The sequence below is a fragment of the Rhodobacter sp. P2_H5 genome (genome assembly GCF_056403335.1).
The window spans coordinates 1-111,853 of sequence record NZ_JBFUFS010000011.1 but is presented as its reverse complement, the minus strand read 5'-3'; the positions used below and the strand labels follow the sequence as shown (position 1 = coordinate 111,853).

Sequence of the window (111,853 nt, the reverse complement as noted above, 5' to 3'; positions counted from 1 at the left end):
TCAGGTCGGTCCATTCGAACTTGATGCCTTGCGGCAGGGTTTCCGCCGCGATCTTTTCCACCGCCGCCTGCGCCTGACCCGAAGAGAAGCCCGGCGCCGGGCCTCCGTTGATGTCGGCGGCAAGGAAGCCGTTGTAGCGCGTGGTACGCTCCGGCCCCGAAGCGGCATCCACCTTCAGCAAAGCCGACAGCGGGATCATCGCGCCCGAGGCGGAGCGGACCTTCAGCTGGCCGATATCCTCGGGTTTGGCGCGGAAGGCGGCGTCTGCCTGAACGCGGACCGAATAGGTGCGGCCAAAGGCGTTGAAGTCGTTGACGTAAAGCGAGCCGAGGTAGATCTGCAGCGTCTCGAAGACATCCGTCACGGCCACACCCAGTTGCTGGGCCTTGGCGCGGTCAAGGTCGGCATAAAGCTGCGGCACGTTGATCTGGAAGCTGGAGAAGAGGCCCGCCAGCTCCGGCGTCTGATAGGCCTGGCCGAGGAAGGCCTTGGTCGCCTCGTCCAGCGCCTGATAGCCCAGGCCGGCGCGGTCCTCGATCTGCAGCTTGAAGCCGCCGGTGGAGCCGAGGCCGTTGACCGGCGGCGGCGGGAACATCGCGATGAACGCGTCCTGGATGCCGGCGAACTTCTGGTTCAGCTGCATCGCAATCGCGCCGCCTGAAAGCTCCGGCGTCGTGCGCTTGTCGAAATCATCCAGCACGGCAAAGACGATGCCGGAGTTCGAGCCGATGGTGAAGCCGTTGATCGACAGGCCCGGGAAGGCGATGGCATGCTCGACCCCCGGCTGTTCCAGCGCAATGGCGCTCATCCGCTTGATGACGTCTTCGGTGCGGTCGAGCGTCGCGCCATCGGGCAGTTGGGCAAAGCCGATCAGGTATTGCTTGTCCTGCGCGGGCACAAAGCCGCCGGGGATCAGGTTGAACATCGAATAGGTGCCGAAGGCGAGGGCCAGATAGACGCCCATCACGACGCTCTTGCGCGACACGAGGCCGCCGACGCCCTTGCCATAGACCCGGGACCCGGCGCCGAACATCCGGTTGAAGCCGCGGAAGAACCAGCCGAACAGGAAATCCATCCCGCGCGTCAACCAGTCCTTCTTCGCGTGGTGGCCCTTGAGCAGCAGGGCGGCCAGCGCCGGCGACAGGGTCAGCGAGTTGATTGCCGAGATCACGGTGGAGATGGCGATGGTCAGGGCGAACTGCCGGTAGAACTGGCCCGACAGCCCGGTGATGAAGGCCAGAGGCACGAAAACCGCGACCAGCACCAGCGCGATGGCGATGATCGGGCCGGAGACCTCGCGCATGGCGCGGTAGGTCGCCTCACGCGGGCTCAGGCCGTTTTCAATGTTGCGCTCGACGTTTTCGACCACGACGATGGCGTCATCGACCACGATGCCGATGGCCAGCACCAGGCCGAACAGCGTCAGCGCGTTGATCGAGAAGCCAAAGGCATACATCACCCCGAAGGTCCCGATGATCGAGACCGGCACGGCGATCAGGGGGATGATCGAGGCGCGCCAGGTTTGCAGGAAGATGATGACCACAAGGACCACCAGCGCCACGGCCTCCAACAGCGTGTCGACGACCTTTTCGATCGAGGCGCGCACGAATTTGGTGGTGTCATAGACGATCTCGTAGCGCACGCCCTCGGGCATGGCCAGTTGCAGCTCGTCCATCGCACCATGGACCTGATCGGCGATCTGGATCGCGTTCGACCCCGGCGCCTGCAAGACGGCCACCGCCACCGCGGGCTTGCCGTCCAGGAGCGAGCGCAGGGTGTAGTCGGCGGCGCCAAGCTCGATCCGGGCGACGTCCTTCAGGCGGGTGATCTCGCCTTCGGCGCCGGTCTTGACGATGATCTCGCCAAACTCCTCGGGCGTGTGCAGGCGGCCTTGCGCGTTGACGTTCAGCTGCAGATCGACGCCCTTGGGGTCGGGCGAGGCGCCGATGATCCCGGCGGCGGCCTGCACGTTCTGCGCGCGGATGGCGTTGGTGATGTCGCTGGCGGCGAGGCCATGGGCTGCGGCCTTCTGCGGGTCGATCCAGACGCGCATCGCATAATCGCCCGCGCCAAAGACCTGGACCTGGCCCACGCCCTGAATGCGTGCCAGCCGGTCCTTGATGTTCAAGGTCGCGTAGTTGCGCAGATAGGTGATGTCATAGCGGTCGCTGTCCGAGACGAGGTTCACCACCATGATGAAGTTGGGCGAGCTTTTGACCGTGGTCACGCCCAGGGCGCGCACTTCGGCGGGCAGGCGCGGTTCGGCTTGCGCCACGCGGTTCTGCACCAGCTGCTGCGCCTTGTCGGGGTCGGTGCCCAGCTTGAAGGTGACCGTCAGCGTCAAAACGCCATCCGAGGTCGCCTGGCTGTTCATGTAGAGCATGTTCTCAACGCCGTTGATCTGCTCTTCCAGGGGGGTGGCCACGGTTTCGCTGATCACCACCGGGTTGGCGCCGGGGTAGATGGCGCGCACGACGATGGAGGGCGGCACCACCTCGGGATATTCCGAGATCGGCAAGGAGCGCATGCCGATCAGGCCGGCCACCACGATGAGGATCGACAGGACGCCGGCAAAGACCGGGCGGTCAACGAAAAATCTGGACAGATTCATTTCAAAGCCCTCTCCGGCATGAAATTGGTAAAATTTGCTCTGCTCGGCGGGGCAGGTGCCGCCGATGAGGGTCTTGGGGTAGGGGGACCCAGGATCTGCCCGGCGCCTTTGGGCGCGGGGCAGGGGTCTTGTCAGTTCTTGGCCACGACCTCTTCGACCTGCGGCGCGACCACGGCGCCGGGCCGGATGCGTTGCAAGCCGCTGACGACCACGCGGTCGCCGTCCGAAAGGCCGCTTTCGACGATCCGCGCGCCTTCGACGTTTTGGCCGAGGGTGACCGGACGGTAGGTGACCTTGTTATCGGCATCGACGACGAAGACGAATTTCTTGTCCTGATCGGTGCCGATGGCCTTTTCGCTGATCAGGATGCGCGCCTCGGCCTTGGGTTCGCCCATCCGGATCCGCACGAACTGGCCCGGGATCAGGCGGCCGCCGGGATTGTCGAAGACCGCCCGCACGTCGATGGTGCCGCTGGCGGCATCGACCTCATTGCCGATCAGCTGCAGCTTGCCCTGAATGGGCGTGCCCTCATCGGCCAGGGTGCCGATCTCGACCGGGATTTCCTCGATCGGCGGCACCGCGGCGCCAGAGGCCGGCAGGGCGGCCAGCGCCTTGCCCACGACCTCTTCGGCGACGTTGAAGCTGGCATAGATCGGGTCGACCGAGACCAGCGTGGTCAGCTCGGACGAGGTTGAGCCGCCGGCGACGAGATTGCCCACCGTGACCTCCACCTTGCCGGCGCGGCCCGACACAGGGGCGCGCACTTTGGTGTAATCCAGCTCCAGTTCGGCGGCGTGCAGGGCGGCCTGGGCGGTCTGCACCCCGGCCTGCGCCTCGCTCAGCGCATTCTGGCGCTGGTCCAGATCACTTTGCGAAATGGCCGAATTGGGCGCCAGGCGCTTGCCGCGTTCCCATTCGATCTGGGCGAGGTTGGCCCGCGCCATGGCCGAGGCCAGAAGGCCCTGGCTTTGCGCCACCGCGGCCTCGTAAGGCGCGGGGTCGATGGTGAACAGAAGATCGCCGGCCTTGACAAGCGCTCCTTCGCGGAAATCGACCGACTGGATCGCCCCGGCCACGCGCGAGCGGATCTGCACCCGGTCCACCGCCTCAAGCCGGCCGGAGAAGTCCTGCCAGGTGTCGATGTCACGGCTTTTGATGACCGTCACGGTCACCGGTGTGGCGGGCGCTTCGGCGGGCGTGGTCGAAGCCACGGCCCGGGTGGACAGGGGCATTTCCAGAAAAAGGGCGGCTGCGGCAACCGAGGCTGCCAGTCCAAGGCCAACGGCCGTCAGGGTCCAGCCTGTGCGCTTCGTGGTCATAATTTCTCTCCTTGCAGCTTGTGGGCGCCGCGTATGGTCGTTTTGTCCGATGCCAGCCGGGTGAGGCTGACCGTGCGGACGAATTCTGAAAACTGGTCGCAGACGGTCTGTTGCCACTGCGATGGAACCCCGGAAATCCCGCCATAGACAGAGGGCCACCCGGTTCCGGCGGGAAGAACATGCTGGTGAACCGCGATCCCGGCATTTTTCAGTCGCTCGGCATAGCCTTTTGCCTCGTCAAGCAGCGGATCATCCATCGCGGTCAGCACCAGCGCCGGGGCCACGCCTGCCAGACGCGAGCAGGTGCAGGGCGCGGCATAGGGGTGGCAGACACCGCCGCTGAGGTAATGGCTCCAGCCCTCGGCCCAGCGTTGCCGCATGCCCACGGCATCGGCGTTGCGGAACGAGGCCGAGCCCATGAACGGGTCCAGAAGCGGCGAGAGCAGCACCTGACCGTCCAATTCGTTGGCAAAATGGTCGCGCGCCTTGAAGGCGATGGCGGCTGCGATATTGCCGCCAGCCTCCGCGCCGCCGATGAGCAGCAGGGATTTGCGGTTGCCGAGGCCGGTCCGCTTCTTGGCGAGATAGGAGAAAATCGCAAAGCCCACGTCCAGCGGCTTGGGGAAGATCCCGCCAAGCGGCGCGTTGTAGTCCGGCACGACCACGATGGCCCCGGTTTCGGCTAGCGCCCGGGCGACCGGGCATTCGGTCAGCTCGGAGTGCAGGAAGGCGCCGCTGCCGAAGTACAACAGCACCGGCGGGCCGCTGGTGCAGTCCGCGCCCTGATAGACGCGCGCCGAAACCGGCCCGACGGCCAGGTTTTCCAACAGCATGTCCTGCACGGCGACGGTCATCGGAGGCTCTTTCCTTGCAGATGATCGGCGGTCTTCCGCCTCTCGCATGTGCAGCATTTAGCGTTATTCGCTGTCTTGAATAAGCCCGGTAATTTTGACTACACTATCCGAAATTTCGAACAATGGTGCCATGTGCGCCGGGAGGTTCCGGTTGGACCAGCTTTCTGCCATGCGGGCCTTCATCCGCGTCGTCGAGACGGGGAACTTCACCAAGGCCTCGGAGGCGCTGGGCACGCCCAAGGCCACGGTGACCAACCTGATCCAGAATCTCGAGGCGCATCTGCAGACCAAGCTTCTGAACCGCACCACGCGGCGGGTGATCGTGACCACCGACGGCGCGCTTTACTATGAACGCGCGCTGCAGATCGTGGCCGAGATCGACGAGCTCGACGGCTCGCTGTCAAACTCGCAGGCGAGCCCCAGCGGCAGGCTGCGGGTCGAGATGGCGGGCGCCTTTGCCGACTGGCTGGTGATCCCGGCGCTGAAGGATTTCAACCGGAAATACCCCGATATCCATATTGATCTCGGCGTGGGCGACCGCACGGTCGACTATCTGGCCGAGAACGTCGACTGCGCGCTGCGCGGTGGGCCGCCGGGCGACCAGTCGCTGATCGCGCGACGGGTGGCCGAAATTTCCATGATCGCCTGCGCCACGCCGGATTATCTGGCGCAGTTCGGCACACCGACCCATCCCTCCGAACTGGAACCGCAGCATCACTGCGTGAACTATTTCATGGCCCGCAGCTACCGCAGCCAGCCGATCAGCTTCGCAAGGGACGGTGAAACCATCGAGGTGAACGCCCGCTATGTCGTCGCGGTCAACGACGCGCGCAGCTATGTGACGGCCACCCTCGCCGGCCTCGGCGTCGCAACCATGCCGCGCTTCATGGCGGCCGAGCACCTGCGCAGCGGCGCATTGCTGCCCTTGCTGACAGACTGGGCGCTGGAGCCGATCCCGCTTTACATCGTCTACCCGCCGAACCGGCACTTGAGCAACAAGGTCCGGGTCTTTGTGGACTGGCTGGTCCGCCTTCTGGCCGAAACGCCGCTGAACGGCTGAAGGCCACGGCCCGGTTAGGCGCAGTGTTGGGCAAGAAGGTGCGCCCCGACCCGTCACTGAGGGCACGGCTCTTGGCGCAGAAACGCCGCCAGGGCCTTGGCCAGATCGCAGGTGTTGGCTTCGGAAAAATGGATGCCGTCGAGGTTGGGCTTCCAGCCCCATGTCTGGCTGTCGCCAAAGCACAGGATCCGTTCGGTCATGGTCAGTCTCCGTCACATCGGTCGGTTGCTGCGGCGCGCCGGGTCAGAGGCCAGAAGGGCCAAAGCGGCGAGGGTCATGCAGGCTGCGACCACGGCATAGGCCGCAAAGCCGGTGCGCAGGCCCCAGCCTTGCGCCAAGGCGGACATCACGAACGGGAACACGAAAGCGCCGACCCCACCGCCGGTGGCCGCAAAGGCGATGGCCTGGCTTTGCGCCAGCGGGAACCGCTTGCCCAGAAGCGAGATGATCGCGGGGTAGTAGATCGAACAGCCAAGGCCTGCGAGGAACACCAGCCCGAGGCCAAGGGTCGCAGTGCCGGACGTGACTGGGGCAAAGCCCAGAAGGCAAAGCGCCGCCGTGGACAGCGTGGCCAGAGCCGCGAGCCCCACCAGCATCGCCCCCTGATGCGGGCCGTGGTACAGAAGCGGCACGCCAAGGCGACCCGCCAGAACCCCCGCCCAGAACAGCGAGACCAGAAAGGCGCTTTCGCCCGGCTGATAGGCGAAGACCTGCACGAAGTATTCGGCGAGCCAGCCGCTCAGGCCCAGCTCGACGCCGACAAAGCAGAACAGCGCCAGGAAGGAAATCCAATAGGCCGGGTCGCGGCCTGCGCCCCGCAGCGGGGCGGCTGGCTCCTTCGTCTGGCCAAGGCGCAGCTGCAGCGGTAGGGTCAAAAGGATCATCCCCGCCAGAATGGCCGCGATGCCCCGGTAGACCGTGATCCAGTCCAGCCCGGCTTTCAGCAGCAGACCCACGGCCACGGGCCCCAGGATGGCGCCGATCGCAAAGGCGCTGTGCATCATGTTCATCGTGCGGCCCTTGCCCTCGGTGTCCATCCGCAGCGTGGCCCAGTTCGCCCCGACCTCGAGAAACCCCTGGCCGAGGCCGATCAACCCGCTGAGCAGGAGGTTGGTCAAAGGGCCCGCCGTGGCCGCGAAGAACAGCATCCCGACCGCCGCACAGCCGAGGCCGAGCAGGATCGCCGCCTTGGCGCCCCAGTGTTTGACCAGCGGGCCCGCGAGGAAGGTGGCGGTGAAATAGGCGACCGACCCCGCGGCAAGCACGAGGCCCGCGGTAAAATAGCTCCATCCGAAGCCGGACAGGATCTTGGGCAGGGTGGCCCCGAAGATGGTCACGAAGGTGCCGAAAATGGTGAAGATGCCAAACATGGCAAAGAACAGGACGCGGTACCGCGGGTCGATCAGGGCCATGGGATGTCCGATTTATGGGATGGGTTGGGCCGGGGTCGGGCCGGATGCCATATGCACCGCGACCCCATTGGCGCGGAACCGCGCCAGCTGCACCGGGTCCGCAGCAGAGGGCAGCACAAGATGTGCGATCACCGCGACCTCCGCCACTTTGAACGGCGCTGCGGTGCCCAGCTTGTCCAGCGTGGCTGCGACAACGACCTGAGAGCTTTGATCGACCATCGCGCGTTTCACCTCGGCCTCTGCCGGGTCAAAGGCGGAAATGCCATGGGTGGCATCCACCCCGCAGGAACCGAGGAAGAACAGGTCGGCGTTGATCTGGCGGATCGCCTCCAGCGTGGTGCCACCCAGCGCCGCGCCGATCTTCAGGTCCAGAAGGCCGCCGAGCAGCACGACGCGGGCGCGCGGGTGGTCCGACAAGGCCATGGCGACAGCCGGGGCATTGGTGAGGATGGTGAGGTCGATGCCCCGTGGCAGGGCGGCGGCAATCGCGGTGTTGGTGGAGCCTGCGTCGATGAACAGGGTCTGGCCCGGCTTCACCAGGGCCGCGGCCGCGGTGGCGAGGCTTTGCTTCACCTCGGCGTCGTCGTGCAGGCGGGTCGCGATCGGCGCGGGCAGCGGCGTTTCCAGAAGTGCGCCGCCATAGACCCGCCGGCAGAAGCCCGATCTTGCAAGATCACGCAAATCCCGGCGGATCGTGTCTTCCGAGGTGCCGAATTCTTCGGCCAGGTCGGTTGAAACCACCTTGCCGTTCAGCATCAGGCGGCTGCGGATGAGGTCGTGGCGTTCTTGGGTCAGCATGTTTGCACACTCTTGCACGGTTTCGCCCATTTGGCCGGAACCGGCGCGAAAGATCAAGGGGCGGCGAAATTGCCGACCCTTGCGTGGGTGTCAGGTGGCGGGGGTGGCGTATTTGGCGGCCAGGGCGCGGACCTTGTCGGCCGAGGTATTCAGGGCCTCCGCCGAAATGTCGCCCGCGTTGGCGGCGGCGATGATGGCCTGGGTGATATCCTCCAACTGGGTGCCGACATCGGCCAGAAGCAGGAAATCGCAACCGGCATTCAGCGCGTCGATCGCCACCTCGGCGACGGAATCGCCGCGCATGGTGGCCTGGCTGTCGAGGTCGTCGGCCATCACGATGCCGGGGAAGGCCAGTTCGCGTTTCAGCTTTTGCACCACTTTGGCCGAGCGGAGGGCCGCCTTTTGCTCATCCAGATGGCGGACGATGGCAGGGCCGACCATCAGCATCTCGACCCCGGCGGCAATGGCGGCGCGGAAGGGGGCGAGGCCGGCCTCGATCGTGGCGGCATCGGCCAGACACAAGGCCGAAGGGTCAATCGCGGGATCGGCGGTGGTGGCGCTAAAGCCAGGAAAATGCTTGCCGGTTGCCGCAACCCGGCCGCGCTGCGCACCACGGATATAGGCGGCGGACAGGCTGGCGACGAGGGCGGGATCGCTGGACCAGGTGCGCCCCTCAAGCCAGGCATTGGGCCCGGTCAGCACATCCAGCACCGGCGACAGGAAGACATTGACGCCCATTTCTGCGGCATAAGTGGCGATGCGCCGGGTCAGGGCCTCGATCTCTTCCGGGCTGGTGGCGGGCAGGTCGGCGCGCGGGGGGAATTGCGGCACCAGATCGTGGAGCCGGCAGATCCCGCCCATTTCCTGGTCAATCGCGGTCAGCAGCAGGCCGGACCGGGCGCGGGCATTTGTGGTGAGGCGCAGGAAGGTCTCGGGCGTCTCCAGGCGGCGGCGCTCGGCGCTCATGACGCGGGCGACATATTCCGCCCGGCATTCCCCCACGAGGATCGAGATGCCGCCCTGATCGAGAAAGGCCTTGGTCGCCGCGCTCAGCGTGACGCCGTCAAAAGCCGGCAGCAGAACCGCGCGGGCGTTTTCAGAAAGGGTGAAGGGCATGGGAGACTCCAGAATCTCGAGGGTGAGCTTGCTGTTTTCTGCGTGTTATGTGCGGGATGGTCAAGTGATTCGTATAAAAACACGTATAAATGTGCAAAATATCTTGCCGGATTGCCGGATCGCATTTAGCAAGGCGCCAAAAGCAGAGGAGGATTTGCGATGAAGGTGGCTCATGTGGCGCTGTGGACCCGTGATCTGGACGCGCTGTGCCAGTTCTGGGCGCGGGTGTTCGGGGCAGAGGTGGGTGCGGTTTACGACAGCCGCAATCGTCCCGGCTACCGATCGCGGTTTCTGACCTTCGCCGAAGGTCCCTCGGTCGAGGTGATGACCGGGCCTTGGGTGGGCGATCCTGCGGGCCATGAAGCCTCCGGTTATGCGCATCTGGCGTTGTCGCTGGGCAGCCGCGCGGCGGTGGACCAGCTTTCTGCTGCCATGCGGGCCGAGGGGCGGCTGGTCTCGGGGCCGCGGCTGACCGGCGACGGCTATTATGAAGCGGTGCTGCGCGACCTCGACGGCAATCTGATCGAGATCGTGGCGTGACAAGGGGCAGGTCAACAGACCCCCTCGCGCTACTCAGGCCGGATCAAGCTGCGCCCGCAGGCGGGGCGCGGCCTTCAGGGCCAGCGCTGCCACGGTGAGCGAGGGGTTCACCGCCGCCGAGGTCGGCAGGACCGAAGCGTCGGTGATCCAGAGATTGGCAATCTGGTGCGATTGGCAATCGGGGGTCACGACGGATTGGCGCGGGTCATTGCCCAGACGGGCGGTGCCGCATTGGTGCGAGGTGGTCTTGCGGCCAAAGGTGCGGGTCAGGACGATGGGAAAACCGGCGCGTTTCATCAGCGCGGATGTGCGCGCGATTAGCGCCTGATGGGCGGCCATGTTGGACCGCTCCCAATGCATGGTGATCTGGCCGTTCTTCACGGTGACCCGGCTTTCGGGGTTGGGGATATCCTCGCTTTGCAGGAACCAGCCAAAGGCATAGCGGGCCAGAAGGCGCGCCATAGGCATCGGCAGCAGCGGCATGTTGGCTTTCAGGATCGGGCCGGTGATGCGGCCAAGGCCCTGCACATTGCCCAAGGGATAGCCGGTTTCGGGGTCTTTGTCGTAAAAATCGTTCAGGCTCAGGGTCTTTTGATAGACCGAGGTGTTCGGCAGGCGCGGGTTGAGGGTCAGCATGGCCGAGGAATTGTGGTTCATGAAGTTGCGCCCGACCTGATCGGAGCCATTGGCAAGCCCGGTCGGATGCGCGGCATTGGCGGACCGCAACAGAAGCGCCGCGGTCTGGATGGCACCTGCGGCGACGGCATAGCTGTGGGCGGTCAGGCGGATCTCGCGCCCCTTGTGGCGGACGACGGCGGCGGTGATCCGGGCCCCCTCGGCGCTGTTGGTTTCGAGCCGCAGCACCTCGGCCCCGGTCATCAGGGTGACATTGGGGTGGCGCAGCGCCTCGGTCAGGGGGCCGGATTCGGCGTCGATCTTGCCGCTGCCGGTGTTCGGGAAGGCGTCCCAGCCGGTCTTGCCCCCGGCGAGCCAGGCCTCGATGTCGATGGCGAGGGGGAGGGAGGCGGGATGCGCCCCGGCCTTTTGCAGCCGGCGCCGCACCTCGTGCATCACCGGCTCATCGGGGACGCAGGGGAAGGGGTAGGGCAGGGCGTGCGGCGGCTCGGTCGGGTCTTCGGTCGCGGTGCCGCGGACGCGGAACAGGGCCTCGGCCTTGTCGTACCAGGGCGCAAGGTCGGCATAGGACAGCGGCCAGCCGGGGGTGGTGCCGCCCAGATGGGCGCGGGGGTGGAAGTCGGCCGCGCGGTAGCGGTACATCACCGCGCCGTAGAACTTGGAATTGCCGCCGACGACATAGTAATTGCCTGCCACGAAGGGCGTGCCGTCCGAGCCCATCCATTGCTCGGTCGGGGCGAAATGGCCGCGCTGGAAGATCGCCACATCATCGCGGGTCTCGGGCGAGGGGCGCAGCTGTTCGCCCTTTTCCAGGATCAGGATGCGCAGGCCCGAAGGGGCAAGGGCGGCGGCGAGCGTTGCCCCGCCAATGCCCGAACCGATGATGAGGAGGTCGGCGTCCATCGGCTGTTCCTCAGACCAGGCGGGTTTCGGTTTCGGCGTCGAAGAGCACGATCTTCTCGGTCTTGATCGCCAGCGTGACCTTGTCGCCCGCCGCCACCGCAAAGGGTTCAAGGCGCGAGATCACCTCGACCCCGCCCATCAGGAAGACGGCCAGCGTGTCGGCGCCGGTGGGTTCGACCACGTCGATCTGCACCGGAAGGGCAGCCCCGCCATTCCGGTCCAGCGAGAAATGCTCCGGCCTTATGCCGACCAGCACCGGCTTGCCGTCGTAAAGCCGTGCGGTCTCGGGCGAAATCACGATGCCGCCGATCTGCGCTGGGCCGTTCGGGCCTTCCAGCACCACCGAATGGCCCGAGAGCCGGCCCGGGATGATGTTCATGGCCGGCGAGCCGACGAACCGCGCCACATAGGTATTGGCCGGGCGGTCGTAGACTTCTTGCGGCGGCCCGAATTGCTGGACATTGCCATCCTTCATCACCGCGATGCGGGTGGCCAGCGTCATCGCCTCGATCTGGTCATGGGTCACATAGACGATGGTGGTGCCAAGGCGCTGGTGCAGGCGCTTGATCTCGGTCCGCATGTCGACGCGCAGCTTGGCGTCGAGGTTGGACAGCGGCTCGTCGAACAGGAACAGCTTCGGCTCGCGCACCACGGCGCGGCCCATGGCGACGCGCTGGCGCTGGCCGCCGGACAGCTGGCTTGGGCGGCGGTCGAGAAGCTGGCCCATCTGCAGCATCTCGGCGGCGGCTTGGGTCGCCTTGGCGCGGACATCGGATTTGGTGCCGCGGATCTTCATGCCGAATTCGATGTTTTCGCGCACCGTCATCGTCGGGTAGAGGGCATAGGATTGAAACACCATCGCGATGTCGCGGTCCTTCGGCGCCATGTCGTTGATCGTCTCGCCGGCGATCCGGATCTCGCCCGAGGTGATGCTTTCAAGTCCGGCGATCATGTTCAGCAGGGTGGACTTGCCGCAGCCCGAGGGGCCCAGGAGAACGAGAAAATCCCCATCGCCGATCGAAATGCTGACCTCTTTCAGAACCTGGTGGGTTCCGTAAGATTTGCGGACGCGGTCGATTTCAAGAGTTGCCATCAGGGTCAGCCTTTTACTGCGCCTGCCGTCAGGCCCCGCACGAAATAGCGGCCGGCGACGACATAGACGATGAGGGTGGGAAGGGCGGCGATCATGGCGGCGGCCATGTCGACATTGTATTCTTTGCGGCCCATCGACACGTTGACGATGTTGTTCAGGGCAACCGTGATCGGTGCACTCTGCCCCGCGGTGAAAGAGGCGCCGAAGAGGTAGTCGTTCCAGATCTGGGTGAATTGCCAGATGCAGGACACCACGATGATCGGCAGGGCGGTCGGCAGCATGATCGAGACGAAGATCCGGATGAACCCGGCCCCGTCAATCTGCGCGGCCTTGACCAGCTCATCGGGGATGCCGATGAAATAGTTGCGGAAAAACAGCGTGGTGAAGGCGATGCCGTAGATGGTGTGGACCAGCACCAGCCCCGGCAGCGTGCCTGCCAGATGCAGCATCCCGAGCGTCTGCGCCATCGGCAGGATCACCGCCTGAAACGGCAGGAAGCAGCCGAAGAGCAGCAGGCCGAAGATGAAGTTCGACCCCGGAAACCGCCATTTGGTGATGACATAGCCGTTGATCGCCCCGATGCCGGTGGACAGAAGCACCGCGGGGATGGTCAGCAGGATCGAGTTGATGAAATAGGGCTTCAACCCCTGGCAGGCGGTGCCGTTGCATGCCTGCGACCAGGCGGTCACCCAGGCTTCGAAAGTGATTTCCCTCGGTAGGCCGATGAAGGAACCCGCATAGATCTCGTCCAGGTGTTTGACCGAAGTGACCACCATCACCCAGAGCGGCATCAGGTAGAAGGCGGCCATGAACAGAAGAGCGCCGTAGATGATGACGCGGCCCAGCATCTGTTGGCGGCGCAAAGAGGTGGCGTTAGTGGCCATCGCGGGCCTCCTTCAGTTCAGAGTAAAGGTAGGGGACGATGATGGCCGCGACCGTCATCAGCATCATCATGGCGCTGGCGGCGCCCACGCCCATCTGGTCGCGCCGGAAGGTGGCGGAATACATGAAGGTCGAGGGCATCTCGGTCGCCGATCCCGGCCCGGTGTTGGTCAGGGCGAGGATCAGATCGAAGCTTTTGATCGCGACATAGCTCAGAAGCACGATCACGCTGAGGAAGGCGGGCCGCAGCATCGGGATGATGATCGAACGGTAGATGCGGGGCAGACCCGCGCCCTCGATCTGGGCGGCCTTGATCACCGAATTGTCGATGCCGCGCAGGCCGGCCAGAAAGATCGCCATGGCGAAACCGGTGGATTGCCAGACGGCGGCGATAACGACGCAGTAGATGGCAAAGGTCGGCTGGGCGATCCAGTCGAAGACGAAGCTGGTCCAGCCGAGGTCGTTGACCACCTTCTGCACGCCCAAGGCGGGGTTGAGGATCCATTTCCACGCCGTGCCGGTGACGATGAAGGACAGCGCCATCGGGTAAAGGAAGATCGCGCGCAAAGCACCCTCGGCCCGGATCTTCTGATCCAGCAGGATCGCCATCAGAAGGCCAAGGCAGGTGGTCAGGCCCAGAAACAGCGTGGTGAAGATGAAGAGGTTGGCGACCGCCGTATGCCAGCGCGGGGTGGACCACAGGCGGACATATTGCTCCAGCCCGACGAAATCGTACTTCGGCACGATTTTGGAGGAGGAGAGCGAAATCCAGCCGGTCCAGGCGATGAACAGATAGACCGCGACCAGAACCACCAAGAGGCTGGGGGCCAGAACCAGCCGCGGCAGCCAGTTCGCCAAGCGTTCCGAAAAGGGTTTGGTTCTCGTCATCGGGATGTCCTGTGGTTTGAAGGATCAGACGGCGACCTGCCGGGGCGGGGAGCGGGTGCCCCGGCAGGTCCGGCGCTCAGCGTGCGTTGTCGATGCCGTCGACCAGCGCCTTCACGGCATCGGCCGAGGTCATTTCGGTGACGAAGAACTTGCCCACCACATCGCCGAACACGCCCGAAAAGCGCGGCTCGACCGCGAAACCGTCGGTCACCGACCCCCACATCGCATTGGCCTTGATCGCCTCGGCCCGGTCGGCAGAGCTGCGCTTGGCGCAATCGTCAAAGCCCTCCATCGGCACGTCGGTCCGCGCCGGGATCGAGCCCTTGATCATGTTGAAGTCGTGCTGGACCTGCGGGTCCATGATCGCCTCGGCCACCGCGTCCTGACCCTTGTTCATGTCGGCATTGTCATTCTTGAACCCGCCGAAAGCATCGAAGACGAACTTGTAATTCGGCGTGGCGGTCGGGGTCGGGAAGCAAAGGAAATCGACGCCCGGCTTCATGCCCTTGGCGAGGAATTCACCCTTGGCCCAGTCGCCCATGATCTGCATCCCCGCCTGGCCATTGGCCACAAGGTTGGTGGCAGCCGCCCAGTCGCGCCCGGTATAGCCCTCGTCATGCAAGCCGCGGATCTGGCCCAAAAGATCGAAGACCTTGATCATCTCGGGGCTGGAAAGGGCGGTTTCGTCCAGGTCGACCACGGCTTTCTTGTAGAAATCCGGGCCGTTCACATCGGCGACCATGGCTTCCCAGATCTCTTCGATCTGCCAGCTTTCGTCGCTCATCGCGATAGGGATCACACCGGCGGCCTTCAGCTTTTCACCGGCGGCGATCAGCTCTTCCCAGCTGGTGGGCGGGGTGATGCCGGCCTTGTCGAAGACGGCCTTGTTGGCCCAGACCCAGTTCTGCCGGTGCATGTTGATGGGGGTGGAGAAGTAGTCGTCGCCGCTTTTCAGGAACTGCGTCATCACCGGGGGCAGAACCGCTGCCCAGCCGTTCTTGTCGTAAAGGTCGTTCAGCGAGCGGAGCGCCCCTTCACCGGCCCAGCCGAGCCCCTCATAGCCCAGAAACTGCATCACAGCGGGCGGGTTGCCCGCAGCGACGCGGGTGCGCAGGGCCTGTTGGGCATTGGCGCCATTGGCCCCGCCCACCGCACTGTCCTGCCATTCAAAACCCATCGCGGCCAGCTTGTCGGTGATGACCTTCAGCGCCTTGACCTCACTGGCCGAGGTCCAGACATGCAGGCCCTCGATCTTGATCTGCGCCGTGGCCTGGCCGGCAAGGGGCAGCACAAGGGCCGTGGCCAGCAGAAGTTTCTTCAGGTTTGTCATTGTCTTCCTCTCTCTGTTGCAGGGGGCCCGTCGCGTTTTCGCGTTATCGGGCGATCGGGGTGGGGGGCTTAAACCGGGTCGGCGGGCATCGCGTAGGCGACGTTCTTTTTCCCGTAGCGGCGCACCCGCAGGTTGGCCTGTTCGGCATGGCCCACGAAGCCCTCCATGAAACAGAGGCGGGAGCCGTATTGGCCGATCAGGGCCGAGGCTTCATCGGTCAGGATGCGCTGATAGGTGCAGGTTTTCAGGAACTTGCCGACCCAGAGCCCGCCGGTGTAGCGGGCGGCTTTCTTGGTCGGCAGCGTGTGGTTGGTGCCGATCACCTTGTCGCCAAAGCTGACATTGGTGCGGGCCCCCAGAAACAGGGCGCCGTAATTGGTCATGTGGTTCAGGAAGTAATCCGGGTCGGCGGTCATCACCTGCACATGTTCCGAGGCGATGCGGTCGGCTTCCGACACCATCTCCTCCAGCGTGTCGCAAAGGATGATCTCGCCGAAATCCGCCCAGGCCCTGGCGGCCACCGGCGCTGTCGGCAGGATTTTCAACAGCCGCTCGATCTCGCGCAGCGTGTCGCGGGCCAGCTTTTCCGAATTGGTGATCATCACGGCGGGAGAGTTCGCGCCATGTTCGGCCTGACCGAGCAGGTCGGTGGCGCAGATCTCGCCATCCGCGCTGTCATCCGCAATCACCAGCGTTTCGGTAGGTCCCGCGAACAGGTCGATGCCGACCTGACCGAAGAGCAGGCGCTTGGCCTCGGCCACATAGGCGTTGCCGGGGCCGGCCAGCATGTCGACCGGGTCGATGGTTTCGGTGCCATACGCCATCGCTGCAATCGCCTGAACGCCGCCGATGCAGTAGATCTCGTCCGCCCCGGCGAGATGCTGGGCCGCCACGATCTTCGGCGCGATCTGGCCCTTGAACGGCGGGGCGCAGGTGATGACGCGAGAGCAGCCGGCGACCTTGGCGGTCAGCACCGTCATATGGGCCGAGGCGAGCAAGGGGTAAGCGCCGCCCGGCACATAGCAGCCGACATTGGCCACCGGGATGTTGCGGTGGCCGAGGACGACGCCGGGCAGGGTTTCAACCTCCAGATCCAGCATGGTGGCGCGTTGGGCTTCTGCAAAGTTGCGCACCTGGTCCTGGGCAAAGTCGAGGTCGATGCGTTCCTGCCGTGTCAGCCCGTTCATGCAGGCGGCAATCTCGGCAGCGGTCAGCCGGTAGCTGTCACGCTCCAACCCGTCGAACTGCTTGCTCAGTTTGCGGATGGCCGCATCGCCGCCCTCCGCCACCTCGGCCAGCAGTTTTTCAACCACGGCGGTGACGCTGCTTTCGGTGACGGAGGCTTCGGTCGGTTTGGCGGATTTTATGTGGCGGATCATCGGGTAAACCTATCCAAGACGGTGGCCCAAGCGGGCACCGGGACTGAGCGATTTCGAGAGAGGGAGGGTCAGAAAAAAAGGCGGCGCGAAGGGGAGAGATCGCGCCGCCTGAGGCTTACATATGCTGCTCAAGCGCGCGCTTGGCCGCATAGTCCGCCTGTTCCTTGTCGTAATAGGCGGGCGAGGGGAAATCCCACCAGCCGGTGGCAAAAGGCCCTGCGGCATCGCGCGAGGTCATGATCTCGACCAGCGCCGGGCGCCCGCAATCGAGGGCTGCTTTCAGCGCGGATTCCAGCTGGTCATCCGAGGTGACCTTCCAGCTTTCGACGCCGAAGTTCTTCGCCACTTCCGAGATATTGGCGGTATAGGGCTCGCCATTGCCGGCGTGGTAGTTGAACTCCGAGGCGACATGCCGGCCCATGAATTTGCGCTGCCCGCCGCGGATCGACATATAGCCGCAGTTGTTCTGCACCATGAAGACGACGGGGATGTTGTTCATCACGGCGGTGCCAAGTTCCGGCAGGCTCATCATGAAATCGCCGTCGCCGGTGATCGCCACGACCTGGCGGTCCGGCATGGCAAGCTTGGCCCCCATCGCGGCCGGAACCGCCCAGCCCATCGGCGAGAAGGAGCCCGAGGTGATATGGGTGCGGGGGGAATAGACCGGGAAGGTCTGCTTGACCGCGCCTTGGGTGTTGCCAGACCCCACCACCACGATGCCGTCGCGGTCCATCACCTTGCGCAGCGCTCCCAAGGGCCGCTGCGAGGTGAAGGGCGTTTCGCGGCTGTCGCGGCGCGGGGCCAGCATCGCCTCCCAGTCCGCCTTGGCCTTCATCACGTCGGCAAGGAATTTCTCGCGCCGCGCCAGGGCCTTTTGCGCCTGCGCGTCCGAGATCATCGCCAGGATCGCCTCCAGCGTGGCCTTGGCATCGGCGACGATGCCGACCTCGGTCGGGTAGTTCTTGCCGATCTCGTGGTGGTCAAGGTCGATATGGATCAGCTTGCCCGGCGGGATCGAGAAGCTGACCCCCTTGGCGTAGCTCGACGCCGACCAGTCGGTGAAGCGGCAGCCGACCGACATCACGACATCGGCGCTGGCGGTGATGGCGTTGCCACAGGTGGTGCCGGTCTGCCCGACCGCGCCGATGAACAGCGCGTGGTCTTCCGAAATGGCACCCTTGCCGTTCCAGGTGATCGACACTGCGGCCCCGATCTTCTCGGCCAGCCGGGTCAACTCCTCCGACGCGCCAGCCGAGATCGCCCCGCCGCCCGCCACGATCACCGGACGTTCGGCCTGCAAGAGCAGCGCCACCGCCCGTTCAATTGCCTGCGGGTCGGGATAGGAGACCCCGCGCGCCATCCGCAAGTCCAGCGGGTGGATCGCCACATCGGCGGCTTCGACCTGAATATCCATCGGCACTTCGACATGGACCGGACCTTGCCGCCCGCTCATCATCGTGTTGAAGGCGCGGTGCATGATGAAGGGAAGCTCATCGACGCGGCCGGCCTTGTAGGCGCGCTTGGTGACCTGTTCGGTGATGCGGGGGAAAGCGTTCTCGTTCTGGCGCTCGATCTCCTGCATGACGCCGTGGCCCTTCATATGGGTCGCGGGGCCGCCGGAGACGTAGAAGACCGGGATGCTGTCGGCATAGGCCGTGGCCAGGCCGATGATCGTATTGGTGGCGCCCGGCCCGATCGAGGTGGAACAGGCCATCGGCTTGCCACTGGCCCGGAAATAACCGTCCGCCATATGGACGGCGGATTGTTCGTGCATCACCTGAATGAAGGGCAATTGCGAGCCTTCTTCCAGAAACGCGTCGAACAGCGACCAGATGCCGTGACCCGGCACACCCGCCACATATTCGACCCCATAGGTCTTCAAGGCCGTCGCTACGATCTGTCCACCAGTCAGTTTCATGTCATCCCTCCGGTCAAATGAGGCTGTGAGCACCCTCATCTCTGCTGTTGGGACCAGCCTCAATTCTTTCGATGTTTCTTGCAATTGCGCTCCCGTCATATTACTGACGCAAAGTGAAGCACCCTCTGCGAAGGTCCTGATGACAGCCTCGGAAGAGCCCATCGACAGCAAGGCCGCGAACTTTGCCGCCAACCTGCGCTTCGTCTGCGAGCGGCATGGCTCGATCTCGCTCGTCTGCCGGAAGATCAGCATCAATCGCCAGCAATTCAACAAATACCTCTCTGGCCGCCACCGCCCTTCGCCGGCCAACGCACGGCTGATTGCGAACTTTTTCGGCCTCGGGCCGGACATCATGTTCACCGATCACGACCGGTTCCGGGCGCTGGTTGAGGGCAATTTCTTCAACGCGCTGGACAAGCTGCGCGAGGCGCCGCAGGTCATCCGCTTTCTCGACACGGCGACGCTGTCCTCGAAAGTGGCCGAGGGCGATTTCGTCGGGATTTACGACCGCTATCAGTATTCCTCGATCTATGCCCGGCAGATCCTGAAGTCGGCCCTGTGCGTCTTTCGCAATGGCGATATCCTAAGCCATTATTATGTCGAGCGTTTTCCAAGCTACGACAATCCGCGCAAGGCCGAATACATTTTCAAGTATCACGGCTTCTTCTTTCCCATCGAAGGGCGGATCTTCACGGTGGATTTTGAATCCGTGCAGAACAACGAGATGACCTTCGGGATTTATTCGAACGTCCAGCGCAACTCCAAGCGCTTCCTGTTCGGCATCTGCAGCGGGATTGCCGCCACCATGTTCCGCCAGCCCTATGCGACGCGGGTGGTGCTGCACTACCGCCGCCCGGGGCTTTTGACCCGGCAGGAGCTGATGGCGCTGACCACGCTGGACGCCAAGGACCCCAGCATCCCGCGCGAGGCGATGGACTATCTGGGCGACGGTCTGGACATGATCAAACCGACCTGAGGCGAGATGGCGCAAGACCCTGCGTCAGATTGCGCCATATATCTGCGGGGCGCGCAATAGCGAGCCGGCGGGTTCCGTGGTCACTCTGGGGCAACCCAAGCCGCATTCGAGATCATCATGCAGAACAAAACCCGCGACCTGAACTTTGCCGATGCCTTCATTCATGCCGAGTTGGTGGAGAACCCGCGCGACTATCCTGTGGATGATGCGGTGGTGGTCAACCTTGGCCCCGCGCCGATGATCACCGGCACCGATGAGCCGGCGATTGTCCCCGCGTGGAAGTCGACCTGGCTGATCGGCGGGCAGATCAAATCGGCCGAGCGCGCCGCCGTGATCAAAGTGCGCAAGGCGACCAATCTGGGCGGCGTCGGCCTGCGCGGCTGGGATTGGCTTGGCAACCGGATCAAGAGCTTTCCGCGCGATACGCCGCTTTACATCTCGCCCCAGGATCACATCGGCACCGTGACCACCGACGCCATGGTCTTCACCAACGAACGCGCCGCCCCGCAGGAGTTGCAAGAGTTCGACCTGAAGCTGAACCTCTGGTGGGCCCCCGGCGACACCGATTGCTTCATCCACAACGAGCATCCGTTCCTCGAGGTTCACACGCAAATCCATGGCCTTGGCCGGATGCAGAAGTTCAAGGAACGCGATCCGAAGACGGTTTATGAGACTGTGATGATGCCGATCGGCTATACCCATGACCCCTTCTGCCGGGTCACCGCGCGCAATGAATGGGCCTATCCCTGGCACCACTACTATGCCGACAGCGACAGCATCTGGCTTGCGATCGAGCTGCATCCCAAGGGCTGAAGCCCCGGGCCTGCAGGCAATTCATGCGCCGAGGTCATCCTCCGATGGCCTCGGCGCAGCTATTTCAGCCCTAAAGGACCAGATCAGACATCAGCGCATGAAGATCGGCGGCCACGGCAAAGCTGTCGTCCTGCTGCTGCCTGCGGCAGAACAGCTCGCAGCTCCACCAGCCGACATAGCCGGTCGCCTTCACCGCGTCGGTCCAGTCCCGCAGGTTCAGAACGCCCTTGCCGGTCGGCACGTCCCGCAGAACAATCTCATTCGGAATCCCGCCGCTGAAGGCAAGGGAATCGCAGATATGGACGCCGTAAATCAGGTTGCGGTCCAGCTTGGCGACCGCCTCCGGCGTGTCACCCGAGGCATAGCAATGCCAGTAATCCACCACCAGGCGGAGGTTGCCGCGCCCGGCGCGCTCGATCACCTCGACCTGATCCGCCAGCCGGTTCAGGGGCGTCCAGGCAAGCGCCTCCAGATACAGCAAAAGCCCGTAGTCCGCGGCAAGGTCGGCCAGCCGCGCCAGATTGCGCGCAGTGAGTGTGACCTGTTCATCGCGGGTTCGGCCCAGCACGCCTTGGTAAAGGTCAGTGCTCAGCCCGGCCGCGTGCTTTTGCACCGCCTCGACCTGAACCGGGCCGGTCAGCACCTGCACGCCCCTGGCCCCCGCAATCTTCGCCAGGCCGAAGAGTTCGGCGGCCTCCTGCATCAGCTGAGCCTCGGCAGCACCCTGCCGTTCAATATCCAGCAGAAAGCCGATGCCCGGGATCTCAACCCCCTGCAGACGCTGCGCCAGTTCAGCCTCGGAAAACCCCGCGGCCAGCACATCCCGCATCTTGGCCGCCGAGATTTCCAGCCCGTCGAACCCGGCGGCCCGCATGATGGCCAGATCAATGGCCAGCGTTGAATAGCGCGAGACCAGCCCGTGATAGATCAGCTTCTGTTCCGCCATGGTGTTCTCCTCCCGGGAAATCCGCGCGACCCCACTATGCCAGATGCCGGGGCTGGGGCAATATGCTTAAGCACCTTGGCGCACAAGAATCCTCATGTTGCGTCAGGTTGCGTCAAACATTTCTGCAGAGCGAAGTTGCTGCCCGCCGCGCGCCGGCCTTACCCTTTGGCGAAAGTGGATCGCATGTCTGGCAAAACCTTGTGCCGGACTTTGCCGCATCAGGGCGCAGGGCAGAATGGAAAGCGTGGATTACATTGTCATTGGCGGCGGCTCGACCGGTTGCGTGATCGCGGCCCGGCTGTCGGAAGACAGCGCCTGCGAGGTGGCGCTGCTGGAAGAGGGGCCGCGCGACCGCAGTCCCTATATCCACATTCCCGGCGCCTATTACAAAACCGCGCAAGGCCCGCTTCTGAAGCGCCTCCCCTGGGAGCCTGCGGCGGGCCAGCCGCCCCACGCCAATCCGACGATGGTGCAAGCCTCGGTTCTGGGTGGCGGCAGTTCGGTCAATGCGATGATCTACATCCGCGGCAACCCGGCGGATTACACCGCGTGGGAGGCGCTTGGCGCAGAAGGCTGGGGGTACCAGGACGTTCTGCCCTATTTCCGCAAGGCCGAGGACAACAACCGCTTCACCAACGCGGCCCATGCGACCGGCGGCCCCTTGGGCGTGTCCGACATCGCCCATATCCATCCTCTGACCCGGGCCTGGCTTCTGGCCTGTCAGCAGGCGGGCCTGCCGCTGAACCCCGATTTCAACTCGGGCGATCAGGCGGGCTGCGGGCTTTACCAGATCACCGCGCGCAATGCCCGGCGCAGCAGTGCGGCCACCGCCTATGTTCATCCGGCCGAAAAGCGGAAAAACCTGCACCTGCAGACCGGCGCGCGCGTGACGCGGATCCTGATCGAGAATGGCACCGCCGTCGGGGTCGAATATGTGCGCAAGGGGCGGCTGACCACCCTGCGCGCCCGGAAAGAGGTTATTCTCTCGGCAGGGGCCATCGCCTCGCCCAAACTGCTGATGCTGTCCGGCATTGGCCCCGCAGCGCATCTGGCGCAGCACGGCATCAAGGTTGCGGCCGATCTGCCGGGGGTCGGGCAGAACCTGCAGGATCACGTCGAGATCTCGCTGATCTATCAGCTGAACGGTCCGCACAGCTATGACAAGTACAAGAAGCTGCACTGGAAGGCGATGGCGGGGCTGGATTACGCGCTGTTCCGCGGCGGTCCTGCGGCCTCCAACCTGATCGAGGGCGGCGCCTTCTGGTGGGGCAACCGGGCCGAGGCGCTGCCGGATGTGCAGTTCTTCATGGTGGTTGGCGCCGGCATCGAAGAAGGCGTCGACTCGGTCCCGGGCGGCAATGGCTGTACGGTCAATCTGGGCCAGATCCGCCCGCGCTCGCGCGGTGAGGTCCTGCTGCGCAGCGCCGATCCCCTGGCTTTCCCAACAGTGCGCCCGAACTATTTCGCCGATCCCTACGATCTGGATTCGGTGACCGAGGGCGGGCTTTTCGCGATGGAGGTGATGGAGCAGCCCGAGATGCGCCGCTATATCGCCCGGCGTCACCTCCCCGAGGCGCCGATGACGCGCGAGACCTTCCGCCGCTTCTGCCAGACCGAGGCCCATGCCGCCCTGCATCCCGCAGGCACCTGCCGCGCCGGCCGCGACGCGGATTCGGTGGTGGACCCGCAACTGCGGCTGCATGGCATTGCCGGTCTGCGGGTCGCCGATGCCTCGATTATGCCGCAGCTGATCTCCGGCAACCCAAACGCGGTTTGCATCATGATCGGCGAGAAGGCGGCGGACATGATCAAGGCCGCCCAGTAGCCGCCCTCGCATCTCCCCGAGGGCAGAGTTGCATCCCTGCCGGGGGAGGTTTGCCAGCCGTTCCCCTGCTGACCGACCTGGATCGCCGGCCCTCCTGGGGCTGGCGTTTTCAGTGCCGTGAGCATCCCCAAAAGCCGGAACACGACCGCCACTGTGGCGCACATGGCGTATGACGGCACGCGCACAGAAATCAGGATTTCTGCAACGGTTTCAACGGTTGGGCTGGGGAAGGATGGTGCTGTGAGAGAGGATTGAACTCTCGACCTCTCCCTTACCAAGGGAGTGCTCTACCACTGAGCTACCACAGCATCGCGTCAGGCCTTGGTGTTCACCTCAGCTTGCGTGGCGGGTGATTAGACGCAAAGCGAACGGGGTGCAAGAGCAAATTACCATCTCAACTGGACCCTTTCTTACCCTTGCGCTACACAAGCCTCCATGACGCAAGAACCCCGGTCCGACAGGAAGGCCTCTGGCCCGATCACCCGCGAACAGCGGTTGAAGGCGGCTTTGAAGGCCAATATGGGGCGCCGCAAGGCGCAGGCCCAGGCGCGCAAACAGACCGGCGCCGAAGACGGCACCGAAAACAGAGATGAAACGCCCGGCGGCACGACCGGGGCGGATAACGATTTGGAATGAGGCGGGCATATGGATTCGATTCTGGTCAGGGGCAACGGGGCTTTGTCGGGGGCTATTCCGATCGCGGGGGCGAAGAATGCCTGTCTCACGCTGATGCCGGCGACATTGCTGAGCGATGAACCGCTCACGCTGACCAATGCGCCGCGCCTGTCGGACATCGCGACGATGACGCAGCTTCTGCAATCCTTGGGCGCCGAGGTTGCGGGCCTGCAAGATGGTCAGGTTCTGGCGATGTCCTCGCACAACATCGCCAACCACACGGCGGATTATGACATCGTGCGCAAGATGCGCGCCTCGATTCTGGTGCTGGGCCCGATGCTGGCGCGCGATGGTCATGCCATTGTCTCGCTCCCCGGCGGCTGCGCCATCGGCGCGCGCCCGGTCGACCTGCACCTGAAGGCGCTGGAGGCGATGGGCGCTGAGCTCGACCTTCGCGACGGCTATGTCCATGCCAAGGCGATCGGCGGCAAGCTGAAGGGCGCGGTTTTTGAATTCCCGCTGGTTTCGGTGGGCGCGACCGAGAACGCACTGATGGCCGCGACCCTCGCCAAGGGCACCACGGTTCTGAAAAACGCCGCGCGCGAGCCGGAAATCGTCGATCTGGCGCAATGCCTGCGCAAGATGGGCGCGCAGATTGAAGGCGAGGGCACCTCGACCATCACCATTCAGGGCGTCGACCGCCTGCATGGCGCGACGCATCCCGTGGTCACCGACCGGATCGAACTTGGCACCTATATGCTGGTGCCCGCGATCTGCGGGGGCGAGATTGAATGCCTCGGCGGCCGTCTGGATCTGGTCGGCGCCTTTGCCGAAAAGCTGGACGCGGCCGGGGTGTCGGTGACCGAAACCGCGCGGGGCCTGAAAGTCTCGCGCAAGAACGGACGGGTCAATGCGGTGGATGTGGTGACCGAACCCTTCCCGGGCTTCCCGACCGACCTTCAGGCCCAGATGATGGCGCTGCTTTGCACCGCCGATGGCGTCTCGGTGCTGGAAGAAAAGATCTTTGAAAACCGCTTCATGCACGCGCCCGAACTGACCCGGATGGGCGCGCGCATCGAGGTGCATGGCGGCCATGCCACGGTGACCGGCGTCGACAAGCTGAAAGGCGCTCGGGTGATGGCGACCGATCTGCGCGCCTCGGTCAGCCTGATTCTGGCGGCCCTGGCGGCCGAGGGGGAGACTGTGGTCAGCCGGGTCTATCACCTCGACCGCGGCTATGAACGGGTCGAGGAAAAGCTGCGGGCCTGCGGCGCGCTGATCGAGCGGATATCGGCATGAATGACGCAAGGTTTGAAGATGGCGACGACGCCCCCCTGCGCCTGATCGCCCAGGGGCCCGACGATCTGGCGATCATGGCGGCTCTGGTGCAGGATGCGGTCCTTGCCGCCACCGACATGACCTTCGCCCGCCGTCAGCACCGGTTTGCCCTGCTCCTCAACCGCTTCCGCTGGGAGGACAAGCCCTTGGCCGAACGCGCGGGCCGCCCGTTCGAGCGGGTCCGCAGCCTGATGGTGTTTGACGGCGTGTTGGGCGTGCGCAGCCAGGGCATCGCGCGGGGGGAGGCGGATACGATCCTCTCACTGCTGGAGGTGCGATTCGTGCCGGGGCCGGAAGGCGCTGGCGTGGTGGAGCTGATCTTGGCCGGCGACGGCGTGGTGGCGCTGCAGGTCGAGGCGCTGGAGGTGACCCTGACCGATGTCAGCCGCCCTTATCGCGCGATTTCCGGCAAGGCGCCCGATCACGACAAATGAACCTTCCTGCGGGCCAATTCCCCTGTTCCCTAAACTGACATGTCAGTTTAGGAAGGCAGGCAGAAGCGGTTCGCGAGGGATGGAATGGGCAGGCTTGCAGGAAAAAAGGCGCTGGTGACGGCAGCCGGGCAGGGCATCGGGCGGGCGACAGTCCTCGCGATGCACCGCGAGGGAGCGTCGGTGATTGCCGCCGATATCAATGCGGCGGCGCTTGAAAGCCTCGCCGCGGAGGGGATCGCCACGCGCCTGCTCAACGTGTTGGACAAGGAGGCGATTGACGCCGCCGCCGCCGAGATCGGCGCACTGGACGTGCTTTTCAACTGCGCGGGCTTCGTGGCCGCCGGCACGATCCTTGACTGCGACGAGGAGCAATGGGCCTTCTCGATGAACCTGAACATGACGGCCATGTACCGGATGTGCAAAGCCTTCCTGCCCGCGATGATCGAAGGCGGCGGCGGGTCGATCATCAACATGGCCTCGGTCGCAGGTTCGGTTCTGGCCGCGCCCAACCGCTTTGTCTATGGCGCGACCAAGGCCGGGGTGATCGGCCTGACCAAGAGCATCGCCGCCGATTTCATCACCAAGGGCATCCGCGCCAATGCGATCTGCCCCGGCACCGTGGAAAGCCCGAGCCTCGACCAGCGCCTGCGCGACACCGGCGATTACGAGGCCGCCAAGGCCGCCTTCATCGCCCGCCAGCCGATTGGCCGCATCGGCAAGCCCGAAGAAATCGCCCATCTGGTGGTCTACCTTGCCAGCGACGAATCCGCCTATACCACCGGGGTCGCGCATGTGATCGACGGCGGTTGGGCCAATACCTGAGGAGATATCCATGAAACTTCTGCGCCACGGACCCAAAGGGGCCGAGAAACCCGGCCTCATGCACAGCGATGGCACGATCCGCGACCTGTCCGGCCTCGTGCCCGATATCGGCGGCGCGGTCCTGTCGGACACCGGGATCGCGATGCTGCGCGGCATTGATCCGGCGACCCTGCCGACGGTGGACCATACCACCCGCCTTGGGCCTTGCGTCGCTGGCACCGGCAAGTTCATCTGCATCGGCCTCAACTATGCCGACCACGCCGCCGAAAGCGGCATGGCGGTGCCGCCGGAGCCGGTGATCTTCATGAAGGCCACCTCGGCGATCTGCGGGCCGAACGACCCGATCATCATCCCCCGCGGCTCGGTCAAGACCGACTGGGAGGTTGAACTGGCCGTCATCATCGGCAAGACCGCGAAATATGTCAGCGAGGCGGATGCCCTGTCTTATGTCGCGGGCTTTGCCGTGACCAATGATGTCTCGGAGCGCGCCTTCCAGACCGAGCGGGCGGGGCAGTGGACCAAGGGCAAGTCCTGCGACAACTTCGGGCAGATCGGGCCCTGGCTGGTGACGCGGGATGAGGTGGCCGATCCGCAGGATCTGTCGATGTGGCTGACCGTGAATGGGCAGACCATGCAGAATGGGTCGACCAAGACCATGGTTTATGGCGCGGCTTTCGTCGTCTCTTACCTCAGCCAGTTCATGTCGCTGCATCCGGGCGATGTGATTTCCACCGGCACCCCGCCCGGCGTGGGCATGGGGATGAAGCCGCCGCAATATCTGCGCGCTGGCGATGTGGTCGAGCTTGGCATCGCGGGTCTGGGTCAGCAGCGGCAGGATGTCATCGCTGACTGAGGTGTGAAAAGCGGGGGATTGCACGCGTGCAATCCTCCGTATCTTATTGTTACAGAATGGTTTCTCGATTTTCCTTAGAAAATCATTAACCACCTTCCAGCCGGAGCAGACCCCGTGAGCGAGCCCGCAGAGGCCAAGGCCTTTCTGGACGCGCTTCTGGCGCGGATGACGCTGGATGAGAAGATTGGCCAGCTCAACTACCCCGGCGGCGCGGGGATCGACACCACCGGGGTTACCAGCGCGGTCGATACCGAGACGATGATCCGGCGCGGCCAGATCGGCGGCTCCTCGGCGGGCGGCGATGTGACGGAGCGCCGCGCCCTGCAGGAACTGAGCCTCCACGCCGGGCCGAACGGCATTCCCTTGCTGTTTGGCCGCGACTGCATCCAGCGTTACAAGACCGGCGGGCCGATCCCGCTGGCGCTGTCCTGCTCCTGGGATATGGACCTGATCGCCCGCATCAGCGCGATGACGGCGCGGGAGGCGCGGGCGGATGGGGTCAATATCAACTGGGCGCCGATGCTCGACATTTGCTACGACGCGCGCTGGGGCCGCATCGCGGAGGGCAATGGCGAGTTTCCTTATCTCGGCATGAAGATCGCCGAGACCATCGTGCGGGCCTATCAGGGCGCCGATGGCGACCTTGCGCGGCCCGACCGCTTCATGGCGACGCTGAAGCATTTCGCGGGCTACGGGCTCGCGCTGGCGGGGCGCGATTATGCCGGGGTCGAGGCCAGCCCGATGACGCTGTGCCGGGTGATGGAGCCGTTCCGCGCCGGGATTGCGGCGGGCGCGGGGGCGGTGATGGTGTCCTTCAACACGATCAACGACATACCGGCCACGGCGAACCGGGCGCTGCTGCGCGATGTGCTGATGGACCGCTTCGGCTTTGACGGGCTCATCGTCTCGGACTTCACGGCGATCGACCCTGATCTGATCAACCACGGCATTGCCGCCAACGGGCGCGAGGCGGCCTACCTCGCCTTCAAGGCCGGGGTGCATATTGATCTGGTGAGCCAGGCCTACCTCACCCATCTGCGCGGGCTGGTCGAAGAGGGCGGGCGCGACCCGGCGCGGTTTCACGACGCCGAAGGCGGGGCTTTCAGCGCCGGGCCGATCACCGAGGCCGAGATCACCGCGCGCTGCCGCAAGGTTCTGGCGGCGAAATACCGGCTGGGCCTGTTCCACGACCCTTTTGCGGGACTGGACCGCGCCCGCCGCGATGCCGTGACCTATACGCGGGAAAATGTAGCGCTTGTGCGGGAAGCGGTGCCCAAGTGCTGCGTTTTGTTGAAAAATGACAAGGCGCTGCCGCTGGCGCCCGACCTGGGGCAGATCGCGGTGATCGGACCCCTGGCGGATGACCGAATTGATCTGCAGGGAACTTGGGCTTTGGACGTGGTGCCCGACCATTCGGTGACCCTCTTGGAGGGGATCCGGGCTGCGGCCTCGGCCAGGACCCGGGTGATCCATGCCAAGGGCTGCAACATCGTCGACGATGCGAACCTTGCGCGGCGGCTGAACGTGCACAACGCCTGGATGCCCTCGGTCGTGATCGGGCCTGAAAGCCCCAAGGCGATGCTGGCCGAGGCGCTGGCGGCGGTGGCCGGGGCGGATGCGGTGGTCCTGTGCCTCGGCGAGGCCAAGGAGCACGCCGGGGAAAGTGCGACGCGGGCCGATATCACCCTGCCGGGCGCGCAGGGCGCCCTGGTGCGGGCGGTGTCCAAGGCGGCGCGGGCGGCGGGCAAGCCCCTGATTCTGATCGCGATGGCGGGGCGGCCCCTGGCCCTGACCGCCGAAGTGCCCCTGGTCGATGCGCTGATCTGGACCGGGCAGCCGGGCAATGAGGGCGGGCATGGGCTGGCGGATGTGCTCTTCGGCAAGGCCTCGCCCTCCGGGCATCTGAGCCTTGGCCTGCCGCGCAGCGTCGGACAATTGCCCTTGCGGACCGAGGATCTGCCGACCGGCCGCCCGGGCCTTGGCGTAGCCGCCGATATTGCCGGCGATACCGAGACGGATGGCGCGGGGCGTCAGGCTTTCCGCAAATTCTCGACCGACACGATCCTGGAGGAGGCTTCGACACCGCTGTTCCCGGCGGGGTTCGGGCTGACCTATACCAGTTTTGCCTATGGCCCGCCGCGTGCGGACCGGCTGGAACTGGCGGGGGAGGGCGATGTTTTGCGGGTGGCGATGGCGGTCACCAACACCGGCAACCGGGCCGGGACGGCGCTGGTGCAGCTGTATTTGCGCGATCCGGTCTGCTCGATCTCGCGGCCGCGGCGGGAGTTGAAGGGCTTTGCCCGGGTCACGCTGGAGCCGGGGGCCAGTGGCGATGCGGTGTTCGCGGTGACGGTGGAGGCATTGCGCTTCTGGAAGGGCAGCACGATTGCCGATGCGGTGCAGATCTGGGAGCCGGGGGCGTTCGACGTGATGCTTGGCCCGGATGCCGAGACGGTGCAGACCTTGCGGGTGGTCTGGCGCCGCTAGACCTTGCGGGCTTTCGCCCAAAGGCTGCGGCCCTGGGCCAGCGCCAGTTGCAGGGCGAGGCCGAGGCCGATGAGCATCGTGTCGCGCAGGGGCTCGTGGCCGAAGGCGTTGAACAGGCCCTGCGCGCCGATGGCCAGAACGCTGCCAAGCGCGAAGACCGGCAGCGCTTGCTGGCCCAGAAGTGCCAGCGGCGCGGCCCAGCGGCTGGCGCAGAGGCGGCGGACCCAAGGCAGGCTTGAGACGATGTAAGCGATGGCCAGCACATGCAACAGGCGCGGGGCGGTGAGGTATTTCTTGTCGAAATCGGTCAGGATCCACGGCACGCCGAGGCTGTCCTTCAGATACCACAGGGCCTTGCCGAAAACCTCGGTGAAGGCATGCCATTGGCTGTCGACCAGGGCGAGCAGGAGATAGGCGAGGCTCAGGCCCAGAAGCCAGGGTTTGACCGCGACCAGCCGCCGGCCCTGTTTCAGCGCGACGCCGAGCAGCAGGCCGATCACGAAGATCAGCTGCCAGGCCAGCGGGTTGAACTGCCACTCCTGTCCCACGGGCCAGGTGTAGAAGGTGATCCGCGCGATGCCAGAGCCGGCCCAGACCGCAAGCGCGCCCGCGAAAAGCCAGCCGGGGCGGCGCAGGGCTGCGTAAAGGAACAGGGGCGAGGCGGCGAGGAGCAGGATGTAAAGCGGAAGGATATCAAGGTAGTAGAACTGGTGGGTCAGGAGCGGCAGGCCGATCAGCGTCTCGACCGGGTGATGCCAGAGCCAGCCCATGTTGTTCTGGAACAGGATCTGGCTGTCGCCGGTGGCCTGCACGGTGGCCGCGGCCATGGCCAGCGCGCCCAGCGTCATCAGCATCTGCACGAGGTAGAGCGTCCAGACCCGCCCCCAGATCCGCGCCAGCGCCGGCCAGAGCCGCAAGGGCGCGCGGAAGGCGGAGGAATAGGCCAGCCCGGCGGCGGTGCCCGACATCAGGACAAAGCCCTCGGCGGCATCCGAGAAGCCGAAGTTGCGCGAGGTCAGGCCCTCGAACAGGTTGCCGGGCACATGGTTGATGAAGATCATCACTAGGCACAGCCCGCGGAACACATCCAGCCGCGGTTCGCGTGGCGGGGCGGGCCGGCTTGGGGCAGGGGGGGCTGTCGGCCGCCCCGTGTCCGGTGCGCGGGCCGGCAGGGTCACGGGACTGTCAGGCACCCGGCATGGCCTCGGCGGCGCGGTCGGGGGCATTGCGGAGCTGGGGGCTCAGGCCCGGCGTTGCGCCCTCGGCATCCCAGCGGGCCACGAGGGTCTGATGCGCGATCACCAGCGCCGGGCGGCGCAGGGTCAAGGGCGTCGGGAAGGGGAGGGAGCGGGCCGGGCGCGACGACCAGGCGATGATATAGGGCGCGGCCACCATCGGGCCCGCCACCGGCAAGAGCCACAAAAGCAGATGCTCGGCCAGGAAATGGATCAGCAAGAGCCCGATGACGCCGCAAGCCACGATCCAGCGGCTGGCCATCCAGGCCTCGCGCAGCGAGAGCGTGCCGTCGCCGCGCACCTGTGCCGGCCAGCCGCCATCCCAACCCATCACGACCTGCAGGATCGAGCGGGTCTGGTACATCAGGAACACCGGCGCCGCGATGGACGTATAGGCCAGTTCAACCACCACCGATTTCACCGTCTCGGCCGCGCCGCCGAAACCGCGGCTGCGGCCGCGCAGGATCGCGTCGATCAGGATCAGGAATTTCGGCACAAAAAGCAGGCCGACGATCCCGAGGCCGAGGGCGATGGCCTTCAAAGCCTCGCTCGGCGGCAGGACGGGGAAGGGCCAGCCTTCGATCGGGAAGTAATCGACCGGCGGCGCAAAGAGCGGGGCCACGATCGAGGCGAGCAGGAAGCTCAGCCACAAGAGCGAGGAGACATAGGCCAGGATGCCCTGCAGAAAGACAAACCGGCTCCAGGCTTTCAGGCCGGGGGCGAGCAGCAGGCGGGCGTGTTGCAGGTTGCCCTGGGCCCAGCGGCGATCGCGCTTGGCGTGGTCGACGATGTTCTCGGGGCCTTCCTCGTAGGAGCCTTCGAGGTCGTCATCGACCCGCACAACCCAGCCTTTGCGGGCGAGAAGGGCGGCTTCGACATAATCATGGCTCAGGATATGGCCGCCGAAGGGCGGGCTTCCGGCCAAGGCGGGCAGACCGCAGCTTTCGGCAAAGGCGCGCAGACGGATGATCGCGTTATGGCCCCAGAAGGGCCCGGTCTTGCCCTGCATCATCGCGAGCCCGCGGCAGAACACCGGCGAATAGAAGGAGGCGGAGAATTGCATCAGCCGGCCAAAGCGCGAGGTGGCGTTGATGATTTTTGGCAGGGTCTGCAACAGGCCGAGGTCGGGGTCGGCGACCATGCGGCGCACCATCTCGATCAGGGTCGAGGCCTCCATCAGGCTGTCGGCGTCCAGGATGATGGCAAATTCGTAGGCTGCCCCCGAGGCGGTGATGAATTCCTCGATATTGCCGGCCTTGCGGCCGCGGTTCACGCTGCGGCGGCGGTAGAAGATCCGGCCCTCGCCGCCGGTCTCGTCCAGAAGACGCAGGAACCAGGCCTCCTCCCGGCGGGCGATCGCCTCGTCGCGGGTGTCGGACAGGATGGCAAAATGGAAAAATTCGGCCTCGCCGGTGGCGCGGATGGCGGCATCCATCACGGCAACGCGGGCGAAGGCGGCAATCGGGTCTTCGTTATAGACCGGGACCAGCACGACGGTCCTGGTCCGCAGCGGACCCACGGCGCGCGGCGGCCGCGGCGGGCGGGTGGTCAGGCCGGCCAGCGCCTGTGCGGCGCCCCAGGCCAGCCAGAAGGTCGAGACGCAGATCAGCGCCGAGCGCACCCAATCCGCCAGATCCAGCCCGTCGCTGGCGCCATAGTTCAGAAAAAGCGCAAAGGCCCCGAACCCGGCAGCAAGGCTGCAGGTCAGGGCCAGTGTCCTGGTGAGGTAGGTGCGGCCCTCAGGCCCTGTCAGAGCCAAAGCTCACCGCCCGGTGCGCGTCGGCCGCCCCAGAACGGCGCCCCGCAGGGCCAAGGACAGAACAGCAAAGCGGCCCAGCCGGCGGCGCGGCCATTCCAGCCGTTGCACCGGCATGGCCAGGGGGGCCACCGGCAGCGCGCCGCGCTTGCGCACAAGCGCCGCAGTTTCAGAGATCACAGAGGTGTCGATCATGCTCATTTCGCGCTGACCCATTGATAAAGCCACAGTTCCGTCAAACGGCGTTCGTAGCCGGCAATATGCGCCGACAACTCCACAACACTGCCCGCATCGGCCGAGACATCGATGACAAGCCGCCACAGGCTGGTGCCTGCAATCTTTTCGAGCGTCGTTCCGACCAGCGTGCCATTGCCGATCGTCACCACCGGCTCGACGGTGGCGTCACTCTCCAGCGCGCCCAGAAGGCCGCCGCGGAAATCGATGACGAACTTGCGTTCGCCCTGCTTGGCCTGCGCGCCCGAAACCCCGCCATGACCGGCCCGCGTCTCGTCTACATAGGCGAGCGGTTCGGAATCATCATGCGGCAGATCGCCCCAGTAGAGGCGGTAGGACATCTCCAGCGTGCCGCCGGCGGTGGCCTTGGCCTCGGGGACCCAATAGGCGACGATGTTGTCGTTGGCCTCATTGTCGGAGGGGATTTCGACCAGACGGACAAAGCCCTTGCCCCAGTCGCCCAGGGGTTCGACCTCGGCCGTGGGGCGGCGCTCGTAGCGGGCGCCCAGGTCTTCGAAGCTTTCGAAGCGGCGGTCGCGCTGGTGCAGGCCGAACCGCTTGGGGGCGGTTTCGGGGAAATAGCTGCCGGCCAGCTGCGGCGGGTTGTTCAGGGGGCGCCAGATCACGTCGCCATCCGAGCGGACGATGCGCAAGCCATCGCTGTCATGCACGTTCGGGCGGTAGTCGTCGTAACCGGCGCGGTTCTTCTCGGAGTAAAGGAACATCGAGGTGAGCGGGGCGACGCCCAGCTCTTCGACATCCTTGCGGAAGAACAGGCGGGCGGTGACCTCCATCATCGTGGCGGCACCGGGCGTGATGATGATGCGATAGGCGCCGGTCACGCTGGGGCCGTCGAGCGTGGCATAGACGGTCAGGCTTTGGCTGCCGGCGGGGCCGCGCTCCAAATAGAAGTTCGAGAAGCGGGGGAATTCCTCGCCCTGGGCAGTGGCGGTGTTGACGGCAAGACCGCGGGCCGAGAGGCCGTATGCCGAGTCGCGGCCAAGCGCGCGGAAGTAGCTGGCGCCGACAAAGGTCGCGAGTTCGTCGAGTTTGTCGGGACGGTTCAGCGCATAGTTCAGCCGGAACCCCGCAACGCCGGGCAGGACGGCATGTTCGGGAACCCGGCTGGCCAGGGCGTTCAGATATTCGAAATCATCGGTCGAGAATCGAATCTCGCTCGCCTGACCATCGGCCACATCATAGATCACCACCGGCTCGGCGAAGAGCCAGCCCATGTGGAAAGCGGCCAGACGGAAGGCGGAGCCGGTCTCGCTCCACCGCGCGCGGTCGTCGCGGAAGCGGATCAGGCGGTAGTCGTCATAGGTCAGCGTGCCGAGGAAACCTTCCGGCGCAGGGGCCGTGGTGTGAGGTGTGGCGGCCAGCGCCTTCATCTCATCTGTCAGAATATCAAAGGAAAATTGCCGCGGTGCCGCATCCGGCTGGGTGCTGGTATCCTGGGCGCGCAGGCGGGCCGGCAGCAGAACGGCCGCCGTGCCGAAAACCGCCGCAGCACTGAGAAGCGCACGACGGGAGGTAGCGACGCTGAGGATGCCGTAATTTTTCATAGTGATGGGAAACTTAAGGGTTTTTCCGAGTCGGACCGCTGAACTCAAGGGGGCATATAGAAGATATCGGTATCAAGTCGCAAGCGTGCTTCAAAGCAAGTTGAACAGGCTTGTGCGGAATTTGACGGCGTTTTCGGGCAAATGCACAAATTTTCGTCTGCCGTCAAATGCTGCAACTGCAAAAGGCGCAAAAGCGGGGATTTTCGCGCGGATTCGGTCGTTTTCGGAGGTGTTTTTCCCGAAAACGACCACGGCCCATGCGCCGATCGCATAGCGGGTATTCCGGTGTGAGGCGCTGTCTCGGCGGGGATTCGCGCGAAGTGCCTCAGCTTTCGGCGGGATGCGGCAGAGGCACTTCGCTCAGGTCGGCAAAGTCGAAATCAGGGGCCAGGGGGTGCGGCCCGGGCTGGGCGACTCCAGTGCGCACCAGCAGCGTCGGCAGGCCCGCGGCATGGCCGGCGATGATATCGGTTTCCACCTGATCGCCAATCATCAGCGTCCTCGCCGCCGCTGTGCCGAGGATCTGCACGGCGCGGTCGATCATCTGGCGGCCCGGTTTGCCCACCACGGTGGCGCTGCGGCCCGAGGCGACCTCGATCGCGCGCAGGATCGCGCCGGCGCCGGGGTCGAAGGCCGTCGCACTGGGCAGCATCGGGTCGGCGTTGGTGGCATAGAAAGCCGCCCCCGCCAGCAGCGCCGCCTGGGCGCGGCCCAGCGTCTCATAGGTGAAGGCGCGGTCAAGGCCGACCACAACGACATCCGCCGCATCGGACAGGGTGAAGCCGCGCGCCGTCACCGCGTCGCGCAGGGCCGCTGCCCCCACCACCAGAACCCGGGCCGAGGGCGGATGGTTCGTCGCCACCAGATCAGCCACCGTGCTGGCGCTGGTCACCACGCGCTCGGCCGTCACAGGGATGCCCATGTCATTGATCTTGGAAGCAAAATCCGCCGCACTTCGGGTCGAGTTGTTGGTGACGAAAGCATAGGGCAACCCGGCCTCATGCCAGCGTCGGAAGGCCGCGATGGCCGAGGGGATCGGCGCGTCACCGCGATAGACCACGCCGTCCAGATCGCTGATCACCCCGGACAGTTGCTGCCAAAACGTCATCTCGCCCTCTTTGCCCCTGTGGATCTGCGCCACGCTAGCCGCTTGGCCCGCAGGGCGAAAGGCCGTGTCGCTGTTACAAAAGCTTCACTTGATCGGGTTGATATTTCCAATATTCAGGAAATATGGAACATGACCCACCTCTTGCCGCCTTTGCGGCCCTTGGCCACCCGGACCGGCTCGCCGTCTTCCGGCTCCTGATGCGCTTTGCCCCGCAAGGCGCCCGCCCGACCGAGATCGCGGCGGCGCTGGATTTGCGCGCCAACACCCTGTCGCACCACCTGAGCGATCTGGAACGCGCCGGGCTGATCGGGGCTGAACGGCAGGGACGCTCGCTGTATTACAGCGTGCGGATGGACCGCCTGGCGGATCTGGTGGGCTATCTGGTCAATGACACCGGGCGCGGCCGCCCGGATGTCGCAGCCCTCATCCCCTCACAGGAGTTTGCCATGGCCGATCGGGTCTGGAATGTGCTGTTCATCTGCTCGGGCAATTCGGCGCGCTCGATCTTTGCCGAGGCTTTGCTGCGCGATCTGGGGCAGGGGCGTTTCAACGCCTTTTCCGCCGGAACCCGGCCCGGCAGCGCGCTGAACCCTTTCGCGGTGGAGGTTCTGGCCCGCAATGGCCATGACACCAGCGGCCTGCGCGCCAAACATGTCGCGGAATTCGCAGCGGAGGGGGCGCCGCAGATGGATTTCGTCTTCACCGTCTGCGATCTGGCCGCCGCCGAGGACTGCGCCCCCTGGTCGGGCCAGCCGATGACGGCGCATTGGGGCGTGGCCGATCCGGTCAAGGCCACCGGCACCGATGCCGAAAAGGCGCTGGCCTTTGCGCTGGCCTATGCCGAACTGCGCCGCCGCATCCTCGCCTTTGCTGCCCTTCCTGTGGCAGAGCTGCAGAAGGTTGCCCTGCAGCGCCACATCGACGGGATCGGGAAGAACTGAGATGACACGCATTGCAATCAATGGCTTGGGCCGCATGGGCAAACTGGCGCTGCGCGACCTGATCGATACGGGCGCGGGCGGCGAGATCGTGCTGATCAACGAGCCGGGTGCCGGGGCCGAGCAGTTGGCCCTGCTGATGGAGTTCGATTCGGTGCATGGCCGCTGGCCGCGTTCTGTGACCTGGGACGTGGGCAGCCTGACGCTGGCGGGGCAGAAGATCCGGCTGACCGGCGAAAAGCGGATTGAGGATCTGCCTTTGGCCGAACTTGGCGTCGATCTGGTGATCGACTGCACCGGGGTGTTCAAGACGGCGGCCAAGGTGGCCCCCTATTACGCGGCGGGGGTGAAGAAGGTGGTGGTTTCGGCCCCGGTCAAGGACGGCGGCGCGCTCAATCTGGTCTATGGGGTGAACCATCAGCTTTACGATCCGAGCCAGCACCATCTGATCACGGCGGCGAGCTGCACGACCAATTGCCTCGCCCCGGTGGTGAAGGTGATCCATGAAGGGATCGGCATCCGGCATGGCTCGATCACCACGATCCATGATGTGACCAACACGCAGACGATTGTGGACCGTCCGGCCAAGGACATGCGGCGGGCGCGCTCGGCCCTGATGAACCTGATCCCGACCTCGACCGGGTCGGCCACGGCGATTACCCTGATTTATCCGGAGCTTGCCGGGCGGTTGAATGGTCATGCGGTGCGGGTGCCGCTGCTGAACGCCTCGCTCACCGATTGCGTGTTTGAGGTGGCGCGGGAAACCTCGGTGGGCGAGGTGAACGCGCTGTTCAAAGCTGCTGCCGAGGGGGCGTTGCGCGGGATCCTGGGCTACGAGACGCGGGAATTGGTGTCGTCGGATTACCTCAACGACCCGCGCTCGGCGATTGTCGATGCGGCGAGCACGATGGTCGTGGCGGGGACGCAGGTGAAGATCTACGCCTGGTATGACAACGAATGGGGCTATGCCTGCCGGCTGGCCGATGTCGCCCGGATGGTGGCTGCGGGGCTATGAGCGGCTTGCGCGCCTATGCGGCGGTGACGGCGGCCTATTGGGCCTTCATGCTGTCGGACGGGGCCTTGCGGCTGCTGGTTCTGTTGCATTTCAATGCCTTGGGCTTTTCGCCGATCCAGCTGGCCTGGCTGTTCTTGCTGTATGAACTGGCGGGGGTGGTCACCAACCTGTCGGCGGGCTGGCTTGCGGCGCGCTTTGGCCTGGCGAGCACCCTGTATGCCGGGCTTGGCGTGCAGATTGCGGCGCTGCTGGCCCTGGCGCAGCTCGACCCGGGGTGGAGCGTGGCGGTGTCGGTCACCTATGTCATGGCGGTGCAGGGGGCTTCGGGCGTGGCCAAGGATCTGGCGAAGATGTCGTCGAAATCGGCGGTCAAGGTTCTGGCGCCCAAGGGGGAGGGGGTGCTCTTCCGCTGGGTCGCGGTGCTGACGGGGTCGAAGAATGCGGTGAAGGGGGCGGGGTTCTTCCTTGGCGCGGCCTTGCTGGCGGGCTTGGGCTTTGAGGTGGCGCTTTGGGCGATGGCCGGGGTGCTGGCGCTGATCCTTGTGGCGGTGGCGGCCTTTCTGCCCAAGGGTCTGCCGGCGGGCAGCAAGGGGGCCAAGTTCACGCAAGTCTGGTCAAAAGACCGCCGGATCAACCTGTTGGCCCTGGCGCGGATGTTCCTGTTCGGGGCGCGGGATGTCTGGTTCGTGGTCGGCGTGCCAGTTTTTTTCCAGTCGGTGCTGGGCGGGCAGAACGGGTTTTACCTGATCGGCGGCTTCATGGCGCTTTGGACCATCGCCTACGGCGCGGTTCAGGGCTTTGCGCCGCAGATCCTGCGGCGGGGAGGGGCGGTGCCGCTGGCCCAGGCGCGGCACTGGGCCCTGGTCCTGTGGCCGATCCCTCTGGCCCTGGCGGTTCTGGCGGCGGCGGCGCCGGGGATCGGTCTGGCGCCCGCGGGGCTGGCCCTTGTTCTAGTCTTCGGGCTTCTGGTCTTCGGCTATGTCTTCGCGCTCAACTCCGCGCTGCACTCTTATCTGATCCTCGCCTTCGCGCGGGCGGACCGGGTGTCGATGGATGTGGGCTTCTACTATATGGCCAATGCGGCGGGGCGGCTTTTGGGCACCGCGCTGTCCGGGATCAGCTATCAGATCGGTGGATTGCCCCTGTGCCTGGCCACGGCGGCGACGCTGGCCCTGGCAAGCTGGCTTGCCATGCGCCGGTTGAGCCTGACATAAATCAAAGCGTGGCCTGGCCGTTCCGGTGCAGGATACGACGCGCGGCCATTGTCGCGCTTGGTTGAGGTAGTTCGATGCAAGACCCCTATGCCGTCCTTGGGCTGACCCGCACCGCCACCGCGGAAGAGATCAAGAAGGCCCATCGCAAGCTGGTCAAGACCAGCCACCCCGATCTGAACCCGGATGACAAGGCCGCCGAGGCCAAGTTCAAGGCGATCTCGGCCGCCTACGACCTGCTCAAAGACCCGGCCACGCGGGCGCGCTATGACGCGGGTGAGATCGACGCCTCGGGCGCCGAAAAGCCCGAGCGGCGCTTTTACCGCGATTTCGCCGACCAGCCGGGCAACACCTACCGTCCGGGCTATGAACCGCAGGGCGACCCGGCCGATGTCTTTGCCGAGATGCTGCGCCGGCAGGGTCGCGGGCGCAGCGGTTTCGGCGGTTTTGGCGGCTTTGGCGGAGAGGGCTTTCCCTTGCCCGGACACGATCTGCGCTTCACCCTCGATGTGCCGTTTCTCGATGCGGTGCGCGGCACCAAATCGCGCATCACCCTGCCCGAAGTCGGCAATGTCGAGGTGCAGATCCCGGCGGGGGCCCATGATGGCCAGACCCTGCGCCTGCGCGGCAAGGGCGGGCCGGGCTCGGGCGGCGGGCCCTCCGGCGATGCGCTGATCACCCTGACGGTCGGCCCGCATCCGGTGTTTCACCGCGAGGGCGACGATATCCATGTGACGCTGCCGATCTCGCTCGACGAGGCGGTGCTGGGCGCCAAGGTCGCGGTGCCCACGATCGACGGGCCGGTCAATCTGAGCATTCCGAAAGGCGCCTCCTCGGGGCGGATCTTGCGCCTGCGCGGGCGCGGCGTGCGCAAGGCGCGGGGCGAGCCGGGCGATCAACTGGTCGAATTGCGCATCGTCCTGCCGCCGACCGTCGATGCCGACCTGGCCGCCTTCATGGAGACCTGGCGCAAGAGCCATCCGCAAGACCCGCGCAAGGGCCTGTTCGAAGGAGGCGAAGCATGAGCGAGTTCTATTCGGCCGCCGAGGTACTGCTGGCCGTGCCGCGCCTGACCGAACTGCGCCTGACGCGCTTTGTCGAGGCGCGGATTGTCTTACCGGTCGAAAGCAGCGCGGGGCTGGGGTTCCGCCGGATCGACCTGGCACGGATCGAGCTTTTGTGCGAGCTGGCCGAGGAGTTCGATCTGGATGAGGATGGTCTGGGCCTGGTGATCAGCCTGGTGGACCAGCTTCATGCCGCCCGCCGCGATCTGCGCGCGATCTGCCGGGTGATCGCCACCGAGCCGCCCGAGGTCCGGGCGCGGATTGGCGCCCGGCTGCAGGAAGAGGGCTGACCGCGCCCCGGGATGCCGCTGCAACCCGTTGATCCGCCACGTCTTTGCAACCGGGAGGCCGGATGAGATTTGTTTCGCCCAAGACGTCCCCGGCCCCCGCCGCTGATCGCTCCGCGCCGGACGCCGCGGATGCTGGTCCGAAAGTAGGGCCGGAAGTTGGGACGCCAGCCCCGCGAGGCGCGCGCGAGCCGGCCCTTCTGATCGCGGTTCTGGTCCTGCAGGCCTGTGCCGCGCTGTACTTTCTGTTCGATGCCTTTGGTGAATTGATGCGCAACCCCGGCCAGGCCCATCCCCTGACCGAGGCGCCGGTGGCGCTGGCCCTGGGCCTTGGCCTTCTCTTCACCGTCAAGGATGTGCGGCGGACCCGGCGCCGGATGCGCGAACAGGAGGCGGCCCTGCAAGCGGCGAAAAGCGCCTTCGCCGAGGTCGTCAGCCGGCAGTTCGCGCTCTGGGCCCTGACCCCGGCCGAGCGCGACGTCGGGCTTCTGGCGCTCAAAGGCATGGATGTGGCCGAGATCGCCCAGGCGCGCGGGGCCGCAGCGGGGACGGTGCGCGCGCAACTGACCCGGATCTACGCCAAGGCGGGTGTCGCCGGGCGCAGCCAGTTTGCGGCCTTCTTCGTCGAAGACCTGCTGTCCGAGGGCCTGGCCGATCCGCCCGGCTGATCGCGCCGCCCTGGCCCGCATCGCCGCGCGCCGTCTGAGCGCTTGCCGGGACGCGCGGGATGATCGGTGCGTCCTGTGGCCTTACCCGGTCCGGGATGGCACCGCGCCAAGCGGGGCCGATCCTATCCGGCCGCAGCAAGCCTGCTCATAGGCCGGGCAAGCCTTGGTCAGAAACCGCTGGCCCGGCGCAGGTTTGCGGCGTTGGATTGGCCCTCTTCGGTCTTGAAAACCGAGACCAGCGAGACAAGTTCCTGCGCCTGGCGGCTGAGATCCTCGCTGGAGCGGGTGGCGTCCTGCACCATGGCGGCGTTTTGCTGGGTCACCTGATCCAGCTGGGCCACGCCGATGTTGATCTCGTTCAGGCTGCCCGACTGCGCCCCGGCGCCGCTGGCGATGCCCGACATCAGGCCAGAGATATTCTGGACCCGGACCACGATGCTGGACAGCGCCTGCCCGGCCTTGCCCACCAGATCCACCCCCTTGGCGACTTGCTGCGCGCTGCCGGTGATGAGCGATTTGATCTCGCGTGCGGCCTCTGAACTGCGTTGGGCCAGCGCGCGCACCTCGGAGGCGACGACGGCAAAGCCGCGCCCCGCCTCGCCCGCCCGCGCCGCCTCGACCCCGGCGTTCAGCGCCAGAAGGTTGGTCTGGAAGGCGATATCGTCGATCACCCCGATGATGGTGGAGATCTGGCCGGAGAATTTCTCGATCTCCTGCATGGCGTTGACCGCACTTTGCACAACGCTGCCGCTTTGGCTCGCCTCGGTCTGGGCCTGCTGGACCACCAGTTCAATCTCCTGGGTGCCGGTGGCTGCGGCGCGGACATTGGCGGTCAGCTCGTCCATCGCGGCGGCGGTTTCCTCCAGCGTGGCGGCCTGATTTTCGGTGCGTTGCGACAGGTTGCCGGACTGGCGGTTGATGTCGTTGGCCCCGGCCTCGATCTGGCCGGCGGTTTCGATCACGGCGAGCAGCGCCTTGGAGAGACCCTCCACCGCCGAGTTGTAGTCGCTTTGCAGCTGCTGGTATTCCGGCGGGAAATTGGCGGGCAGGCGGCTGGTCAGATCGCCCGCGGCGAGCTTGCGCAGCGCCTCGGTCATGGCTTGCACCACCTGTTTTTGCACCCCGGCCTCGCGTTCGTGCATCTCGCGGTCTTTCAGCGCCAGGCCGAGGCCGTGGCGCATCACGTCCAGCGATTGCGCGATGCGGCCCACCTCGTCACGACGGGCTGTCATCGGGATCGCCGTGACGTAATCGGCATTCGCGACCTGATCCATCGCGCCGGAAATCGCCTGCAGCGGCAGCCGCATGGCGCGGTGCAGGAACCAGGCGCCCACGGCCAGAAGGGCCACAAAGACCACTACCGCCATGAGGATCGCGCGCAACTGCAGCGCGCCATATTCGGCCTCGAGGCTGGCGGTCGACCATTGGGTGGCGACCACGCCGGCCTTGTCGGCCTTTTCGCCGAACAGTGCCGGCGCGGCCACGAAGAGGCCGGTCGGGTCGGTTTCAACCTGGCCGGAGATGGCGGCCCTGGCGGCCAGGCTGGTCAGAAGTTGCTGGGTGGGGTCGTCAATTTCGCCGGATTTGATCCGCGCCTCGCCCGAAGGGGCATAGGCGATCATGCCTTTCAGCAATCCATTCTCGCGTTTAAGCAGCTGTTCGAAGGCGGCGGTGACCGCGCTGTCCTTGCCGAACTTGATCGCCCCCGCCACCTCGCGCGCGATGCTTTGCGAGGTGTCAAAGGCCTGACCGCGCAGCCCTTTCTTCGCCACGTCGCGCAACATGCCCGAGGCGTTGAAGGTGATGAGCCCGGCCACGAGGGCCGTGATGACCGCCACCATGGCCAGACATTTGCCGAAAATCGACAGGTGCAGAAAATGGAAAGATCGATCGGAACCGCGTGACATGAAGACCCCCCTGCTTTCGCCCTACATCAACGCATCTGCATTGACGCCGACCGTCATGGTGCCGATCGCGGCCTTGGTTGCGGGATCCACGATGGTGATCGAGATCTGGCCCTCATAGCTCTGTGTCGATTCGTCGAGTTCCACATCGCCGAACAGCACCCCCTCGGCCCCGGTGGGGAAGACCTTGGTGAACTTGTCCTCATCACCCTGCCACATGTCAGAGGTCGGCGCGGAAACGGCGACGTTCAGCCCCTTGGCGTCGGTGATGAAGACCTCGGTGATCTTGCCGCCCGATTCTTCGACCTTCTGGCGCAGGAAGTCGGCGGCGGCATTGGCCATCACGGGGGTGATGGTGGGCGTCTCGGCCTAGCCGACCTCCGCCTTCCAGGCGGCGTCGAGGCTGTCGATCTTGGCCTGATCATAGGCGGCGCGGTCGGTGTTGGCGGCGGTGATCGCCTGCACCAGCGCCGGATCTTCGGCCCAGGCCCGGATCGAACCGTCCAGATAGGCCTTCATCGCCCCCTGATAGTCGGCGGACCAGGCGGTCTGGGCCACAAACAGCAGCGGCAGCGCTGCAAGTCGGAAGAGTTTCATTGCAATCTCCTTTGCACGAATCGCCCCCGCTCTTTTGACGGCGATGCGCAGAGACTGCGGGCAAACACTTGCCCAAGTTTTAAGACCCCCGCGAACCGGGCTCAAAAATGCAGCTAAATTAACCCAACGGAGCTATTCGGGGCGCGGTCCGACCGAGCCGCGCGCGATCAGCGCGGTGTTCAGGATCAGCCTTTGCGGCGCCGGGCTTTCGCCTTTCAGGCGGCGGATCAGGAGTTCCGCGACGCTTTTGCCCAAGGCATAGACCGGCTGGTCGATCACGGTGATCGGCGGGCTGGTGACACTGGTCCAATCCGCATCATGGAAGGTTATCAAGGAGATATCCTGCGGCATCCGCAGACCATGCGCCCGGATCGCCTTGAAGATCTCCAGCCCGATCAGACTGTCGGAGGCGATGATGGCGGTGGGCCGGTCGGCGCTGGAGAACAGGCGAGCGGCGAGGCTGCGGGTCGCCTCGGGGCTGGTGGCGCCAAGGCAGACGCGGCTTTCGGGCCGCGCGATCCCGGCTTCTTCGCAAACCGAAAGAAAGCCCTCGACCCTTTCGCGGACCGAGGTGGTGTAAAGCTGGGCGAGGTCGTGGAACTCGGCCCCGCGGTCGCTGACGGCGGTCAGATAGGCGATGCGGCGGTGGCCAGCGCTGACCAGAAGCCGGGTGGCGGCCACGGCGGCGGCGCGGTCGTCGACGGTGACGGTGTCAACCTCGAGATCGGGCAAGGCGCGGTCGAGAAGCGCCAGCGGGCGGCCCGATCGGTGGACGTCGTGCAGATGGGCGGTGTCGCGTGATTCGGCGGGGGTGACGATCAGGCCATCGACCCTTTTGCCGATCATCAGGCGCACGGCGGCGCGTTCGGCCTCCAGCGTTTCGCCGGAGTTGGCAAGGATCACGTTGAAGCCGGCGACCTTGGCCGCGTCGGAAATGCCGCGTACGGCGAGGCTGAAGAAGGGGTTTTCGATATCGCCGACCACCACGCCGATGATGCCGGATTTGCCGGTCGTCATGGAGCGCGCCAGCTCATTGGGCCGGTAATCCAAGGCCTTGGCCGCCGCCATCACCGCGTCGTGTATCTTCTCGCTGACCACGCCGTAGCCACCCAGCACGCGCGCCGCCGTGGCCTTGGAGACCTGGGCCGCCTGGGCCACGTCAAGGACGGTCACGGAACGCGCTTTGATGGGTTTTTTCGTCATCTGCGAAATGACTACAAGAAATGTTGACGGGAGGTCAACTCGTGGCTAACGATTGCAAATGAGACCGGTCTCAAAAGGAAATAGACCGGTCTCAGACGCGATTAAATCGGTCTTTCCGCAAGAAGATCAGGCCGGGCCGCAGCTTTTTCGGCACTGATCCGGGCTGGAAACCGATCGGGAACGGAGCCGGGACCGCGAAGGCGGCCTCGGCAAGGACAAGACCAACAAACTTCACAGTGGAGATATGGAAATGCGCATGACCGGAATGTTCACCTCGCTGGCCGCACCCCTGCGCCGGGGGGCGATGGCTTTGACGCTGGCCGTGGCGGGCTTTGGGGCGGCTTCAACCGCGATGGCCGAGGACAATCCCTATGGGCTGATCGACGCCAAGACGATCAGCGTGGGGACGATGGGCGATGCCAAGCCCTATGCCTTTACCCAGGCGGATGGCACCTTTACCGGCTTTGACATCGAGCTGTTCCTCAACGTCGTGGGGCGGATGGGCTTCAAGCCGGATCAGGTGATCTTCACCGGGCAGGATTTCTCGGCGCTGATGCCTTCGGTGGCCAATGGCCGCTTTGACGTGGCGGTGGCGGCGATCGGGACGACCGACAAGCGCAAGGAGACGGTGGATTTCTCGGATGGTTACCTTGCTGGGTATCTCTCGGTGCTGACCGCCGACAAGGGGATCACCGATGCGGCCGGGCTGAAGGGCAAGCGCTTGGGCGTGGTGCAGGGCACCTTGCAGGAGATCTATGCCTCCAAGAACTTCACTGGCACCGATCTGGTGAAATTCCCCGACAACAACTCGGCGATTGCCGCCTTGAACAACGGCACGGTGGATGCGCATTTCCTCGACTACGAGGCGGCCAAGCAATATGGCAGCCAGTTCCCCGGTCTGGTGATTGCGGTCAACATCCCCTCGTTCGATGCCCCCGCCGGCTTCGTGATCCGCAAGGGCAGCGATGCCTTCAAGGCGGCGCTGAACAAGGGGCTGCATGAGGCGATGCAGGACGGCACCTGGAAGACGCTATATGAAAAGTGGTTCCCCGGTTCGCCGATGCCCGCAGACTATCTGCCCAAGTGACATGGATCTGGCCGCAGGCAGAGGCCTGCGGCCAAGCCTTCAGCACCAAGGGGCATGAATGGACTGGCTAGAGAATTTACGCCGCAGTTTTCTGGACTGGCAGGCGATGGCAGAAGTTCTGCCGATGATGATTACGACCGGGTTGAAGAACACGCTGATCCTCGCCTCGGCCTCGACCGTGCTGGGCGTGGTGCTTGGCATGGTGCTGGCGGTGATGAACATCTCGCAGTCGCGCTGGCTGCGTTACCCGGCACAGATCTACACCGACATTTTCCGCGGCCTGCCGGCCATCGTGACCATCCTGTTGATCGGACAGGGTTTTGCCCGCATCGGGCGCGAGATTTTCGGGCCCTCGCCTTACCCATTGGGCATTCTGGCGCTGAGCCTGATCGCCGGGGCCTATATCGGCGAGATCTTCCGCTCGGGCATTCAAAGCGTGGAACGCGGCCAGATGGAGGCGTGTCGGGCACTCAGCATGAACTACCGGCAGGGGATGCGGCTGATCGTGATTCCGCAGGGCATCCGAAGGGTGCTGCCGGCGCTGGTCAACCAGTTCATCGGCAATGTGAAGGATTCGAGCCTGGTCTATTTCCTGGGGCTTCTGGCCTCAGAGCGCGAGATTTTCCGGGTTGGGCAGGATCAGGCGGTGGTGACGGGGAACCTGTCGCCCTTGCTGCTGGCGGGGATTTTCTACCTGATCATTACCGTGCCTTTGACCCATGTCGTCAACCTGATCGACCGCCGTTTGCGGGTCGGCAAGCGGCCGACGCTGACCAGCGGTCTGGCCGAGGTGGGCGAGCTGGAATCGGCCAAACCGGTTGCTGCCAACCGCTTCACGGGCGGCAGTCTGGAGGTCGACGGGCTGACCATGGCTTACGGCACGGTCGACGTTCTGAAAGGCGTCAGCCTGACGGTCAAGCCGGGGACGGTGACCTGCATCATCGGGCCTTCCGGCTCGGGCAAGTCGACCCTGCTGCGCTGTCTGAACCGGTTGGTGGAGCCGAAGGGCGGCGATATCCGGCTGGACGGGCAGAGCATCCTCGCCATGCAGCCCGAAAAGCTGCGGCGCCGGGTGGGGATGGTGTTCCAGCATTTCAACCTGTTCCCGGACCATACCGCGCTGGAAAACGTCATGCTCTCGCTGACCAGGATCAAGGGCATGCCGACGGCGGAGGCGGAACGCATCGCCTCGGCCCGGCTGGCGGATGTGGGGCTGGCGACGCGCAAGGACCATCGGCCCGGCAACCTGTCGGGCGGCCAGCAGCAGCGCGTGGCGATTGCCCGGGCCCTGGCGATGGAGCCGGAGATCATCCTCTTTGACGAGGTCACCAGCGCCTTGGACCCCGAACTGGTCAAGGGCGTGCTGACCCTGATGGAAGACTTGGGCCGCCGTGGCATGACCATGGTCGTGGTGACCCACGAGATGGGTTTTGCCCGCAAGGTCGCCGATCAGGTCGTCTTCATGGACGAGGGCCGCGTGGTCGAGGCGGGCCCGCCGGCGCAGATCTTCGATGCGCCGCAAAGCGACCGGTTGAAGCTGTTCCTGGCCGAGGTGCTGTAACCCCCCGGCCCAAACCTGCCCCGGTTCAGGGTCCAGCCCTGCGCCGGAGGTGTGAAATCTTGTAACGAAAGTCCTCGGATATGGAAAAATCCTCGAATGTTTCCAGTGTGATCGTGGTGGGCGGCGGCATATTCGGTGCCTCCACCGCGGTGCAGCTGGTGCGGCGCGGCGTCAAGGTCACGCTGATCAATGACGGGCCTCTGGCGATGGGGGCCTCGGGCCGCTCGCTGGCCTGGCTGAACTCGGCCCGCAAACGCTCGCCCGAATATCACGCGCTGCGGATGGCGGGGATCGACCGCTACCGCACGCTTGCCACCAAATTCCCGCAGGCCGACTGGCTGCGTTTTGACGGCGCTTTGACCTGGGACCCGGATGGCCCGGGCAACGAGATTGCGGCGGTCTTCGCCCATGAACAGGCGCTGGGCTATGATGCGCTGCATCTGGCGGCGGACGAGATTGCCGGGGTGACGCCGGGCATCGCCGCCAGTGCGGTGACGCCACAGGGCGCCATCTTCAACCCCGGCGAGGGCTGGGTCGATCTGCCCTCGCTGGTGCAGGTGCTGATGTCGGAATTCATCGAGCGCGGCGGCAAGGTCGTGACCGACGCGGGCCGCGCTTCGGTCACCGTCAAGGGGGGGCGGGCGACCGGGGTCACCACGACCTCGGGCCTCGGCTTTACCGCTGATGCGGTGCTGGTTGCGACCGGCGGGGCGGTGCCCGCGATGGCGGCAGAGGCGGGGGTGAAGATCGACGACGGCACGCCGATCGCCCTTTTGGTGCGGACCAAGCCCTTGACCCTGCGGCTGAAAGCCGTGCTGAACACCCCCCGCGTCGCGGTGCGCCCGATGCCTGATGGCGGGCTGGCGCTTGATTCCGCCTGGTCTGAGGAAGAGGTCATCGTGAACGCGGACGGGACCTATACGGTCAAGGACTCGACCATCGCCGGCCTGCTGGAAGAGGCCTCCAAGGTGCTGGAGGGCCATCCCAAGCTGGAATTTGCCAGCCAGGGCATCGGGCCGAAGCCGATTCCCAGCGATGGCGAGCCGGTCTTTGGCGCGGTGCCGGAGATCGCGGGCTATTACGTCGCCTTCAGCCACAGCGGCGCCACCCTGGGCCTGATCGCGGGCGAATTGCTGGCCTGGGAGATTGCGACCGGTCAGGCGCATCCCTTGCTCGCCACCTTCCGCCCGGCGCGCTTTGCCTGACGCGCTTTGACTGACGCGATCTTCCTGCCCCTTTGCACGGCGAAGGGGCAGGGGCCGCGGCCCTGACCCGGGGCAATTGCCCTTCGGCGAAAATCTGCTTGCTTCCCGTCCCGCTCCCTCTAATTTGATCATAAGCCCGCACAAGCGGCACCGCGCCGGTACGGCGCCTCATCAGGGAGATTGCGATGAAGACACTTAAACGGATGGGCACCGGGCTTCTGGCCCTTTCTCTGGCCACAACACCGCTGATGGCGCAGGTCACGGCGGTGGGCGCGGGCGAGGGCGAGGTCGATATCGTCGCCTGGCCCGGCTATATGGAGCGCGGCGAAAGCGACAAGGCCTATGACTGGATCACCAAGTTCGAGACGGAGTCGGGCTGCAAGGTCAACGTCAAGACTGCCGGCACCTCGGACGAGATGGTGACGCTGATGAACCAGGGCGGCTTCGACCTGGTCACCGCCTCGGGCGATGCCAGCCTGCGGCTGGTGGCGGGCAAGAAGGTGCAGGAGATCAACACGAGCCTGATTCCGTCCTGGGACAAGCTCGACCCGCGTCTGAAGGATGGCGCCTGGTTCACGGTGGATGGCAAGCATTACGGCGTGCCCTATCAGTGGGGGCCGAACGTGCTGATGTACAATACCGATGTCTTCAAGGAGGCGCCGAAGTCCTGGTCGGTGGTCTTCGAGGAACAGAACCTGCCCGACGGCAAGACCAATGCCGGCCGCGTGCAGGCCTATGCCGGGCCGATCTATGTGGCCGATGCCGCGCTCTACCTCATGGCGCACAAGCCCGAGCTTGGCATCACCTCACCCTATGAGCTGACCCCGCCGCAATATGCCGCAGCGCTCGATTTGCTCCGCGCGCAGCGCAAGCTGGTCAGCCGGTACTGGTCGGATGCGACGGTGCAGACAGACGATTTCAAGAACGAGGGCATCGTCGCCTCGACCTCCTGGCCCTATCAGGTGAACCTGCTGCTGGGTGAGAAATTCCCGATCGCCTCGACCGTGCCGGAAGAGGGCGCCACCGGCTGGTCGGACACCACGATGCTGGCCACCAATGCGCCGCACCCGAACTGCGCCTACAAGTGGATGGAACACACGCTGAATTCGAACCTGCAATCCGACCTGTCGTCGTGGTTCGGGTCGGTTCCGGTGGTGCCTGCGGCCTGTGGCGACGGATCGGGCCTGCAAACGGCCGAGGGTTGCAAGGCCAACGGGTCGGAGACCTTCGACAAGATCCACTTCTGGACCACGCCGATTGCTGACTGCAAGGCGGGCGCCGGGGCTTGCGTGCCCTACGCGACCTGGGTGAGCGATTACATGGCCGTCGTCGGCGGCAACTGAGGCAAGATGGGCAGATTGCCCATCCTACCCCAAGCAGGATGGGCAGATTGCCCATCCTGCCATTGCCGGGCCGGGATGACCCAGCCCGGCTTCTTTATGGATACCGGACCCCATGCAGCCTGCCGTTCAGTTTCAATCCGTCACCCGGCATTTCGGCCCTGTGAAGGCGGTCGATCAGGTTGACCTGACCATCGCCGAAGGGGCGTTTTTTGCCATGCTCGGGCCCTCGGGGTCGGGCAAGACCACCTGCCTGCGGCTGATCTCGGGGTTCGAACAGCCCTCCTCCGGGCAGATCCGGATCTTTGGCGAGGATGTCTCGGCGGTGCCGCCGCATCTGCGCAACGTGAACACGGTGTTTCAGGATTACGCCCTGTTTCCGCATATGAATGTGCGCGACAATGTGGCTTACGGGTTGATGGTCAAGGGCATGGGCCGCACCAAGCGCCATGCCAAGGCCGAGGAGATGCTGGCGCTGGTCAAGCTCGACGCCTATGGCGACCGCAAGCCCGCGCAGCTGTCGGGCGGGCAGCGGCAGCGGGTGGCTTTGGCGCGGGCTTTGGTCAACGAACCGCGCGTGTTGTTGCTGGACGAACCGCTCGGCGCCCTGGATCTGAAACTGCGCGAGGCGATGCAGGACGAGTTGAAGGCGCTGCAGCGCCGCCTCGGCATCACCTTTGTCTTCGTCACCCATGATCAGGGCGAGGCTTTGTCGATGGCCGACAGCCTCGCCGTCTTTTCCGATGGCAAGATCGCCCAGATCGGCTCGCCGCAGGAGATCTACACCCAGCCCGCCAGCCGATTTGTCGCCGATTTCGTCGGCTCGTCCAACGTGCTACCGCCCGAGCTGACCGAGGCGCTGGGCGGTCCGGCGCGCTGGTCCAGCCTGCGCCCCGAGGCGCTGCATCTGGCCGAAACCGGGCCGATCAGGGGCGCCGTCCTCTCGCACCGCTACCTGGGGTCGGGCACAAGGATTAGCCTGTCGCTGCACGGCACCGAGATCGCGGCCTTCCTGCCCGCAGGCGCCCCGGTGCCGCCCGAAGGCAGCCGGATCGCCCTGAATTTTGCGCCCGACGCCCTCCACGTCATGGCAAACGAACCATGATTGCGCTTTGCCAAATACTCCCGCCGGAGGCCCTGCCTTTCGTCCCGCGCAACACCGGGGGCCAGCCATGACGCCTGCGATCTTCCCCGCCCGCAATCTCGCAGACCGTCTGACCCGGCTGTTCTGGCGTCACCCGAGGGTGCTTCTGGCGCTGCTGCTCGCCCCGCCGCTGTTGTGGCTGGGAGTGGTTTACCTCGGCTCGCTGGCGGCGCTCCTCCTGCAAAGCTTTTACCGGCTGGACGATTTTTCTGGCGTGGTGATCCCCGAATTCACGCTGCAGACCTATGGCCAGCTGTTCCGCCCTTCGAATTTCGCCGTCATCACCCGGACACTGCTGATGGCCACATCGGTGACGCTCGCCTCGGCGGTGATTGCCTTTCCGGTGGCCTATTACGCCGCCCGCTTCGCCAAGGGCCGATGGAAGGCGGCGTTTTACCTTGGCGTCATGCTGCCCCTGTGGTCGAGCTATCTGGTCAAGGTCTATGCCTTCAAGCTGATCCTCGCCAAGGAAGGGATCATCACCTGGGCCGCAACCGCCACCCATACCGACTGGCTTTTGAACGCGGCGCTCAGCCTGCCGGGGGTCGGGGGCAATTCCTTGTCGACCAGTTTCCTCGGCACCTTCATCGTCTTCTGCTATGTCTGGCTGCCCTATATGATCCTGCCGATGCAGGCGGCGCTGGAACGGGTGCCGACCTCGATGCTGGAGGCTTCCGCCGATCTTGGCGCCAGCGCGCGGCGGACTTTCTGGAGCGTGACCCTGCCCTTGGCCCTGCCGGGGATCATCGCGGGGTCGATCTTCACCTTCTCGCTGACCTTGGGCGATTACATCATCCCCCAGATCATCGGCAATTCGTCGAGCTTCATCGGCATGGCGGTTTACCAGTTACAGGGCACGGCGGGGAACGTGCCGCTGGCCGCGGCCTTTGCCGTGGTGCCGATCCTGATCATGCTGGTGTATCTGACGCTGGCACGGAAAGCGGGGGCTTTCGATGCGCTCTGAAGCCTCGTTCTCGCTGAAACTCTCGGCCATTCTGGGCCTGTTGTTCCTGCATTTGCCGATCCTGTTGATCTTCCTTTACGCCTTCACGATCGAGGAGAGGTCCTTCGCCTTTCCGCCGCCGGGGCTGACGACCAAGTGGTTTGCCGTGGCCTGGAACCGGGCCGATATCTGGCCGCCCCTGCTGTTGTCCTTGAAGGTGGCGCTGATCTCGACCTTCCTCGCGCTGATCCTCGGCACGCTGATCTCTGCCGCGATGAGCGGGGCGCGGTTCTGGGGGCGCGATCAGCTGTCCTTGCTGATCGTGCTGCCGATCGCCTTGCCGGGGGTGATCACCGGGATCGCGCTGCGGGCGGCGGTGCCGATGCTGCATCTGGATTTCAGCTGGCTGACCATCGTCTTGGGCCATGCGACCTTCTGCATCGTCATCGTCTATAACAACGCGGTCGCCCGCTTTCGCCGTCTGTCGGGCGGGATATTGGAGGCTTCGGCGGACCTCGGCGCCAATGCCTTCCAGACCTTCCGACATGTGCTGTTGCCGAACTTGGGCACGGCGCTGCTCGCGGGGGGCATGCTGGCCTTTGCGCTGAGCTTTGACGAGGTGATCGTGACGACCTTCACTGCCGGTGTTGGGGCGAGCTCAAAGACCTTGCCGATCTGGATGCTGGACGAGCTGATCCGCCCGCGCCAGCGCCCGGTGACCAATGTGGTGGCGATGGTGGTGTTTGCCACGACCTTTCTGCCGATCCTGCTCGCCTATTACCTGACCCGCGAGGGGGGCGAGACGGCGGGCGGGGGCAAGTAGCTACACCCGCGCTGCCGCCCGCCCGGCCCACCGCCCGGTGGCGAGGCAGGCGGTCAGAAGATAACCGCCGGTCGGGGCCTCCCAATCCAGCATTTCGCCGCAGGCGAAGGTTTGCGGCAGGGCCTTCAGGGCGAGGTCTTGGGTGAGGCTGGCGAAGGTCACGCCGCCGGCGGTGGAAATGGCTTCGTCCAGCGGGTTCGGGCCATTGAGGGGAAGCAGCAGAGATTTGATCGCCTGAACCGGGTCGAGGCTGCGGCCGAACTCCATCACCAAAGCCAGTGCCGGGGCCGAAAGGCCCAGCTTGCGCAGGCGGTTGGCGAGGCTTTCGGAAGCTTTCATCCTGGCGAGGCGGGCCGCGACCTCGGGGGCGGGGATATCGGGCATCAGGTCGAGATGCAGGCTGGCGCCCTTGCGCAGGGGTTTGGAGACAGCATAAATGCCGCCGCCTTCGACGCCTTTGGCGGTCAGGACGAACTCTCCGCGTTCGCGCAAGGGTCCGACGCAGAGGGCGGCGCCCTTGACGGCCTGGCCGAAATGCTTGGCCATATGGGGCGACCATTGCACCGCGAAGCCCATGTTGGCGGGTTGGAAAGGGGCGATTTCGACGCCTTTGGCCTGCAACCACGGCACCCAGGCGGCATCCGAGCCGAGCCTTGCCCAGCTGGCGCCGCCGAGCGCCAGAACGGTGACCTTGGGGTGCAGGACTTCGCGGCCTGTGGGGGTTTCAAAGACCAGACCCGCGCTGTCAAACCCGGTCCAGCGCCAGCGCAGGCGCATCTCGGCGCCCATGCCTGCCAGTCGCGCGGCCCAGGCGCGGACGAGGGGGGAGGCCTTCATCACGGTGGGAAACACCCGGCCTGAGGAGCCGGTAAAGACCTCCTGGCCCAAGCCGCGGCACCAGTCCATCACCTCCGCCGGGCCGAACTCGGCCAGCATCGGGGTCAGGTTCGGGCAGGCGTAGACGGCGTCAAAGGCGGCGGGGTCCTGATCCTTGGTGATGTTGAGCCCGCTTTTGCCCGCCATCAGGAACTTGCGCGCCGGGGAGGATTTCGCCTCGCAGATCACCACGCGGCGCCCGGCGCGGGCCAGTTCTTCGGCCGCCATCAAGCCAGCGGGCCCGGCGCCGATCACCAGGGCGTCAAGCATCAGGCCCGGCCGGCGCTGGGCGACAGGGTCAGGGGCTCGATCCCCATGGCCTGCAGGGCCTTTGCCCATTTGCGCGGGTCCTCGGTGCCGAAGATCAGGCCATCCGAGGCTTCGGCGGTCAGCCAGTCGTTACGGGCGATCTCGGCCTCCAGCTGGCCGGGGCCCCAGCCGGAATAGCCAAGGGCGAGAAAGGCTTGCGCCGGGCCCTTGCCGCGGGCCAAAGCCTCCAGCACGTCGAGGGTGGCGGTCATGCCATAGGCGCCGCCGACCATGGTCGTGGCCTGACCGCCGCCATAATCGGTCGAATGCAGCACAAAGCCGCGCCCGCGTTCGACCGGGCCGCCGGAGTGGATGCGGATGTCGCGGCCCAGATCGCCGCGCGGGATCTTCAGCTGGGTCAGAAGGTCGGCAAAGCTCAGCTCTGGCACGGGGCGATTCAGGATCAAGCCCATCGCCCCCTCGGCCGTATGCACGCAAATGAGGATCACCGCGCGTTCAAAACGCGGATCGCTCATGCCGGGCATGGCCAGGATCAGTTTGCCAGTCAGGTCCATCTGGTCAGGTCCATCGAATCGTCCTCCTCCTCCAAGATGGGGGCAAGTGGGTCCCCTCTCAACCCCCAAAGATCGGACAGGGTTCCCGCTTCACTTACGCTTCGCTGCAAAGTGATCGGGCCGGACTATCGAAAGGAGCAGGCTTTGCTTATGGTCCGGGCATGATGAAAAACCTGCTCCTCGCTGTCCTGTTGACCGCCCCGCTGCTGACCGGGCCTGCCCGTGCCGAAAATCAGGACGATGTCCTGCGGGCCGAGATGCTGCCCGGCTGGCGGATGGCGGATGGCCATTACATGGCGGCGCTGGATCTGCAGATGGCGCCGGCGTGGAAGACCTATTGGCGCGCCCCGGGCGAAGCGGGGATTCCGCCGACCTTTGACTGGGCCGGGTCGAAGAACCTCAAGAGCGTGGCCTTTCACTGGCCGAGCCCGAAGGTGATCACTCAAAGCGGGCTGACCAGCATCGGCTACCTCGACCGGCTGGTCCTGCCGATGGAGGTGGTGCCGCAGGATCCCGCGCAGCCGGTGACCTTGGCGCTGAAGATGGACCTGGGCGTCTGCCATGACATCTGCATGCCCGCGCATCTGACCTTTGATGCGACGCTGGGCGGGGCAGGGGCGCCGGACCCGCTGATCGACGCCGCCTTGCGGGCCGGGCCGAAGGTGTCGAAGTCCGGGGCGAATTGCGCCGTCTCGCCGATCTCGGACGGCGTGCGACTGACCGCGCGGATCGCCTTGCCGGCGCAGGGCAAGGACGAGACGGTGATTTTCGAGACGCAGGACCCCGGCATCTGGGTCTCGCAAGCCTCTTCCAGCCGCGATGGCGGGGTGCTGGTGGCCGAGGCCGATCTGGTGCCACCTGCAGGCGCGCCCTTTGCGCTGGACCGTTCAGGGGTCACGGTGACGATCCTCGGCGCCGACCGCTCGGTCGAACTGCACGGCTGCCCGGCGCCTTAACGCTCGCGCCGGCTGATCCGGATCAGGCAACGCTCCATCACCGCCATCGCCGGCGCGCGGGAGGAGGAGCGCAGCGTCATGTCGGTTTCCACCAGCAGCGCCAGCGCCTTTTCAACCTGACGGGTCGGCCAGTTCGAGGATTGTTTCAGCATCCTGTCGCGCCGCTTGAAAAATCCGCGCGCCCGGGCAAAGCCCGAGGCGGCACCCTCGGGATCGGTTGCCATCAGGTGCAGCGTGGTGAAATGGCGCAAAGCCGCGATGCACAGCGTCACCGGCAGCACGCCCTGGCCTTCCAGCCGGCGCAGGATCGGGCCGATCTCGCCCATCCGCAGCTCGGCCACGGCGTCCAGAAGCTCTTCCGCTTCGGTCTCCACGGTGGCCGGGGCGAGGGCGAGGATTTCCGCCGGAGTCAGCGGGGCGGAGTCGCGGTATTTGTAGAGCGCGATCTTTTCGAGGGTCTGGCGAAAATCGCCGGGCTCCAGACTGCGCGACAGGGTCAGAAGCTCGCCCATCGCGTCGGAGGGCACTTGCGACAGGCCGGCGCGTGAAAGCTCGGCCTCGATCTCTTCCCGCGTCGGCGGGTCGTCGTAAAGGCCGATGCAGGCCACGGCAAAATGCTTTTCGGCCAAGGTCTTGAGGGCGGATTTGCCGGTCAGGTTGCCGGCGGTCACGATGATATTGGCATCGCCGGGGCGCCAGTCGTCAAAGGCGGCCTGCAGGGTGGCGGAAAGCCCGTCGGTGGCATCCTCGACCACGACAACGCGGGCGCCGGGAAAGAAGCCGCGCGCCTTGACGGCATCCTGCAGGGCTGCGGCATCTTTCCGCAGGTCGGCGGCAGGGATGCGGGTCAGGCGCATTTCGGCATCGGCGCCGGGCCCGGCCAAGGCCAGCGTCGCCTCGGCCCGTTTCATGGCGACGCGCATCGCATCCTCGCCAAAGATCACCAGCGCCGCCTTGCCCGGGTCAGGCTTGGCGAGATAGCGCCGCGCCTCGGCCCCGGCGAGTTTCATTTCGGAAAGCTGGACGAGGCCGCCACCAGCCGCATCACCACATCATCCGCCAAAAGCCGCATCAGGCGCAGGTAGGCGTCGGTTTCCGCGGTCAGCCCGGCCACGTTCGACCCGGTGGCGGAATAGGCGGTGAAGCTGTCGATATGACCGCCGGTCATCCGCGTCTTGTCGGCACGCCGGGTCAGGGCCCAGTCGATGCCGCCGGTCAGGGTGTAGCGGGTGATGGCGCCGCCCGTGGTGATGCCGACCCCGATCGCCTTGGTGGTGATCGTATAGTTCAGATCGTAAAGCGGCGTGGTCGGGCGACCAAGGCGTTCCTCCATGTGCTGCACGAAGTCGAAGGAGTTCTTGTCGGTCGGGTCCGCGGTGCGGATCGTGCCCAAAAGCCCCTCGGCCGGGCCATTGACCCCGAAGGCCGGCGTGAAGCCGCAGGCGCCAAGCACCAGCGGCATCAGGAGGAAGCTGCGTCTAGACCACGACATTGATGATGCGCCCCGGAACCACGATCAGCTTCTTGACCGGCTGACCGGCGAGGAAACGTAGGACATCCTCGTTCTGCAGCGCGAGTTTTTCAACCTCGGAAGCGGGCATGTCTTTCGGCACGCTGATTTCCGCCCGCCGCTTGCCGTTGATCTGAATGGGTAGGGTCACGGTGTCGTCGACCAGCATGGCCGGATCGGCCTTGGGCCAGGCGGTTTGGGCGCAGAGGTTTTCACCGCCCTGCACCGTCCAGACCTCTTCCGCGATATGCGGGGTCATGGGGGACATGAGGCGCGCCAGCGTGCGGATCGCCTCTTTCATCACCGAAGTGGAGGCGGAAGCGCGGGCGATGGCATTGGTGAACTCGTAAAGTTTCGCGATGGCCTTGTTGAAGGCAAAGCCCTCGATCCCCGCCGTTACCTCGGCAATCGCCTTGTGCATGGCGCGCAGCAGGGCGTCGTCGCCTTCGCCCTTGTGGTCGGCGGGCATCTCGGCAATCCGCTCGGACAAGGCCCAGACGCGGGAGAGGTGCTTGAAGGTCGCCTCGGCGCCGGAGGCCGTCCATTCCACATCGCGTTCGGGCGGCGAGTCGGACATGACGAACCAGCGCGCGGTATCGGCGCCGAAAGCCGCGATGATGTTCATCGGGTCGACGACGTTTTTCTTGGACTTCGACATCTTGGCCGAGGGGATCACCTCGACCTGCATGTCGGCCAGAAGGGTGATCGCCTGCAGCGCCTCCTCCGGGATTTCCGTGGCTTCGGGGTCAATGCCAATGTCGGCGAGACGGCTTTTCAGCACGGTCACGACATTGCCGTCGACGGAGATTTTGCGGACATCCTCGGGCAGGTGATAGACCGGGCGGTCGTTGGCGTCGGTGGTCTTGTAGATCTCGTGCGTGACCATGCCTTGAGTGAAGAGCGCGTTGAAGGGCTCGATGGCTTTCAGCGGCAGATGGCCGGTCTTGTGCATCGCCCGGGCGAAGAAGCGCGAGTACAGGAGGTGCAGGATCGCGTGTTCGATGCCGCCGATGTATTGATCGACGTTCATCCAGTAATTCACGTCATCGGCCACGGTCGGCGTGCTGGCACGCGGCGCCGTGAAGCGGGCGTAGTACCAGGAGCTGTCGACGAAAGTGTCCATCGTGTCGGTTTCGCGCTTCGCCCCCGCGCCGCATTTCGGGCAGGTGCAATCGCGCCATGTCGGGTGACGGTCGAGCGGGTTGCCCGGCTTGTCGAAGGTCACGTCATAGGGCAGTTCGACCGGCAGGTTCTCTTTCTTCTCGGGCACGACGCCGCAGGTGGCGCAATGGATCACCGGGATCGGGCAACCCCAATAGCGCTGGCGCGAGATGCCCCAGTCGCGCAGGCGGTAGTTGGTGACGCCCTTTCCATAGCCATTGGCCTCGGCATGGGCGATGGCGGCGGCGATCGCCTCTTCGCCGGTCTGAAGTTCAGCCCCGGCAAAGCCGCGGATGTAGTTGACCTTTTCCGACTTCATCGGCACGAATGCCTCGGTCAGGTCGGTGTCTTCTTGACCTTCCGCAACAAAGACGGCGTTGATCTCCAGATCATACTTGGTGGCGAATTCGAAGTCGCGCGCGTCATGCGCCGGGCAGCCGAAGATCGCGCCGGTGCCGTAATCCATCAGGACGAAATTGGCGATCCAGATCGGCAGTTCCCAGTTCGGGTCGAGCGGATGCTGGACGCGCAGGCCGGTGTCGAAGCCAATCTTCTCGGCGGTCTCGATTTCCTCGGCCGAGGTGCCGCCCTTGCGGCAGAGGGCGATGAACTCGGCAATCTTCGGGTCCGCTTCCAGTGCCTTGGCCAGGGGATGGTCGGGCGAGATGGCGGCGAAGGAGGCGCCCATCAGCGTATCGGGGCGGGTGGTATAGACCTCCAGCGTCTCGAACCCGGCGGGGGCGCCGACGGTCTTGAAGGCGAATTGCAGGCCCTGGCTCTTGCCGATCCAGTTAGCCTGCATCAGGCGGACCTTCTCCGGCCAATCCTTCAGGCCGTCGAGGGCTGACAGGAGTTCGCCCGAATAGTCCGAGATCTTGAAGAACCACTGGGTCAGCTCGCGCCGTTCGACCAAGGCGTTGGAGCGCCAGCCGCGCCCGTCGATCACCTGTTCATTGGCCAGAACCGTCATGTCGACCGGGTCCCAGTTCACCACGGCCTTCTTGCGGTAGATCAGGCCGGCTTCCAGCATGTCGATGAACATCGCCTGTTGCTGGCCGTAATATTCCGGGTCGCAGGTGGCAAGCTCGCGGCTCCAGTCGATCGACAGGCCCAAGGGCTTCATCTGGCCGCGCATGTCGGCGATGTTCTGATAGGTCCAGTCGCGCGGATGGCCGCCACGTTCCATCGCGGCATTCTCGGCCGGCATGCCGAAAGCGTCCCAGCCCATCGGGTGCAGCACGGAAAAGCCCTGCGCCGCCTTGGTCCGTGCCACCACATCGCCCATCGTGTAGTTGCGCACATGACCCATATGGATGCGGCCCGAAGGGTAGGGGAACATCTCGAGCACATAATACTTGGGCTTGGCCGGGTCGCGCCGGGCCTGAAAGACCTGCGCCTCGTCCCAGGCCTTCTGCCATTTCGTCTCAATCACGGCGGGTTCGTAGCGCGACATCTGGGGCCCATATATATAAGGGAAGGTCAACCGGGCCGGAATTACACCTGCAAAAGGCGAAAGGTCCAGCCACAGGGGCGGGTCGGGGCGAAAAAATCGCGGCCGCGGCCGGGGTTCCTCCGGTCAGAGGTGAGAATCGGCGATCCGCAGCTGACGGGCCCGGTTCAGGATCGCATCTTCGACGGCGGTCACCGTTTCAGGGGCGACCGAAGCGCCGTTCGACCCTTGCAGCGACAGCTTGAGCGAGCGGGCGTCCAGTGCCGGGTCCTGGATGTAGATCGTGGCGCGGTAGCTGCGCCCGCCGCCCGGAGGCGTGCCATAACCGGTCACGATAACCCCGGTGAAAGGATCGACCGACTGGATCGGCAGGAAGTTCAGCACGTCCAGCGAGGCGTTCCACAGATACTTGTTCACCTTCACGGTGACATTGGGGTTGTCGCTGCCCTTGAACAGGTCCCAGACCGTCGAGCGCTTCTTGCCATCCGCGACACGCTCGTGGTCGATCGGCGAGGCTTCGGCCGCCGTGGATTCCGCATCCGTGGCGGGCGCCCGCTGCGTGCCGGAAAAGCTGCCGCATGCCGAAAGCAAGGCGCCAAGTGCCAAGGCCGAAATTACAGCGAAATGGCGATGATGAACCATCCGAACCCCCGAGTTTGAGGACGTATCTAGCCCAGAGGCGCAGGGCTGCCAAGGGCTTTCCCCGGCATCCTGCCCCGGGGCAGCGGTTCATGGTCGTCGCGGCACGGTCTTCCTGCCACCGGCGATGGTGCTCGGGCCAGACCGCCTCGCGCGTGTAGTCCTTATGATGCCCCCGAGTGTGACGCCTGTCTGCCGCCTGCCCGAAGCGCGCGACCGCGAGGCGGGGCGGTGTCGGATCGAATCGCCTTTCGGGGTTGAAGGCGGGCAGGGTGGTGAAAACCCTGAGAATTCTTGTGGCTATTGCCTGGGCGGAGATCTTGAAATCCGCCGCGCGCTCCTTACCCGGAGGGCGTGAAGGATCCAAAGCGCGCCCGGGTGAGGCGGCCGGGTGGCGCAACTGTGGCAAAGCTGCACCAATGATCCTGCCTTTGCCCGGTGACCCAGTGCTTCGCGTTGCAATCCAAGGGCTGTCAGGCGAAACAGGGCCATACCCAGTTCGGACTCGCCTGAGTTGGGCTACCCCTGAAGACACAACGAGGGAAACCATGAAAAAGATTCTTCTTGCGACCACTCTGCTGGCAGCCACCGCTGGTGCCGCTTCCGCTGAGTACAAACTGACCGGCTACGGCCGTATCGGCGCTGTCTACTTCGACCAAGACGGTTCGAACGCCCCGAAGACCCAACTGTCCTCGCGTCTGCGGATCAACTTCGACGTTTCCGCGACCGCTGACACCGGCTTCGAAATCGGTGGCCGTGTCCGCCTGCAAGCTGACCAAGGCAACAACGACGCTTCGCCGTCGGCCGCCAGCTTCTACGTGTCGTCGGGCCCGTTCCGTCTGGACGCCGGCAACATCTCCGACGCCATCGACAACATGGCCACCATCTACAACTCGGAAGTCGGCTTCCTGGGTTCGTCGAGCGGTGACCCGGGCAACGACGAAGCTATCCCGGTCGTCGGCTTCTCGTCGCATGCCTTCTCGGCTGCTAACGAAAACCAAGTCGGCGTGCAGGCTGCTTACTCGGCAGCTGGCTTCACCGGCCGCGTGTCGTACCACAAGGCTGACCAGACCGTCAAAAACGGCGCTGATCACATCGCAGCTTCGGTCGACTACAAAACCGGCGCTCTGCAACTCGGCGCTGGCTACAGCTCCTTCTCCCCGTCGGACGCTGCTGCTGCTGCTGGCGCGGAAGACATCAACAACTACATCCTGTCGGCTGAATACGACGCTGGCTTCGCCACCGTTGGTGCCATCTACCAAGACGGCGACTCGTTCGACTCGGGCGACGCTCTGATCAGCGTCTACGCTGCCAAGTCCTTCGGCTCGCTCGAAGTTCGCGGCTACGTTGCAACCGGTGGTGCAGTTGTCGCCGGCGTCAAGCCGAACGACACCGCTGTCGGCATCGGCGCGACCCAAGACCTCGGCGGCGGCGTGAGCCTGTCGGGTTCGGTTCAGCACACCCTGTTCGGCGACAACGCTGCCGACGTCGGCGTGAAGTTCTCGTTCTGATCTTACGATCAAACGGAGGGAAGAGCGGGCATTTGCCCGCTCTTTTCATTTTCGGCCGTCTGTGGCCTTCTGCCGCCCAAAAGAGGGGCCGCCATGTCACTGATCGAGATTTCCCGCCGTATCGCTGAAGCCTGCCAACGCGCCGGGCGTGCGCCGGGTGACGTCACGCTGATTGCCGTGTCCAAGGTGCAGCCGGACGAGAGGGTGCGTCAGGTGCTGGAGCAGGGGCACCGCGTCTTCGGCGAGAATTACGTGCAGGAGGCCGCCGGCAAATGGCCGGGCTTCCGCGCCGCATTCCCCGGGGTTCAGGTCCATATGATCGGCCCCTTGCAGACCAACAAGGCCAAGCAGGCGGTCGAGCTTTTCGAGGCGATCCACACGCTGGACCGCATCTCGCTGGCCGAAAAGCTGGCCAAGCTGGCGCAGTCCCGCGGCCAATGCCCGCAGCTCTTCATCCAGGTCAACACCGGGGCCGAGCCGCAGAAGGCCGGCATCCTGCCCGCGGCGCTGGATGCTTTCGTCATCCAATGCCGTGCGCTGGATCTCGCGCCGATCGGCCTGATGTGCATCCCGCCCGAGGGCGAAGATTCCGCGCCGCATTTCAGCGCCTTGGCCGGACTGGCCGCCCGCAACGGGCTAAAGGCTCTGTCGATGGGGATGAGCGGCGATTTTGAAAGCGCCGTGGCTTTGGGAGCCACGCATGTCCGCGTCGGCTCCGCGATTTTCGGGGCACGCAGCTACGGCTAAAGCAGCCAGACCCGCGCATAGGGGGGCAGGGCGATCTCGCCGTGATGGGCGATGACCGCATGGTCGGACAGGGCGTCGTGCATCCGCGTCACCCCCTGAGCGCGGGCAAAGCTTTCGGGCAGGTTCACCCAATGCTCGGTCATGTTGAACAGGCAAAGCAGCGGCCCGGTCGGCGCCTTGCGCACAAAGGCGAAGATGCCCGCGATCCCCGGATCGACGATCTGCACCGGATAGGCGCCGTGCAGGGCCTCGGTCGCCTTGCGTCGGGCGAGGATGCGCTTGGTGCCGCGAAACACTTCGCCCGCCGGGCTGTCGTCGGAATGGCGGAAATGGGCGAGGTGCCAGTCCATCCGCGGCCGGTGCAGCCAGCGGCTGTCATGGGCATGGGCGGGGTCGTCATGATAGCTGTAGTCGTTCAGCATGGCCAGCTCATCCCCCATATAGATCAAGGGGATACCGCCGAAAGAGGCGATCAGTGCATGGCCCAGAAGGATGCGCTGCACCGCCAGCGCCGTGGCCCCCGCATCGCCCTCGGCCCGCTCCAGCCCGGCGAGCGAGGCGAAGGTGCCGGAGATCCGTTTGTCGCCCGTCTCGGGATTGGCCTGAAACAGCTCGCCCGCGGCGAAAGAGCCGGGGAAGCTGCCCTCGTAGAAATTAGACAGAAAGCTGCGATGCGCCCCGCCGGAGATTTGCAGGGCAGCGGCATCCTCGTCCGTCACCGCCCAGCCGATATCGTCATGGCAGCGGATATAAGTGGCATAGGTCGCATTGGTCAGCCGGTCGGGGAAGTGCTTGGCCAGAACCTGTCGCATCAGGCGGGCATCGCGGGTGGCCAGAGCGCCCCAGAACTGCACCATCAGGCTGTTATGATAGGCGAGATTGCCCTCGCGCCCGTCATGCCGCCCGCGCCCGAGATAGGGGAGCATCTCTTCCGGGCCGACGATCGCCTCTTCCAGATGCAGGACGGCGGGGCAGGCGATCCGGCAGCAGGCGCGGAGTGCCTGCAGCAGCATGTGGACCTCGGGTTCCGACTGGCAGCGGGTCCCGAGCCGCTTCCACATGAAGGCCACCGCATCCAGCCGCAGGACATCGACGCCCCGGTTGGCGAGATGGAGCATGATCTCGGTGATCTCAAGGAAAACCTCGGGATTGGCCCAGTTCAGATCCCATTGGTGTTCGTTGAAGGTGGTCCAGACCCATTTGCCGAAATGCGGGTATTCGGTGAAATTCCGCGGGGCATGGGTCGGAAAGACCTCGACCAGGGTCTTTTCATAGGTGCGGGGCAGGGCGGGGTCGTCGTACATCAGGTAGTAATCCTGATACTTGGCCTTACCCTTGGCGGCGGCCTGCGCCCAGGCGTGCTCCTTGGCGGTATGGTTCAGCACGAGGTCGATGCAGACCGAGATGCCACGGGCGCGCAGGGCGGCGGTGACCTCCTCGAAATCGTCCATCGAGCCGTAGTCGGGGTTGATCGCGCGGTAATCCATCACCGAATAGCCGCCGTCGCTGTCGCCGGGGCGCGGTTTCAGGCAGGGCATGAAATGGACATAGGTGATGCCAAGGTCTTGCAGATAATCGAGTTTCTTGAGGATGTCCTTCAAGGTTCCCGCAAAACGGTCGATGTAGAAAACATAGCCCGCCATGTCGGGCCGCTGGAACCAGTCAGGCTCCAGATCGCGCTGGAGGTCGAGGCGCTTGAGGTCGGCAGGCCGCTTGGTCCAGCCCTTTGTCAGCGCCCCCAGCAGGCGGTCGCGAAAGCCGTCATAGTCCGGGTGTTGGCCGTAAACCGCCTCCAGCATCGGCCAGAGGTCCGGCGCGCTGCGCGCCAGCCGCAGTGCAAAGATGTCGTCATCCGTCACGGACGCCGCTTTTGCCATGATCTGATCCTCCCTCGGATCAGGTCAGTCTAGGCCTTCCAAAGCGTTTTGAGAAGCCTGTTTGGCGGGGCTCAGGCGGGGACGATCAGGCGGCTGTCGGGGGTGATGTGGCGGGCGATCCACAGAAGATCACGGGGCGCCAGGGCCACGCAGCCCGCCGTGGGCGCGCAGGGTCTGCGCCAGCGGTGGATGAAGATGGCCGAGCCGCGACCCGGTGTGGCCTTGGGCCAGTTCCAGTCGGTGATCAGGACCAGATCATAGAGCGGATCGGCACGCCGCAACGCCTCGTGCGAGAAGGGGTGGGGGGCCTGAACCAGTTGATTATACTGCGCATCCCGGCTGTCATCCGACCACAGGTCGGTCGGGCCGATGGGCAGGGCCCAAGGGGTAGGCTGCGGCATCCGGTCGGGGCGGTAGAGCATGCCGACGATCCGGTGCGTGCCGGTGGGGGTGCCGCCGTCGCCCTCACGCTTGGCCGCCGCGGGGACGATACCGCCGCGGCCGATGGTGCAGGGGAAAAGGCGGCCTTGAAAGCGCAGGCCGGTGGGGGTGACGACAAGGTCAGCCCGGCTCACAACAGGTGCCCGGATTTGCTGGCCTTAACCGCCAGATAATCGGCGTTCTGCGGGTTTTCGCCCACATGCAGCGGCACCCTTTCGGTCACGGCCAGATCGCAACCCTGCATCATCTCGATCTTGCGGGGGTTGTTGGTCATCAGGCGGACCGAGCGGAAGCCCATCCGGCGCAGGATGTCGGCACCGATGCGGAAGTCGCGCTCGTCATCCTCAAAGCCAAGGCGGTGGTTGGCCTCCACCGTGTCAAAGCCTTGATCCTGCAGGGAATAGGCGCGCATCTTGTTGGCGAGCCCAATCCCGCGACCCTCCTGGTTGAGGTAGAGCAGCACACCCGCGCCCTCCTGCCCCATCTGGGCCAAAGCGGCGCGCAGCTGCGGGCCGCAATCGCATTTCAGGCTGCCCAGCACATCGCCGGTGAAGCAGGCCGAATGGAGCCGCGCCAGAACCGGCTGGCTGCGGTCGGGGCGGCCGATCTCGATGGCGTAATGCTCCTCGCCGCCATCCTCGGGGCGGAAGACATGAACGCGCCCGGCCTGCGAGGCGATCATCGGCACCCGGGCGGCGGAGACGGGATGAAGGGGCGAGAGACGCGCCAGTTCCGGCCCGATCTCGGCCAGGGCGAGCATCGTCAGGCCCTCCTGCAAGGCCAGGCCAAGACCATCGGCGATCCGCACCACCAGAACGGCGGGCAGCAGGCGCGCCGATTTGGCCAGAGCAATTCCGGCGCGGTGCAGGGCGGGAGAGCCCTCGCGCAGCGCCATCAGCGGGCCCTTCATCGGCACCCGCAGGTCATCGGCCGGGTCGGCAAGGCTGCGCAGCCAGTCCAGACCCACCTCGTCCGGCACGGCGATCCGGGCGAGGTCGCCATCATAGGCGCGGGCTTTCAGGGTTTCGGCGCGCCGCAGGGTCAGCGCAACCTCGGGCCGACCCAAGGCGCGGAAGTCGGCGAGGCGGCCGGCGTCCAGCTCTTCAATGGCCACCACAAGGGCCGCGCCGTCGCCCACCAGCACGACGGGCACGCCCATCCGCAGGTCGCCCCGCGCGCGGGCCAGCTTTTCTGTCAGGGTCGGGGCAAGTGTCATGGCATCTCCTGAAACACTATCTAGGGCTTCGGGCGGGAATTTGAAACATATGGCGGCAAACTGACACGTCCGCGTGAGGCGATTGTTGCAAATCTTGTCTGGGCCGTGATCCGGACGCATCTCTAGCGCAACGGGATGCCCCGCATCGCCTGATCGAAGGAGAAACCCCATGTCCACACTGCGCAAGATCCTCTTGGTTGACGATGACGACGACCTGCGCGAGGCGTTGAGTGAGCAGTTGGTGATGACCGAGGACTTCGACGTCTTCGAAGCACGCACCGGCGCCGAGGGGATGGAAAAGGCCAAGGCCGCAGCTTATGACCTGGTGATCCTCGACGTGGGTCTGCCCGACACCGATGGCCGCGAGCTGTGCAAGCGGATGCGCAAGGCCGGGGTGAAATGCCCGATCCTGATGCTGACGGGGCATGATTCGGACGCCGACACGATCCTGGGTCTTGATTCCGGCGCCAATGATTATGTGACCAAGCCCTTCAAGTTCCCGGTGCTGCTGGCCCGTATCCGCGCCCAGCTGCGCCAGCACGAACAATCCGAAGACGCGATCTTCCAGATGGGGCCCTATACCTTCAAACCGGCGCAAAAGATGCTGCTGGACCCGAAGGAAAAGAAGATCCGCCTGACCGAAAAAGAGACCAATATCCTGAAGTTCCTCTATCGGGCGCAATCAGGGGTTGTGGCGCGGGATGTGCTCCTCCACGAGGTCTGGGGCTATAACGCGGGGGTCACCACCCACACGCTGGAGACCCATATCTACCGCCTGCGCCAGAAAATCGAGGCTGACCCGGCCAATGCGCGCCTGCTGGTCACCGAGAATGGCGGCTATAAACTGGTCGCCTGACCGTGCCCAAATGTAACACCTCTGCAAAATATCCGCTTTTTTTGCAGCAAGACCTTAGTGCAGAGCCGATTTTGCACTATCTTTGAACAATGCAGCTTCGGCTGCGACAGTTCCCCTTGCCGCGTCGGGGTTATGGCGCGGCACCTCCCTGTTGGACCTGGCCGGGCTTTTTGCCCGGCCTTTTTTTGCGCGAAACCCGGTGCTGCGGGCCTCGCCGCGACGGGCACGCTCATCCCGGGATTGTATGCCGCCAAAGGCGGTCCGCGGGCGTGCCACGTCGCGCGGGATGGCGAAATGACATGCTTGTTTCTTATTGCTTAATCTTCTGGCACTAAACACAAAGGGGGCAATTCTTGGCCGGACCCATGTTGAATGTTCAGGAGATTTTGATGCGTCTTTCGATCCTCGCCGCCGTTGTTCTGGGCTTTGCCGCGCTGCCCGCGCTGGCCGAAGATCTGGAGTTTACCCTGATCAACAATTCGTCGCATGACATCACCGAGATGTACCTTTCCCCGCATGAGAAAGACACCTGGGGCGAGAATATCCTGACGGTGGATGCGGTGGCGGCGGGCGACCAGGGTTCGATCTCGATCACCGATGGCGAAGAGGTCTGCGATTACGACATGCGCTTTGTCACCGCCGATGGCGCCAGCGTCGAGGATACGCAGGACCTCTGCAAGCTGGGCTCTTTCACGCTGCATGACTGAAGCGGGTTGAGGCTTGCGACGGCAGGGCATAGTCTCTGTCGTCTGCAACCGGAGTCCGCACATGTCCTTCACCCTCGCCACCTGGAACATCAACTCTGTCCGCTTGCGCGAGGGGCTGGTGGCCAAGCTGATGGCCGACGAACAGCCCGATATCCTGTGCCTGCAGGAATGCAAAAGCCCGGTGGAGCTGATCCCGGTCGAGCAGTTCAAGGCGCTCGGCTACCGCTACATGGTGGCACGCGGGCAGAAGGGCTATAACGGCGTCGCTATCCTGTCGAAACTGCCGATCGTCGACGCGGGGGAGCGCGATTTCGCCAGCCTCGGCCATGCCCGTCATGTGGCGGCGCGGCTGGAAAACGGCGTGACGATCCACAACTGCTATGTCCCCGCCGGCGGCGACATCCCCGACCGCGAGCAGAACGAGAAATTCGGCCAGAAGCTGGATTTCCTGACCGAGATGCGCGACCATTTCCGTTGGGAAAAGCCCGACCGCGCCATTCTGGTCGGTGACCTCAACATCGCGCCGCGCCCGGATGATGTGTGGAATCACAAGGCCTTGCTGAAGATCGTCTCGCATACCCCGATCGAGGTGGAGCACCTGTCCACGGTCATGGAATCGGGCGCCTGGGTCGATGTGACCCGTCAGGACATTCCCGAGGGCAATCTTTACAGCTGGTGGTCCTACCGCTCGCCCGATTGGGATGCCGGCGACAAGGGGCGCCGGTTGGACCATATCTGGGCCACGCCCGATATCTCCAATTCCGCCCATGGCAGCCGCATCCTGCGCCCGGTCCGTGGTTGGGAAAAGGGCAGCGACCATGTGCCGGTCTTTGCGACCTTCGACCTGTAAGGATTTTTGCCCCGCCGTCGGCGGACAGCGGGGCAGGGTTGTTCAGTCGCGATAGCTCGGGTCGATCTTGTCGAGCATCGCCTTCAGATGGTCGAAGTGGGCAAAGGCCATGCCGTTATAGGCGCGCCAGCCCTCCGCCGTTTTCGCCGCGATCTCGGGCGACATGACGTTCAAGGGCTTGCCGCTGGCATAGGCCAGCATCAGGGTCTTTGCCGCGCGTTCGAAGAAGTAGAGGTTCTCAAACGCCTCGGCCACGGTTGCCGCCACGCAGGTGACGCCATGGTTGCCCATCAGCAGCGTCGCGTGGTTGCCAAAGGCCCGGGCTAGGCGCACGCCTTCCTCCGCATCATCGGCGATCCCGCCGAAGTTGAGGTCGATGCCAAGGTCGCCATAAAACCGCGCCGTGTTCTGGTCGATGGGCAGCATCGACGGGTCTTTGAGCGAGGCCAGCGCCGTCGCATAGGGCGGGTGGCAATGCAGGATCACCTTGGCCGCGGGCATCATCCGGTGCACCGTGCCATGGATCGTCCAGGCCGAGGCGTCGGGCGCGTCGGGGCCGTTCATCACCTCGGGGTCGTCGGCGTCCAGCAGTTGCAGATCGCTCGCCTTGACGGCGCCGAAGTGGCGCCAGCGCCGGTTCATCAGGAATTTCTTGCCATCAGTCGAGACGGCGGCGCTGAAATGGTTGCCGACCGATTCATGCCAGTCGAAATGGACCGCCAAGCGGAAGGCGGCGGCCAGATCCACCCGCAGCGCGGCAAGCGCTGCGGGGTCAAGCTGGCCTTGCGGAGACGAAGGCGCGTTCATTTGAAGCGGCCTTCGGAGACGATGGCGCGGTAAATGCCGCGCATCTCGCCGCGGTCGGAATAGCAGCCGCGCAGGTAACGCTCGCCGCTGGTGGCGGAATAGGCGGCGCGGCCGTGCACGATGCGGTGGTTGTCGAAGACAAAGCACTCGCCCGCGTTCATCCGGAAGCGCATCAGGTATTTGTCGCTTTGCAGCATCCGGCCAAAGCGGCAGAAGGCGGGGTAATAGCTGTCCATCAGCTCCTGCGGCAGGTCGAAGACATCGGCCATGTGCTGGCTGATGGTCAGGCCCGAAACCTCGCCATGCTGGTCGAGCTCGATCACCCGCTGGCGCGAGCGCATGTCGTAGCTGTCATGCTCGTTGTAGAAGGGGATGTCGATTTCCGACAGCAGGCGGAAGTCTTCCGGGTGTTCGGCGCGCAGGTCGTTGGCCGCGGCGACGCCGTCAAGGAACAGGTTCTGCCCACCCTCGACCGAATTGGCGCGGCAGTGCAGGAACTGGATGCCGGGGGCGAAATCCTCGGCAGGGGTGTCGGTGTGCAGCTCCAGCGCCTTGGCGGTATAGGCAAGGTTGGTCGGCTTGATATGGGTCTTCACATCGAAGAAATCGCCGAAGAAGGTCGGGCGGACCTGGCCGATCAGGTTGACCGTCTCGGTCAGACCCTCGTTCGAGTCGGGCATGTCGGTGATGATCGCGATGCCTTCGACCAGCATCGCCTCGATCCAGCGGGCGACTTCGGCACGGTCGGCCATCAGCTTCGGCTGCGAGAAGCGGGCGATCGCGGGGTAGTGGTCGGCAAACCAGGCCTTGCGCGGCAGATCAGCCGGGTCCTGGCGCGGCTTGCCGGCAGTATAAAGCGCGAGCCACTCCAGCGGATAGCGCGAGCGGTGGCCGTCGGCCTTCCAGACAATCTCCAGCCCGCCATTGGCGAGGACGGCTTCTGCCGGGACAGGGGCATCGGCCATGTGGAAAATGTCGAAGACGCGTTCGCGGGTCTGGCGGTCGAACGAGGTCGCGCAGTTGTCGCGCAGCCAGTAATAGTTGAAGTATTTCATCGTGCCATCGGGCATCGGGACTTCAAGGCCCTTGGCCATCAGGTTCACTGCCGGGATCGTGCTGCCGTCCATGTTTCGCGCTTCCTTCTTGCTGTGGCCGCTGCAGTGCAGCATGGCCTTTGAGGGGCAAACTAGGGGCTGGACAGGGCGGGGGGAAGCGCGAATGATCTTATGGAAATATAACCTAGGGCTTATACTATGAGACGTGCCATTCCGCCCCTGCGGCTGCTGACGGTGTTCGAGGCTGTGGTGCGCAACCAGACGCTTCAGGGCGCCGCGGCAGAACTGAACGTGACGCAGCCCGCGATCAGCCAGGCCCTGCGCCAGCTGGAGGATCATCTGGGCACCAGGCTCATCGACCGCAGCCGCAGGCCGGTGGTGGTGACCGAGGCCGGGCAGATCCTGCGCGCCGCCGTCACCGACGGGCTGAACCGCATTGCCGAGGCCGTCTCGCATATCCGCCTGCTGCAGGCGCCGGACGAGCGGACGATCACCGTGGCCTGTTCGGTCGGCATTGCGACCTATTGGCTGATGCCGCGGCTGGCACTGTTTCACGACTCGCATCCCGAAATCACGGTCAACGTCGCCACCACGCCGCAGGGCGCGCCGCGGCTGATGCCGGGGATCGACATCGCGATCCGTTATGGCGACGGGCGGTGGAGCGATGGCAGCGTGGTCAAGCTGTTCGAGGAGCGGGTTTTGCCGGTCTGCAGCCCGGCGCTGCTGGCGCAGGGCGGGGGGACGCTCGACCTGGCCGAGGCGCCCTTGCTGCATGTCCGGGCGGATGAGGATTCCTGGCTGACCTGGCCCGAGTATCTGCAGCGCGCGGGCCTGCCGCCCAATCGCGCCACGGGGCGCAGCTTTACCAATTATGTGCAGGCGATGCAGGCGGCCCTGGCCGGGCATGGCGTGCTTCTGGGCTGGCGGTCGATCTCGGATGGTGTGGTGGCTGAAGGGAGGCTGGTGCCGGCGGGGGCGGTGCCGGTGGTGCCGAAAGAGGCCTTCTACCTGATCTCCGCCCAGGGCGAGACGCGGGATGCGGCGCGGGTCATGCGCGACTGGCTCTGTGCGGCGGTCTGAAAGGGTGGACTTTGCACCGGTTTGCTTTCACCTTGGCCGTCAGTTCCGGGGAGTGACGTGTGGCCGACCCTCTGCGCCTTTTCGACGGCCGCTTTCTGCGCGCCACGCTGTTCGGGTCCGGTCCGGGGCTTTTCGCGACCTTTGACAATTATGTGCCCGGGAAAGCTGGCTTTGGCACCGCAAACCCGTCCAGAAAGGTGCTTGAGGCGGGCTTCAGCCACTTGGTCCTGCAGACCGCGCGCAATGACTGGTATCTGAATGCGGACCTCGGCCCCTTGCAGGCGGTTCTGCGTGATCGGTTCAAGGGCGGCGCGGCGGCCAAGGCCATGGGCTTTTCGATGGGGGCGTTCGGGGCGATCCTGCTGGCGGGCGCCTTGGGGCTCGGCGCGCCCTGGCTGATCTCGCCCCGCTTTCCGCGCCCCCTGGGCTGGCCGGGGATGGCCCGGGTCAACTGCGATCCGGCGCTGTTGCCCGCGGACTGGCAGCAACTGGTCGCGGCGGCGGTGGCGGATTTGCCGGGCGGGGTGGTGCTTTATGACGCAGCCCATGCCGATGACCGCAGCGCGTTGCGCTGGATGCAGGGGGTGAACGGGCGGATATCGGCGGCGGGCTTTGCCTTTGGCGGGCATCCCTGCACCAGCTATGTCAAGGATTCCAACCGGTTTGCGGCCTTTCAGGAGGCGTGCCTCGCGCCCGCGGCGGGCTTGGGCAATCTGATCCGGGTCAAGCGTCTGGCCCGGGCGCATTCGCCGCTTTACCGGGCCAAGCGCGACGCCTATCTCGCCGCCAGACAAGCGCGGAACGGCTGATCCCGGCGCGGAAATGCAGTTTGATGCAAGGGGGCGACGTGGTATCAAGAAAGCACCTGCGACGGAGCCCACCATGACGAGTTTGACCTGTTTCAAGTCCTACGACATCCGCGGCCGTCTTGGCCCCGAATTGAACGAAGGGGTGGCGGCGCTGATCGGGCGCGCCTTTGCGCAGGTTCTGGGCGCGCGGCGGGTGGTTCTGGGGCGCGACTGCCGGGCCTCCTCGGCGGCTTTGGCCTCGGCGGTGGCCATCGGCCTGCGCGAGGCCGGGGCCGAGGTGCTCGACCTCGGGCTCTGCGGCACCGAAGAGGTCTATTTCGCCACCGCGCATCTGGGGGCGGACGGCGGGATTGAGGTCACCGCCTCGCATAATCCGATGGATTACAACGGGATGAAGCTGGTCAAGGCCGGGTCCGCGCCTTTGGAGCCGGCGCTTCTGGCCAAGGTCAAGGCCCTGGCCGAGGCGGCGGTTTTCGCCGAGGCGCCGATGGGGCAGGTCAGCCAGGTCGACACGCGCCAGGCCTATGTCGAGCGGGTTCTGTCGCTGGTCGATGTGGGCGTGCTGCGGCCGATGACCATTCTGGTCAATGCCGGCAATGGCACCGCGGGGCCGACCTTCGATGCGATCGCGGAGGAACTGGCCCGGCGCGGCGCGCCACTGCGCTTTGTGCGGCTCCACCATGCGCCGGACGGCACCTTTCCGAACGGCATCCCGAACCCGCTTTTGCCGGAAAACCAGCCGATGACGGCCGATGCCGTCCGCGCCCATGGCGCTGATTTCGGCGTGGCCTGGGATGGCGATTTCGACCGCTGCTTCCTGTTCGACCACGAGGGCGGCTTTGTCGCCGGCGAATATGTCGTGGGTCTATTGGCCGAGGTTTTCCTTGCCAAGGACCCCGGCGCCACCATCATCCACGACCCGCGCGTGGTCTGGAACACGGTCGATGTGGTCTCCCGCGCCGGGGGAAGGGCCGAGATGGCGCCGACCGGCCATGCCTTCCTGAAAGCCAAGATGCGCGAAACAGGGGCGGTCTATGGCGGCGAGATGTCGGCCCACCATTACTTCCGCGACTTCATGGCCTGCGATTCCGGGATGATCCCCTGGCTTCTGGTGGCCGAGCTTGTCTCGCGCAAGGGCCAAAGCCTGCGCGACCTTCTGGCCGAGCGGCGGGCACGCTTCCCCTCCTCGGGCGAGGTCAACTTTCGGGTGGCGAGCGTGCCGAAGTCGGTGGCGGCGGTGGAGGCGGTCTTTGCGCCCCTTGCCGAGAAGCGTAACGACGTTGACGGCCTGTCGCTGGAGTTCGGCGACTGGCGTTTCAACCTGCGCGCGTCCAACACCGAGCCCCTACTGCGCCTGAACATTGAATCGCGCGGCAAGCCGGAACTGATCGCGGCAAAGCTGTCCGAGATTTCGGCAATTATCCAGTCGGACATCCCGTCAGGCAAGGCCTGATCAGGCGGGCATTGCCACCTTCGAGCGCACGAAAGCCTCGATCTCGGCAGCCGGGCGGGCGCCGGGCAGGCGAGCAATCTCGCGCCCCTTTTGCCAGAGGATCAGCAGGGGAATGCCGCGAATGCCCAGACGTTGCGAGACGGCGGGGTGGTCTTCGGTGTTGATCTTGGCGAAACGCACCTTGCCCGACAGCGCCTGCGCTGCCCTGGCATATTCCGGCGCCATCGCCCGGCAGGGGCCGCACCACGGCGCCCAATAGTCGATGATGGTGGGCAGGTCGTCGGACCGGGTGGCCTTGTCATGGGTGGCAAGGTCGAACTCGGCCACTTTCGGGCCCAGAAGCGCCTCACCACAGCTGCCGCATTTCGGCCCGGCGCCGAGCTTGGCCACCGGCACCCGGTTCGCCTGACCACAGGTGGCGCAGGTCAGTCTGACAGCGTCTTGCATTGCCAAAATCCCGATATATTCGCGTTGCCTTATATATGAGCCTGCGGACCTTGCGTTCAAGAGGGGCTCAGGCGCCTTGCGGTGGGCTGGGCGAGGTCCGAACCGGGGGCAAAGGGTCGATGTGCAGCTGCAGAATACAGCAGAAATTGCTCTGCACTGCAGAAACGGGAATCGAGTCCAGAGTCGGAACCTTGGGATTCGGAGGGTTTCGGGCCGGGCTCATGCTGAAATAATATATCAAAAACAGATAGATAGTTCGGAATTTTTGGTGATTTTGACAAAGCCATTGACAGCGCGGCGCGGTCTCGCCTGACTGTAAACAGCATCAGTGATAAAATATCACTTTTGCAGTTTTGCGGCGCAGGCCGCTCATGCTTTTGCTGTTCCAGGGAGGAACTCATGATCAACCGTCGCACCGCTTTGGCGGGCCTTGCTGCCGCCGCCTCGATCCTTGCGCTGTCCACGCCGGCCTTTGCCGAAGGGCTGAAGATCGGTTTCAGCCAGGTCACGCTGCAATCTCCGTTCTATGTTCAGCTGAAAGATGGCGCTGAAGCCGCAGCCAAGGCCGGCGGCGACACGCTGATCTTTCTGGACGCCAATGGCGATGTGACCAAGCAGAACAACGATATCCAGGATCTGATCACCCAGGGCGTCAACGCGATCATCATCAACCCGGTCAACCCGGATGCCGTGGTGCCCTCGCTTGAGGCGGCTGCTGCGGCTGGCATTCCGGTGCTGACGGTGGACCGCTCGGTCAATGGCGGTGGCGTGAAGGCCCATATCGGCCGTGACAACAAGGCGATGGGCAAGATGGTGGGTGAGGCAGTCGTCGCACGCCTGAAGGCCGATGGCGTGACGAATGCCAAGATCATCGAGATCCAGGGCGATGCCGGCGGCTCGGTCATGATGGACCGCCGCGACGGCTTCCATGCCGCCATCGAAGGTTCGGGCAACACGATCGTCGAAGGGCCCTATGCCGAATATATCCGCGCCAATGCGGTGACCGCGATGCAGGACCTGCTGCAGGCCAATCCGGACGTGAAAGTCGTCTATGCCCATAACGACGACATGGCACTGGGTGCTTTGCAGGTGCTGAAGGAAAGCGGCCGCACCGATGTGCTGGTCGCCGGTGTCGATGGCCTGTCCGAGGCGCTGAAGGTCATGGCGGACGGCGGCCCCTATATCGCCACCGCGCTGAACGACCCGGCCTATCTGGGCGATGTGACCATTCAGGTCGCCCGTGAAGTGGCCGCCGGCAAGCCGGTTCCGGCCTTTGTCGATGCCGGTTCCAAGGCGGTGACCAAGGACAATGTCGCGGAGTTCCCCTCGGACGCCCTGTTCGCGCAGTACCGCCCGAAGATCCTCGGCAACTGAACCCAACCGGCGGGGCCTGAAGCCCTGCCGTTCCGGGCCGTCGTGGCGCTAGCTCCCCCGCGACGGCCCCCTCTCTCCACCTTGATCAGAAAGCACCGACATGCGCGCAGCCATTCTTTACACCCCCGGCGACATCCGGCTTGAGGAGGTCGCAAAGCCGGTCCCCGGCCCGGGCGAGGTTCTGCTGCGGGTCGCAGCCGTGGGGGTTTGCGGATCGGATCTGCCGCGCATGCTGATCAAGGGCGCCCACAAGATGCCGATCATTTGCGGGCACGAATTCTCCGGCCATATCGAAGAGATGGGCGCGGGTGTCGAGGGCTTCGCTTTGGGCGATCTTTGCACCGTGCCGCCGATGCTGCCCTGCGGGGTCTGCGACCAATGTGCCACCGGCAATTTCTCGCGCTGCCGCGACTACGATTACTTCGGCTCGCGCCGGGATGGGGCCTATGCGGAATGGGTGGTCGTCCCGGTGGGGAACCTGCTGAAAGCGCCCGAGGGCACCGATCCACGGGCGGCGGCAATGGTGGACCCGGCCTCGATCGCGCTGCATGCGATCTGGAAGGCGGGCGGGGTGCGGATGGGCACGCGCGGGGCGGTGATCGGCTGCGGCCCGATCGGGCTTTTCGCGATCCAGTGGATGCTTTTGATGGGCGCGCGCGAGGTCGTGGCGATTGACGTCTCGGAAGCCAAGCTCGAACAGGCGCGCGAGGCCGGGGCCACGCATTGCTTCCTCGCCGGGGCGGAGGTGCCCAAGGATCTGCTCTGCGATCTGATCGTGGAGGCTGCCGGCCATCCGACCTCGATCAACGCCGCGATGCTGCTGGCGGCACCCGGCGGGCATGTGGTCTTCATCGGCATTCCGGTGGCCGAAGTGCCGTTGCAGAACAAGGCCTTCCAGCATTTCCTGCGTCAGGAGGTCTCGCTTCACGGCTCGTGGAACTCGTTCGGGGCGCCCTATCCCGGGCCGCAATGGACGGTGACGCTGGACAAGCTTGCCAGCGGTGCGCTGAAGTGGGAGTTCATGATCAGCCATGAATTGGGGCTGGAGGCGCTGCCTGGAATGTTCGACCGGCTGAAGACCGAAAAAGGCCTGCACTTCTCCAAGATCATGTTCCGCCCTTGAGGGCATCTGCCCACCCTGAAAAGGATGGGCAAGGCGAGGACCTGGGAGGGGAATTTGGCCAATATTCTGACGTTCGATTTCGGCACCGGCGGCGTGCGGGCGGGTCTTTACGACACCGACCGCCGCACCATGTGCGCCATGGCCGAGGCCGCCTACTCGACCCGCTACCCGCGCGCCGGTTGGGCCGAGCAGGACCCGCAGGATTGGAGTCGCGCCTTGCGTGAGGCGGGGCGCGCCGTGCTGGAGCGGGCGGGCGTGACCTCGGTCGCTGCCGTTTGTTGCGGCACCACGGCCTCGACCGTGGCGATCTGCCGGCGTGATGGCACTTCGCTGCGGCCGGCGCTTCTGTGGATGGACTGCCGGGCCGAGGCCGAAAGCCGCGAGACGGCGCGGCTTGACCATCCGGTGATGCGGTTTTGCGGCGGTTCGGATGCGGTCGAATGGCTGATCCCCAAGGCGATGTGGCTGAAGCGCCACCAGCCCGAGGTCTGGGCCGGGGCCGAGGTGATCTGCGAGGCGCTGGATTATGTGAACCACGACCTGACCGGGGAATGGGTCGCCTCACGGATGAACGCCGCCTGCAAATGGAATTACGACAGCGCCGAGGGCCGCTTCCGCCCCGAGATTTACGAGGCCCTGGGCGTGGCCGATCTGTCGGACCGCCTGCCGCAACGGGTGATCCCGGTCGGCGGCCAGATCGCCCCGATGCGGGCCGAAATGGCCGCCGATCTGGGCCTGACCAATCGGCCGATGGTGGCCCAAGGCGGCATCGACGCCCATATCGGCATGCTCGGCGCCGATATCATCGAGCCGGGGGCGATGCTGTTCATCGGCGGCACCTCGGTCGTGCAGCTGACCCAGCTGGGCGCGGAGACCGAGGTTGCGGGCTTCTGGGGGCCTTACCCCAATGCGCTGACGGATGGGCATTGGCTGGTGGAATGCGGGCAGGTCTCGGCGGGGTCGGTGATGAACTGGCTGGCGGGGACAATCTTTGGCCTCGATGCGGCGGGCCATGCGGCCTTGATTGCCGAGGTTGCGGGCACGCCAGCCCGGGCCGAGGGGCTTTTGGCGCTGGACTACTGGATGGGCAACCGCACACCCTACCGCGACGGAGCTTTGCGCGGGGCGATGATGGGGCTGACGCTGGGGCATGGGCGGGCGGATATTTATGCCTCGGTCGTCGATGCGGTGGCGCTTGGGTCTGCCAATGTGCTGGGGTGCCTTGCGGCGCGCAATGTCACGATCGACCGGGTGGTGATGGCGGGCGGCATCGTCAAGAACGCGGCCTGGCTACAGGCGACGGTGGATGCCTTGGCGCGGCCCGTGCTGGTGGCGCGGGAGGATAACCTGTCGCTGGTGGGTGCTGCGGTTTCTGCCGCCAGCAGCATCGGCCTTTTCGGTTCGCTCGCCGAAGCGGCCCGCGCCTTCGTGGCCCCGGTGCGTGAGGTTCTGCCCAACCCCGAACGCTCCGACTGGTTCGCCCAGAGCCTGCCCTTGTACCGGCAGGCGACCGAGGCCTTGACCCCCATCCTGCACGAATTGTCGCAGCGCCAGACGGGGGCCGGGGCATGAAGGACCGCAACCCCTATTCGCAGCGCCTGCCTTCTGACGAGCAGCGCGACCATCTGATGGTGCAGGTGGCCAAGCTTTACTACGACTTCGACCGCACCCAGGCCGAGATTGCGACCGAGCTGGGCATCACCCGCTGGCAGGTCGGCAAGCTTTTGACCGGGGCCCGCGCCGAAGGCATCGTCAAGATCGAGATCACCCCGCGCTTCAGCCGCAAGACCAGCCTTGAGGTCGCCCTGCAGCAACGCTTCCATCTGCGTGACGCCATCGTGGTGCCGATGGGCGAGATCACCGACCCGGCCCTGCTGATCGAAACCGTGGGGCAGGCGGCGGCGCTGTATCTCGCCAACCTCAACCCCAAGCCGATGCTTCTTGGCGTCAGCTGGGGCCGCACCATGGCCGCGGTGGCGAGGGCCTTGCCGCAGGGCTGGAACCCCGGCGCGCATATCGTGCTGGTCAACGGCAACTCGGCCCTGCATGCCACGTCGCCGCGCAATGCGGCGGTGGCCGAGGCTTTCGCGCAATCGGCGGGCGGGCAGGCAACCCTGTTGCCGGTGCCCGCCATCGTCGGCAAGCGCAGTACCCGCGACGCGCTGGAGGAGGACCCGATCATCGGGCGCGTCCTGTCGCTCGCCGAGGCGGCTCCGGTGATCTGCTATGGCATGGGCGGCCTGCCGCAACAGTCGGTGCTGACCGATTCCGGCTATCTCTCGCAAGAGGATATCGCCCGGCTGCGCGCGCTTGGGGCCGTGGGCGACGTGCTGGGCCGCTTTGTCGATGCCAATGGCCAGATCGCTGACGTAGCACTTGATGACCGCACCGTGGGCCTGCGGCTGGAGCATCTGCGCCAGAAGGACTGGGCCATCGGTGTGGTTTCGGGCGAGGAGAAGCATCCCATCGCCCGCGCGGCGCTGAAGGCTGGGTATGTCTCGGTCCTGGTGACGGACGAGGCCACCGCGAAGAACATCCTCGGAGAAGCCAAATGACCGCCCCCGTGCTGGAAATCCGCAACCTCGCCAAGCGTTTCCCGCCCAATGTCGTGGCGCTGGCGGACGCCCATCTGAACGTGGTCGCGGGCGAGGTGCATTGCCTGCTGGGCGCCAATGGCGCCGGCAAATCGACCTTCCTGAAACTTTGCGCCGGGGCCATGGCGCCCTCGGGCGGCGAGATCCGGATCGACGGCAAGCCGATCAGTTTCCGCAACCCCTCGGATGCGGCGGAAGCCGGGATTTCGATGATCTATCAGGAGCTTGACCTTGTCCCGCATTTGACGGTGGCGGAAAACCTCTTCCTCGGCCACCCGCCCGCCCGCTTCGGTTTCCTGCGCAAGGCCGAGCGCCGCAGGCAGGCCGAGGCGGCCCTGGCCCGGGTTGGCGCGCAGTTTTCGCCCGACGCGCGGGTCGAAAGCCTGTCCATCGCCAACCAGCAGCTGACCGCCATCGCGCGCTCGCTGACCCGGGCGGCCAAGATCATCATCATGGACGAACCCTCCGCCGCCCTGAACGAAACCGAGCTGAAATCGGTCTTCCGGGTGATCCGCGAGCTGACGGCGCAAGGGGTGGCCATCGTCTATGTCAGCCACCGTCTGGGCGAGTTGCGCGAAATCGGCGACCGGGTCACCGTCCTGCGCGGCGGCCGCACCATCGAGACTTTTGATGTGGCAGGCACCCCCGACAGCGCGCTGGTCGATGCGATCCTTGGCGGGGCGCGGGCCTTGGTCGAACGCCATGACCGCCCGCCGCTTGACGGCGAGGTGATCCTGCAGATCGACCGTCTGAAAGGTGCTCACGGCCTCGACATTCGCGACTTCACCCTGCGGCGGGGCGAGATTGCCGGGCTGACCGGGCTCAACGGGGCGGGGCGGACCTCGTTCCTGAAAGCGCTCTTCGGGGCCTTGCCGCATGAGGCTTCGATGCGGCTGCGGGGTCAGGCCTATGCGCCACGTCGGCCCAAGGATGCGATCAAGGGCGGCTTTGGTCTGGTGCCGGAGAACCGCAAGACCGAAGGGCTGATGCTGGACGCCGCCATCTACAAAAACGCGACCATGCCCGCGATGCAGGGCGATTTCTGGACCCGCCACGCCAAGCGCCGGGTCGATACGGTGGCTGTGCTGAAGCAGCTTTCGACCAAATACGGCCACCCGGATCAGAAGGTGATCCAGCTGTCGGGCGGCAATCAGCAGAAGGTCGTCCTGTCGAAATGGCTGATCAAAGGGTCAGAGATCCTGCTGCTCGACGAACCCTCGCGCGGGCTCGATATCGGCGCCAAGGCCGATCTTTACGCGCTGGTGGACCAACTCTCGCGCAAGGGGGCCGCGATCATCGTCGCCTCCTCGGAACTCGACGAGCTCTATGCCGCCTGCGACCGGATCTGGCTGTTCCACGAAGGTCGCAACATCGCCTGTTTCAATCCCGCCACCACGGATCAGGACACGATCCTGAAACGACAGATCCTCGGGGATACCCAGAATGACTGACCTCACCAGCGGCAGAGCCGCAGCCCCTCGTTTCTCGCGCCAGGCGATTGATCTGGCGATTGAATACAACTTCATCGTGATCTTCGTGCTGGTCACGGTGATCGCCGCCTGCCTGTCGCCCAGCTTTCTGACCGGCACCAATATCGCCAATCTGTTCCAGCAGGCGGCAGTGACCGGCGTGGTGGCAGTTGGCATGACATTCGTCATCCTGACCGGGAACATCGACCTCAGCGTCGGCTCGGTCTGCGCCTTGTGTGGGATGCTGGTGGCGGTTTTGCTGGCGGGTGGCATGCCGATCTGGCTGGCCGTGGTCCTGACCATCGCGGCAGGCGCCACCTGCGGCGCGCTGATGGGGAGCATCACGGCGCTGGCCAATGTGCCAAGCTTCATCATCACGCTGGCGGGCCTCGTCTCCTTCCGGGGTCTGACCTACCTGATGACCAACGGCGTGCCGGTTTCCGGCCTGCCGGAGGGCTTCGCCGCCATCTCCTCCAGCAAGATCCCCCTGCTGCCGGGCTTCGCGATGAGCTCGATGGGCCTGATCTTCATCCTGCTTTGCGTGCTCGCAGGCGGCCTCTTGCGCCTGACGGTGGTGGGCGAGACGATCTACGCCACTGGCGGCAACCCCGAGGCGGCGCGCCTGTCCGGCCTGCCGACCCGGGCCGCGCTGATCCTGGTCTTCACCATCTCTGGCGTCATGAGCGCGCTGGGCGGCATCCTTCTGACCTCGCGCCTCAGGATCGGCCAGCCGACGGCGGCGCAGGGGCTGGAGCTTGATGCCATCGCGGCGGTGGTCCTCGGCGGCACTTCGCTGTTCGGCGGGCGCGGCGGCATTCTGGGCACCTTCTTTGCCGTCATGCTCTTACAGGTCCTGCGCAATATCTTCAACCTTCTGGGCCTTGGCTCTTTCTACCAGATGACGGTCACCGGGCTGATCATCGTCGCCGCCATCCTTCTCAACCGCTTCATCGACCTGCGCCGTGGGCGCTGATGACACACAGGAACCCCAAGCAATGACGCATGATTTCCCCCGGATGACCGGCACGGACTTCACCCCGGAGTGGTTTGAAACCATATCGGTCAACAGTTCTGCCGCCGAGCGCAGGGGGGCGAGCCTGCCGACCCGGCGCACGGTCAAGAAGGATTTTCAGGCCGCCTGGCTCGCCCGCGCCGTGACCTGCATCGACCTGACCACCCTGTCGGGCGACGACACCGCCGGCCGCGTGCAGCGGCTGTGCGCCAAGGCCAAGGCCCCGGTGCGCGCTGACCTGCTGGAGGCTTTGGGGCTGGAGGGGCTGACGGTCGGCGCCGTCTGCGTCTATCCGACCATGGTGCCCCATGCGGTGAAGGCGCTGGAAGGCTCGGGCATCCCGGTCGCCTCGGTCGCCACCGGCTTTCCGGCGGGCCTGACCCCCTTGGCCCTGAGGCTGGCCGAGATCCGCTATGCCGTGGAGCAAGGCGCCAAGGAGATCGACATCGTGATCACCCGCGAACTGGTGCTGACCGGCCAGTGGCAGGCGCTTTATGACGAGATCGCCCATATGCGCGAGACCTGTGGACCGGCGCATATGAAGGCGATCCTTGCCACCGGCGACCTCAAGACCCTGACCAATGTCTACAAGGCCAGCATGGTCGCCATGCAGGCCGGGGCGGATTTCATCAAGACCTCCACCGGGAAAGAGGATGTCAACGCCACCCTGCCGGTGTCCTTGACCATGGTCCGCGCGCTGCGCGATTTCCGCGAGAAGACCGGGCAGCAGGTCGGCTTCAAGCCGGCAGGCGGCCTGAAAACCGCCAAGGACGCGATGAACTGGCTGTTCCTGATCAAGGAGGAACTGGGCACCCGGTCGATGATGCCGGACCTGTTCCGCATCGGCGCTTCATCCATGCTGGGCGATATCGAACGCCAGTTTGAACATCATGTCACGGGCCGCTACTCGGCCGCCAACCGCCACGCGCTGGCCTGAGGAGAGCTTCCATGTCAGTTAAAACGCCGTCTATCAGGGACATCATGCAGACCATGGACTATGGCCCCGCCCCGGAATCGAGCACCGAAGCCCGCGCCTGGATCGCCGCCCACCCGGTTGTGGGCCACTACATCAACGGCCGCTTCGTGGCCCCTGAGGGGGCGACTGCCGAGGTGCTGAACCCCGCGACCGACGAGGTTCTGACCCGTGTCGCGCTGGGCACCGAAGGAGAGGTCGATGCCGCCGTCCGCGCCGCCGCCGCCGCTTTCCCGAAATGGGCCGCCCTGCCGGGCCACGCCCGCGCAAAATACCTTTACGCCATCGCCCGCCATATCCTGAAGCGCGAGCGTTTCCTGTCGGTGCTGGAGACGCTCGACAACGGCAAGACGATCCGCGAGACGCGAGATATCGACGTGCCGCTGGTCGCCCGCCACTTCTACCACCACGCCGGCTGGGCCGAGGTGATGGATACCGAATTCCCGGAATACACTCCGGTGGGCGTTTGCGGTCAGGTCATCCCGTGGAACTTCCCGCTTCTGATGTTGGCGTGGAAGGTCGCGCCCGCTCTCGCTGCGGGCAATACCGTGGTGCTGAAACCGGCCGATCTGACGCCGCTGACGGCGCTGGCCTTTGCCGAGATCTGCGCCGAGGTCGGGCTTCCGCCGGGCGTCTTGAACATCGTGCAGGGCGATGGTGCCACCGGGGCCGCCATCGCGGGCCATCCGCAGGTCAAGAAGGTGGCCTTCACCGGCTCGACCGAGGTCGGTCGGGTGATCCGCCGCCAGATTGCCGGATCGGGCAAGAAGCTGTCACTGGAACTCGGCGGCAAGTCGCCCTTTATCGTTTTTGAGGATGCCGACCTTGACGCTGCCGTCGAAGGCGTCGTCGATGCGATCTGGTTCAATCAGGGTGAGGTCTGCTGCGCAGGCTCGCGCATTCTGGTGCAGGAGGGCGTGGCCGAACGCTTCTTTGCCAAGCTGAAGGCGCGGCTGACCACTTTGCGTATCGGCGACCCGCTCGACAAGACGATGGATGTCGGTGCCATTGTCTCGCGCAAGCAACTCGCCCGGATCAGCACCCTTCTGGCGCAGGGCGAGGCCGAGGGCGCCACGCTCCACCGTGCGCCTGGTGCCTTGCCCGAAAAGGGCGCCTTCTGCGCGCCGGGCTTCTTCACCGGCACCGCCCCGTCCCATACCGTCAGCCAGGCCGAAATCTTCGGCCCGGTCGCCACAACCCTGACCTTCCGCACCCCGGACGAGGCGATCACCCTTGCGAATGACACCCGCTATGGTCTCGCCGCCAGCATCTGGAGCGAGAACATCAACCGGGCGATCGAGACGGCGGCCAAGGTCAAGGCCGGTGTGGTCTGGATCAACGCCACCAACATCTTCGACGCCGGCGCCCCCTTCGGCGGTTACCGCGAAAGCGGCTTTGGCCGCGAAGGCGGCCGCTCAGGCATGATGGAGTACCTGACCCGCCCTGCGCCTCTCCGCAAGGCGCGGCCCGCGCCGGCCCCGGTCGCCGATGTGGCGCCCTATTTCGGCAAATCCGACCCTGCCGCGATCGACATCACCGCCAAGCTTTACATCGGCGGCAAGCAGGCGCGGGCCGATGGCGGGCAAAGCTATACCGTGCTGGGCAAGGGCGGCGTGGCGCTCGGCCAGGCGGCGCTCGCCAACCGCAAGGACGTGCGCAACGCGGTGGAGGCTGCGGCCAAGGCCACGGGCTGGGGTGGCGTCACCGCGCACAACCGGGCGCAAGTCCTGTATTTCCTGGCCGAAAACCTCGAACAGCGGCGCGAGGAGTTTGTGGCAGCCCTTGCCGCCACGGGTGCCAGCCCCAAGCCCGCCGAAGAGGTCGAAGCCACCATCCGCCGCGCCTTCTGGTACGCGGCCCAGGCCGACAAGTTCGACGGCGCGGTGACCGCGACCAAGACCAAACATGTCACGATGACGGTGAACGAGGCCTTCGGCGTTCTGGGCATCGTTGCCCCCGATGAGGCCCCGCTTCTGGGCCTGATGTCGCTGGTCCTTCCCGCCCTCGCGATGGGCAATGCGGTGGTGGCGGTGGCGAGCCAAAGCCAGCCGCTGATCGCGGCGCGGCTTTATCAGGTGTTCGAGACCTCGGACCTTCCCGCCGGTGTCGTGAACCTGCTGACCGGCGACCGCGAGGCGCTGGCCAAGACGCTGGCCGAACATGACGAGGTGGCGGCGCTCTGGTACTGCGGCAGCGTCGCGGGCGTGGCAGTGGTCGAAGCGGCGAGTGCGGGCAACCTCAAGCCGGTCTGGACCGATGAGGGGCTGGCGCGCGACTGGCGTGATCCAGCACAGGGGCAGGGGGCGGGCTTCCTGCGCCGGGCCTGTCAGGTCAAGACGATCTGGATCCCCTACGGGGCCTGAGGATGGAGGATGTTTCCGACCTTGGGCTGGTGATCTTCGACTTCGACGGTGTCCTCGCCGACAGCGAGGGCATCGCCATCGAAGAACTGGCCGCCGAAATGACCCTGCGCGGGGCTGCGATCACGGCGGCGGAGGCGCAGGGCAGATTCCTCGGCGCCTCCACCCGCGACCACATGGCCTTCATCGCCGAGCGCAGCGGGCGACCCTGTGCCGCGGATTTCCCCGATGTCTGGCACCAGCGCCTCTTCACCCGCTACGCGACCGAGTTGCGGGCGGTGCCGGGGGCGACGGAGACGCTGGACCTGCTCGACCGGGCAGGGATCCCCTATTGCATCGGCTCCGGCGGTTCGGTTGACCGGCTGGACAACGCCCTGCGCGCCATCGGCCTGCGGGAGCGTTTCGCCGGCCGTGCCTTCAGTGCCGAGATGGTGGCGCGCGGCAAGCCCGCGCCGGACCTGTTCCTTTATGCCGCAGCGCAAATGGGCATCGTCCCTGCACGCACCTTGGTGGTCGAGGATGCCCCGGCCGGGGTCCGGGCTGCAATGGCAGCCGGGATGCGCTGCCTTGGCTTTGTCGGCGGCAGCCATCTCGCGGGACAGGAGGCGTCCCATGCCGCCATCCTGACCGCGGCGGGGGCGGGGTTTATATGCGCCTCCCACCGCGCGCTGCAGGGCGCGTTGCGGCTGGCGTGAGCAGATGACCGGGCGGAGGATTTGACTCGGCCCAAGGCTGGGGGTTTCACACCCCCAGACCCCTGTGGGATATTTATGGACCAATGAAATCGGAAGGGGCGGGGGTCATTCCTGGCTGCGGATCAGGGTCAGGATTTCGGCTGCGGCTCTGGGGATGTTGGTGCCGGGGCCGAAGATGGCTTTGACGCCGGCCTTTTTCAGGAAATCGTAATCCTGCACCGGGATGACGCCGCCGCAGATCACGATGATGTCGCCGGCGCCCTTGGCCCGCAGCGCCTCGATCAGTTTCGGGGCAAGGGTCATATGGCCGGCGGCCTGGGAGGAGATGCCCACGACATGGACGTCGTTGTCGATGGCGTCCTGGGCGGCCTCTTCCGGGGTCTGGAACAGGGGGCCCATGTCGACGTCAAAGCCCATGTCGGCGAAGGCGGTGGCGATGACTTTCGCGCCGCGGTCGTGACCGTCCTGGCCCATCTTGACCACCAGCATCCGGGGGCGGCGGCCCTCGGCCTCTTCGAAGTCCTTGATATCCTTCTGGATCGCTTCAAAGCCTGCGTCGCCATCATAGGCGGCGCCATAGACGCCAGCGAGGGTTTTGACCTCCGCGCGGTGGCGGCCGAAGACGTTTTCCATGGCGGTCGAAATCTCTCCAACGGTGGCACGGGCGCGGGCGGCCACGACGGCGGCGGCGAGGAGGTTGCCATCGCTGCGCGCGGCCTGTTCGAGGGCTTGCAGGGCGGCCTGGGCCGCGCCTTCATCGCGGGCGGCGCGGGTCGATTGCAGGCGGGCGATCTGGCTGTCGCGGACAGCGATATTGTCGATCGACAGGATATCCACGCCGGTTTCCGTCGCGGGTTTGTATTTGTTGACCCCGACGATCACCTCTTCGCCGCGGTCGATCAGGGCCTGGCGCTTGGCGGCAGAAGCCTCGATGCGCAGCTTGGGCATGCCGGAGGCCACGGCCTTGGTCATGCCGCCGAGCGCCTCGACTTCTTCGATCAGCTTCCAGGCCTCTTCAGCCAGCTGCGCGGTCAGGGTTTCAACGTAATAGGAGCCTGCGAGGGGGTCTGCGACATGGGTGATGCCGGTTTCTTCCTGCAGGATCAGCTGGGTGTTGCGGGCGATCCGGGCGGAGAATTCGGTGGGCAGGGCCATCGCCTCGTCCAGCGCATTGGTGTGGAGACTCTGCGTGCCGCCGAGCGCCGCCGCCATCGCCTCGTAAGCGGTGCGGATCACGTTGTTATAGGGGTCTTTTTCCTGCAAGGAGACGCCCGAAGTCTGGCAATGGGTGCGCAGCATCAGGCTTTCGGGTTTCTTGGCGCCGAAGTCGGACATGATGCGGTGCCAGAGCAGGCGCGCGGCGCGCAGTTTCGCCGCCTCCATGAAGAAATTCATCCCGATGGCGAAGAAGAAGGACAGGCGCGGGGCGAAATCGTCCACCGCCATGCCGCGCGCCAGCGCCGTGCGGACATATTCGCGGCCATCGGCGAGGGTGAAGCCCAGTTCCTGCACCAGGTTCGCCCCGGCCTCCTGCATGTGATAGCCGGAAATCGAGATCGAGTTGAACTTCGGCATCTCGCGCGCGGTATAGTCGATGATATCGGCCACGATGCGCATCGAAGGTTCCGGCGGGTAGATATAGGTGTTGCGCACCATGAATTCTTTGAGGATGTCGTTCTGGATTGTCCCTGACAGGGCGGCGCGCGGAACGCCCTGTTCTTCGCCCGCGACGATGAAATTGGCGAGGATCGGGATGACCGCGCCGTTCATCGTCATGGAAACGCTGACTTTTTCGAGCGGGATGCCGTCGAAGAGGATCTTCATGTCCTCGACCGAGTCAATCGCAACCCCGGCCTTGCCGACATCGCCCACGACCCTCGGGTGGTCGGAGTCATAGCCGCGGTGGGTGGCGAGGTCGAAGGCGACCGAGACGCCCTGTTGACCGGCGGCGAGGGCCTTGCGGTAGAAGTTGTTGCTCTCCTCCGCCGTCGAGAAGCCCGCGTATTGCCGGATCGTCCAGGGGCGGCCCGCGTACATCGTGGCGCGCACGCCGCGCGTGAAGGGGGCGAGGCCGGGGGCGCCGCCCATATGGGGCAGGTCCGCCACATCCTCGGCCAGATAGACCGGCTTGACCGGGATGCCTTCCAGCGTGTGCCAGGTGAGGGTCTCGGGCGATTTGCCTTTGAGGTCCTTGGTGGCGAGAGCTTCCCAGTCGGCGCGGGTGGTCATGGTTGTGTTCCTGTTTCGGGCTGCGGAGCCGGGGGCTGTCTGCCCCCGGACCCCCGAGGATATTTGCACAAGTATGAAAGGGTCAGGCGAATTCGAGGATGATGTCGTCGACCTTGAGGCTGGAGCCGGCGGCGGCGCGAACTTTCTTGACCACGCCGGCGCGGGTGGCTTTGAGGATGTTTTCCATCTTCATCGCTTCTACGGTGGCGAGGGTCTGGCCCTCCTCGACCTCGTCGCCCTCTTCCACTGCGAGTTTGACCAGAAGGCCGGGCATCGGGCAGAGCAGGTATTTCGAGGTGTCCGGCGGGGCCTTTTCCAGCATGTGCAGCGCAAGTTCGGCGGCGCGCGGACTGCGGACCAGAACCTTGAGGTCGGCGCCGCGCAGGCGCAGACGGAAGCCCATCGGGATCTTGCCGACCTTCATCACCAGGGGCGCGCCCTCGACCGAAAGCCGGGCCAGAGGTTGGCCGGGCTGCCAGTCGGAGCGGACGCGCAGGCTGGTGCCATCCTCGAAGGTGACGGTCGAGCCGTCGCTGTCGGCGGCGATGGTGACCGCGACCCGTTCGCCTTGCAGATCGACCACCCATTGGTCGCCGACATGGCGCTTGTGGTTGTCCATCGTGCCGGAGATCCTTGTGCGGCGGATCTCGGCCACGCGGTTCATCGCGGCGGCGGCGGCCACCACCTGGCGGATCACCTCGGGCGGCAGGGTGGCGCCCTTGAAGCCGTCAGGGTATTCCTCGGCGATGAAGGCCGTGGTGATGTTTCCGCTGGTGAAGCGTGGGTGGTCCATGACGGCGGCGACGAAGGGCAGGTTGTGGCCGATGCCCTCGACCTCGAAGGTGTCGAGCGCGAGACGCATTTCCTCAATGGCTTCGCCGCGGGTCGGCGCCCAAGTGCAAAGCTTCGCGATCATCGGGTCGTAGAACATCGAGATCTCGCCGCCTTCGAAGACGCCGGTGTCATTGCGCACCACGCCGCCGCGCTCGGTGGCGCCTTCGACCGGGGGACGATAGCGGGTCAGGCGGCCGATCGAGGGCAGGAACTTGCGGTAGGGGTCCTCGGCGTAAAGCCGGGATTCCATCGCCCAGCCGTTGATCTTGACGTCACTTTGGGCGAAGGGCAGCGCCTCACCGTAAGCCACGCGGATCATCTGTTCGACAAGGTCGATGCCGGTGATCAGTTCGGTCACCGGGTGTTCGACCTGCAGGCGGGTGTTCATTTCCAGGAAGTAAAAGTTGCGGTTGCCGTCGACGATGAATTCGACCGTGCCGGCCGAGGTATAGCCGACCGCGCGGGCCAAGGCGCAAGCCTGTTCGCCCATCGCCTTGCGGGTGGCTTCGTCGAGGAAGGGCGAGGGCGCCTCTTCGATGACCTTCTGGTTGCGGCGCTGGATCGAGCATTCGCGCTCGTTCAGGTAAAGCGTGTGGCCATGCTTGTCGGCCAGAACCTGGATCTCGATGTGGCGGGGTTGCGTCACGAACTTTTCAATGAAGATCCGGTCGTCGCCGAAAGAGGCCGCGGCCTCGTTCTTCGAGGACTGGAAGCCTTCGCGCGCCTCGGCATCGTCCCAGGCGATCCGCATGCCCTTGCCGCCCCCGCCGGCGGAGGCCTTGATCATCACCGGATAGCCGATCTGGCCGGAGATTTTTACCGCCTCATCGGCATCGGCGATCAGGCCCATGTAGCCCGGCACGGTCGAAACCCCGGCCGCCTGGGCGATCTTTTTCGAGGTGATCTTGTCGCCCATCTGTTCGATGGCCGAAGAGGGCGGGCCGATGAAAACGACGCCCTCGGCCTCCAAGGCCGCCGCAAAGGCGCGGTTTTCCGACAGGAAACCATAGCCCGGATGGACCGCCTCAGCCCCGGTGGCGCGGACGGCCTCGAGGATCTTGTCGATCACGATATAGCTTTGCGCGGCGGGGGAGGGGCCGATGTGATAGGCCTCGTCCGCCATCTTGACGTGGAGCGCATTTCGGTCGGCGTCGGAATAGACGGCGACGGTGGCAATGCCCATCTTGCGGGCCGACTTGATCACCCGGCAGGCAATCTCGCCACGGTTCGCGATCAGGATCTTCTTGAACATGGCTTTACCTCACAGCGGGATATTGTCGTGCTTTTTCCAAGGGTTGGTCAACTTCTTGCTTCTGAGCGAGGCGAAGGCCCGGGCGACCCTTTTGCGGGTCGATTGCGGGCGGATCACCTCGTCGATGAAGCCCTTTTCGGCCGCCACGAAGGGGTTGGCAAAGCGGGTCTCGTAGTCTGCCACGCGGGCGGCGATCTTGTCCTTGTCGCCAAGTTCGGAGCGGTAGAGGATCTCCACCGCGCCCTTGGCCCCCATCACGGCGATTTCCGCCGTGGGCCAGGCGTAGTTGAAATCGCCGCGGAGGTGTTTCGATGCCATCACGTCATAGGCCCCGCCATAGGCTTTCCTTGTGATCACAGTCACTTTCGGCACCGTCGCCTCGCCGTAAGCGAACAGCAGCTTCGCGCCGTGCTTGATGACGCCACCCAACTCCTGCGCCACCCCGGGCAGGAAGCCCGGCACATCGACAAAGGTCAGGATCGGGATTTCGAAGGCGTCGCAGAAGCGGACAAACCGCGCGGCCTTGCGCGAGCTGTCGATGTCGAGGCAGCCCGCCAGCACCATCGGCTGGTTGGCCACGACGCCGACCGTCTGGCCCTCCAGCCGGATGAAGCCGGTGATGATGTTGCCGGCGAAATCGCGTTGGATTTCAAAGAAATCGCCCTCGTCCGCGACCTTCAGGATCAGTTCCTTCATGTCATAGGGCTGGTTCGGGTTGTCCGGGATCAGCGTGTCGAGGCTCGACTCCAGCCGGTCGGGCGCGTCGAAGAAGGGGCGGACCGGGGCCTTCTGGCGGTTGTTGAGCGGCAGAAAGTCGATCAACCGGCGCGCTTCGGCCAGCATCTCGATGTCGTTCTCATAGGCGCCATCGGCAACCGAGCTTTTCCTGGTATGGGTCGAGGCGCCGCCGAGTTCTTCCGCCGTCACCACCTCATTCGTCACGGTTTTGACCACATCGGGGCCGGTGACGAACATGTAGGAGGAATCCTTCACCATGAAGATGAAGTCGGTCATGGCGGGCGAATAGACCGCCCCACCGGCACAGGGCCCCATGATCAGCGAGATCTGCGGCACCACGCCCGAGGCCATGATGTTCCTTTGAAACACCTCGGCATAGCCTGCCAGCGAGGCCACCCCTTCCTGAATCCGCGCGCCGCCGGAATCGTTGATGCCAATCACCGGCGCGCCGTTCTGGATCGCCATATCCATGATCTTGCAGATCTTTTCGGCATGGATTTCCGACAGGGACCCACCGAACACCGTGAAATCCTGGCTGAACACATAGACCATCCGGCCATTGACCGTGCCCCAGCCGGTCACCACGCCATCGCCCGCGGGCCGGTCGGATTCCATGCCGAAGTCGGTGCAGCGGTGGGCCACGAACATGTCGAATTCTTCAAACGAGCCCTCGTCGAGCAGCAGTTCCACCCGCTCCCGCGCCGTCAGCTTGCCCTTGCCATGCTGCGCCTCGACCCGCCGCAAACCACCTCCCGCCCGCGCCACCGCACGCCGCGTCTCAAGCTCTTGCAACACGTCTTTCATCGAACGGCTCCCCCGCATATCCGCATTGCATTGCCTCTATGCGACAGTGCGCCCGGAAAGAAGCTTTGAACGTGTGCGAAAGCATGATATGCAAATAACACAATCTCATTTATGCAAAGTTGCAAATGGCCACGCGCAAACTCTTCATCGGGCGCAAGGTGCGGGAGCTGCGCGAAAGCGTTCATGCGACACAGGCGGCCTTCGCCGAACGTCTGGGGATTTCGGCAAGCTACCTGAACCAGATCGAGCAGAACCATCGCGCGGTCTCGGCCTCGGTCCTGCTGGCCCTGGCCGAGAAGTTCAGCTTCGACATCGCCTCGATTTCGGAAAGTGAAAGCGACCGGCTCCTGTCGGCCTTGAGCGAGGCCCTGGCCGATCCGATCTTCCGGCCCTATGTACAGTCCTTGCAGGATCTCAAGCTCGTCACGCAAAATGCGCCCTCCCTGGCCCATGCGCTGATCGTCTGCCATCAGGCCTATCAGCGCAATAGTGAACAGCTGGCCTCCTTGGACGACCGTCTGGGCGGGCAGGCGATGCAGGCCGAGCCGAGCCCCTATGACGAGGTGCGCGACTTCTTCCATTTCGTCGACAATTACGTCGATGACCTCGACCGTGCGGCCGAGCGGCTTGCCGGGCGGCTGGGCCTGCCGGACCGCGATGTCAGCATGCGGCTGGAACGCCATCTGGATGTCGCACATGGCATCCGGGTGACGCGGGCCGACCCGCAGGACCGGGTGATCCGCCGCTTTGACGCCAAGTCGCGCATCCTGGCGCTGGACGACTATGCCGCCACCCCCACGCGGGCCTTCCAGATGGCCTTCCAGATCGGCGCGATCGAGGCCGCCCCCATCATCGCCGCCACCATCGCCCGCGCCAATTTCCGCACCGTTCAGGCCGAGGAGATCTGCCGGATCGGCCTGTGCAACTACTTCGCCGGGGCGCTTCTGTTGCCCTATGCCCCCTTCCGCAAGGCCGCGCGCGACCTGCGCCATGATCTGGAGCTTCTGGCCGCCAGCTTCGGCGCCAGCCTGGAGCAGATCGCCCACCGGCTCTCCACCCTGCAGCGGGCCGAGGCCAAGGGCATCCCGGTCTTCTTCGCCCGCATCGACCGCGCCGGCAACATCACCAAGCGTCACAGCGCCGCCCGCCTGCAATTCGCCCGCTTCGGCGCGGCCTGCCCGCTGTGGAACGTGCACGGCGCCTTCGAGACCCCGGGCCGGATCATCCGCCAACTGGCCGAGACGCCGGACGGCGCGCGCTATCTGTGCGTGGCGACCGAGGTGGTCAAGACCGGCGGCGGCTTCGCCTCGGCGCACCGGCGCTTTGCCATAGCTCTCGGCTGCGAGGTGACCCATGCCCAGGAATTCGTCTATGCCGATGGTCTGGGCCCGGTGGACAAGGCCAGTTTCGACCCGATCGGGATCTCCTGCCGGATCTGCGAGCGCAGCGACTGCTACCAACGCGCCGTTCCGCCCCTGAACCGCAAACTGGCGATCGACCACGACCGCCGGTCCTTCCTGCCCTATTCCTTCCTGTAAGGTCGCAAGGCTGCCGCATCAGACCTTTGCCGCGAGGCGCCGGGGCCGAAAAGGGGGCCTGCCAGTGGCAGGCCCCCCGGCCCCTTGGTCGAAGGCGCAAGCCGCAGACCAAGAGGCGTGGGGCATGGGACAGGTGGAGGTAAATCGGGACGCGCCTGACTGGGGCCGGCGCGGTAACGCGCCTGCCCGGGGGCAGGCAGGCGCGGCCCGATTTGTCGCGGGACAAATCGGGCGGGAACCGGGTGCATTCATCCCGCAGTCCTCTAGATGTCAGATCGGGAGGTTCTGCCGAGATACTCTACGAAATCCTCGGTGAACTCATATCGCGACACTTCATTAGAAGTTGTCTCGACGATTGCACCATAGTTTACGCATACTTTGAGCTTTCCGAGCAAGTGCTCGTGGTCTTCAAAAAAGTAGTTAAAATACGGATGCGCCGGTCCATTGTAAGACCATGTGTTCGACATTGCTATGAATTCGCGGGTGAATGGCGCATCTGCCAAGTCCTGCCTCATTTCTTCAAAGAGTTCGGGCATCTTTCCTTCTAGTTCAGCAAAGCCCCTTCTTGCTACAATCTCGAGACCACGCAGAGCGAGTGCCGCCCTCATGTTGGCAAGTTCACGCCATTCCAAAAGCAGGACGGTTGCATGGCCGGCAACATCAGAGTCAATTAAGCGGCTGCATTTTTGGCAAAGCCATATCCCATTTTCTATGCCGGAGCGCTGTTCTGACGATTGCGACTTGTCGTGGCGCGGCCCGCCGGGTGCAGCGGCGGCTATGTGTGAAGCAACGCCTATGCTTGCACTACCAGTTGCGCCGCTAGGACCAACAGTCGGACTCTGACAACTCGGGTTTGAGCATCTATATCCGGCTCGTCTTGCAAGTTCTGTTGCTATCGCCTTGGAGAAGTCGTCTCTCATTGAAATTGAGTTCGCCCCCTCACCGCTCCTCGATCAAGATCTCGCGCTTGCCCACATGGTTCGCGGCCGTGATGACCGAGTGTTCCTCCATCTGCTCCACCAGTTTCGCGGCCTTGTTATAGCCGATGCCCAGTTTGCGCTGGATGTAGGAGGTCGAGCATTTGCGATCGCGCGCCACGATGGCGACGGCCTGGTCGTAGAGGCTGTCGTCAAGCCCGTCGCCGCCAAGGCCCAGAAGGCCGTCGATCTCGGCGGCGTTTTCGTCCTCGGGGCCTTCGACGACGCCGGACATGTATTCGGGCGGGCCGAAGCTCTTCAGGTGGGCGACGATCTCTTCGACTTCCTCATCCGACACGAAAGGCCCGTGGATGCGGGTGATCTTGGCGCCGCCGGCCATGTAGAGCATGTCGCCCATGCCCAGCAGCTGCTCGGCGCCCTGCTCGCCCAGGATGGTGCGGCTGTCGATGCGGGAGGTGACCTGGAAGGAGATCCGGGTCGGGAAGTTGGCCTTGATCGTGCCGGTGATCACGTCGACCGAGGGCCGCTGGGTCGCCATGATCAGGTGGATGCCGGAGGCGCGCGCCATCTGGGCCAGACGCTGGATGCAGGCCTCGATCTCCTTGCCGGCGACCATCATCAGGTCGGCCATCTCGTCCACCACCACCACGATATAGGGCAGGGTGACGGGGGCGAATTCGTCGGTCTCGAAGACGGGCTCGCCGGTGTCTTCGTCAAACCCGGTCTGGAAGGTGCGCTTGAACATCTCGTTCTTGGCCAGCGCTTCGCGGACGCGGCCGTTGTAGCCTTCGATGTTGCGCACGCCCATCTTGGACATCTTGCGGTAGCGGTCCTCCATCTCGGAGACCACCCATTTCAGCGCGACGACGGCCTTCTTCGGGTCGGTCACGACGGGGGACAGAAGGTGCGGGATGCCGTCGTAGACGGAAAGTTCCAGCATTTTCGGGTCGATCATGATCAGGCGGCATTCGTCCGGCGTCAGCTTGTAGAGCAGCGACAGGATCATGGTGTTGATCGCGACCGACTTGCCCGAACCGGTGGTCCCGGCGATCAGAAGGTGGGGCATCTTGGCGAGGTTGGCGATGATCGGCTCGCCGGCGATGTCCTTGCCCAGGGCGAGCGGCAGGCGCAGCGAGCTGTCGCCGAATTCGCGGGCCGAGAGGATCTCGCGCAACACGACCTTTTCGCGCACGGCATTGGGCAGTTCGATGCCGATGACGGTGCGGCCCGGCACGGTGGAGACGCGGGCCGAGAGGGCCGACATCGAACGGGCGATGTCGTCCGACAGGCCGATCACGCGCGAGGCTTTCAGGCCCGGGGCCGGTTCCAGCTCGTATTGCGTGACGACCGGGCCGGGGCGGACGGCGACGATCTCGCCCCGCACGCCGTAGTCGTCCAGCACCGATTCCAGCATCCTGGCGTTTTCTTCCAGCGCCTCGGTCGACAGCGGGTTGCGCACGATGGTCGAGGGCGAGGCGAGGAGGCCCAAGGGCGGCAGTTCGTAGGCCGAGGCGCCCTTGTCGTCGAACATCATCCGCGGCTGTTCTTCCGCAATCGCCTGGCGCGAGGGGGCGGGCTTCTTGATCGCGGGCTGGACCAGCGGGGCGGCGGGGCGGCGCTCGGCCACGATGGGCGCGCGCGGGGCGGCCGGGGCGGGCATGAGGGGCGCCATTACTGGGGCCAGTGCTGGGGCAGGGGAGAAGTCGTCCTCCTCGTCGGCCCAGGCGGCGGCGATCGGCAGTTCTTCTTCGTCCCAGGCCTCGGGGATATGGGCCGAGGTGACCGGCGGTTCGCTGATGCGCAGGCCGGGTTGCTGCGGCGCGGTGCGCGGGGTCACCGGGCCGGGGCGGGTGTCGGCGACCAGGGGCGCCCGGGTCACCGCCGGGCGGGCGGTCACGGCGCGCACGGCTGCCATGGCCGCCGTCACGGCGGGTTCGCGGCGCTGGATCGCGGCGGTGATCGGCGAGAGATTGGCCTCCGGCTCGCCGCTGCGCGAGCGGATCACCGAGGAGATGCGGGCCTTGATGCGATCTTCGGAGGGGGCGGGCTGGTCGGCGAACAGCGGCGGCTCGATCAGTTCGTGTTCGGGCTCGACCTCACGCCGCATCAGCGAGGGCAGGCGGGCCAGGAGGCTGGTGCGCTCTTTCGGCGGGGCATATTCGGCGGCGTCGGGCTGCGGGCGCGGGTCGGCGCGCAGGATGGCGGGGCGGGCGCCCTGTTCGGCCCGGGTTTCGGCGCGCGTCTGGTAGGGGGCGGGGGTGTAGACGACTTCGTCGTCCTCCTCGGCCTCGACCATGCGGGCGGTGCCGATGGCGGCGGCGCGGGCGGCCTGTTTGGCGGTCTGGCGGGCGGTATAGTCAAGGGCGGCACGCTCGGCGCTGGTGGCGCGGCGTTCCTTCCAGCGGCTGCCGAGGGTCTGGGCGGCCAGAACCGAGCCCTGCGCCGATTTGCCAAGGGCGGCCATCAGGCCGGAATAGGCCACGACCAGACCGAGGGCGAGGAAGCCCGCGATCAGCATCAGTTCCCGCATGTTGAAGCCGGTGACGAACAGCAGCATCGCGATGAAGGCCACGGCGACGATCAGGCTCAGAAGCTTCAGCGCGATCACGGCGCTGCCCGGCATGATGCCCAGAAGCGAGGCGAGGATCGTGTCGCCGAAAAGCCCGCCGAGGCCGAAGGAATGCGGCCAGTGCAGGCCCGGCACCAGGGTTGCGGCATAGACCGAGCCGAGGGCGATGGCGATCACGGCAAAGACCACACGGGCCACGGCGCGGTCGGCGCCCTGATGGCTGGCAAAGCGCACGCCCCAGGCCAGCAGCACTGCCGGAATCCCCCAGGACCCGAGGCCACCCACCGTCATCAGCGTCGAGGAGATCGCCGCCCCGATCCGGCCCAGCACGTTGTGGGCGGGCTGATCGGTTGCCACCATCCAGCCCGGATCATCGGGCGAATAAGATACCAGCATCAGCGCGAAGGCCGCCGCCACCGCGATCAGGAACAGGCCGAAAAGCTCGCGCCCCCGGCGTTCCAGCATGGCTTGAACCCTTTGATCCAGAAGGGGATCGCGCTGACGTGCTTGGTAGGATGCCATGTTCTTCCCTCAACCGTAGAGGCAGTCACGCAGCTTGATCAGCCCGTGCTGCATTTCTTCTTTGGGGGCCACCAGAGCGACCCGGATATAGGTTTTGCCGGGGTTGAACCCCTTGTAGTCACGCGACAGATAGGCGCCGGGCAGGACCCGGACGCCGGTCTCCTGCCAAAGCTTCAGCGTCGCCGCCTCGCCGTCCTCGACGGGCAGCCAGAGGAAGAAACCGCCCGCGGGCAGATCAAAGCCCTGCAGGCCGGAAAAGACCTCGGCCGCGAGGCGGAACTTTTCCTGATAAAGCGCGCGGCTGGCCTCGACATGGGCCTCGTCGGCCCAAGCAGCTTCGGACACGCGCTGGATCGGCAGGGGCAGGGGGGCGCCAGCGAAAGAGCGCAGCTTGCGGATTTGCGCGATGCCCTGCGCGCCGCCCGCCACGAAGCCCGACCGCAGGCCGGGCAGGTTGGAGCGTTTGGACAGCGAATGGAAGGTGAAGACCCGTTCCGGATCGGCCCCGACCTCGGCCGCGACCTGCAGGATGCCGGGGGGCGGCGCGGTGCGCCAGATCTCGGCATAGCATTCGTCGGCGAAAATCTTGAAATCGTGCTTTTCGGCCAGATGCAACAGGTTGGCCCAATAGTCCCGGCTCGCCACCGCCCCCTGCGGATTGGCGGGCGAGCAAAGGTAGGCAACGGTGACCCGGTCCAGGATCTCGGGCGAAAGCTCGGCATAATCCGGCAGAAAGCCGGTCGCGGCGGTGGCGGGCACATAGATCGGCTCGGCGCCTGCGGTGACGGCGGCCACGGTATAGACCTGATAAAACGGGTTCGGGATCAGGAAAGCCGGCGTCTTGCCATTCTTGACCTCGGGCGACACCGCAATGGCTGCGTTGAACAGCCCCTCGCGCGTGCCGTTCAGCGCCATGATCCGGTCTTCGGCCAGGCTCACGCCATAGCGCCGCCCGATCCAGCCCGAGATGGCCGCCAGAAGCTCCGGCGTGCCATCGTTCGGCGGATAGACCGCGAAGCCCGAGATATGGGCCGCCAGAATCGGCGCCACGAACTCCGGCATCGGATGGCGCGGCTCGCCGATGGTCATGGCCACGGGCGCGCCGCCCGGCGCGTGACTGTCCAAAAGCTTCCGCAAACGCGGAAACGCATAATCCGGCAGGTTGGAATACCGCTCTGGAAACGCCATGATGCCTCTGCCCTCGGGGTCGTATCGCCCCGTTTTCCCCAAGGTAGCCGCAGCCGCAGGCGGGGTCCAGAAAAACCTAAGCGGTGGTTGGGGTTGTGCTGTGCAATTGTGGCATAATGGTTGCGGTGAAGGCGGCGGATCTCCGCCTCCGCCACGCAAAACCAAGGGCTTGCAGGCCGGGCTTTGGCGCTGGCCTAGCCCAGGGCGCGTTCGGCCGCAGCCCCCAGCCGCAGAAGCCGCGCCTCTTGCCCCGGCCCGGCCATGAAAGAGATCCCGCAAGAGGGTTGGCTGGTCGGCAGGGTCAGCACGGTCTGGTCCAGAAGGTTGCCGATCCGGGTGTTGCGCAGGGCCAGCAGGTTTTCGGTGACGTAGTAGTCGTTGTCGGTCATCAGTCGGTTGGCATTGGGCGGCAGGATGGCCGAGGTTGGCAGGATCACGGCATCATAACCCCGGCTCCGCTCGGCCCAGATGGCGCGCAGCTGCATCAGGCGGCGCCGCGCCGCGATATGGTCGGCGCCAGAGGTCTCCGCCCCGGAGCGGAAGCGTTCCAGGATGCGCGGGAACATCTTTTCCGGCGCCGCCTCGATCGCCTCGCGCCAGATGGCATAGGCCTCGGGGGTGACGAGCACGCCAGCGAGCGTCAAAGCCTCGGAAACCTCGGGGGCAGTCAGCACCGTCACCTCGGCCCCGGCGCGGGTCAGGCGCGCCACGGCATCCTCGAAGGCCTTGGCGGGTTCGGGGCGCAGGGTGTCCATGCCGACGGTTTCCAGCACGGCCAGCCGGGCGCCCGCAAGGGTGCCGCCGCCCAGATCCGGCGCGCGCTTCCCCTCCAAAAGGCCCAGCAGCAGGGCGCAATCCTCCACCGTGCGGGCCAGCGGACCCACGGTGTCAAAGCTCTCGCACAAGGGCACAACCCCTTGCAAAGACAGGCGGCCATGCGTGGTTTTCAACCCCACCAGATCATTCCACGCCGCCGGAATCCGCACCGATCCGCCGGTGTCCGACCCGATCCCCGCCGGCGCCAGCCCGAAGGCGATCGAGGCCGCGCAGCCCGAGGACGAGCCTCCCGGCACCGCCTGTTCATCATTCACGCAAGGCGGCGTCGCGGTGACCGGGTTCAGCCCCAGCCCGGAAAACGCCAGCTCCGACATATGGGTCTTGCCCAGACAGACCGAGCCCAAGAGCGTCGCCGTCTGCAAGACCAGCGCATCCTTCACCGGCACCCGGTTTTTCAGCAGCGCCGACCCGGCCTCGGTCGCCGCATCCGCAGTGTCGAACAGGTCTTTCCACGACAGCGGCACGCCATCCAGCACATGCCGGCGCAGACCGGATTTGGCGCGCGCGGCGGCGGACATCGCTTCGCCTCGGGCACGGTCGGCGGTGGTGCGGGCATAGATCCGCTCGCCCACCGGACTGGCCGCGATCGCGTCGAGGAAGAATTCAGTCAGCTCCACCGGGTTGATCTTGCCCGCCTCGATGTCGCGGCCAAGGTCGGCTGCGCTCATATGGCTCCAAATGCCGCTCATCCCGGGCCCCCGTCCTGCCTGTTCTATCGTCGGGCGCAGGCTAGGGCAGGGCGCGCCAAAGGGGAAGGGGTGGAGGCCGCGGCGCATGGACAAATCGCGGCACTGCGGCGATGATGGCCGCATGAAACAGGATGCGGATGTCGTGATTGTGGGCGGCGGGCTGAACGGCCCCGCCCTGGCCCTGGCGCTGGCGGGCGCCGGGCTGTCGGTGACCGTGGTCGATGCGCGCCCCCTGCAGGCCCGGGCCGAGGCCGGCTTTGACGGACGCGCCTATGCGCTCGCCCTCGCCTCGCAGCGCCTTCTGGCGGCGGTAGGCGTGTGGCGCGGGCTGGTGGCCCAGCCGATCCTGCAGGTCGTGGCCTCCGACGGCCGCGCGGGCGAGGGTGCCTCGCCCTTCGCCCTCCACTTCGACGCCGCAGAGATCGAGGAAGGCCCGATGGGCTTCATGGTCGAGGATCGCCACCTCTACGCCGCCTTCCTGCAGGCGATGGAGGCCGAACCCGCCATCACCCTTCTGCCCGGCGAAACGGTTGTGGCCCAAAGCACGGGCAGCGTGACCCTCGCCTCAGGCCGCGTCCTGACCGCCCGGCTGGTGGTCGGCTGCGACGGTCGCAACTCCGGCACCGCCGCCCGCGCCGGGATCAGGCGGCAGGGCTGGTCCTATGGCCAGACCGCGCTCGTCACCGCCATCGCTCACGCGCTGCCGCACAACGGCACCGCGCATCAGTTCTTCATGCCCGGCGGCCCCCTCGCCATCCTGCCGCTCGCCGGCGGCCACCACTCCTCCATCGTCTGGAGCGAGCGGGACGCTGTGGCTGCCGAGATTGCCGCCCTGGACAATTCCGCCTTTCTGGCGGCGCTGCGCCCGCGCTTCGGCGATTTTCTTGGTGAAATCCAACTGGCCGGCACCCGCTTCACCTATCCCTTGAGCCTGTCGTTGGCCGAAAGCTTCGTGGCCCCCCGCCTAGCGCTGGTCGGCGATGCGGCGCACGGCGTCCACCCGCTGGCGGGACAGGGCCTCAACCTCGGCTTGCGCGATGTGGCGGCCCTGGCCGAGGTTCTGGTCACTGCCCAACGCCGGGGCGAGGATATCGGCGCCCTCGACGTGCTGGAGCGTTACCAAAGCTGGCGCCGCTTTGACACGACCGCGATGGCGCTTGGCATGGACGCGATCAACCGCCTCTTCTCCAACGACAACCCCGTGCTGCGCGGCGCCCGCGACCTCGGCCTCGGCCTCGTCAACGCGCTTCCCGGTCTGCGCCGCAGCTTCATCCGCCAGGCCGCAGGGCTCGCAGGCAGCCAACCCAAGCTTCTCACCGGCCAACGTCTCTGAGGCCAGCGCCTCTGATTTGCGCTTGGCCGAAATACTCCCGCCGGAGGCACCCCGAGCCGGTTGGCCGCAGGCCAGAGGCGAGATGAAAGCCTTGCGCTGAAAGCGCGCCTTTTGTTGCGCCCGTGCCGGAAACCCGCCGCTTGTTGGGGTTGACTTCGGACCTTCGCGGCGTTCTATCGCTGCCAGTTCCATCAAGCCTCGCAAAGGGGATGCCTATGCACGCCTACCGCAGCCACACCTGCAACGGTCTCAATACCTCCAACGTCGGGGAAACCGTCCGCCTGTCGGGCTGGATCCATCGGGTGCGCGATCATGGCGGGGTGCTGTTCATCGACCTGCGCGATCACTACGGCATCACCCAGATCCTCGCCGACAGCGACAGCCCGGCCTTTGCCGAGATCGAAAAGGTCCGCTCCGAATGGGTCGTGCGCATCGATGGCCGCGTCAAGCAGCGCGATGCTTCCCTGATCAACCCCAAACTCCCCACCGGCGAGATCGAAGTCTATGCCACTGGCCTGACCGTCCTGGGCGAGGCCGCCGACCTGCCGATGCCGGTCTTCGGCGAGGTCGACTACCCGGAAGAAACCCGCCTGACCTACCGCTTCCTCGACCTGCGCCGTGAAAAGCTGCACAAGAACATGATGTTGCGCTCCAACGTCGTGCGCGATCTGCGCAACCGGATGTGGGATCAAGGCTTCAACGAATTCCAGACCCCGATCATCACCGCCTCCTCCCCCGAAGGCGCGCGCGACTTCCTCGTCCCCTCGCGCCTGCACCCGGGCAAGTTCTATGCCCTGCCGCAAGCGCCGCAGCAGTTCAAGCAGCTGATCATGGTGGCGGGTTTCGACCGCTATTTCCAGATCGCCCCCTGCTTCCGCGACGAAGACCCGCGCGCTGACCGCAGCCCGACCGACTTCTACCAGCTCGACGTCGAGATGAGCTTTGTCGAACAAGAGGATGTCTTCGCCGCCGTCCAGCCGGTCATTCAGGGCATGTTCCAGAAGTTCCGCCCCGATTGCAGCGTGCCCAGCGAATGGCCGCGCATCGCCTACCGGGATTCGCTCCTCTGGTACGGCTCCGACAAGCCCGACCTGCGCAACCCGATCAAGATGCAGATCGTCTCGGACCACTTCCGCGGCTCCGGCTTCGCCGTCTTCGCCAAGCTCTTGGAGCAGGAGGGCACCGAGGTCCGCGCCATTCCCGCGCCGAAAGGTCCGAAAGGCGAACCCGTCGGCCGCAAGTTCTGCGACCGCATGAACGCCTTCGCCCAGAAGGAAGGTCTGCCGGGCATGGGTTATATCTTCTGGCGTGAGGCCGAGAACGGCTCGGGCATGGAAGCCGCAGGCCCGCTCGCCAAGAACATCGGCCCGGAACGCACCGAGGCGATCCGCTTGCAACTGGGCCTTGGCCTCGGCGATGCCGCCTTCTTCCTTGGCGGCAAGCCCGAGGCTTTCCAGGCCTTCGCCGGCAAGGCGCGCAACGAGATCGGGCGCGAGCTTGGCCTCGCGGAGGTCAACACCTTCCGCTTCGCCTGGATCGTCGATTTCCCGATGTACGAGAAGACCGACGAGGGCAAGATCGACTTCTCGCACAACCCCTTCTCGATGCCGCAGGGCGGCCTCGAGGCGCTGCAGGGCAACCCGCTGGAGGTTTACGCCTACCAGTACGACCTCGCCTGCAACGGCTACGAACTCATCTCCGGCGGCATCCGCAACCACAAGCCCGAGATCATGTACAAGGCCTTTGAACTCGCCGGCTATCCGAACTCGGAAGTCGACAAGCGCTTTGGCGGCATGGTCAAGGCCTTCAAATACGGCGCCCCGCCGCACGGCGGTTGCGCCATGGGGATCGACCGCGCCGTGATGCTCTTGGCCGACGAGATGAACATCCGCGAAGTCATCATGTTCCCGATGAACCAACGCGCCGAAGACCTGTTGATGGGGGCCCCGTCCGAGCCCCTGAACGAACAGCTGCGCGAACTCCGCCTGCGGGTGGTGCCGAAAGACTGAGATACTGGACAAGAGGGCAGGGCAGGGTCACTTTCAGCGCGGAGGTGATGATGCGTCCTGCCCTTTTTTCGACCGGATGGCGATGATCTCGCCGTTTTACAGCGCCTCGGTGCCGGTGTTCCGGCATTACCTGTCGCGGGTGCAGGATATCATCGAATTTGCCGGGCCGGGGCTTCTGTCCTCCCGCATCGCCGACACCTTCCCCGCCGGCCAGCAATTCGCCACGGCCGCGGGCTTTGCCCTGCGCATCGCCTGCCCCCTGGCAGGGCGCGAGGTGCCGGACCTGCCGCAGGCGCTGGCCCCGCGTCTGGCCGTGGCCCGCGCCACCCTTGGCGCGATGCGGCCGGAGGAGTTCCTCGGCGCCGAAGCGCGGCGCTATCGCCACATCGCAGGCACCGCCGAGCTGGATCAGACTGCCGAGGAGTTCCTTTTCCTCTTCGGCCTGCCCAATTTCTTCTTCCACCTGACCTTGGGCTACGCCGCCCTGCGCGCCGCCGGGCTGGAGCTTGGCAAGGCCGATTTCGACGGGCTGCACAGCTATCCGACGGGCTTTCGTTTCCCGGAGTGACCGGGCATAGTCCGCCAAAAGAGGTGCGCCATGGTCAAAGAATTCGGAACTCCGTTGCCCGACTGGAAACCCCCGGTCCGCCCCGAGGGCGAGACCCTGACGGGGACTTATGTCCAGTTGGAACGGATGGACCCCGATGCCCATGCCGCCGACCTCTTCCGCGCCTATTCCGGCCAGGATCAGGTCTGGGACTATCTGCCCTATGGGCCCTTCTCCTCGGCCTCGGCCTATCACCGCTGGGCAAAGGAAAGTGCAACCGGCGCCGACCCGATGTTCTACGTCCTGCGCAACCGCGCCACCGGGCATTGCGGCGGCGTCGCCTCCTATCTGCGCATCACGCCCGAGGCGGGGTCGATCGAGGTCGGGCATATCAACCTCGCCCCCGAGATCGCCGGTTCACGCGCTTCGACCGAGGCGATGTATCTGATGATGAACTGGGCCTTTCGCGCCGGATACCGCCGCTATGAATGGAAATGCGATGCCTTGAACCTGCCGTCGCGCCGGGCGGCGCAGCGGCTGGGGTTCTCCTACGAGGGGATTTTCCGCCAGGCCACCGTCTACCGCCAGCGCAACCGCGATACGGCCTGGTTTGCGATCATCGACCGGGAATGGCCTGCGATGAAAGAGGCCTATGCCGCCTGGCTCGCCCCTGCCAATTTCGATGCCGAGGGGCGGCAGAAGGAAAGCCTGGCCGATCTGACCGGGCTGGTGCGGGCGGCCTCGGACCCGGCGCTTGGCTGAGGGCGCACGATTTTTCTGCGAAAAATCAGAGCGCTGCGCCTAGTCCAGCCGGAACACCTTGTCGCGCGCGGTGGCGCCCTTGATCAGGGTCAGGCGCGATTTCGCCACCCCCAGCGCATGGGCCAGAAGCTCGGCCACCGCGGCCGTGGCGCGGCCGTCCTCGGGGGCGGCGGTGACCGAGGCGCGAAGCTGACCCTCCGGGGTTTCGGTCAAGGCGGTCTTGCGGGCACGCGGGGTGACGTGGAGGGCAAAACTCGCCCCCGGCAAAGCGCGGGCAGACCAGGCGCCTTTGGGCGGGCTGTCGGAGGGAGGGGGCAAAGCTTTGGCCTTTCGCATCTGCGGGCAGGATAGCCCCTGAAGCGCGCGACGGAAAGCCAGGCTGCTTGACGTTCCACCCCTGCCGGGCCAAGCCTGTGCCAAATGGAGATTTCTATGCCTGCACCCAATTTCGAAGCCTTTGCCTTTCTCGCACAGCGCCGCTCGCATCCCGCCAAGTTCTTTACCCCCGGCGGTGCCGTGCCCGACCGCGCCGCGCTGGAGCCGATCCTGACCGCCGCCCTGCGCGTGCCCGATCATGGCAAGCTCGAACCCTGGCGGCTGATCGTGCTGTCGGGCGCCGCGATGACCCGGCTCGGCGATCTGGCAGAAGCGCGGGCCGCGGCCCTCGGCGGTGATGCCGAAATGGCCGCCAAGGGCCGCGCGATCTATGACACGAGCAAGCTGGCAGTGGCGGTGATCTCCTCGCCCCAGGCCTCGCCCAAGGTGCCCGAGGTCGAACAGCGCGCCTCGGCCCATGCGCTGTGCATGAACCTAGTGAACGCCGCCGAGGCCTCTGGCTGGGGCGCCTGCTGGCTGACCGGCTGGCCGGCGCATGATGCGACCTGGGCCGCAGAGGCCTTTGGCTGCACCGGGTCTGAACTGGTTGCCGGCATCGTCCACATCGGCACCCCAGGCCCCGAGGCCCCCGACCGCCCCCGCCCGCAGTTGGGCCGCATTGTCAGCTGGGAGGCGTAACTGGTCTTCTCCTGCTTCTTCGCGGCCCTTGGCCAATTGTCGGACCCGCGTTTCCTGCGCGTGGTCTGGCAGGGCGTGGCCCTGGCGCTTGGTCTGCTCTTCGTGATTTTCCTCAGTCTTCTGGGGCTTGTCGAATGGTGGGTGGGGGGGCAGGCCTCCTTGCCCTTCATCGGGCCGATCGGCGGCATCGGCTGGGCGGCGGGCATCGGACTTGCCCTTCTGATGCTGCTGGCCTCGGTCTTCCTGATGGTGCCGATCGCTTCGGCCTTCTCGGCGCTGTTCCTTGAACAGGTGGCCGAGGCGGTCGAGGTCGTGCATTACCCCGGACCACCCGGCCGTACCTTGGGCCTGTGGGAGGGGATCACCGAGGGCGCCGGCCTGCTAATCCTGATGATCGTGGTCAACCTTGTGGCGCTGGCCCTGTCCTTCGCGCTCGGGCCGCTGGCGCCGGTCCTGTTCATGGTGGTGAATGGCTGGCTTCTGGGGCGGGAGTATTTCCTCCTCGCCGCGCTGCGCCATATGGAGCGGGCTGAGGCGCGCGCCTTCATGGCGCGCAACATCGGGCAGGTCTGGCTGGCGGGCACGCTGATGGCGGCGCCCCTGTCGCTGCCCTTGGTCAACCTTTTCGTGCCGGTTCTGGGGGCTGCGACCTTCACCCACCTGTTCCAGCGTCTACGCCAGATTCAGCGCTGATCAGAGCTTGACGCGCGGCACCAGGCCGAAAATGTCGGTCTCGTAGGGGCTGATCCAGCCCGACATGATGACACCGCACATCAGGCCCCAAAGCACCAGTGTGATCAGCGTGGTCACCTTGGCCTTGCGGCCGATCTGTGGGTCGGTCGGTGCCGAGGCGGCGCTGCCCGGCACCACCGTGCCCGAGGCGGCCTGGCTGGTCTGGCGCGTCGGCAGGATGCAGAGGAACACCATGAACCAGGTGACGGAGAAGAGGACGATGGCGCCGGTGATGGTCATGGCTCAGGCCTGTTCCAGCTCGATCAGGGTGCCGGTGAAATCCTTTGGATGCAGGAACAGCACCGGCTTGCCATGGGCGCCGATCTTCGGCTCGCCGGTGCCCAGAACCCGCGCACCCTCGGCGCGCAGATGGTCGCGCGCGGCGATTATATCGGCCACCTCATAGCAGATGTGATGGATGCCGCCCGAGGGGTTCTTCTCCAGAAAGCCCGCGATCGGGGAATTCTCGCCCAAAGGGGTCAGAAGCTCGATCTTGGTGTTGGGAAGGGTGATGAAAACCACCGTCACGCCATGCGCCGGCTCGTCCTGCGGCGCGCCGACCTCGGCGCCAAGCGCACCGGCGTAGAGCTTTGAGGCCGCAGCCAGATCGGGGACGGCAATGGCAACGTGGTTCAGGCGACCAATCATGGGATCCTCCGGCAGTTCACCCGGTTATGGGGGCTGGGGCGCGGCGCGGCAAGAGCTGCGCTGGCCTGCGGACAGGGCTGTGGCATTAACACGCGCTTAGGGATGATGTGCTTAGTCTGGGCAAAGCCAAGGGGGATATCCGATGCCGAACCTGCTGACCCTGGAACTGCCCGATCTGACTCTGCCGGGGGAGGGGACTGCCGTGGGCCTGAATGACGTGCCTTTGCGGGGGGTTACGGTGCTGGCGGTCGAGGACAGCCGCTTTGCCTCCGAAGCCTTGCGCCTGATGTGCCGGCGTCTGGGGGCGCGGCTGCGCCGGGCCGAGTCGCTGCAGGCCGCGGCGGCGCATCTGCGGCTGTACCGGCCCGATGTGGTGATCGTCGATCTCGGCCTGCCCGATGGGCCGGGGGAGGCGCTGATTCGCGACCTTGCCACCCGGTTGCCGCGGACCGTGGTGCTGGGCATGTCGGGCGATGCCACCGGCCGCGCCGTGGCGCTGGAGGCCGGGGCGGATGGTTTCCTCGACAAGCCGCTGGAAAGCCTCGCGGTCTTTGGCGATCTTCTGATGCAATCCTTGCCCGACCAGATCGCCGGGATGGGGGTGAATGTCGAACCCTCGCTGGTGCCCGATGCTCTGGCGCTGCGCGATGATCTGGCCCATGCGGCCGACCTGCTCGACGCAGGTTTTGGCGCCGGGGATTCCGGCCCGTCCTATGTGGCAGGCTTTGTCAGGGGGGTGGCGCGCCATGCCCATGACCTGCCTCTGGCCGAAGCCGCCGGACGCGCCAGCCCGGACGAAATCCGCGCCCTGCTGCGCGACAGGTTGGCCGGGCCCGACCAGGCCTTTGCAAAGGCGCGGGCCTAGCCGGGTTACTTGCGCCGGTAAATGCCCTCTGGCAGGTTCAGCGCCGCCGCCAGGTCATCGACCTGGCGCAGCGACAGGGTGATGCGCAGGGGCTGCTCCGTCTCCGGGTCCAGCTGTTCCAGCACCACGCAATCCTCGTAAGCCTCGACGATGACGTCCTCGGCCAAGGGCACCGCCCCCTCATCGATGAGGGTGATCACGGTGGCGTCGAATTCGTGTTCGATTGTAAACATTTCTCCATGATAGGCGGCATTGCTTTTGGGTTCAACTGCCCCCGTCTTGATCTGGATCAAGGAAGCCCGGCCGCATTGCGCACAGGCTGAAACTCTTGGCAGAGGAGGCTTTCATGATTGGCTATATCGAGTCGCCCCGGGCTTGGGGTCTGACGCGGGGCATGGCGCGGGTCGTCGGGCTCAACCTGGTCGAGGCGGTGACCGATGGCTGGCTCGCCCGCCGCGAACTGGCCGAGATGATCGATACCTGCGGTCTTTGCACCCAGTCGCACCGCTGCACCGAGTTTCTGTCCGTCACGACCCAGACCAAGACCCTGCCGGCCTTTTGCCGCAACAAGGCGCAGATCGAGGCGCTGCAGCCCTGATTTGTCATGGAAGACGCCAGGGCCAGCCGCTATTGACGGCGCATGACCGACGACTTCCGCCAGATCCTCGACACCGTGCGCGACCGCGGCTCACGCTATGCCGTCTCGGGCGGGCCGGTGGCGGACCGCGCTGCGATCAAGGCCTTTCTGGCCCGGCTCAAGGCCGAAAAGAAGTTCGCCAAGGCCACCCACAACTCCTGGGCGGCGATCTTGGCGGATGGCACCCCGGTCAAGGATGACGACGGCGAGGCCGGGGCCTCCGCCGTCATCTTGCGGATGATCGAGCGCGCCGGTCTGACCGGCCATATCGTCGTGGTGACGCGCTGGTATGGCGGGGTCAATCTGGGCGGCGACCGCTTTGCCCATGTGGTGACCTCGGTCCGGGCCTATCTGTCCGAACCGGGTTAGGTATCACTCAGGCGTTGCGGAACAGGTTGATCGCCCAGGTGATCGCCCCCAGAAACACCGTGATCGAGGATACCGCGAGCACCGCTTCGGCCTTTTCCATCGGCACGATGCCACTCATCATCAGGAAAAGCGCGATCAGCAGGACCAGCGCGCCCAGCTGGTGCAGCCAGAAATGCACCTTGGCCAGCATGTTGCCTGCCAGCGCGGGAAGCACCCGGTAGGCGACGCCGAACAGCGTCATCAGGGTAAAGCCCAGAAGGTTGATATGGGCATGGACCGGCGCCAGGGTGAAATCCTGGCCGGCCGCCATATGGATGCCCATGGCGATGCCGATGATCAGATAGACTGCCCCTGCCAGCAGAAAAAGCCGCGAAATGTTCATTTGTCCCTCCGTCCTCGGGCCGCTTGAGTGCGGCCCTGTTTGCGGAGGGGCATGGTAGCGCGGTTTGGCGGGAAAAGATTCTTAAATGCTGGGTCCGACCCTGCGGCCCCAAAGGTCATAATCCCCGGCCTCTTCGACCTCGACCGTGACGATGTCGCCGGGGGCGAGGCCGTCGAAATCCTCGTCGATGAAGAGGTTGCCGTCGATCTCGGGCGCATCGGCCTTGGTGCGGCAGGTGGCGCCTTCCTCATCGACCTCGTCGACGATGACGTCGATCGTGGTGCCGACCTTGGCCTGCAGCTTGGCCTCGGAAATCGCCTGCGCTTTCTCCATGAAGCGTTCGAAACGCTCCTGCTTGACCTCGGCGGGCACATGGTCGGGCAGGGCGTTCGAGCGGGCGCCTGCGACGTTTTCGTACTGGAAACAGCCGACCCGGTCGAGCTGCGCCTCGTCCATCCAGTCGAGAAGGGTCTGGAACTCCGCCTCGGTCTCGCCCGGGTAGCCGACGATGAAGGTGGAGCGGAGGGTGATGTCGGGGCAGGTCGCGCGCCAGGCGGCGATCTCGTCCAGAGTGCGGGCGGCGGCGGCGGGGCGGGCCATGCGTTTCAGGACGCCCGGGTCGGCATGCTGAAACGGAATGTCGAGATAGGGCAGGACCAGACCTTCCGCCATCAGCGGGATCAGGTCGCGGACATGGGGGTAGGGATAGACATAGTGGAGCCGCACCCAGGCCCCAAGCTTGCCCATCTCGCGCGCAAGGTCGGTGATATGGGCCCGCACCTCGCCACCCTTCCAGGGGGAGAGGTCATGCTTGCGGTCCACCCCATAGGCCGAGGTGTCCTGGCTGATCACCAGCAGTTCCTTCACCCCCGCCTCGACCAGCTTTTCCGCCTCGCGCAGCACGGCATGGGCGGGGCGCGATTGCAGCAGGCCGCGCATGTCGGGGATGATGCAGAACTTGCACTTGTGGTTACAGCCCTCGGAGATCTTGAGGTAGCTGTAATGCCGCGGGGTCAGCTTGACGCCGGTGGCGGGCAGAAGGTCGACGAAGGGGTTGGGCTGCGGCGGCACGGCCAGGTGGACCGCATCCAGAACCGCCTCGTATTGATGCGGGCCAGTCACAGCCAGGACCTTGGGATGCGCCCCGGTGATGTACTCCGGCTCCGCCCCCAGACAGCCGGTCACGATGACGCGGCCGTTCTGCTGCAGCGCCTCGCCGATGGCGCCGAGGCTCTCGGCCTTGGCGCTGTCAAGAAACCCGCAGGTGTTCACGATCACCGCATCGGCACCCTGATAATCGGGCGAGATGGCATATCCCTCGGCCCGCAGGCGCGTCAGGATCCGCTCCGAGTCGACCAGGGCCTTGGGGCAGCCGAGCGAGACCATGCCGATGGTCGGCTGATGGCTGCCATCCGGACGGGTCTGCCGCTCGTCAGGAACGAGGGCACGGGCGAGGTCGGGGCGGAGGTTGGGCGGATTCTGCGACATGGGCGGGATATACCTGAAAGAGCGCCCGGGGTTAAGGGGCAGGATTGCACGCGTGCAAGGTGAGTTAAGGGGTTGAAATCATGCGGTTTCACGATTTCTGTTAACTTTTGCTTCATTCTTTCACGCTTGCCGGAAGCAGGATGGGCAGCCATGCTGAGGGTAAGGAGAGCCAAATGCCAGACACATCCAGCCGGAAGAAGGCCAAGAATATAGCGAAGACAAATCCGATGCACCGCGCTCTGGGTCTATTCGGGCTTTGGCTGCCAGCGCTGGCATTCACCGTTCTGAGTGCATGCACCGCCTATCTTGACGCGCGGGACAAACAATGGGCCATTCGGGCGCTGCAGCCCGTAATTGAGGCATTGGACGACTACTATTCGCGTCATCAATACTACCCGTCAACTTTGGACGAAGTCATCAAGGCCTATTCTCTGTCAGGAATTAAGGTCTGGCCTTACGGAACACCCGATCAATATACCTATTCACTGCCTGTCACAGAGGGCAGCTTCTTCTACACGACCCTACGGTCCCCGCACGGCAAGGCTTCGACACAGGGCTACGAATTGCGTTTTGTTGTTGGAGAGCAAGTTCCAACGCGTTGCAATTGGACTTCTTTGAATTCGCAATGGTTTTGCGAGAAATGAAAGAAATCTTGATCTTTAAGCCCGCACGCTGACCTTCGGCGAAAGTGCAGATATCCTGTCACTTCCCGGCGATCCCTTGAACGACAATTTCGTAATCACCACAGGGCGTTTCACTGGTGATCGCATCATCAAGACCGGTACTGATGGCCCCTACGAACTTGCCGCAAGGCACACCCATCTTGTTCAGGGCGAAGACGGTGTTCGCGCTGCCCTTGCTGTTCTTCACCCTCCTCGGCTTCCGCACCCGGTTCCGGATGCGGTGAGGTTGGACGGTAGGATGGGCAATGTGCCCATCTTCCAAGGTTAGCGCCGGCGGTCGCGGCGGGCGCTCATCGGTTGGAAGGCGACGCCGACATGGGCTTCGCAATAGGGTTTGCCGGCGACCGAGGGCAGGCCGCAGAACCAGAAGTCGTCGGTCGCGGGGTCGCCGATCGGCCATTTGCAGGTCCGCTCGGTCAGTTCCATCAGGGTCAGCCGCTTGGCGCGTTTTTCGACCTCGCGGACCGAAGCCAGGGCTTCGGGGCTGATCTCGTTGGCCGAGGGTTGCGGCGGCAGGGGTTGGCCGGCGGGGATGATCGCCTTGCGCATCGGGATCGTCGCGGGGATCGACGAGGCGGTGGCGAGGATGGCGGCCGCCGCACTCAGGGGCGCTGCCGGGGCCGGGGTCGGGGTGGGGG

At 65.3% G+C, this 111,853-nt stretch carries 104 protein-coding genes and 1 tRNA gene (1 of these 105 cut by a window edge); 53 read left to right on the top strand and 52 right to left on the bottom strand.

Going from position 1 to position 111,853, the window contains the following annotated elements:
* The 3 genes from AC1DVR_RS15680 to AC1DVR_RS15670 form a co-directional block, all read right to left on the bottom strand.
* Positions 1 to 2,611, bottom strand: partial view of an efflux RND transporter permease subunit gene (locus AC1DVR_RS15680; RefSeq protein ID WP_478001534.1) — the 5' portion only. 623 nt of this gene lie to the left of the window's left edge; the window shows 2,611 of its 3,234 coding nt (coding positions 1-2,611); it begins with the start codon at positions 2,609 to 2,611; the stop codon falls past the left edge of the window.
* A 131-nt stretch (positions 2,612 to 2,742) separates the two neighbouring features.
* Positions 2,743 to 3,930 (bottom strand): efflux RND transporter periplasmic adaptor subunit, encoded by a 1,188-nt coding sequence (locus tag AC1DVR_RS15675; RefSeq protein ID WP_478001533.1) that lies wholly within the window; start codon positions 3,928 to 3,930, stop codon positions 2,743 to 2,745.
* Positions 3,927 to 4,784 (bottom strand): alpha/beta hydrolase fold domain-containing protein, encoded by an 858-nt coding sequence (locus AC1DVR_RS15670; protein ID WP_478001532.1) that lies wholly within the window; start codon positions 4,782 to 4,784, stop codon positions 3,927 to 3,929. Before AC1DVR_RS15670 ends, AC1DVR_RS15675 begins: the two co-directional genes overlap by 4 nt.
* A gap of 151 nt (positions 4,785 to 4,935) precedes the next feature.
* On the opposite strand from AC1DVR_RS15670, the gene AC1DVR_RS15665 reads away from it, so the two are divergent.
* On the top strand, positions 4,936 to 5,844 hold the full coding sequence (locus tag AC1DVR_RS15665) for a LysR family transcriptional regulator (protein WP_478001531.1): 909 nt from the start codon (positions 4,936 to 4,938) through the stop codon (positions 5,842 to 5,844).
* Positions 5,845 to 5,897: 53 nt separating this feature from the next.
* Here AC1DVR_RS15665 and AC1DVR_RS15660 read toward each other — a convergent pair whose 3' ends face one another.
* The 4 genes from AC1DVR_RS15660 to AC1DVR_RS15645 all read right to left on the bottom strand — a co-directional run bounded on the left by AC1DVR_RS15660 (position 5,898) and on the right by AC1DVR_RS15645 (position 9,170).
* A complete protein-coding gene (locus AC1DVR_RS15660; RefSeq protein ID WP_478001530.1) occupies positions 5,898 to 6,044 on the bottom strand; it encodes a hypothetical protein in 147 nt (48 codons plus the stop codon).
* Positions 6,045 to 6,056: 12 nt separating this feature from the next.
* Positions 6,057 to 7,256, bottom strand: coding sequence for an MFS transporter (locus tag AC1DVR_RS15655; protein ID WP_478001529.1), 1,200 nt, complete (start codon positions 7,254 to 7,256; stop codon positions 6,057 to 6,059).
* Positions 7,257 to 7,268: 12 nt separating this feature from the next.
* Positions 7,269 to 8,054, bottom strand: a complete 786-nt coding sequence (locus AC1DVR_RS15650) for a DeoR/GlpR family DNA-binding transcription regulator (protein ID WP_478001528.1) — start codon at positions 8,052 to 8,054, stop codon at positions 7,269 to 7,271.
* Positions 8,055 to 8,144: 90 nt separating this feature from the next.
* Positions 8,145 to 9,170 carry a glycoside hydrolase family 3 N-terminal domain-containing protein gene (locus AC1DVR_RS15645; RefSeq protein WP_478001527.1) on the bottom strand — a complete coding sequence of 342 codons (1,026 nt, stop codon included), beginning with the start codon at positions 9,168 to 9,170 and terminating at the stop codon, positions 8,145 to 8,147.
* Positions 9,171 to 9,329: 159 nt separating this feature from the next.
* On the opposite strand from AC1DVR_RS15645, the gene AC1DVR_RS15640 reads away from it, so the two are divergent.
* Entirely contained in the window at positions 9,330 to 9,710 is a 381-nt protein-coding gene (locus AC1DVR_RS15640) for a VOC family protein (RefSeq protein ID WP_478001526.1), read from the top strand.
* 33 nt (positions 9,711 to 9,743) lie between these two features.
* Here AC1DVR_RS15640 and AC1DVR_RS15635 read toward each other — a convergent pair whose 3' ends face one another.
* The 7 genes from AC1DVR_RS15635 to AC1DVR_RS15605 form a co-directional block, all read right to left on the bottom strand.
* Positions 9,744 to 11,249, bottom strand: coding sequence for a GMC oxidoreductase (locus tag AC1DVR_RS15635; protein WP_478001525.1), 1,506 nt, complete (start codon positions 11,247 to 11,249; stop codon positions 9,744 to 9,746).
* Positions 11,250 to 11,259: 10 nt separating this feature from the next.
* Positions 11,260 to 12,342: an ABC transporter ATP-binding protein gene (locus AC1DVR_RS15630; RefSeq protein ID WP_478001524.1), complete on the bottom strand. Its 1,083-nt coding sequence runs from the start codon at positions 12,340 to 12,342 to the stop codon at positions 11,260 to 11,262.
* A gap of 5 nt (positions 12,343 to 12,347) precedes the next feature.
* Positions 12,348 to 13,190, bottom strand: a complete 843-nt coding sequence (locus tag AC1DVR_RS15625; protein WP_478001568.1) for a carbohydrate ABC transporter permease — start codon at positions 13,188 to 13,190, stop codon at positions 12,348 to 12,350.
* Positions 13,191 to 13,215: 25 nt separating this feature from the next.
* Positions 13,216 to 14,112, bottom strand: a complete 897-nt coding sequence (locus tag AC1DVR_RS15620; RefSeq protein ID WP_478001523.1) for a carbohydrate ABC transporter permease — start codon at positions 14,110 to 14,112, stop codon at positions 13,216 to 13,218.
* Between the two features lie 76 nt (positions 14,113 to 14,188).
* Positions 14,189 to 15,442, bottom strand: coding sequence for an ABC transporter substrate-binding protein (locus AC1DVR_RS15615; protein ID WP_478001522.1), 1,254 nt, complete (start codon positions 15,440 to 15,442; stop codon positions 14,189 to 14,191).
* 68 nt (positions 15,443 to 15,510) lie between these two features.
* Complete coding sequence (hisD, locus tag AC1DVR_RS15610; protein WP_478001521.1) at positions 15,511 to 16,821, bottom strand: histidinol dehydrogenase; 1,311 nt, start codon at positions 16,819 to 16,821, stop codon at positions 15,511 to 15,513.
* Between the two features lie 115 nt (positions 16,822 to 16,936).
* Positions 16,937 to 18,739 (bottom strand): thiamine pyrophosphate-binding protein, encoded by a 1,803-nt coding sequence (locus AC1DVR_RS15605; RefSeq protein WP_478001520.1) that lies wholly within the window; start codon positions 18,737 to 18,739, stop codon positions 16,937 to 16,939.
* 139 nt (positions 18,740 to 18,878) lie between these two features.
* Between AC1DVR_RS15605 and AC1DVR_RS15600 the strand changes: the two genes are divergently transcribed.
* Together AC1DVR_RS15600 and AC1DVR_RS15595 are read left to right on the top strand one after the other, a co-directional pair.
* Entirely contained in the window at positions 18,879 to 19,715 is an 837-nt protein-coding gene (locus AC1DVR_RS15600) for a helix-turn-helix domain-containing protein (RefSeq protein WP_478001519.1), read from the top strand.
* 117 nt (positions 19,716 to 19,832) lie between these two features.
* On the top strand, positions 19,833 to 20,528 hold the full coding sequence (locus tag AC1DVR_RS15595; RefSeq protein WP_478001518.1) for a hypothetical protein: 696 nt from the start codon (positions 19,833 to 19,835) through the stop codon (positions 20,526 to 20,528).
* Between the two features lie 70 nt (positions 20,529 to 20,598).
* On the opposite strand, the gene AC1DVR_RS15590 is transcribed toward AC1DVR_RS15595, so the two are convergent.
* Positions 20,599 to 21,474 carry a sugar phosphate isomerase/epimerase family protein gene (locus AC1DVR_RS15590; RefSeq protein ID WP_478001517.1) on the bottom strand — a complete coding sequence of 292 codons (876 nt, stop codon included), beginning with the start codon at positions 21,472 to 21,474 and terminating at the stop codon, positions 20,599 to 20,601.
* A gap of 235 nt (positions 21,475 to 21,709) precedes the next feature.
* On the opposite strand from AC1DVR_RS15590, the gene AC1DVR_RS15585 reads away from it, so the two are divergent.
* Positions 21,710 to 23,299 (top strand): GMC family oxidoreductase, encoded by a 1,590-nt coding sequence (locus AC1DVR_RS15585; RefSeq protein ID WP_478001516.1) that lies wholly within the window; start codon positions 21,710 to 21,712, stop codon positions 23,297 to 23,299.
* Positions 23,300 to 23,532: 233 nt separating this feature from the next.
* Here the strand turns inward: AC1DVR_RS15585 and AC1DVR_RS15580 are convergent.
* A tRNA-Thr gene (locus AC1DVR_RS15580) sits at positions 23,533 to 23,607 on the bottom strand.
* 127 nt (positions 23,608 to 23,734) lie between these two features.
* Here AC1DVR_RS15580 and AC1DVR_RS15575 point away from each other — a divergent pair.
* The 6 genes from AC1DVR_RS15575 to AC1DVR_RS15550 all read left to right on the top strand — a co-directional run bounded on the left by AC1DVR_RS15575 (position 23,735) and on the right by AC1DVR_RS15550 (position 29,848).
* Positions 23,735 to 23,935: a hypothetical protein gene (locus tag AC1DVR_RS15575; RefSeq protein WP_478001515.1), complete on the top strand. Its 201-nt coding sequence runs from the start codon at positions 23,735 to 23,737 to the stop codon at positions 23,933 to 23,935.
* Positions 23,936 to 23,944: 9 nt separating this feature from the next.
* Complete coding sequence (gene murA / locus AC1DVR_RS15570) at positions 23,945 to 25,213, top strand: UDP-N-acetylglucosamine 1-carboxyvinyltransferase (protein WP_478001514.1); 1,269 nt, start codon at positions 23,945 to 23,947, stop codon at positions 25,211 to 25,213.
* Positions 25,210 to 25,686, top strand: a complete 477-nt coding sequence (locus AC1DVR_RS15565; protein WP_478001513.1) for a DUF2948 family protein — start codon at positions 25,210 to 25,212, stop codon at positions 25,684 to 25,686. The genes murA and AC1DVR_RS15565 overlap by 4 nt, the downstream gene beginning before the upstream one ends.
* Before the next feature lie 84 nt (positions 25,687 to 25,770).
* A complete protein-coding gene (locus AC1DVR_RS15560) occupies positions 25,771 to 26,508 on the top strand; it encodes an SDR family oxidoreductase (protein WP_478001512.1) in 738 nt (245 codons plus the stop codon).
* A gap of 10 nt (positions 26,509 to 26,518) precedes the next feature.
* The gene (locus tag AC1DVR_RS15555) at positions 26,519 to 27,361 is read left to right on the top strand and encodes a fumarylacetoacetate hydrolase family protein (RefSeq protein WP_478001511.1); all 843 of its coding nucleotides are present in this window, start codon (positions 26,519 to 26,521) and stop codon (positions 27,359 to 27,361) included.
* A 114-nt stretch (positions 27,362 to 27,475) separates the two neighbouring features.
* Positions 27,476 to 29,848, top strand: a complete 2,373-nt coding sequence (locus AC1DVR_RS15550; protein ID WP_478001510.1) for a glycoside hydrolase family 3 N-terminal domain-containing protein — start codon at positions 27,476 to 27,478, stop codon at positions 29,846 to 29,848.
* Here the strand turns inward: AC1DVR_RS15550 and AC1DVR_RS15545 are convergent.
* The 5 genes from AC1DVR_RS15545 to AC1DVR_RS15525 form a co-directional block, all read right to left on the bottom strand.
* Positions 29,845 to 30,909 carry an OpgC family protein gene (locus tag AC1DVR_RS15545; RefSeq protein ID WP_478001509.1) on the bottom strand — a complete coding sequence of 355 codons (1,065 nt, stop codon included), beginning with the start codon at positions 30,907 to 30,909 and terminating at the stop codon, positions 29,845 to 29,847. The two genes, AC1DVR_RS15550 and AC1DVR_RS15545, sit on opposite strands and share 4 nt — an antisense overlap.
* A 124-nt stretch (positions 30,910 to 31,033) precedes the next feature.
* A complete protein-coding gene (gene mdoH, locus AC1DVR_RS15540; protein WP_478001567.1) occupies positions 31,034 to 32,836 on the bottom strand; it encodes a glucans biosynthesis glucosyltransferase MdoH in 1,803 nt (600 codons plus the stop codon).
* A gap of 9 nt (positions 32,837 to 32,845) precedes the next feature.
* Positions 32,846 to 33,034 (bottom strand): hypothetical protein, encoded by a 189-nt coding sequence (locus tag AC1DVR_RS15535; protein ID WP_478001508.1) that lies wholly within the window; start codon positions 33,032 to 33,034, stop codon positions 32,846 to 32,848.
* Positions 33,035 to 33,036: 2 nt separating this feature from the next.
* Entirely contained in the window at positions 33,037 to 34,638 is a 1,602-nt protein-coding gene (locus tag AC1DVR_RS15530) for an OpgD/OpgG family glucan biosynthesis protein (RefSeq protein WP_478001507.1), read from the bottom strand.
* 325 nt (positions 34,639 to 34,963) lie between these two features.
* Positions 34,964 to 35,746 (bottom strand): HAD-IIA family hydrolase, encoded by a 783-nt coding sequence (locus tag AC1DVR_RS15525; protein ID WP_478001506.1) that lies wholly within the window; start codon positions 35,744 to 35,746, stop codon positions 34,964 to 34,966.
* 122 nt (positions 35,747 to 35,868) lie between these two features.
* On the opposite strand from AC1DVR_RS15525, the gene AC1DVR_RS15520 reads away from it, so the two are divergent.
* From AC1DVR_RS15520 to AC1DVR_RS15495, 6 genes are all read left to right on the top strand, one after another.
* A complete protein-coding gene (locus tag AC1DVR_RS15520; RefSeq protein ID WP_478001505.1) occupies positions 35,869 to 36,687 on the top strand; it encodes a metalloregulator ArsR/SmtB family transcription factor in 819 nt (272 codons plus the stop codon).
* A gap of 1 nt (position 36,688) precedes the next feature.
* Complete coding sequence (locus AC1DVR_RS15515) at positions 36,689 to 37,699, top strand: ArsJ-associated glyceraldehyde-3-phosphate dehydrogenase (RefSeq protein ID WP_478001504.1); 1,011 nt, start codon at positions 36,689 to 36,691, stop codon at positions 37,697 to 37,699.
* Positions 37,696 to 38,913: an organoarsenical effux MFS transporter ArsJ gene (gene arsJ, locus AC1DVR_RS15510; RefSeq protein WP_478001503.1), complete on the top strand. Its 1,218-nt coding sequence runs from the start codon at positions 37,696 to 37,698 to the stop codon at positions 38,911 to 38,913. Before AC1DVR_RS15515 ends, arsJ begins: the two co-directional genes overlap by 4 nt.
* Positions 38,914 to 38,987: 74 nt before the next feature.
* Positions 38,988 to 39,935 (top strand): DnaJ C-terminal domain-containing protein, encoded by a 948-nt coding sequence (locus AC1DVR_RS15505; RefSeq protein ID WP_478001502.1) that lies wholly within the window; start codon positions 38,988 to 38,990, stop codon positions 39,933 to 39,935.
* A complete protein-coding gene (locus AC1DVR_RS15500) occupies positions 39,932 to 40,264 on the top strand; it encodes a hypothetical protein (protein WP_478001501.1) in 333 nt (110 codons plus the stop codon). The genes AC1DVR_RS15505 and AC1DVR_RS15500 overlap by 4 nt, the downstream gene beginning before the upstream one ends.
* A 62-nt stretch (positions 40,265 to 40,326) precedes the next feature.
* On the top strand, positions 40,327 to 40,929 hold the full coding sequence (locus AC1DVR_RS15495; RefSeq protein ID WP_478001500.1) for a helix-turn-helix transcriptional regulator: 603 nt from the start codon (positions 40,327 to 40,329) through the stop codon (positions 40,927 to 40,929).
* A 167-nt stretch (positions 40,930 to 41,096) separates the two neighbouring features.
* Here AC1DVR_RS15495 and AC1DVR_RS15490 read toward each other — a convergent pair whose 3' ends face one another.
* The 4 genes from AC1DVR_RS15490 to AC1DVR_RS15475 form a co-directional block, all read right to left on the bottom strand.
* Entirely contained in the window at positions 41,097 to 42,836 is a 1,740-nt protein-coding gene (locus AC1DVR_RS15490; RefSeq protein ID WP_478001499.1) for a methyl-accepting chemotaxis protein, read from the bottom strand.
* Positions 42,837 to 42,857: 21 nt separating this feature from the next.
* A complete protein-coding gene (locus AC1DVR_RS15485; RefSeq protein ID WP_478001497.1) occupies positions 42,858 to 43,175 on the bottom strand; it encodes a hypothetical protein in 318 nt (105 codons plus the stop codon).
* 27 nt (positions 43,176 to 43,202) lie between these two features.
* Positions 43,203 to 43,430 (bottom strand): hypothetical protein, encoded by a 228-nt coding sequence (locus AC1DVR_RS15480; protein WP_478001496.1) that lies wholly within the window; start codon positions 43,428 to 43,430, stop codon positions 43,203 to 43,205.
* 132 nt (positions 43,431 to 43,562) lie between these two features.
* Complete coding sequence (locus AC1DVR_RS15475; RefSeq protein ID WP_478001495.1) at positions 43,563 to 44,603, bottom strand: LacI family DNA-binding transcriptional regulator; 1,041 nt, start codon at positions 44,601 to 44,603, stop codon at positions 43,563 to 43,565.
* Positions 44,604 to 44,889: 286 nt separating this feature from the next.
* On the opposite strand from AC1DVR_RS15475, the gene AC1DVR_RS15470 reads away from it, so the two are divergent.
* From AC1DVR_RS15470 to AC1DVR_RS15440, 7 genes are all read left to right on the top strand, one after another.
* A complete protein-coding gene (locus AC1DVR_RS15470; protein ID WP_478001494.1) occupies positions 44,890 to 45,720 on the top strand; it encodes an ABC transporter substrate-binding protein in 831 nt (276 codons plus the stop codon).
* A 58-nt stretch (positions 45,721 to 45,778) separates the two neighbouring features.
* Positions 45,779 to 47,281: an amino acid ABC transporter permease/ATP-binding protein gene (locus tag AC1DVR_RS15465; protein ID WP_478001492.1), complete on the top strand. Its 1,503-nt coding sequence runs from the start codon at positions 45,779 to 45,781 to the stop codon at positions 47,279 to 47,281.
* Positions 47,282 to 47,361: 80 nt separating this feature from the next.
* On the top strand, positions 47,362 to 48,486 hold the full coding sequence (locus AC1DVR_RS15460; RefSeq protein WP_478001491.1) for an NAD(P)/FAD-dependent oxidoreductase: 1,125 nt from the start codon (positions 47,362 to 47,364) through the stop codon (positions 48,484 to 48,486).
* A 185-nt stretch (positions 48,487 to 48,671) separates the two neighbouring features.
* Entirely contained in the window at positions 48,672 to 49,829 is a 1,158-nt protein-coding gene (locus AC1DVR_RS15455) for an ABC transporter substrate-binding protein (RefSeq protein ID WP_478001490.1), read from the top strand.
* A gap of 112 nt (positions 49,830 to 49,941) precedes the next feature.
* A complete protein-coding gene (locus AC1DVR_RS15450; protein WP_478001489.1) occupies positions 49,942 to 50,931 on the top strand; it encodes an ABC transporter ATP-binding protein in 990 nt (329 codons plus the stop codon).
* A gap of 67 nt (positions 50,932 to 50,998) precedes the next feature.
* The gene (locus AC1DVR_RS15445) at positions 50,999 to 51,934 is read left to right on the top strand and encodes an ABC transporter permease (protein ID WP_478001488.1); all 936 of its coding nucleotides are present in this window, start codon (positions 50,999 to 51,001) and stop codon (positions 51,932 to 51,934) included.
* Positions 51,924 to 52,736, top strand: coding sequence for an ABC transporter permease (locus AC1DVR_RS15440; protein WP_478001487.1), 813 nt, complete (start codon positions 51,924 to 51,926; stop codon positions 52,734 to 52,736). Before AC1DVR_RS15445 ends, AC1DVR_RS15440 begins: the two co-directional genes overlap by 11 nt.
* Here AC1DVR_RS15440 and AC1DVR_RS15435 read toward each other — a convergent pair whose 3' ends face one another.
* Positions 52,737 to 53,882: a BaiN/RdsA family NAD(P)/FAD-dependent oxidoreductase gene (locus tag AC1DVR_RS15435; RefSeq protein ID WP_478001486.1), complete on the bottom strand. Its 1,146-nt coding sequence runs from the start codon at positions 53,880 to 53,882 to the stop codon at positions 52,737 to 52,739.
* Positions 53,882 to 54,436, bottom strand: a complete 555-nt coding sequence (locus tag AC1DVR_RS15430; protein WP_478001485.1) for a YqgE/AlgH family protein — start codon at positions 54,434 to 54,436, stop codon at positions 53,882 to 53,884. Before AC1DVR_RS15430 ends, AC1DVR_RS15435 begins: the two co-directional genes overlap by 1 nt.
* 161 nt (positions 54,437 to 54,597) lie before the next feature.
* Between AC1DVR_RS15430 and AC1DVR_RS15425 the strand changes: the two genes are divergently transcribed.
* A complete protein-coding gene (locus AC1DVR_RS15425) occupies positions 54,598 to 55,392 on the top strand; it encodes a protein-disulfide reductase DsbD domain-containing protein (RefSeq protein WP_478001484.1) in 795 nt (264 codons plus the stop codon).
* Here the strand turns inward: AC1DVR_RS15425 and holA are convergent.
* From holA to AC1DVR_RS15405, 4 genes are all read right to left on the bottom strand, one after another.
* On the bottom strand, positions 55,389 to 56,402 hold the full coding sequence (gene holA / locus AC1DVR_RS15420; protein ID WP_478001483.1) for a DNA polymerase III subunit delta: 1,014 nt from the start codon (positions 56,400 to 56,402) through the stop codon (positions 55,389 to 55,391). The two genes, AC1DVR_RS15425 and holA, sit on opposite strands and share 4 nt — an antisense overlap.
* Positions 56,399 to 56,884, bottom strand: coding sequence for an LPS assembly lipoprotein LptE (lptE, locus tag AC1DVR_RS15415; protein WP_478001482.1), 486 nt, complete (start codon positions 56,882 to 56,884; stop codon positions 56,399 to 56,401). The genes holA and lptE overlap by 4 nt, the downstream gene beginning before the upstream one ends.
* Positions 56,871 to 59,516: a leucine--tRNA ligase gene (gene leuS / locus AC1DVR_RS15410; RefSeq protein WP_478001481.1), complete on the bottom strand. Its 2,646-nt coding sequence runs from the start codon at positions 59,514 to 59,516 to the stop codon at positions 56,871 to 56,873. Before leuS ends, lptE begins: the two co-directional genes overlap by 14 nt.
* Before the next feature lie 123 nt (positions 59,517 to 59,639).
* Positions 59,640 to 60,155 carry a DUF3576 domain-containing protein gene (locus tag AC1DVR_RS15405; protein ID WP_478001480.1) on the bottom strand — a complete coding sequence of 172 codons (516 nt, stop codon included), beginning with the start codon at positions 60,153 to 60,155 and terminating at the stop codon, positions 59,640 to 59,642.
* Between the two features lie 545 nt (positions 60,156 to 60,700).
* Here AC1DVR_RS15405 and AC1DVR_RS15400 point away from each other — a divergent pair.
* Together AC1DVR_RS15400 and AC1DVR_RS15395 are read left to right on the top strand one after the other, a co-directional pair.
* On the top strand, positions 60,701 to 61,663 hold the full coding sequence (locus AC1DVR_RS15400) for a porin (RefSeq protein ID WP_478001479.1): 963 nt from the start codon (positions 60,701 to 60,703) through the stop codon (positions 61,661 to 61,663).
* A 93-nt stretch (positions 61,664 to 61,756) separates the two neighbouring features.
* Complete coding sequence (locus AC1DVR_RS15395; protein WP_478001478.1) at positions 61,757 to 62,410, top strand: YggS family pyridoxal phosphate-dependent enzyme; 654 nt, start codon at positions 61,757 to 61,759, stop codon at positions 62,408 to 62,410.
* On the opposite strand, the gene AC1DVR_RS15390 is transcribed toward AC1DVR_RS15395, so the two are convergent.
* The 3 genes from AC1DVR_RS15390 to ribA form a co-directional block, all read right to left on the bottom strand.
* Complete coding sequence (locus AC1DVR_RS15390) at positions 62,407 to 64,287, bottom strand: alpha-amylase family protein (RefSeq protein WP_478001477.1); 1,881 nt, start codon at positions 64,285 to 64,287, stop codon at positions 62,407 to 62,409. The genes AC1DVR_RS15395 and AC1DVR_RS15390 overlap by 4 nt on opposite strands.
* 71 nt (positions 64,288 to 64,358) lie before the next feature.
* Complete coding sequence (locus AC1DVR_RS15385) at positions 64,359 to 64,862, bottom strand: L,D-transpeptidase family protein (protein WP_478001476.1); 504 nt, start codon at positions 64,860 to 64,862, stop codon at positions 64,359 to 64,361.
* Positions 64,859 to 65,944, bottom strand: a complete 1,086-nt coding sequence (gene ribA, locus AC1DVR_RS15380) for a GTP cyclohydrolase II (protein WP_478001475.1) — start codon at positions 65,942 to 65,944, stop codon at positions 64,859 to 64,861. Before ribA ends, AC1DVR_RS15385 begins: the two co-directional genes overlap by 4 nt.
* A gap of 169 nt (positions 65,945 to 66,113) precedes the next feature.
* On the opposite strand from ribA, the gene AC1DVR_RS15375 reads away from it, so the two are divergent.
* The 3 genes from AC1DVR_RS15375 (at position 66,114) to AC1DVR_RS15365 (ending at position 68,357) form a co-directional block, all read left to right on the top strand.
* Entirely contained in the window at positions 66,114 to 66,800 is a 687-nt protein-coding gene (locus AC1DVR_RS15375; RefSeq protein WP_478001474.1) for a response regulator transcription factor, read from the top strand.
* 389 nt (positions 66,801 to 67,189) lie between these two features.
* On the top strand, positions 67,190 to 67,507 hold the full coding sequence (locus tag AC1DVR_RS15370) for a hypothetical protein (protein ID WP_478001473.1): 318 nt from the start codon (positions 67,190 to 67,192) through the stop codon (positions 67,505 to 67,507).
* 61 nt (positions 67,508 to 67,568) lie between these two features.
* Positions 67,569 to 68,357 (top strand): exodeoxyribonuclease III, encoded by a 789-nt coding sequence (locus tag AC1DVR_RS15365; RefSeq protein WP_478001472.1) that lies wholly within the window; start codon positions 67,569 to 67,571, stop codon positions 68,355 to 68,357.
* 42 nt (positions 68,358 to 68,399) lie between these two features.
* Here the strand turns inward: AC1DVR_RS15365 and AC1DVR_RS15360 are convergent, their stop codons facing one another.
* Positions 68,400 to 69,164 (bottom strand): class II aldolase/adducin family protein, encoded by a 765-nt coding sequence (locus AC1DVR_RS15360; protein ID WP_478001471.1) that lies wholly within the window; start codon positions 69,162 to 69,164, stop codon positions 68,400 to 68,402.
* Positions 69,161 to 70,291 (bottom strand): TauD/TfdA family dioxygenase, encoded by a 1,131-nt coding sequence (locus AC1DVR_RS15355; protein ID WP_478001470.1) that lies wholly within the window; start codon positions 70,289 to 70,291, stop codon positions 69,161 to 69,163. Before AC1DVR_RS15355 ends, AC1DVR_RS15360 begins: the two co-directional genes overlap by 4 nt.
* A gap of 126 nt (positions 70,292 to 70,417) precedes the next feature.
* On the opposite strand from AC1DVR_RS15355, the gene AC1DVR_RS15350 reads away from it, so the two are divergent.
* From AC1DVR_RS15350 to AC1DVR_RS15340, 3 genes are all read left to right on the top strand, one after another.
* Positions 70,418 to 71,299, top strand: coding sequence for a LysR substrate-binding domain-containing protein (locus AC1DVR_RS15350; RefSeq protein ID WP_478001469.1), 882 nt, complete (start codon positions 70,418 to 70,420; stop codon positions 71,297 to 71,299).
* 59 nt (positions 71,300 to 71,358) lie between these two features.
* A complete protein-coding gene (locus AC1DVR_RS15345; protein WP_478001468.1) occupies positions 71,359 to 72,108 on the top strand; it encodes a hypothetical protein in 750 nt (249 codons plus the stop codon).
* Positions 72,109 to 72,181: 73 nt separating this feature from the next.
* Positions 72,182 to 73,561 carry a phosphohexomutase domain-containing protein gene (locus AC1DVR_RS15340; protein WP_478001467.1) on the top strand — a complete coding sequence of 460 codons (1,380 nt, stop codon included), beginning with the start codon at positions 72,182 to 72,184 and terminating at the stop codon, positions 73,559 to 73,561.
* Here the strand turns inward: AC1DVR_RS15340 and trxC are convergent, their stop codons facing one another.
* Positions 73,562 to 74,008, bottom strand: coding sequence for a thioredoxin TrxC (gene trxC, locus AC1DVR_RS15335; RefSeq protein ID WP_478001466.1), 447 nt, complete (start codon positions 74,006 to 74,008; stop codon positions 73,562 to 73,564).
* A gap of 399 nt (positions 74,009 to 74,407) precedes the next feature.
* On the opposite strand from trxC, the gene AC1DVR_RS15330 reads away from it, so the two are divergent.
* The 9 genes from AC1DVR_RS15330 to AC1DVR_RS15290 all read left to right on the top strand — a co-directional run bounded on the left by AC1DVR_RS15330 (position 74,408) and on the right by AC1DVR_RS15290 (position 85,608).
* Positions 74,408 to 75,382: a substrate-binding domain-containing protein gene (locus AC1DVR_RS15330; RefSeq protein WP_478001465.1), complete on the top strand. Its 975-nt coding sequence runs from the start codon at positions 74,408 to 74,410 to the stop codon at positions 75,380 to 75,382.
* A 100-nt stretch (positions 75,383 to 75,482) separates the two neighbouring features.
* A complete protein-coding gene (locus AC1DVR_RS15325) occupies positions 75,483 to 76,505 on the top strand; it encodes a galactitol-1-phosphate 5-dehydrogenase (protein WP_478001464.1) in 1,023 nt (340 codons plus the stop codon).
* Positions 76,506 to 76,559: 54 nt separating this feature from the next.
* Positions 76,560 to 78,077, top strand: coding sequence for an FGGY-family carbohydrate kinase (locus AC1DVR_RS15320; RefSeq protein WP_478001463.1), 1,518 nt, complete (start codon positions 76,560 to 76,562; stop codon positions 78,075 to 78,077).
* Positions 78,074 to 79,060: a sugar-binding transcriptional regulator gene (locus AC1DVR_RS15315; protein ID WP_478001462.1), complete on the top strand. Its 987-nt coding sequence runs from the start codon at positions 78,074 to 78,076 to the stop codon at positions 79,058 to 79,060. Before AC1DVR_RS15320 ends, AC1DVR_RS15315 begins: the two co-directional genes overlap by 4 nt.
* On the top strand, positions 79,057 to 80,550 hold the full coding sequence (locus AC1DVR_RS15310) for a sugar ABC transporter ATP-binding protein (protein ID WP_478001461.1): 1,494 nt from the start codon (positions 79,057 to 79,059) through the stop codon (positions 80,548 to 80,550). Before AC1DVR_RS15315 ends, AC1DVR_RS15310 begins: the two co-directional genes overlap by 4 nt.
* Positions 80,543 to 81,541 (top strand): ABC transporter permease, encoded by a 999-nt coding sequence (locus AC1DVR_RS15305; RefSeq protein ID WP_478001460.1) that lies wholly within the window; start codon positions 80,543 to 80,545, stop codon positions 81,539 to 81,541. Before AC1DVR_RS15310 ends, AC1DVR_RS15305 begins: the two co-directional genes overlap by 8 nt.
* A 22-nt stretch (positions 81,542 to 81,563) precedes the next feature.
* On the top strand, positions 81,564 to 82,517 hold the full coding sequence (deoC, locus tag AC1DVR_RS15300) for a deoxyribose-phosphate aldolase (RefSeq protein ID WP_478001459.1): 954 nt from the start codon (positions 81,564 to 81,566) through the stop codon (positions 82,515 to 82,517).
* Between the two features lie 11 nt (positions 82,518 to 82,528).
* A complete protein-coding gene (locus tag AC1DVR_RS15295) occupies positions 82,529 to 84,916 on the top strand; it encodes an aldehyde dehydrogenase family protein (protein WP_478001458.1) in 2,388 nt (795 codons plus the stop codon).
* 2 nt (positions 84,917 to 84,918) lie between these two features.
* On the top strand, positions 84,919 to 85,608 hold the full coding sequence (locus AC1DVR_RS15290) for an HAD family hydrolase (RefSeq protein ID WP_478001457.1): 690 nt from the start codon (positions 84,919 to 84,921) through the stop codon (positions 85,606 to 85,608).
* Between the two features lie 105 nt (positions 85,609 to 85,713).
* Here AC1DVR_RS15290 and scpA read toward each other — a convergent pair whose 3' ends face one another.
* From scpA to AC1DVR_RS15275, 3 genes are all read right to left on the bottom strand, one after another.
* Complete coding sequence (gene scpA, locus AC1DVR_RS15285; protein ID WP_478001456.1) at positions 85,714 to 87,837, bottom strand: methylmalonyl-CoA mutase; 2,124 nt, start codon at positions 87,835 to 87,837, stop codon at positions 85,714 to 85,716.
* Between the two features lie 82 nt (positions 87,838 to 87,919).
* The gene (locus AC1DVR_RS15280; protein ID WP_478001455.1) at positions 87,920 to 89,923 is read right to left on the bottom strand and encodes an acetyl-CoA carboxylase biotin carboxylase subunit; all 2,004 of its coding nucleotides are present in this window, start codon (positions 89,921 to 89,923) and stop codon (positions 87,920 to 87,922) included.
* 9 nt (positions 89,924 to 89,932) lie between these two features.
* The gene (locus AC1DVR_RS15275; protein WP_478001454.1) at positions 89,933 to 91,465 is read right to left on the bottom strand and encodes an acyl-CoA carboxylase subunit beta; all 1,533 of its coding nucleotides are present in this window, start codon (positions 91,463 to 91,465) and stop codon (positions 89,933 to 89,935) included.
* Between the two features lie 125 nt (positions 91,466 to 91,590).
* Here AC1DVR_RS15275 and AC1DVR_RS15270 point away from each other — a divergent pair, with 125 nt between their 5' ends.
* Positions 91,591 to 93,003 (top strand): helix-turn-helix domain-containing protein, encoded by a 1,413-nt coding sequence (locus tag AC1DVR_RS15270; RefSeq protein WP_478001453.1) that lies wholly within the window; start codon positions 91,591 to 91,593, stop codon positions 93,001 to 93,003.
* Positions 93,004 to 93,266: 263 nt separating this feature from the next.
* Here AC1DVR_RS15270 and AC1DVR_RS15265 read toward each other — a convergent pair whose 3' ends face one another.
* From AC1DVR_RS15265 to AC1DVR_RS15250, 4 genes are all read right to left on the bottom strand, one after another.
* Complete coding sequence (locus AC1DVR_RS15265) at positions 93,267 to 93,923, bottom strand: hypothetical protein (RefSeq protein WP_478001452.1); 657 nt, start codon at positions 93,921 to 93,923, stop codon at positions 93,267 to 93,269.
* A gap of 19 nt (positions 93,924 to 93,942) precedes the next feature.
* On the bottom strand, positions 93,943 to 97,032 hold the full coding sequence (locus AC1DVR_RS15260) for a DNA translocase FtsK (RefSeq protein ID WP_478001451.1): 3,090 nt from the start codon (positions 97,030 to 97,032) through the stop codon (positions 93,943 to 93,945).
* Positions 97,033 to 97,041: 9 nt separating this feature from the next.
* On the bottom strand, positions 97,042 to 98,220 hold the full coding sequence (locus tag AC1DVR_RS15255; protein WP_478001450.1) for an aminotransferase class I/II-fold pyridoxal phosphate-dependent enzyme: 1,179 nt from the start codon (positions 98,218 to 98,220) through the stop codon (positions 97,042 to 97,044).
* Between the two features lie 194 nt (positions 98,221 to 98,414).
* Positions 98,415 to 99,746 carry an amidase gene (locus tag AC1DVR_RS15250; RefSeq protein ID WP_478001449.1) on the bottom strand — a complete coding sequence of 444 codons (1,332 nt, stop codon included), beginning with the start codon at positions 99,744 to 99,746 and terminating at the stop codon, positions 98,415 to 98,417.
* Between the two features lie 121 nt (positions 99,747 to 99,867).
* Here AC1DVR_RS15250 and AC1DVR_RS15245 point away from each other — a divergent pair, with 121 nt between their 5' ends.
* The 4 genes from AC1DVR_RS15245 (at position 99,868) to AC1DVR_RS15230 (ending at position 104,397) form a co-directional block, all read left to right on the top strand.
* Positions 99,868 to 101,079, top strand: coding sequence for a UbiH/UbiF/VisC/COQ6 family ubiquinone biosynthesis hydroxylase (locus tag AC1DVR_RS15245; protein ID WP_478001448.1), 1,212 nt, complete (start codon positions 99,868 to 99,870; stop codon positions 101,077 to 101,079).
* Between the two features lie 215 nt (positions 101,080 to 101,294).
* A complete protein-coding gene (gene aspS / locus AC1DVR_RS15240; protein ID WP_478001447.1) occupies positions 101,295 to 103,088 on the top strand; it encodes an aspartate--tRNA ligase in 1,794 nt (597 codons plus the stop codon).
* A gap of 82 nt (positions 103,089 to 103,170) precedes the next feature.
* The gene (locus AC1DVR_RS15235) at positions 103,171 to 103,656 is read left to right on the top strand and encodes a DUF1993 family protein (protein WP_478001446.1); all 486 of its coding nucleotides are present in this window, start codon (positions 103,171 to 103,173) and stop codon (positions 103,654 to 103,656) included.
* Positions 103,657 to 103,686: 30 nt separating this feature from the next.
* Positions 103,687 to 104,397, top strand: a complete 711-nt coding sequence (locus AC1DVR_RS15230; protein WP_478001445.1) for a GNAT family N-acetyltransferase — start codon at positions 103,687 to 103,689, stop codon at positions 104,395 to 104,397.
* Positions 104,398 to 104,436: 39 nt separating this feature from the next.
* Here the strand turns inward: AC1DVR_RS15230 and AC1DVR_RS15225 are convergent, their stop codons facing one another.
* Positions 104,437 to 104,715, bottom strand: coding sequence for a DUF167 domain-containing protein (locus AC1DVR_RS15225; protein ID WP_478001444.1), 279 nt, complete (start codon positions 104,713 to 104,715; stop codon positions 104,437 to 104,439).
* A 114-nt stretch (positions 104,716 to 104,829) separates the two neighbouring features.
* Here AC1DVR_RS15225 and AC1DVR_RS15220 point away from each other — a divergent pair, with 114 nt between their 5' ends.
* A complete protein-coding gene (locus AC1DVR_RS15220) occupies positions 104,830 to 105,411 on the top strand; it encodes a nitroreductase family protein (protein WP_478001443.1) in 582 nt (193 codons plus the stop codon).
* Entirely contained in the window at positions 105,412 to 106,104 is a 693-nt protein-coding gene (locus AC1DVR_RS15215; RefSeq protein WP_478001566.1) for an EI24 domain-containing protein, read from the top strand. It begins immediately after the preceding gene.
* On the opposite strand, the gene AC1DVR_RS15210 is transcribed toward AC1DVR_RS15215, so the two are convergent.
* Both AC1DVR_RS15210 and mce read right to left on the bottom strand, forming a co-directional pair.
* The gene (locus AC1DVR_RS15210) at positions 106,105 to 106,383 is read right to left on the bottom strand and encodes a DUF1467 family protein (RefSeq protein WP_478001442.1); all 279 of its coding nucleotides are present in this window, start codon (positions 106,381 to 106,383) and stop codon (positions 106,105 to 106,107) included.
* A 3-nt stretch (positions 106,384 to 106,386) separates the two neighbouring features.
* The gene (mce, locus tag AC1DVR_RS15205) at positions 106,387 to 106,791 is read right to left on the bottom strand and encodes a methylmalonyl-CoA epimerase (RefSeq protein WP_478001441.1); all 405 of its coding nucleotides are present in this window, start codon (positions 106,789 to 106,791) and stop codon (positions 106,387 to 106,389) included.
* A 142-nt stretch (positions 106,792 to 106,933) separates the two neighbouring features.
* Between mce and AC1DVR_RS15200 the strand changes: the two genes are divergently transcribed.
* The gene (locus AC1DVR_RS15200) at positions 106,934 to 107,656 is read left to right on the top strand and encodes a response regulator (RefSeq protein WP_478001440.1); all 723 of its coding nucleotides are present in this window, start codon (positions 106,934 to 106,936) and stop codon (positions 107,654 to 107,656) included.
* A gap of 5 nt (positions 107,657 to 107,661) precedes the next feature.
* On the opposite strand, the gene AC1DVR_RS15195 is transcribed toward AC1DVR_RS15200, so the two are convergent.
* On the bottom strand, positions 107,662 to 107,889 hold the full coding sequence (locus AC1DVR_RS15195; protein ID WP_478001439.1) for a hypothetical protein: 228 nt from the start codon (positions 107,887 to 107,889) through the stop codon (positions 107,662 to 107,664).
* A gap of 113 nt (positions 107,890 to 108,002) precedes the next feature.
* On the opposite strand from AC1DVR_RS15195, the gene AC1DVR_RS15190 reads away from it, so the two are divergent.
* Both AC1DVR_RS15190 and AC1DVR_RS15185 read left to right on the top strand, forming a co-directional pair.
* Positions 108,003 to 108,254 (top strand): DUF6455 family protein, encoded by a 252-nt coding sequence (locus AC1DVR_RS15190; protein ID WP_478001438.1) that lies wholly within the window; start codon positions 108,003 to 108,005, stop codon positions 108,252 to 108,254.
* 42 nt (positions 108,255 to 108,296) lie between these two features.
* Positions 108,297 to 108,662, top strand: coding sequence for a YigZ family protein (locus tag AC1DVR_RS15185; RefSeq protein WP_478001437.1), 366 nt, complete (start codon positions 108,297 to 108,299; stop codon positions 108,660 to 108,662).
* Positions 108,663 to 108,669: 7 nt separating this feature from the next.
* Here AC1DVR_RS15185 and AC1DVR_RS15180 read toward each other — a convergent pair whose 3' ends face one another.
* Positions 108,670 to 109,044, bottom strand: coding sequence for a hypothetical protein (locus tag AC1DVR_RS15180; protein ID WP_478001436.1), 375 nt, complete (start codon positions 109,042 to 109,044; stop codon positions 108,670 to 108,672).
* 81 nt (positions 109,045 to 109,125) lie between these two features.
* Positions 109,126 to 110,532: a 30S ribosomal protein S12 methylthiotransferase RimO gene (gene rimO / locus AC1DVR_RS15175; RefSeq protein ID WP_478001435.1), complete on the bottom strand. Its 1,407-nt coding sequence runs from the start codon at positions 110,530 to 110,532 to the stop codon at positions 109,126 to 109,128.
* 173 nt (positions 110,533 to 110,705) lie between these two features.
* Between rimO and AC1DVR_RS15170 the strand changes: the two genes are divergently transcribed.
* Complete coding sequence (locus AC1DVR_RS15170) at positions 110,706 to 111,176, top strand: hypothetical protein (protein ID WP_478001434.1); 471 nt, start codon at positions 110,706 to 110,708, stop codon at positions 111,174 to 111,176.
* 58 nt (positions 111,177 to 111,234) lie between these two features.
* On the opposite strand, the gene AC1DVR_RS15165 is transcribed toward AC1DVR_RS15170, so the two are convergent.
* Positions 111,235 to 111,402 carry a hypothetical protein gene (locus tag AC1DVR_RS15165; RefSeq protein ID WP_478001433.1) on the bottom strand — a complete coding sequence of 56 codons (168 nt, stop codon included), beginning with the start codon at positions 111,400 to 111,402 and terminating at the stop codon, positions 111,235 to 111,237.
* A 77-nt stretch (positions 111,403 to 111,479) separates the two neighbouring features.
* Positions 111,480 to 111,853 (bottom strand): GcrA family cell cycle regulator (locus AC1DVR_RS15160; protein WP_478001432.1); only part of this gene is annotated, 374 nt, incomplete at its 5' end.

Excerpts from the sequence above, each read along its gene's own strand:
- AC1DVR_RS15525 (WP_478001506.1), bottom strand. The coding sequence starts at position 35,746 with ATGACGTTTTGGCAGCAACTGTCCGGGGTGATCAGCGATCTGGACGGC.
- rimO (WP_478001435.1), bottom strand. The coding sequence starts at position 110,532 with ATGTCGCAGAATCCGCCCAACCTCCGCCCCGACCTCGCCCGTGCCCTC.
- holA (WP_478001483.1), bottom strand. The coding sequence starts at position 56,402 with ATGAAACTCGCCGGGGCCGAGGCGCGGCGCTATCTCGCCAAGCCTGAC.
- AC1DVR_RS15405 (WP_478001480.1), bottom strand. The coding sequence starts at position 60,155 with ATGGTTCATCATCGCCATTTCGCTGTAATTTCGGCCTTGGCACTTGGC.
- AC1DVR_RS15195 (WP_478001439.1), bottom strand. The coding sequence starts at position 107,889 with ATGTTTACAATCGAACACGAATTCGACGCCACCGTGATCACCCTCATC.
- AC1DVR_RS15235 (WP_478001446.1), top strand. The coding sequence starts at position 103,171 with ATGATCTCGCCGTTTTACAGCGCCTCGGTGCCGGTGTTCCGGCATTAC.
- AC1DVR_RS15400 (WP_478001479.1), top strand. The coding sequence starts at position 60,701 with ATGAAAAAGATTCTTCTTGCGACCACTCTGCTGGCAGCCACCGCTGGT.
- AC1DVR_RS15305 (WP_478001460.1), top strand. The coding sequence starts at position 80,543 with ATGACTGACCTCACCAGCGGCAGAGCCGCAGCCCCTCGTTTCTCGCGC.
- AC1DVR_RS15365 (WP_478001472.1), top strand. The coding sequence starts at position 67,569 with ATGTCCTTCACCCTCGCCACCTGGAACATCAACTCTGTCCGCTTGCGC.
- AC1DVR_RS15445 (WP_478001488.1), top strand. The coding sequence starts at position 50,999 with ATGACGCCTGCGATCTTCCCCGCCCGCAATCTCGCAGACCGTCTGACC.
- AC1DVR_RS15210 (WP_478001442.1), bottom strand. The coding sequence starts at position 106,383 with ATGACCATCACCGGCGCCATCGTCCTCTTCTCCGTCACCTGGTTCATG.
- AC1DVR_RS15180 (WP_478001436.1), bottom strand. The coding sequence starts at position 109,044 with ATGAACATTTCGCGGCTTTTTCTGCTGGCAGGGGCAGTCTATCTGATC.
- AC1DVR_RS15435 (WP_478001486.1), bottom strand. The coding sequence starts at position 53,882 with ATGCTTGACGCCCTGGTGATCGGCGCCGGGCCCGCTGGCTTGATGGCG.
- AC1DVR_RS15460 (WP_478001491.1), top strand. The coding sequence starts at position 47,362 with ATGGAAAAATCCTCGAATGTTTCCAGTGTGATCGTGGTGGGCGGCGGC.
- AC1DVR_RS15630 (WP_478001524.1), bottom strand. The coding sequence starts at position 12,342 with ATGGCAACTCTTGAAATCGACCGCGTCCGCAAATCTTACGGAACCCAC.
- AC1DVR_RS15505 (WP_478001502.1), top strand. The coding sequence starts at position 38,988 with ATGCAAGACCCCTATGCCGTCCTTGGGCTGACCCGCACCGCCACCGCG.
- AC1DVR_RS15370 (WP_478001473.1), top strand. The coding sequence starts at position 67,190 with ATGCGTCTTTCGATCCTCGCCGCCGTTGTTCTGGGCTTTGCCGCGCTG.
- AC1DVR_RS15575 (WP_478001515.1), top strand. The coding sequence starts at position 23,735 with ATGACGCAAGAACCCCGGTCCGACAGGAAGGCCTCTGGCCCGATCACC.
- AC1DVR_RS15185 (WP_478001437.1), top strand. The coding sequence starts at position 108,297 with ATGACCGACGACTTCCGCCAGATCCTCGACACCGTGCGCGACCGCGGC.
- AC1DVR_RS15395 (WP_478001478.1), top strand. The coding sequence starts at position 61,757 with ATGTCACTGATCGAGATTTCCCGCCGTATCGCTGAAGCCTGCCAACGC.
- AC1DVR_RS15390 (WP_478001477.1), bottom strand. The coding sequence starts at position 64,287 with ATGGCAAAAGCGGCGTCCGTGACGGATGACGACATCTTTGCACTGCGG.
- AC1DVR_RS15625 (WP_478001568.1), bottom strand. The coding sequence starts at position 13,190 with ATGCTGGGCCGCGTCATCATCTACGGCGCTCTTCTGTTCATGGCCGCC.
- AC1DVR_RS15590 (WP_478001517.1), bottom strand. The coding sequence starts at position 21,474 with ATGGCGGAACAGAAGCTGATCTATCACGGGCTGGTCTCGCGCTATTCA.
- AC1DVR_RS15545 (WP_478001509.1), bottom strand. The coding sequence starts at position 30,909 with ATGATCTTCATCAACCATGTGCCCGGCAACCTGTTCGAGGGCCTGACC.
- AC1DVR_RS15190 (WP_478001438.1), top strand. The coding sequence starts at position 108,003 with ATGATTGGCTATATCGAGTCGCCCCGGGCTTGGGGTCTGACGCGGGGC.
- murA (WP_478001514.1), top strand. The coding sequence starts at position 23,945 with ATGGATTCGATTCTGGTCAGGGGCAACGGGGCTTTGTCGGGGGCTATT.
- AC1DVR_RS15250 (WP_478001449.1), bottom strand. The coding sequence starts at position 99,746 with ATGAGCGGCATTTGGAGCCATATGAGCGCAGCCGACCTTGGCCGCGAC.
- AC1DVR_RS15670 (WP_478001532.1), bottom strand. The coding sequence starts at position 4,784 with ATGACCGTCGCCGTGCAGGACATGCTGTTGGAAAACCTGGCCGTCGGG.
- AC1DVR_RS15295 (WP_478001458.1), top strand. The coding sequence starts at position 82,529 with ATGTCAGTTAAAACGCCGTCTATCAGGGACATCATGCAGACCATGGAC.
- AC1DVR_RS15600 (WP_478001519.1), top strand. The coding sequence starts at position 18,879 with ATGACAGCCTCGGAAGAGCCCATCGACAGCAAGGCCGCGAACTTTGCC.
- AC1DVR_RS15455 (WP_478001490.1), top strand. The coding sequence starts at position 48,672 with ATGAAGACACTTAAACGGATGGGCACCGGGCTTCTGGCCCTTTCTCTG.
- AC1DVR_RS15360 (WP_478001471.1), bottom strand. The coding sequence starts at position 69,164 with ATGAACGCGCCTTCGTCTCCGCAAGGCCAGCTTGACCCCGCAGCGCTT.
- leuS (WP_478001481.1), bottom strand. The coding sequence starts at position 59,516 with ATGTCGCGCTACGAACCCGCCGTGATTGAGACGAAATGGCAGAAGGCC.
- AC1DVR_RS15555 (WP_478001511.1), top strand. The coding sequence starts at position 26,519 with ATGAAACTTCTGCGCCACGGACCCAAAGGGGCCGAGAAACCCGGCCTC.
- AC1DVR_RS15200 (WP_478001440.1), top strand. The coding sequence starts at position 106,934 with ATGCCGAACCTGCTGACCCTGGAACTGCCCGATCTGACTCTGCCGGGG.
- AC1DVR_RS15660 (WP_478001530.1), bottom strand. The coding sequence starts at position 6,044 with ATGACCGAACGGATCCTGTGCTTTGGCGACAGCCAGACATGGGGCTGG.
- AC1DVR_RS15230 (WP_478001445.1), top strand. The coding sequence starts at position 103,687 with ATGGTCAAAGAATTCGGAACTCCGTTGCCCGACTGGAAACCCCCGGTC.
- AC1DVR_RS15255 (WP_478001450.1), bottom strand. The coding sequence starts at position 98,220 with ATGGCGTTTCCAGAGCGGTATTCCAACCTGCCGGATTATGCGTTTCCG.
- AC1DVR_RS15170 (WP_478001434.1), top strand. The coding sequence starts at position 110,706 with ATGCCAGACACATCCAGCCGGAAGAAGGCCAAGAATATAGCGAAGACA.
- AC1DVR_RS15465 (WP_478001492.1), top strand. The coding sequence starts at position 45,779 with ATGGACTGGCTAGAGAATTTACGCCGCAGTTTTCTGGACTGGCAGGCG.
- AC1DVR_RS15490 (WP_478001499.1), bottom strand. The coding sequence starts at position 42,836 with ATGTCACGCGGTTCCGATCGATCTTTCCATTTTCTGCACCTGTCGATT.
- hisD (WP_478001521.1), bottom strand. The coding sequence starts at position 16,821 with ATGATCCGCCACATAAAATCCGCCAAACCGACCGAAGCCTCCGTCACC.
- AC1DVR_RS15440 (WP_478001487.1), top strand. The coding sequence starts at position 51,924 with ATGCGCTCTGAAGCCTCGTTCTCGCTGAAACTCTCGGCCATTCTGGGC.
- AC1DVR_RS15315 (WP_478001462.1), top strand. The coding sequence starts at position 78,074 with ATGAAGGACCGCAACCCCTATTCGCAGCGCCTGCCTTCTGACGAGCAG.
- AC1DVR_RS15560 (WP_478001512.1), top strand. The coding sequence starts at position 25,771 with ATGGGCAGGCTTGCAGGAAAAAAGGCGCTGGTGACGGCAGCCGGGCAG.
- deoC (WP_478001459.1), top strand. The coding sequence starts at position 81,564 with ATGACGCATGATTTCCCCCGGATGACCGGCACGGACTTCACCCCGGAG.
- AC1DVR_RS15325 (WP_478001464.1), top strand. The coding sequence starts at position 75,483 with ATGCGCGCAGCCATTCTTTACACCCCCGGCGACATCCGGCTTGAGGAG.
- AC1DVR_RS15605 (WP_478001520.1), bottom strand. The coding sequence starts at position 18,739 with ATGAAACTGACTGGTGGACAGATCGTAGCGACGGCCTTGAAGACCTAT.
- AC1DVR_RS15530 (WP_478001507.1), bottom strand. The coding sequence starts at position 34,638 with ATGAAAAATTACGGCATCCTCAGCGTCGCTACCTCCCGTCGTGCGCTT.
- AC1DVR_RS15565 (WP_478001513.1), top strand. The coding sequence starts at position 25,210 with ATGAATGACGCAAGGTTTGAAGATGGCGACGACGCCCCCCTGCGCCTG.
- ribA (WP_478001475.1), bottom strand. The coding sequence starts at position 65,944 with ATGACACTTGCCCCGACCCTGACAGAAAAGCTGGCCCGCGCGCGGGGC.
- AC1DVR_RS15645 (WP_478001527.1), bottom strand. The coding sequence starts at position 9,170 with ATGCCCTTCACCCTTTCTGAAAACGCCCGCGCGGTTCTGCTGCCGGCT.
- AC1DVR_RS15515 (WP_478001504.1), top strand. The coding sequence starts at position 36,689 with ATGACACGCATTGCAATCAATGGCTTGGGCCGCATGGGCAAACTGGCG.
- AC1DVR_RS15650 (WP_478001528.1), bottom strand. The coding sequence starts at position 8,054 with ATGCTGACCCAAGAACGCCACGACCTCATCCGCAGCCGCCTGATGCTG.
- AC1DVR_RS15500 (WP_478001501.1), top strand. The coding sequence starts at position 39,932 with ATGAGCGAGTTCTATTCGGCCGCCGAGGTACTGCTGGCCGTGCCGCGC.
- AC1DVR_RS15430 (WP_478001485.1), bottom strand. The coding sequence starts at position 54,436 with ATGGACCTGACTGGCAAACTGATCCTGGCCATGCCCGGCATGAGCGAT.
- AC1DVR_RS15310 (WP_478001461.1), top strand. The coding sequence starts at position 79,057 with ATGACCGCCCCCGTGCTGGAAATCCGCAACCTCGCCAAGCGTTTCCCG.
- AC1DVR_RS15585 (WP_478001516.1), top strand. The coding sequence starts at position 21,710 with ATGGAAAGCGTGGATTACATTGTCATTGGCGGCGGCTCGACCGGTTGC.
- mce (WP_478001441.1), bottom strand. The coding sequence starts at position 106,791 with ATGATTGGTCGCCTGAACCACGTTGCCATTGCCGTCCCCGATCTGGCT.
- AC1DVR_RS15675 (WP_478001533.1), bottom strand. The coding sequence starts at position 3,930 with ATGACCACGAAGCGCACAGGCTGGACCCTGACGGCCGTTGGCCTTGGA.
- AC1DVR_RS15375 (WP_478001474.1), top strand. The coding sequence starts at position 66,114 with ATGTCCACACTGCGCAAGATCCTCTTGGTTGACGATGACGACGACCTG.
- AC1DVR_RS15495 (WP_478001500.1), top strand. The coding sequence starts at position 40,327 with ATGAGATTTGTTTCGCCCAAGACGTCCCCGGCCCCCGCCGCTGATCGC.
- arsJ (WP_478001503.1), top strand. The coding sequence starts at position 37,696 with ATGAGCGGCTTGCGCGCCTATGCGGCGGTGACGGCGGCCTATTGGGCC.
- AC1DVR_RS15595 (WP_478001518.1), top strand. The coding sequence starts at position 19,833 with ATGCAGAACAAAACCCGCGACCTGAACTTTGCCGATGCCTTCATTCAT.
- AC1DVR_RS15355 (WP_478001470.1), bottom strand. The coding sequence starts at position 70,291 with ATGGACGGCAGCACGATCCCGGCAGTGAACCTGATGGCCAAGGGCCTT.
- AC1DVR_RS15480 (WP_478001496.1), bottom strand. The coding sequence starts at position 43,430 with ATGAAACTCTTCCGACTTGCAGCGCTGCCGCTGCTGTTTGTGGCCCAG.
- AC1DVR_RS15290 (WP_478001457.1), top strand. The coding sequence starts at position 84,919 with ATGGAGGATGTTTCCGACCTTGGGCTGGTGATCTTCGACTTCGACGGT.
- AC1DVR_RS15330 (WP_478001465.1), top strand. The coding sequence starts at position 74,408 with ATGATCAACCGTCGCACCGCTTTGGCGGGCCTTGCTGCCGCCGCCTCG.
- AC1DVR_RS15275 (WP_478001454.1), bottom strand. The coding sequence starts at position 91,465 with ATGAAAGACGTGTTGCAAGAGCTTGAGACGCGGCGTGCGGTGGCGCGG.
- AC1DVR_RS15485 (WP_478001497.1), bottom strand. The coding sequence starts at position 43,175 with ATGGCCAATGCCGCCGCCGACTTCCTGCGCCAGAAGGTCGAAGAATCG.
- AC1DVR_RS15470 (WP_478001494.1), top strand. The coding sequence starts at position 44,890 with ATGACCGGAATGTTCACCTCGCTGGCCGCACCCCTGCGCCGGGGGGCG.
- AC1DVR_RS15535 (WP_478001508.1), bottom strand. The coding sequence starts at position 33,034 with ATGATCGACACCTCTGTGATCTCTGAAACTGCGGCGCTTGTGCGCAAG.
- AC1DVR_RS15340 (WP_478001467.1), top strand. The coding sequence starts at position 72,182 with ATGACGAGTTTGACCTGTTTCAAGTCCTACGACATCCGCGGCCGTCTT.
- AC1DVR_RS15350 (WP_478001469.1), top strand. The coding sequence starts at position 70,418 with ATGAGACGTGCCATTCCGCCCCTGCGGCTGCTGACGGTGTTCGAGGCT.
- AC1DVR_RS15655 (WP_478001529.1), bottom strand. The coding sequence starts at position 7,256 with ATGGCCCTGATCGACCCGCGGTACCGCGTCCTGTTCTTTGCCATGTTT.
- AC1DVR_RS15245 (WP_478001448.1), top strand. The coding sequence starts at position 99,868 with ATGAAACAGGATGCGGATGTCGTGATTGTGGGCGGCGGGCTGAACGGC.
- AC1DVR_RS15635 (WP_478001525.1), bottom strand. The coding sequence starts at position 11,249 with ATGGACGCCGACCTCCTCATCATCGGTTCGGGCATTGGCGGGGCAACG.
- scpA (WP_478001456.1), bottom strand. The coding sequence starts at position 87,837 with ATGACCACCCGCGCCGACTGGGAAGCTCTCGCCACCAAGGACCTCAAA.
- trxC (WP_478001466.1), bottom strand. The coding sequence starts at position 74,008 with ATGCAAGACGCTGTCAGACTGACCTGCGCCACCTGTGGTCAGGCGAAC.
- AC1DVR_RS15265 (WP_478001452.1), bottom strand. The coding sequence starts at position 93,923 with ATGAGAGACGACTTCTCCAAGGCGATAGCAACAGAACTTGCAAGACGA.
- AC1DVR_RS15220 (WP_478001443.1), top strand. The coding sequence starts at position 104,830 with ATGCCTGCACCCAATTTCGAAGCCTTTGCCTTTCTCGCACAGCGCCGC.
- AC1DVR_RS15425 (WP_478001484.1), top strand. The coding sequence starts at position 54,598 with ATGATGAAAAACCTGCTCCTCGCTGTCCTGTTGACCGCCCCGCTGCTG.
- aspS (WP_478001447.1), top strand. The coding sequence starts at position 101,295 with ATGCACGCCTACCGCAGCCACACCTGCAACGGTCTCAATACCTCCAAC.
- AC1DVR_RS15450 (WP_478001489.1), top strand. The coding sequence starts at position 49,942 with ATGCAGCCTGCCGTTCAGTTTCAATCCGTCACCCGGCATTTCGGCCCT.
- AC1DVR_RS15640 (WP_478001526.1), top strand. The coding sequence starts at position 9,330 with ATGAAGGTGGCTCATGTGGCGCTGTGGACCCGTGATCTGGACGCGCTG.
- AC1DVR_RS15270 (WP_478001453.1), top strand. The coding sequence starts at position 91,591 with ATGGCCACGCGCAAACTCTTCATCGGGCGCAAGGTGCGGGAGCTGCGC.
- AC1DVR_RS15280 (WP_478001455.1), bottom strand. The coding sequence starts at position 89,923 with ATGTTCAAGAAGATCCTGATCGCGAACCGTGGCGAGATTGCCTGCCGG.
- AC1DVR_RS15520 (WP_478001505.1), top strand. The coding sequence starts at position 35,869 with ATGGAACATGACCCACCTCTTGCCGCCTTTGCGGCCCTTGGCCACCCG.
- AC1DVR_RS15615 (WP_478001522.1), bottom strand. The coding sequence starts at position 15,442 with ATGACAAACCTGAAGAAACTTCTGCTGGCCACGGCCCTTGTGCTGCCC.
- AC1DVR_RS15620 (WP_478001523.1), bottom strand. The coding sequence starts at position 14,112 with ATGACGAGAACCAAACCCTTTTCGGAACGCTTGGCGAACTGGCTGCCG.
- lptE (WP_478001482.1), bottom strand. The coding sequence starts at position 56,884 with ATGTCGTGGTCTAGACGCAGCTTCCTCCTGATGCCGCTGGTGCTTGGC.
- AC1DVR_RS15260 (WP_478001451.1), bottom strand. The coding sequence starts at position 97,032 with ATGGCATCCTACCAAGCACGTCAGCGCGATCCCCTTCTGGATCAAAGG.